Here is an 80,952-nt window from a genome sequence, read left to right as displayed (position 1 = left end):
CTCCAAAGGAGAGCTCAACTAAGTAAAAAATATCTGTATTTATTAATATTATTTCTCTTGACTAAACGTAGGAAAGAGGCCGGAATTTTTTCCGGCCTCTTTCTATTTTAATGTTTCTTCTTACGGTTTCCGTCTGCGCCTCTGTTTTTACGGACTTGTTTCTTTATTTTTTCATTCAATTTCCGTTTGTAACCAGGTTTGATGTTTTTCTTCGCTTTTTGAACCATTCCACGAATGCGTGCATCTACCTCTTCAGGGGCATTTTTTTCCATTTTACGTTTGCGATCTTCTACTTCTACAAAGCTGCCATCTTTTAGACGGACAAGTTGGAAGTCAATTCCCATTGACTCAATCGCTTGTACTTGTTTCTCTTCATCAGGACCATATAACGTAATCGCAGTCCCTTTCAGATTATTTCTGCCGGTTCTACCGATACGGTGAACGAAAAATTCGGTTTCTTTCGGAATTTCCACATTAATTACATGAGAGACTCCTTCAATATCAATTCCTCTAGCAGCTAAATCGGTAGCTACCATAATCTGGAATTCGCCATTGTGAACGCGACGCATAATCCGTTTCCGTTCACGAGCTTGAATATCGCCATGTAAAACAGCACACTCATAACCGCGTGTTTGTAGTTCAGAGGCAATTTCATTTACTTTTTGTTTGGTATTTGCAAAAATGAGCGTGAAATACTGTTGGCCAATTTGAAGCACATTTACCAACACATCCATTTTTTCGTTCCCTTTTGTTGCTAACAAGTAGTTATCAATTGTATCTGCAATCACTCGTTGCGGCTCAAGGTTAACGACGATCGGGTTATCCATGTACTTCTTCAAGAATGGTTGGAGTTTGGTTGGAATGGTTGCGGAAAACACCAACATTTGTAAGTGTTTCGGTAATCTTCCTGCAATTTGATCCACTTCAAACAAGAATCCCATATCAAGCGTCATATCTGCTTCGTCAACAACAAATGCTTTAGCCGTATAAACCTTCAACGCATTTTCAGTGATTAAGTCCAAAATACGTCCAGGTGTGCCGATGACAACATGCGGCTGATTGTTCCCTAACTTAGACAGTTGGCGCTTTTTGTCGGTTCCCCCCACATAATTCGAAATACGAATTTCTTGAGGAGCTTTTTCTACTAATTGGGTAGCTGCTTGGTAAAGTTGTTCTGCTAATTCCCGACTTGGGGAAGTAATGACGACTTGCACTTCATCTTTAGTGGCATCAACATTATTGATTATTGGCAGTAAGAAACTGTGGCTCTTCCCGGAACCTGTCTGGGAACGGCCCACGACACTTTTTTTGGATTGAATGATCGGAATAATTCTTGCTTGAATTTCCGTTGGTTGGCGGAAGCCTAGTTCTTCAATCGCTTCTAGTAAAAATGGTTGGAGATTATATTGTTTGAAACTCATTGTACACCTCACGTCTTTCTCTTTTGTTAGTGTGATTATAACACACTTCCGTTTCATTCCTTTACTCTTGAATGACGACAATTTCTTTATAAGTGCTCGATTGCTAAACATAAATGAAAATAGTATAATAAATAAATGAATTCTTTGTCATATCAGAAGGGGGTTACCCATGAATACCGAGATTAGCGCCTTGCTCACCATCTTTGGTGCCACCGGCGACTTAGCACATCGTAAATTATATCCATCTTTGTTTCGCCTCTTCAAAAAAGGTTATCTGAAAAATAACTTTGCAGTTATTGGAACGGCCCGTAGAGAGTGGACAAATGAATATTTCCATGAAGTGATTGCGGATTCTGTCCAAGACTTGGCGGAGAGCCAAGATGAAATCGAGCAATTCACGAGCCATTTTTACTATATTTCCCATAACGTAAAAGATGCCGCACATTATGAAGAGTTAAAACATTTATCTGAACAGTTGGATGAAAAGTATAAATTAGACGGCAACCGTATTTTTTACTTGGCCATGGCTCCTGAATTCTTTGGAATCATCGGCGATATGCTGAAAAATAAAGGCTTGTTAACTGAAAATGGCTTCAATCGTTTAATTATTGAGAAGCCTTTTGGTCATGATTTAGAAACAGCGAGAGAATTAAATGAACAACTAAGCCGTTCGTTTAACGAAGATCAAATTTACCGGATTGACCACTATCTAGGTAAAGAAATGATCCAAAATATCTCTGCAGTCCGCTTCTCTAACATGATTTTTGAAGCGCTATGGAATAATAAATACATCGATAATGTTCAAATTACGCTAGCGGAGACCGTTGGCGTAGAAGACCGAGGCGACTATTACAATCGTACCGGTGCTCTTCGCGACATGGTTCAAAACCACGTTCTTCAAATTGTTGCCTTACTCGTGATGGAACCGCCTATTTCATTAGAAGGTGAAGATGTCCGAAACGAAAAAATCAAAGCATTGCGTTCCTTACGCCTGTATGAAACGGCTGAAGAAGTGAAGAAAAACTTTATTCGCGGCCAATACATAGCGGGAGATGACTTGGTTGGTTACCGTGACGAACCAAAAGTGGATCCAGATTCGACTACTGAAACATATGTCGCTGGGAAGATTCACATCGACAACTTCCGTTGGGCTGGTGTACCCTTTTATATTCGCACTGGAAAACGGATGGCTCAAAAAGAAACATACATCCATGTTCAATTTAAGCACATGGCTATGAACCTTTTTCCATCTGAAGACGTGAAAGAAGTAGCAGAACCGAATATCTTAACCATCCATATCTCACCTCAAGAAGGATTCTCTCTCCGTTTAAACGCTAAGCGTGTAGGCCAAGGAATGGAAATGAAGAATATTCGGATGCATCAAATCTTTGATGAAAAAACACAAGCAAACAGTCCAGAAGCGTACGAACGTTTGTTGCTTGATTGCTTAAACGGTGACCCAACGAACTTCACCCACTGGCAAGAAGTGGAACAATCTTGGAAATATGTGGACTACATTCGTCAAGCATGGGATGAAGACACTAGTGAGCCTTGCTTCTACGAAAGTGGCTCAATGGGTCCAAAAGAGAGCTATGAGCTTCTTAAAAGAGACGGCTTTAGCTGGACAGAATTCAACTGGGATCCAAATAAGGAACAATCACCAAACGACATTATGCCAGAAATGACTGAATAAAGCACAAAGAGGTTGGGACAAACGTCCCGACCTCTTTCCTTTTTACTGCTAATCGTCGCGATAGCGAAACCACATTCCTCGCTATCGCAACGCAAAGACTTGTTGCGTTGTGTTAGCAGAGAACACTCGCGCCTTATCACAACGATAGGTGCTTTATCGTTGTGATAGCGCAACGTTTACTTACTCTATCGCAACGAAAGATTAACGTAGAATCCATATTCAGTTTCTTTTCTAAAAGCTAAGGAAACCAGAAAAACAGCTCTCGCAGCCCACTTAAAGGGGTGGCGAGAGCTACTTTTCTGTTTTTTTATGCGTCATTCCATTCCATAATTGCTTCATCGAACTCTTTAATAATTTCTTTTATTTCGTCCATATCTTTTGCATTCGCCCCACTGGCAAGCGGATGTCCGCCACCACCATGACGTTTGGCTACCTCATTGATTACCGGACCTTTTGAACGCAAACGGCAACGATATCCTCCATGAGTTTGTTGGACAAAAACTCCCCAACAGATAACCCCTTCGATGGTACCCGGCAAAGGAACTACTTGTGCCGTATCATCGTCTTCTGCATCAAATTGTTCCAACACTTCTTGGGTTAAAATTACATGAGCCACACCCAGATCATTGATTTCCACATTTTGTAAAACGAATCCAGATAAGTGTGCCACTTTTTTTGAATGTGTGTTCATTAACTGTCCGATTTCAGAAGCAGAAAAATCATATTCCATGAGTTGTGCAGCGGTTCTCATTGTATGAGCAGATGTAGCTGGGTATAGGAAGCGGCCTGTATCTCCAACGATACCTGCATACAAGAGACGGGCAGCTTCATCATTCATGGAGAAGCGGTCCTTGAGATAGAAAGAGAGGTCAGAAACGATTTCACTACAGCTGCTTGCTTGATCATTTACCAAGCTGATGTCCCCGTACTGATCATCATTAGGATGGTGATCGATTTTAATCAGGTAGCTCCCTTTCGAATAGCGCTTATCGTCAATTCTTGGACGATTTGCCGTATCCACTACAATCACCAATGCTTCTTCATATAAATCGGTTGGAACGTTATCCATCGTTCCCATATATGACAAGCTCGCTACTTCTTCCCCTACTGTGTATACATTTTTTTCAGGAAATTGTTGACGAATAATCGCCGCCAAGCCTCGTTGCGAACCAAGTGCATCTGGGTCAGGTCGCACATGTCGGTGAATAATAATGGGGTTAGACTGCTTTATTTTTTCATAAATCTGTTCATAGAGTTCTGTTAACAAGATTGAATCCCCTCTCAGGTTCTTTCCATCATTTGGCAAACAACAATTGCCTTCGCAACGATGGAGTTTTCTAAATATACTTCTACGTCTAACTTCGAAGAGCGTCGACCAATTTCAAAAATATTCGTATGAATTTCAATGACGCTGTCAATCTGGATCATCTTAAAGTGATGAACATCCATCTGTTCAATCACGGCATTCCGTTTTTGGAAATGATACAATATTTTCTTCGAAACACTGGAAAGGACTTCACATAGCACACCGAACGAGACAGTCCCAATGTTATTGGTCATTTGCGGTGTCACTTGAAAGCGATAAACAGGTAATGCGCGTTCTTCACTTTTACGTTCTTCCATCTCAATTCCGTCAAGAATCTGATCTTCAATGGTATTTCCTACTTGCGGTTGACGCTGCGCCAATTGCATTGCCTTCATGACATCCTGTCGCGACAGAATCCCTAATAGTTGCAAGTTATCACTCACAACGGGCAGCACTTCCAACCCGTCCCAAATCATTCGGTGTGCCACGCTGGCCACACTCATATGCGTCTTTGCATAAATCGGTTCTCTCGTCATCACTCGTTCCATCAACAGGGAATCGGATTTCCCTAGGATGTCTTTCGCCGTAATCATTCCTACTAAACGCAAGTTATGGTTTACAATCGGAAAACGGGAGTGCTTACTACTCTCGTTCAGTTTACGGTAATCGTAAATGGTTTGGTCCATATAGAGAAACTTGGTATCTTCGATACGCGTATAAATGTCGCCTACTAACATAATGTCTTTTTTGATTAGCTGATCGGTCATCGCACGGTTAATCATGGTCGCTACCGTAAACGTATCGTAAGTAGTTCGTAGCACAGGCATTTCAACACGATCGGCTAGGCTCAGGATTTCTTCATCCGTATCAAATCCACCTGTAATTAAAACGGCTGCTCCCTTTTCCAGAGCGTAGCGTTGGATATTATTGCGGTTCCCGACAATCATTAACGACCCTGGTGAAATATAGCGGTCCATCGCATCTTGCTGCATCGCTCCGATAATGAATTTACTCAGGGTTTTATCTAAACCTTTTTCTCCCCCTAAGACATCGCCCTCAATAATGTTGGCGATTTGTCCAAACGACAACGTTTCAATATTGTCTTTTGATTTTCTTTCAATCCGAATTGTTCCTACTCGTTCAATGGTAGAAACAAGCCCAACCATCTCCGCATCTTTAATTGCTCGGTAAGCCGTTCCCTCTGACATATTCATCGTTTTGGCGACGGATCGTACAGAAAGTTTTTCTCCTACAGGTAGGGTTTCAATATATTCAATAATTTGTTCGTGTTTCGTTGCCATAGCTTTTCCCCTTGCCTATTCTATTTTCATCTATACTTCTACGCCTTCACCTGGCTGAAGGATTATACCGACTCCTTCAGGTAATAACGTGGTGAAATCTGTTGGGTCTTGCTCGATTAATGGGAAGGTATTGTAGTGAATCGGTACCGCTTTTTTTGCTTGCAAGAAAGCAACTGCTTTTGCTGCATCTTTCGGTCCCATTGTAAAATTATCGCCAATCGGTAAAAAGGCGACATCAATCGGTCTGTCTTCACCAATTAACTTCATATCCGAAAAGAGTGCCGTATCTCCTGCATGATAAATTGTTTTTTCTCCATCATGAAAAACAATTCCGGTAGCCAGTCCTAGCGTAAAGGGCTTCCCTTCCATTTCATAGGCTGAACCATGAATGGCTGGTGTCATCTTCACATACCCAAATTCAAATTGGTGCCCTCCACCCGGCTGCATCCCATGTGTTTTTAAGCCTTTACTACTAAAATAATTTGCAATTTCAACAGTAGATACAATCAAGGCACCGGTTCGTCTCGCAATCGCTTCTGTATCTCCTATATGGTCGCTATGTCCGTGTGTAACGATGATTACATCACAATCCACTGTTTCAGCATCCAAATCACTCATGCCGTTCCCAGTAATAAAAGGATCAAATATAATCTTCTTCCTGTCATTTGTTTCAATGATTATGCAAGACTGTCCATGCCAAGTAGCTCTCATATCCATCTTCTCCTCTGTTTACTACTGTTTTAAGAACTGTATTAATCCGTTCTTATCGTACCATGAATTATTGTTTTATCCAACCTTAATTAAAAGAAACAAAGGTTGGATTAGGAAGCTTTTTTCAAGGTTCAGCGTCCTTAACGAAAAAAACCGATCCATCTTTTTAGCAGATGGATCGGGAGTTGTTTTATCCTAGAGCTACGTCCAAAATCATCATTACCGTAAAACCAAGCATCAAGCCAAGTGTGGCAATGTCTTTGTTCCCATTTGTTTGGGATTCCGGAATCAATTCTTCTACTACTACAAAGATCATTGCTCCTGCAGCAAAAGCTAGTGCATATGGCAAAATAACTTGCATGGACAGGACTGCCGCCGCACCAAGAACGGCCGCAATTGGTTCAACCAGTGCAGAAAGCTGTCCGTATTGGAAGGCGCGCATCCGGCTGCTTCCTTCTCCTCGGATGGGCAACGACAGTGCAGAGCCTTCTGGAATATTTTGCAATCCAATCCCAAGAGCTAATCCGACTGCACTCATCAACGTGTTGTCTGTTGAAAGTCCATGTGCAGCTGCACCAAACGCGACACCGACCGCTAATCCTTCCGGTATATTATGAATGGTAATTGCTAAAAATAAAAGTAACGTACGCGAGGCACCTGTTTTAATACCCTCCCGTTTTTCCATCGGATCACCGATATGGAGATGGGGAATGATTGCATCTGTGAGACGTAAAAAGACGCCTCCAAGCAAGAAACCAACGGCTGCCGGCACCCACGCCCACATTCCGTATCCATTGTTCTCTGCATAAGAAATAGAAGGAGCTAGTAAGGACCAAAATGAAGCAGCAATCATCACTCCTGCAGCAAAGCCGCTCATCACATCTAATACTTTCCGGTTCACCTCTTTGAAAAAGAATACAAAGGAGGAACCAATTGCCGTGCAGGCCCACGTAAAGATACCTGCGAGAAGTGACTGTAAAATCGGGTTAAAATTACTAAATGTCGCAAACAAGTGACAGGACTTCCTTTCGTTAATAAAAATTGTTCGTATCCCAGAGTGGCAGTTGCATATTTGTAAAGAATTGGGGTGCCAATTGTGTGAGGGTAATCCCTAAAAGACGCACTTCCTTATTCATGGCACCATGTTCTTCCCATAGAGATAAAGCTTTTAATAAGATATCTTCCTTGCTGCTAGTAAATTCTACAAAACTTTTCTGTCTGGTCATCGTTTCAAAGTCGTCATAGCGAATCTTCAAAACCACTACACGTCCATGCATTTTATGTCGAGCAAGACTTTTGCTAACCTCATCTGCTAGAACCGTTAAAGATTCCTCTACTTGTTCTTCTCGCACCAAGAAAGGATTAAAAGTATGCTCTTTCCCAATTGATTTCCGCTCTCTTTCATTTGAAACAGGTTGATTATCAATTCCTCGGACTTTTCGGTATAAGACATACCCCATCTTCCCAAATTCATCGATCAGAAACTTAGCAGATAATTCAAACAGATCCTGGCCAGTCTCGATGCCCAATTGCTTCAATCGTTCCGCGGTTTTCGTTCCCACACCATAAAATTTCTTAATCGGCAGTTCCATCAAAAAATTTTGTGCTTCTGGAGGCGTAATGACCGTTAAGCCCGCTGGTTTTTGATAATCGGAAGCAATTTTAGCCAAGAATTTATTGTACGAAACGCCAGCTGAACAAGTCAAATGGACTTCTTTCCACACTTCTTGTTGAATCCGACGTGCAATAATCGTTGCACTTGGGATATTTTGTTTGTTTTGTGTGACGTCTAAGTACGCTTCATCTAAAGAGAGCGGCTCAATTAAGTCTGTGTACCGGTGAAATACGCTTCTGATTTGAGCAGAAACTTGCTTATAATAATCCATTCGAGGAGAGATAAAGATTGCATGGGGACATCGCTCAAACGCTTCTTGAGAACTCATCGCAGAATGGATGCCAAACTTCCGAGCTTCATAATTCGCCGTTGTCACCACTCCTCTCCCGCCCGTTTTACGCGGATGGTGGGCAATTACGACTGGCTTCCCATTTAATTCTGGACGATCTCGTTCTTCTACCGATGCATAAAAGGCGTCCATGTCGACATGGATAATTTTCCTAGTCAGGTCGTTATCTGGTTCTCTGAAGGTCAGTAACCCATACTCCAATTTTCCACCTTCTTTTATTGCTTCTCGACTAATAACTTCGCGGCGGCTTTATAGGAAACTTGGTACTCATTTCCTTTTTCGTCTCTAAAATAGACCGGTCCTTCAAATGCTTCCATTTTATCTACTCGGTAGTATTGATCGAGACGAATATTTTTTTCAGACAGGTACTTTAGAAACTCTGCGTCATCGTCCACTTCCAAAATAAAGAACCCGTCTCCTTCCGCTAATTCTTGTAAAGGAAGAGAATCTTTATCCATCGTTCTCCCTTCACGGTCTGGAATTAAGCCACCATGGGGATCCGATGTGGGAAAGCCTAAAAATTCATCTAATCGGTCAATCAGGACATTTGAAGAAACATGCTCCAATTTCTCAGCTAAGTCATGCACTTCATCCCAGGTAAAACCAAGATGATTCGCTAAAAAGGTTTCCCATAGACGGTGTTTCCGAATCATCTGGTTTGCAACTTTTAACCCTTTTTCACTCAATTGCACACCTTGATACGGAACGTGGATGATGTATCCATCTTTTAGCAACTTGGTAGACATCTCTGTTACCGACGCTGCCGTTACAGATAACGCTTGACCAATCAATTTATTATTAATCAGATCTTTATCACCGCCTAGTTCAATAATTACTTTTAGATAATCTTCTTTCTGTGGTGTCATGCGAAAACCCCTTCTTTTTTTAGGACAACCTAAATATAGTTTCATTATAAACCTTTCTGTTTAAAATGCAATAAAGAGGGGGGAGCGAACTCCCACCTCTTTATTTCTTCTGATTATACCCCATAGTAAGCATCGTATAAGATGTCTTTTAACTCACTTATTAATGGTTGTTTTGGATTAGCCGTTGTACATTGGTCTTCAAAGGCTAACTCAGCAATTTGATCTCCATCTCGGTGTAACCATTCTTCAGAAACACCTTCTTCTTGGAAGCTCATCTTGATTCCAACTGCTTCTCCAAGTTCATGTACTGCTGTCGCTAAAGCTTCGACCAATTCTGCTGTAGTATTGCCTTTTAAGCCTAAATAACGGGCAATAGTTGCGTAATCTTCGTCAGCTTGGAAGTGTTCGTATTTTGCCCACATACTTAACTTGCTTGGTTCTTTTGCGTTATAGCGAATAATGTGAGGAAGTAAAACTGCATTCGTCCGTCCATGAACGAGTCCCCATAGACCGCCTATTTTGTGTGCCAAGGAATGAGAAATTCCCAAAAATGCATTGGCAAAAGCCATTCCTGCAATGGTTGAGGCATTATGGATTTTCTCTCTTGCTTCCCGATCGCCATATTCGTAAGAATCAACCAGATAATCAAACACTAATTTGATGGCTTGTAAGCTTAATCCCTTCGTATAATCACTAGCCATTACTGATACATAGGATTCGATCGCATGTGTCAGAACATCCATCCCTGTATCAGCTGTTACCGTTTTTGGTACGCTATACACGAACTGCGAATCAACAATCGCTACGTTTGGAGTCAAGGCATAGTCTGCTAATGGGTATTTGATATGCGTCTCGCTGTCTGTAATAACCGTGAACGGTGTTACCTCTGATCCAGTACCAGAAGTTGTTGGGATACATACTAACTGCGCTTTTTCCATTGGAGCAATTTTATAGGTCCGTTTGCGAATATCTAAGTACTTTTGCTTCGCTCCGAAGAAGTTGCTCTCTGGATGTTCATAGAACAACCACATTGCTTTTGCAGCATCCATTGGCGAACCGCCACCAATCGCGATAATCGTATCTGGTTCAAAGTCACGCATTCTTTCTGTCCCGCGGTTTACGGTATCTGTTGAAGGGTTTGGTTCAACATCTGAGAAAATGGTATAGGTAATCTTGTTTTGACGTAATTTCAATTGTTCCAACACAATGTCTATATACCCTAATTTTACCATTCCTTCATCGCAGACGAAGAAAACTCGTTCGACTCCTTTCATGTCACGTAAGTAACGGACAGAATTCTCTTCAAAGTAAATCCGATCAGGCACCTTCATCCACTGCATGTTATTTCTCCTTTTAGCGACAGTTTTTCTGTTGATTAAGTCAAAGGTAGACACATTTCCTGAAACAGAGTTGTGTCCATACGAGCCACACCCAAGTGTTAACGAAGGAATATTGTTGTTGTATAATCCGCCAATCCCGCCTTGCGCAGAAGGAGAATTTACTAAAATACGACATGCTTTCATTTGCTTTCCAAATTCTCGAATTAAGTCCTCACTCTTTGTATGAATCGCTGCTGAGTGACCAAGTCCATCAAGTGCTAACATGTCCTTACATAATTGGAAAGCATGTTTGGTATTCTTCGCTTTCATCATGGCAAGTACTGGAGAAAGTTTCTCACGTGAAAGTGGGTATTCGGCTCCTGCCCCAGCAAGTTCAACAATGAGCATTTTCGTGTCTGCGGGTACCGTAATTCCCGCCATCTCTGCAATCGTAATCGGCGACAATCCTACAATTTTACTGTTGATGCCTTGTTTGTCTTCACGCATCACGGTAGCTTCTAATTGAGCAACTTCATTTGGTTTTACAAAGTAAACTTTTCGGCGGATGAATTCTTGTTTTACTTCTTCATAAATTTCTTGATCGACAATGACCGCTTGCTCAGAAGCACAAATCATCCCATTATCAAATGTTTTTGATAAAACTAAATCATTTACTGCGCGTTTGATGTTTGCTGTTTTCTCTACATAAGCCGGAACATTTCCAGGACCGACTCCTAATGCAGGTTTTCCAGTTGAATAGGCTGCCTTTACCATGGCTGCCCCACCCGTTGCTAGGACGGCGGCAACGTCTGGATGATGCATCAAGGCATTCGTTTTTTCCATAGAGACGCCTTCTACCCACTGAATACATCCCTCTGGTGCGCCAGCTGCTAACGCTGCTTGATAAACGGTTTCTGCCGCTGCAGTAGAACATTTTTCTGCACTTGGATGGAAGGAGAAGATGATTGGGTTTCTAGTTTTCATACTGATTAATGCCTTGAAAATTGTTGTAGAAGTTGGATTGGTCGTTGGAATAATTCCAGCGATTACCCCTAGCGGTGCTGCGATAGTCATCAGCTGATCAATTTTATTTTCGCTAATGATCCCAACTGTTTTATTTTTCTTGATGGCGTGCCAAATATTTTCAGAGGCATAAATATTTTTCAGACACTTGTCTTCGTATACTCCTCTGCCAGTTTCTTCGACAGCCATCTTCGCTAGTTCCATGTGTTTGTCTAGTGCAGCTAAGGCCATTGATTGAACAATATGGTCGACTTGGGCTTGATCAAATTCTTCCATTATCTCTAAAGCTCTTAAACCTTTCTCGGTATAAGTCGAGATTAGTTCTTCAGCTGTTTCAACTGTTTCAAAAATTTCTGGTTCTACTTTCATTGCCATTTTTATCACTCCATTTGTTAATTATTTCACAGATAATTATATAACAAGAGTGCAGACATGTAAAGTATTTATGTGATTTTTTTCACTTCTTTTTATTATAAGCTTTCTAACTTACTTTTCATAACCTTAATCAATTATTCATTTGTGAATATTAATACAATAAACGTTGTAGAATATATAGTTTACATATTTCTGTTCTAAAACAGAGTGTTACAAAAAAACAAAACAAGGATGAAGAACTCTTGTTTACTTCTCAGTTGTCCCTGTATTCATTTAAGTTTCTGTAATTCTATCATCAAAAAAAGACTAGGATTTCTCCTAGCCTTCTCCTATTCATCAAAAAAAATCTTCAAAATTAATTTCTTCTAATGAGGCTACTTTATATACTTGCGCTTCAAGTGACTCATAATCAAAGTATTGGTTTACTGTGAATTTCATGATATCAAATACTCTTTGGTAGTAGTGTTGCGGTACCGAATGTTTCCACACGAAATTCTTAAAGCAAATATATAGATTTTCTGTTTCAATATGAGGGTACCCGTCCTTTTCAAATTCCGAACGTTTTAGCTCGAACCAAGGAAGCATTTCCTCATAGAAATCATTATTTCCTTTCGTCATCCGCTCTCCACTCCATCATTCCAACCAAAGTCTATTCTTCAATCTCGTCTTCCGTAACTTCTTCTTTTTCCATAATTCCAGAAGCGGTTGTTACGGTTGCACTTTTTACCACACGGGAAATCGCGCGTTTTTCAAAGGTAAGGAAAATTCCTTCGCAGTCCAGTGTCACTGTGTTGTTTACTGTGTCCACTTCTTCTACGACTCCATGAAGTCCCCCAACCGTAATAACTTTATCACCTTGCTTAATTTGGTTCAACATTTCTTGTGTTTTCTTTTGTTGATTCTTTTGAGGACGAATCAAAATAAAGTACATAACTCCAAATAAAAGACCATAGAATAAAATCATAATTAACCCGTTTTGTGGCATTGTAATTCCTCCGTTTGTATGTTTTTAATTAAAAGTTTGGTGCATTTTCTTTATTGAAACCATATTCTTCCATAAACGCTTCTCTAAACTCTAAAAGATTATCATCCATGATTGCTTGACGCACTTGCGTCATCAAGTTAATCAAGAAATGCAAGTTATGATACGTGGTTAAGCGAAGACCAAGAATTTCATCTGTTTTGAATAGATGACGCAAGTAAGCACGCGTGTAATTCTTACATGTATAGCAAGAGCACTTCTCATCCAACGGTCTGAAGTCACGCGTAAATTTCGCATTCTTCACAACGAGACGGCCTTGGCTTGTCATACAGGTACCGTTACGTGCGATCCGAGTTGGCAATACACAGTCAAACATATCTATGCCTCGAATTACCCCATCGATTAGAGAATCAGGCGCTCCAACCCCCATTAGATACCTTGGCTTATGGTCCGGTATAACAGGCGTAATATAGTCAAGAACATCATTCATTTCTTCTTTCGTCTCACCTACAGACAAACCACCGATTGAATAACCAGGGAAATCCATAGAAATGAGGTCTTGGGCACTTTGCATCCGCAAGTCCTTAAAGCCTGCACCTTGAATGATTCCGAATAAGCCTTGCTGATCAGGTTTCTTGTGTGCTTTTAAGCCACGTTCTGCCCAACGGCTTGTTCGTTCTACAGATTTTTTAATATAGTCATAGCTCTCGGAATAAGGCGGGCACTCATCAAAACTCATGATGATATCAGCACCTAATTTATTCTCAATATCAATCGCCTTTTCCGGAGATAAAAACATTTTTGAGCCATTTAAGTGATTACGGAAATGAACTCCTTCTTCCGTTATTTTACGATTCTCTGCAAGAGAAAATACTTGGAAACCACCTGAGTCGGTTAAGATTCCACGATCCCAGTTCATGAACTTGTGCAACCCGCCTGCTTCTTCAATCAAATCTGCACCCGGACGCAACCACAAGTGGTACGTATTACTCAGAATGATCTGCGAACCCATTGTCTTTAGTTCTTCAGGTGACATGGTTTTAACGGTTGCCAATGTTCCGACTGGCATAAACATCGGTGTTTGGAACGTGCCATGAGGAGTAATGATTTCTCCCAGACGAGCCCCGGTATGTTTTTCTTTTTTAATTAAACGGTAACGAATAGCTGGTTCTGTCATTTTTTTCTTCCTTCCAAAACTTGTCAACACTAAGTATAACACAGCAATAAACTTTGTAGAAATAAAAATTGTCCTACAAAGCAGAAAGAGACAGGAACGGTTTGTCCCTGCCTCATTTGTTCCCTACAGTTTCATAATGCGATGATATTGCTTTTCTAAAACATCCCACGTTTCACAAGGATATTCAATAACAGCTGCCACGTGCTCCTTGAAAGCAGCTAAGACGCTATCCATCTTGATGTCACCTGTCTCATACAAGGCAAGTTCTATCGCACCTGGTGCAACCAGCTTCACATTTTTCAAATGAATGTAGTTCACAAAATCTGCCAGTATTCTTGCTGCTACTTCTGCATCTTCTTGAATGAAGGAAAAATTACCAGTATCAAAGGTAAGTGATACAGGCAAGTTCTCCTCATGAGCTTTTACAATAAACCGGGTCAAAGCATGCGCACTGCCAGCCTTTAGAGATTGATCATTTTCAATGGTCAGTTTAATTGCCGGATATGCTTCCAACAATTTCATTAACGAAGACACGCCTCCAGGAGTAAAAGAATGATAATCACCCAGCGTAAGTTTCACTTGTTCCGCTCCAAGCGATGCGGCCTCTTCGAAATACTTCTCTAAATGAAGATTCACTTCTTCTTCTACGAAGAGCACATCGGGTATAGAATAAAACAAAGCCAGATGGTTTTTTTTAGCCATCTCTCTGGTTTGAACGAGTTCTTCCTCTAGGTTGCGAAAGAATTCGCGACGTACTTCCACAAAAGGAAAGCCGATTCGTGCGAAACCATCAAAAAACTCCCACTGCTCTTTCTTACCTGTTTGTAGTTCTTCATTAAAAACGAGGGTATTTACTCCAATGATTCGTGACAAACAAACCGCTCCTTCTGACATTAATCATGTTCTGGTCTTTCTAAAATAATGGATGCTACCATTGCATCACGCAACCATTTTTTGTCCACTTTTGCTTTTGCACTCTTTGCGTCTTTGAGTCGGGTTTCTCGTTGCATGGTCGTTTCAGCATCTTCAGTAGCTACATCTGATAGCATGGTGTCATACGTGTGACCGTATGCATCATATTCTGCCTCTATCATTTGTTGTTCCTTCTCTAACAGATCCGCAACAGAAGCGATATCAGCAATCGTATCATCTTCTTCAATAAAAGGTCTTGGTACAGAACGTGGCTTTTTCTTTTCTACAGCTGCGCGGTTACGCATTTCCGCAGCCGGTCCGGCCTCTTGTCGAACCAAGCTTTGAACCAAGGGCCACACATCTTTTCGTCTCAGAAATTTTACTAATTCCACTCCTGGATTTGCAGAGCTGAAAATTGTTTTGAGTTCATCCTTATACCGATCTGGAAGATTTTCTTTCAAAATACGGTACAGTTCTACTGGATTCTGGCGTAGAAATTGCTGCACGCCACCACTATTTCCTTGTCTTTTGTTGTTAACTTGTTGTTGCACCCTTGGAGCAGCTTGCTTCGGTTGAGCCCATTTATTTGTCCTCTTATCAGCACTTCTTTTAGCGGAACGGATTAGATTGAAAATGAACGTCATCCACATCGCAACAATAAAGATAAATACAGCTAAGTTAAATAGAATGGGCCACATCATTACGAATCACTTCTATCTTTGCTACCCGATATGGAACTTCTCATATCCGTATCCGCATTAATATTTTTCATTCGGTAATAATCCATAGCACCCAAATTACCAGAACGTAAAGCTTCAGCCAAAGCAAGAGGTACTTGTGCTTCTGCTTCGACAACTTTTGCCCGTTGTCGTTGAACCTCTGCAATCATTTCTTGCTCTTCTGCAATCGCAAGCGAACGTTTTTCTTCAGCTTTCGCTTGAGCTACCCGTTTGTCTGCTTCCGCTTGTTCCGCTTGTAGTTTTGCTCCGACGTTACGGCCGACATCAACGTCCGCAATATCTATCGATAGAATTTCATATGCAGTACCAGAATCTAATCCTTTACGCAATATGGTATGGGAAATTGAATCAGGGTTTTCCAAAACTTGAGAGTGTGTTCTTGCCGAACCGACTGTGGTAACAATCCCTTCACCCACACGAGCGATAATCGTTTCTTCACCAGCTCCACCAACAAGGCGCTCAATATTCGCCCGAACAGTAACTTTTGCTTTGGCTTTTACTTCAATCCCGTTCATTGCCACACCTGCAATAACTGGTGTTTCAATTACTTTTGGATTTACGCTGACTTGAACCGCTTCAAACACATTTCTACCTGCCAAATCAATTGCCGCAGCTTGTTCAAATTCCAAGTCAATATTAGCTCGTTGTGCAGCAATCAGAGCGTCAATAACCATATTAATATCTCCACCAGCTAAATAATGAGCTTCTAATTCGGAAATACTTAAATCTAAGCCCGCTTTTGTTGCCTTGATCATCGGTTGGACAATCATACTTGGTGATACTCTTCTTAAGCGCATCCCAATTAAATCTGAAATTCGTACCTTTACTCCTGAAAAGTAAGCAGTAATCCAAAGTCCTACTGGTACAAATCGGAAAAATAAGGACAATACCAGGAGCACAACCACTGCAATGACAATAATACTAATTAAACCTTGGGGCATATACTTACAACTCCTTCACAATAATTTTTGTTCCTTCGACATGGATCACTTGTACCATTGCACCTTCAACAATGATTTTACCATCACTTAACACGTCTAGCACTTTACCGCTGATGTCAACTTTTCCAGAAGGACGAAGCGTTGTGAGCGCTGTACCTTTTTTACCCAAATAAAGTGTATAGTCCTTTCCAGATGTGTAACCTTTTTGTGTATAAAGAGAGTTGCCTAAGATGAGACTGCTTTTCCCAGGCAGGAACTTATATCCTTTTTGAATCAGGATAAAGGCCGTAATAACTGCGATAATAATCGCGAGACCTAAATCGAGCACACTCCCCCAAATATCTTGCCGGTTTGTAAAATAACCGAAAATAATCATCGCTACTCCTGCTATTCCAATTAAACCAAAGTCTGGAATAAAGACTTCGAGTATGAGGAGCATGATTCCAAACAGGAACAACAAAAGCGTTACCCATGTTCCATTGCCCACCATCATAAAATAAATAAAGAAGCTAATAATGGACAACCCACCAAATACAAGAAAACGATTGGTAAAGAGCATCATGACTAAACTGATAAAGCCAATTACCAAAAACAGCAATTTTTCCACCTCCAAATCACAGTTACTGAGTTACGGGAAGTTTTACTACCTTTATTTTATCGCACTTTTCGACATAATGAAAGCGACAGTCAAGAATAACACTTAACTGTCGCATCACTTTATTGATTAGCGATTATCTGAAACTGGATGGCATCATTGACTACCTTTATCTCTACCTTTTCATTCGCAGTAACGTTTCCTTTAATTATTTCTCTCGCTAAAGGATTCTCAATATGCCGCGTAATGAAGCGTCGCAACGGTCTTGCTCCATAGCTCGGATCGTATGCTTCTTCTGCAATCCAAGTCGCTGCTTCATCGGTAAGTATTAACTCCAATTGTTGCTCTTCTAATCGTTGCTGCAACTCTCCAACCATTTTCCGCACAATATGGCGAACGTGACTTTGGCTTATTGGAGAGAAGAGAATGGTATCGTCAATCCGATTTAAGAACTCTGGCTTAAACGTGTGCCGCAACAACTGTTGCACTTTTTCCTTGCTTTCTTCTGTTACTTTTCCATCTTCTGACATTCCTTCTAATAAAAAGTTGGAACCAAGATTGCTGGTCATAATAAATAACGTATTTTTGAAATCAACCAATCTTCCTTTTGAATCGGTTAAGCGGCCATCATCCATGATTTGAAGCAAGATATTAAAGACGTCTGGATGTGCCTTTTCAATTTCATCCAGCAGTACAATCGTATACGGACTTCTCCTTACGGCCTCCGTCAACTGTCCGCCTTCCTCATACCCAACATATCCCGGTGGTGCCCCAACGAGTCGGCTTACAGCAAATTTCTCCATGTATTCGCTCATATCAATTCGCACCATATGGTCTTCCGAGTCAAACAACGTCTCTGCCAACGCTTTGGCCAATTCCGTTTTCCCTACACCGGTCGGTCCTAAGAACAAGAAGGATCCAATTGGACGATTAGGGGACTGAAGGCCTGCCCTTGAACGTAGAACTGCATTGGCAACACTCTCTACAGCTTCCTCTTGACCGATAACACGCTCATGGAGGATATCTTCCAATTTCAAGAGTTTCTCTCGCTCCCCTTCCACCAACTTAGTTACAGGGATACCAGTCAGCCTTCCGACGACAACGGCGATTTCATTTTCCGTAACAGCTTCTTGCACCAACTTAGTAGCCGCTTTGTTGTTCGTTATATTTTTTTGTTCCAGAGCAGCTACTTCTTTTTCTAGTTGAGGAATCGTTCCGTGTCTTAACACGGCTGCTTTTTCTAAATCATATTCCCCTTCCGCTTCCTCCAGTTGCCTTCTCGCACGATCCAACTCTTCCCTTTTCGCGCGAATAGATTCTGCTTCTTCTTTCTCTGTTTCCCACTGCATTTTTAAGCGGTTCGTTTCCTCTCTTGCTTCCGCTAGTTCTTCTTGCAAGTGACTAAGCCTTTGTCGGCTCATTTCATCTGTTTCCTGTTTCAACGCTGCTTCTTCAATTTCTAGTTGCATCAACCTGCGGGTAAGGAGATCCAACTCGTTCGGCATGGAATTCATTTCCACCTTGATGCTCGCACAAGCTTCATCCACTAAGTCAATCGCTTTATCCGGCAAGAAACGATCGGTAATATATCGGTCCGATAATTTCGCAGCTGCCACAATTGCGTTGTCATGGATACTGACGCTATGATGAATCTCAAACCGCTCTTTTAATCCTCGCAAGATGCTGATGGTTTCTTGAACAGACGGCTCTTGGACCACTACTTTTTGGAAGCGGCGTTCCAGAGCTTTATCCTTTTCAAAGTTCTGACGGTATTCATCTAAAGTTGTTGCGCCAATACAATGTAGTTCTCCCCGAGCAAGCATCGGTTTCAACAAGTTACCAGCATCCATGCTGCCCTCTGTTTTCCCTGCTCCGACAATCAGATGAATTTCATCGATAAACAGAATAATTCGGCCTTCACTTTTCTTTACTTCTTTTAAGACGGCCTTCAAGCGCTCTTCGAATTCACCACGATATTTTGCCCCAGCAATTAAGGCGCCCATGTCTAAGGAAAAAACCGTTTTGTCACGTAAGTTTTCCGGTACATCCTTTCTGACAATGCGCTGAGCCAGTCCTTCCACAATCGCAGTCTTCCCAACACCCGGCTCTCCAATTAATACTGGATTATTTTTCGTCTTCCGCGAAAGAATTCGGATTACATCACGAATTTCATCGTCACGTCCGATGACTGGATCATGTTCCCCGCTTTTCATTGCTTGTACTAAGTCAATCCCGTATTTTTCCAACGCTTGGTATTGATTTTCTTGTTCTTGGGAGGTCACGCGGTCTCCACCCCTTACTTCTTTTATTTGTTGCAAACAGTTGTCTCTTGTAATTCCTTTTCTTGTTAAATAAGCGGTTAACGGATGGCTCTTCAATCGAAAGAGCGCAAGTAGCAAGATTTCTGTGGATAGATATTCATCTTGAAACGAATGCATTTCTTGTTGCGCATCCGTCAATAGTTGGTAAAAGTTTTGGCCAAACGTTTGACCATACTGAATACTGCTGCCGCTGACTACTGCAATTTTATCAAGTTCCTGATCAATCTTCGCTTCAAAATCAGCGACATCAACTCCTAATTCCTGATAAAAATTTCGAGCAAACATCCCTGGTTGTATCAATACTTTCCATACATGTGGAATTTCGATGAATTGATTCTTCCTTATAACGGCAACTTGTTGCGCTTCGCCTAATGCATCTTGTAAGGCACGAGTCATTTTCTCAATATTCATGTCGCTCACCTCTTTTTTCTTTTTCACAACCCAAATTATACGCCTATGGTCAACTTTGGTCAAACATAATCCCTACAGAAAAACCCATTCACTCTCGCAAATGGGTTGAGATTGTTATCTAATTCCTAACGCAATTCGCGCATACCGGCTCATTCGTTCCGTTGTCCAAGCTGGGTACCAAACTAATTTGACTTGCACGTCGGTTACTTCTGGAACGGACTTCATGGCACGATGGATTTCGTCGGTAATAATATCCGCTAATGGACAGCCCATGGTTGTTAGGGTCATGTTCACTTGGCAAAAGCCGCTTTCTTCAAACAACACTTCATAGATAAGACCTAAATTTACAATATCAATACCTAACTCTGGGTCAATGACTTGCTCCAAGGCGGTCATGATTCGCTCTTTGATGGCTTCTATTTCTTCGGTTGAGTAAGTTGGGTTATTATCTGTCATTTCTTACCCTCCTTTTCCCTCATAGTTTGTACAAATAATAACAAGTTATAGACGAAATAGCAATGCTAAACGGAACCTAAAAATTCTGCCATTTCCATAAAAGTTGCATACGGTACCTTGTGACCATGGCCTTCTTGATAAACAAATTTCACATTTTCAGCATATGGTTCTCCTTCAATGGATGCTATGAAATCATTCATTTGGTCGAATGGCACACTTTGGTCGGCAGTTCCATGCCAAACATAAAAGGGTCTTCCAGCTATTTTTTCAGGATGTTCTTTTAGGCTGACTTCTCGAAAAGGAGCCATTAAGGCGACCGCATCTTCAGGGTTTACGGGTGGTTGTCCTTCCAACCATTGAGACGTTAGAATCCATTCTGTAAACCCAATTGGATCTGGGTTCCCCATCAAGCATCCACCTGCATAAATCCATGGGTAACGAGCAAGCGCCATACAGGTCGTAATCCCGCCCATCGATAAGCCTGTTACAAATATCCGGTCTTCGCGGGCAAGTCCCTCTGACACATAGGCATCTACCAAAAAGGGCAGCTCTTCAATACTGCGCCAGACAATCGACCAAAACTCCATCTCTTTGTGGCCGTTATAGGTCTCCGCTTTTCTTTCACCATGCAGGAATGCATCAGGAATAATTACTCGCATCCCTTGTTTCGCTAATTCATATCCCGGCTCCAGCCCTTTTTCCTTTTGATTCGTTACTCCATGAAAGAAAACAGCTAGCGGTAGTGTTTCATCCTTTTTATCAATCGCAACTATTTCTAATATCGGAATTTGGTGAATCTCTTTTCGTTCTACAATAAACATGGACAAGCCTCCAATAGTGAATCGTTCTGGAAAAATCTTCTCTATTAGTGTAACATATAGTGAAATATAAGAGCTAGCTGAGAGGAGGCTTTTCTCGAGATGAAACAAAAACTAATCGCGATTGATTTAGACGGTACAACATTAAATGATCAATCTGCTTTATCCAAGCGTACCATTCAAACCTTGCAGCAACTGCAAAAGAAAGGCCATCACGTCATGATTGCTACAGGAAGGCCTTATCGAAACAGTAAGCATATTTATCAGCAATTGGGGTTACAATCCCCGCTGGTTAATTTCAATGGAGCCCTGTGCCATTTTCCGGATCAACCTTCCAAAAAGGACTTGCTGCACCGCACCTTGGACATTGATTTAGTAATGGATTTGTTGGCGAAGCAGAATCAATTTGGGATTGATTGGATTTCAGTAGAAGGAAAGGAAGCTTTGTATTCTTCCCATGACTCCATTCCTGTGAACCCCTTTTTCCCTGCACACACCGTCCCTACTCCGATTACTGCGAACACAACTCTTGCTGAGCGCCCAACAGCGCTGAATCTATTCATGGATTCCGAAAAACAAGAACCCATTCGCAATCAGATTCTAAGTGAATACGGCAGTAATGTTGTATCCGTTCGAACTTGGGGCGGCGACATGCCTTGTTTAGAGATTGTTGGAGCAGGCATTCAGAAAGCATTAGGCGTCGAAGTGGTCGCGAACTATTACCAGATTGCTCGGCACGATATTCTTGCTTTTGGCGATGAGGACAATGATATCGAGATGATTGACTATGCCGGTCATGGTGTTGTGATGAAGAACGGCATTGATGCGTTGAAGAAAATTGCAAATGATGTAACGGACTTTACCAACGATGAAGATGGATTGGCGATTTATTTAGAAAACTTTTTTGGAATATAAGATTCGCTGCTTCTATACTAATGGACAAGTGATGCTTGCTTTATTCGCTCACTTGTCCATTTTTTTCTTTTTTGGACAAGTGGTATAGATGAAAAAGTCTCAGTTGTCCATCTCTGGCTGTTTCCGGACAAGTGAGCTCATCACATTCAACCTACTTGTCCAAAACGCAAAAAAACCAGGTCAGAGTGGAGACTCTGGCCTGGTTTTACCTACTTTATTCTTCTGGCGGGATAATTTTTTCAATTTGTTCAACCACATGGCGCAAGACATTGGAGCCTACAATTAGCATCTCATATAGTGGACGCACATCTTCCGTAGTTTTAGCCATTGTCTTCATCATAATTTCTCCGTCCGCATTCAAGCAGACTGTATAATAAAATGATTTACCCATATTCAATTCGTTGATCAATTCAAGTACTCTTGCTTTATCTGCATAATTCGTCAAGTAACCAATTCGTTTGTAAGCAATCTGAAAGTCGACTGCTCCTTCACCATGGACTACAACAATTCCGAATGGAATCCGCTTATTCGGACGTACCATGAAGGTTCCTTGATAGACTGACTGATTATTTTGAATCTCTTGTCTTTTTAGAGGTAACTTTTTCTCCGCAAATAATTTATCTAATTCTTCTAATACTTTCACTCTATTTCCCCCTTTTCTTCTTTTTCCAGTATAGCATATTCAAGCGCTTTCGTTTACTCCTTTAAAACAAAAAAGAGCCAGGATTGCTCCTGACTCCATTTTTTGTTTAAGATTAACGGCGACGCTCTGGAATACGAGCAGCTTTTCCGTGTAAATCGCGTAAGTAGTACAATTTCGCACGACGAACTTTACCAAAGCGAGTTACTTCGATTTGAGCAACACGAGGTGAATGTAGTGGGAATGTACGTTCCACACCTACACCATTCGAAATTTTACGAACTGTATACGTTTCGCTGATTCCTTGTCCACGACGTTTGATTACAACGCCTTCGAAGATTTGGATACGTTCTCTAGTACCTTCAACGATACGAGCGTGAACGCGAACTGTGTCTCCAGGACGGAATGCAGGAATATCGCTACGCAATTGATCTTGTGTAATAGCATCAATTAAATTCATTTTTTTCTTCTCCTTCCAACAAACATTCATGACGAGCATGCACTCATTCAGCGGAATATCGTTTTCTCTGAGCATTTCACTGCTCACTCGTAAGAGTTTAACATATTATTGAATCACTGTAAAGTGGTTTTCATTGACAACTTATTCTTTTTCAAAGCTGATTAACCATTGCTTTTGCTGCTCATCCAGTTCCATTTTATCTAACAGATCAGGACGTCGTTGCCAGGTTTTACGCAATGATTCTTTCGCTTGCCACGCTGCTATTTTGGCATGGTCTCCGCTGACTAACACATCTGGAACCATCTCACCTCTAAAGTCACGTGGTCTCGTGTATTGCGGTTGCTCCAACAATCCAGTAGAAAAGGAATCAGTTTGGTTTGACAAGCTATTCCCTAGCGACTCAGGTAATAAACGTACAATGCTGTCGATCATCACCATGGCACTCAACTCGCCACCCGTTAAAATAAAGTCGCCTAAGGAGATTTCATCGGTAACATGGGCTTTAATTCGCTCATCGAACCCTTCATAGTGTCCGCAAATAAAAACAAGATGTTCTTCCTGAGCCAGTTCTTCTGCCATTTTTTGATCATACCGTTTACCCGCAGGATCCATTAAAATAATACGCTTCTTCGTTTCTGGAGCACGTTCATGAATGTCTGCCAATGCATCGACAATAGGCTGAGCTTTCAACAGCATTCCTGCTCCGCCGCCAAATGGATAATCGTCTACGGTTTTATGCTTCCCTTCCGCAAAATCACGAAAGTTTATCGTATCGATGGACACAATCTCTCTGTCAATTGCCTTTCCAATGATGGACTCTGAAAGAGGTCCCTCAAACATGGAAGGGAAGAGCGTGAGGACATCCATTTTCATTCGTCTAACATTCCTTCCAATAACTTAACTCGAGCTACTCCAGCTTCTAAGTCAACTTCTTGTACCACATCTTTAATGTAAGGAAGCAGCAAATCCTTATGACCTTTTCGTTTCACAACCCAAACGTCATTGGAACCTAAAGGAAGAATTTCTTTAATCGTTCCTAGTTCTTCCCCTTCTTCTGTAACGATTGTTAGGCCGATTATTTCGTGGTAGTAGAACTCGTCTTCGTCTAGTTCGTGAAGCTGTTCTTCCGTAATCTTCAAGGTACCGCCCTTAAAAACTTCTACTTGTTCGATTCGGTTTAGTCCTTCGAAGGTAAGTAAATCAAAGTTTTTATGCTTCCGATGACTATTTACACGCAATTCCATCGGTTCTTTCCCCTCTTGGAACAACGTCAAAACAGAACCAGGTTGATACCGTTCTTCACTAAAGTCTGTGACGGAAATGACTCGAACTTCCCCTTTTAATCCTTGGGTGTTCACAATCCGACCCACGTCGAAATATTTTTGCATCTTGCCACCTCTTCTTTTTGATACAAAAAAAGGGACAAATTCAACTTTCGTATGAATGTCCGCTTCTTTTGTTATCCAATTTTTCCGTACGAGCTAGGCTTATTCGCCGCCTTCAATTAAGAGACGAGCGCGTTTTGCTTGTTTCGTACGAACACTGTAGACAATCGTCCGAATAGATCGGGCGACTCGTCCTTGTTTTCCGATAATGCGACCCACATCTTCAGGGTTAACAGACAAATGATATTCCATGAATTCATCGGTCTCTTTGACTTCAATATTGACGTCATCCTGATGTTCAACGAGTGGCATTACCATCGTTAGAATTAATTCTTTAATATCAGGCATGTTCCCACCATCCTTTTGGTTGATGAATGCTTCTGACTAGCTTCCAAAATTATTTAGCGTTTTTGGAATCGTGGAATTTTTTCATGATACCTTCTTGTGAAAGTAGGTTACGAACTGTATCAGAAGGTTGTGCACCGTTTGCCAACCATTTCAACACTAATTCTTCATCAAATTTAACTTCTGCTGGTTCTACAACTGGGTTATAAGTCCCAACTTTCTCGATGAAGCGGCCATCACGTGGCGCACGAGAATCAGCTACAACTACACGGTAAAATGGGTTTCTTTTAGAACCCATACGTTTTAGACGTATTTTTACTGCCATTTGTTTATTACACCTCCGTCTGTTTCAATCTCACAAAAGCTATGATACCAGTTTATCTAGAGCTTGTAAAGTATTTTTTCTTTACAGGGTTATTTTTTCTTCTTTTTCTTTTTCTTGCCCATTTGACGAGCAACCCGTTTCATGGCTAATTGGCTTAATTTGCCTTTTGGACCATTCCCCATCAAGTTTTCCATACCGCCAAAGTTTCCTTTAGACATTTGGTTCATCATCTTACGTGATTCGTTAAATTGCTTGATCATGCGATTTACTTCTGCCAATGATCGAGCTGAACCTTTCGCAATCCGTTTCCGTCTACTCTGAGAAAGAAGTTCTGGATTCTCTCTTTCTTCTGGTGTCATGGAGAGAACAATCGCTTTCATGTGGGCCATATCTTTAGGGTCAATTTTCACTTGATCAATTCCTGGTAGATTACTCATCCCTGGAATCATCTTCAACAAGTCATCTAGCGGTCCCATGTTGGATACTTGATCCATTTGTTCAATAAAGTCATTAAAGTTGAAGGAATTTTCGCGAATCTTCTCTGCCATTTCCTTCGCTTTTTCTTCATCGTAATCTTGTTGGGCACGCTCAATTAAAGTCAGCATATCCCCCATTCCCAAAATACGGGAAGCCATCCGGTCTGGATAGAACGGTTCAATGTCGTCTAACTTTTCACCTTGTCCAGTAAATTTAATCGACTTTCCAGTTACAGAACGAATGGAAAGTGCAGCCCCGCCTCGCGTGTCACCGTCTAGTTTTGTTAAGATTACACCGGTAATACCGAGTTGTTCGTTAAAGGCTTGGGCAACGTTTACTGCGTCTTGCCCGGTCATTGCATCCACGGTAAAGAGAATTTCGTCCGGGTTCACGGCAGCTTTAATATTTTTTAACTCCGTCATTAAGGTTTCATCTACGTGCAGACGTCCTGCCGTATCGATGATAACTAGATCTCGGCCTTGTAGACGTGCTTCTTCTACCGCTTCTCTCGCAATATCAACCGGATTTGCATCGGTTCCTTTTGCATAGACGGGGAAGCTCAGTTGGCTACCAATGGTTTGCAACTGATTAATAGCAGCTGGACGATAAACGTCAGCTGCGACTAGTAGTGGACGCTTGTTCTCTCTTTTTTTCATGTACTGGGCTAATTTACCGGCTGTGGTGGTTTTACCAGCACCTTGCAACCCAACCATCATCACAACGGTAGGTGGCTTTTTAGAGAAGATAAACGGGTCTTGGGTTCCCCCCATTAATTCAGTTAACTCTTCATTTACAATCTTTACAACTTGTTGTGCAGGAGAAAGAGACTCCAACACATCCGAACCAAGTGCTCGTTCATTTACTTTTTTTACAAAGTCTTTTACAACTTTGAAGTTTACGTCAGCCTCCAATAAAGCGAGACGAACTTCACGCATCATTTCTTTCAAATCGGCTTCGGTAATTCTACCTTTCTTGCCGATTTTCGTCATTGCTCCTTGCAAGCGATCGGATAATCCTTCAAACGCCATTCTTTGTCACATCCCTTATTTTCTACTCATCGAATGATTCCAGTTGTTTAATCATCCGGTGTAAATCATGGTCGCTCGGATATGTTTTTGCTACATATCCTTTCAGTTGGTCGTACACTTCCTTGCGTAACAAGAAATTTTCAACCAAATGCAACTTTTCCTCATACCCAATCAGTATTTTTTCCGTACGTTTAATGTTATCGTATACGGCTTGTCTACTTACTTCAAATTCCTCTGCAATTTCACCTAGCGAATAATCATCACCATAATAGAGGGAAAGATAACCTTGTTGCTTATCGGTTAGCAATACATCATAGAATTCAAATAAGGTATTCATATAATTCGTTTTTTCTAGTTCCATGAAACCCCTCCTCTACTGAAAGACAATGTCAAGCTAGAGCCTTTACATCATTCTTAAGCATACTGATATTCCCGCTTCCAGTCAAGAGAAAATGAAATAGAGGCAGAATCATATCGCCTCTATTCAACGTTCCTATGCTTTTTTCTCGACCAAGTCTTTTACGAGGCCATAGATGTATTGTTCTGGATCGAAAACTTGTAAATCGTCCATCCCTTCGCCCAGCCCGACGAATTTCACCGGGATATCCATCTCTTGACGAATCGCTAGAATAACGCCACCTTTTGCCGTACCATCTAGTTTGGTTAGAATCAAGCCCGTTACATTTGTCGTTTCTTTGAATTGCTTCGCTTGAATCAACGCATTTTGTCCGGTAGTTGCATCCAAAACTAATAAGGTTTCAGAAGGTCCGTTTTCATTTTCACGTGTGATGATGCGGTTTATTTTTTCCAATTCCTTCATCAAGTTCACTTTATTTTGCAAACGTCCTGCGGTATCGACCAGCAAGTAATCGTACCCTTCGCTCTTCCCTCTCTTCAGAGCGTCAAAAACGACTGCTGCTGGATCGGACTTCGCATTGCTCGTTACTACATCTACACCGACACGTTCTGCCCATACTTCAAGCTGTTCGATTGCTCCAGCACGGAAGGTATCTCCTGCTGCTAGCAGAACTTTCTTTCCATTTTGTTTCAGTTGATGGGCGTACTTTCCAATCGTTGTTGTTTTCCCAACACCATTTACCCCAACAAAAAGGATGACTGTCAGGCCGTTTGGATTTTCATTGATTGTTGGTAAGCTGGTTTCTCCACGTTCATAAATCTCAACCATTTTTTCCACGATTACGTTCTTTGCTTGTTCGCCGGAGCGGACATTTTTCAAGCGTACTTCTTCGCGTAATACATCAGAAATAGCCAAGGTCATATCGAAGCCAACATCCGCAGAAATCAGGACTTCTTCTAGGTCGTCGAAGAAATCTTCGTCCACCTCTCGGAAACCGGCAAATAATTCGTTGATTTTTTCGGAAAAACTCTTTCTTGTTTTTTCCATCCCCTTGTCATATTTTTCAATGACAATACGTTTCTCTTCATTAACCGGTTCTTTTGTAACATCTTCTCCGGTAAAAGCTCGTTTAATTCGATCAAATAATCCCATCTTCTCACATCCTTTTTAATCTTTTAATGCTAATTGCTCAATAGCATACGCTACGCCGTCTTCGTTGTTCGTCTTCGTAATGAAGGTAGCATGACTTTTTAATTCATCACTGGCATTATCCATCGCCACAGGGAATCCAGCAAATTGAAGCATTGCCAAATCATTTTCTTCGTCCCCACAAGCCATCACATCATCATTGGTATACCCCAGCAAGTCACATAAGACAGAAATTCCATTCCCCTTATCTACTTCTGGATGCATGATTTCAAAAAGTAACGGTCTTGACTTCATCATGGAGTAGCGTTGCTTCATAGAATCTGGAATGCGAGCAATGGCTTCGTCCAAACGATCGGGAGCCGTACAAAATACCACTTTATTGAAGACGTGATCCGCACTGAATGTATCCATGTTACGCTTTACAAATGGCAAACTGGAACTCAATAAACTTGGATACAGGGAATCATGTCCGGCCGGATAAGCCGGTTCATACACGTATTCCAAGTCAATCATGTTCATAGGTACCGACAGCTCTTGGCTGCAAGCATAAATTTCTTTCACTTGTTCATAGGAAAGGGTCTTCTGGGAAAGGACTTCCCCAGTACGATTATTCTGCACCAGTCCCCCATTATACGTAATCGAGTAGTCGCCATCTTCCAGAAGATTCAACTCTTCTAAGTATTGCTTGATTCCACCAAGCGGTCTCCCTGTACAAAGGACGACTTTGATGCCTTTTTCTTTTGCTTGTTGAATTACTGCTTTATTACGATCGCTGATTTGTTTTTCCGAATTAAGTAACGTCCCGTCCAAATCCAGCGCAATTAACTTAATCATTCATCAAACTCCTCTACTGCTATTTCCCTTCCAATACAACGTCTTGGTCTTCAAAACGGATGGAAGCTAAGCGTGATACACCAGAATCTTGCATCGTTACTCCATACAATACATCTGCTTCTTCCATTGTACCCTTTCGGTGCGTAATCACAATAAATTGGGTCTGCTTTTCAAAAGAAGCAAGGTAGCGGCCAAAACGCACCACATTCGCTTCATCTAGAGCAGCTTCTACTTCATCTAGGATACAAAACGGCACAGGTGACACTTCAATAATGGAGAAGAGTAGTGCTATGGCTGTGAACGCCTTTTCTCCGCCTGAAAGAAGGCTCAATTGTTGTAATTTCTTCCCTGGAGGCTGCGCGATAATCTCGATTCCTGTTTCTAAAAGGTTGGTCGGATCCGTCAGCTCGATGGTTGCTTTCCCTCCACCGAATAAACGTGGAAAGGTAATCTCAAATTGCTGCTTAATTTGTTTGAACATCTGCTCAAACCGCAAGGAAACTTCTTGATCCATTTCACTCATCGTATGCAGTAAGATATCTTTTGCAGTAACTAGATCCAACTGTTGCTTCGAAAGAAACTCATAGCGTTCTAGAATACGGTCGTATTCCTCAATCGCAGTTAAGTTGATGGGACCTAATGCTTGAATGTCTTGTTTCAGTTGCTTCACTCGTGCAGCAGCTTCGCCTACTTGAAGTGAAAGCTGATACGTCCCCTTGGCAGCTTCATAGCTCAACCCATATTCCTCGCTCAAACGATTCAAATGATGGTCGATGGCAACTTCGTAGCGGCTGGAGCTGCTCTCCAGTTTGGCCAATTCTTCCCACGCGATTTTGATGGTCGAACGAATGGATTGGAGTGTTGCTTCTTCTGTTGAAATCTTTTCATCCAACTCTTTTTTTGCCGTTCGCTTGGCTTTTATTTTCCCATCCAAGTCGGTTCGAGAAGCTTGATCAATCACTAGACGTTCGTTGACTTCATCAATTGACTGGTACTCGGAACTTTCCATTACAGAAGCCTGTAGCAAGCTATCTTGAATAGCTGTAACCGTTTGGGTTTCCGTTTCAATTGCTTCACTTAACTGCTGGATGTCTCGTCGCAGCTGCTTCTCTTGTTCTTGTATGATGGCAGCCTCTTGTTGCTTTTGTTGCAGTTCTTGTTGAATGAGTTGCAGACGTTTCTGGCGTTCTTCTTCACTTAAAGTAGAATCATCCATATTTTTTTTCAATGCTTGGATTTCTTCTGCCAGCTCACCCTTCAATTTCTGCTCGCTCGCTAATTCTTCTGTCATCTCTACTCGATTCTTCTCCAAGATTCGCCACTCGTACTCGCTAGCCACTAACTCTTCTTCCAGTCGTTTTACTTGCTGTTCTTCGCGTTCCTTGGATTCCTCATGCCGTTCTAATTCAAAACGGAACTTGCTTAACTCTGTTTGTAGTTGTTCCTTACGTGTTTGTTGCTCATGTACTTGTTGCTGAATCGTTTTATAATTCGCATCCAATTTTTGATAAAGAGCTGTTTTATCATCTAAAAATGCCGACAGCTTCTCAATGCTGTTCTTTCTGCTGAATACGGAGCTTCCTTGTTGTTTCTTGGTTGCCCCACCTGTCATGGACCCACCCGCATGAATAATATCGCCTTCTAAGGAAACAACTCGGTAGCGATTTTCACTTCTTCTAGCAAGCGCTAGCCCGCTCTGCAGGTCTTCTGCAATAATTGTTGTTCCTAACAAATTAGCGGCAATCGCAGTATAGTCTGATTCGTATGTGATTAAATCGGATCCGATTCCGATAAACCCTGGAATTTCCATCAAGTCATGGACCAAATAGCTTGGTACACTCCGCCCTTTTATGACACTAAGGGGCAGAAAGGTAGCTCGTCCAAGGTGATTTCGTTTCAAAATCGCAATCGCATTCGAAGCAGCCTCTGTATCGGTCACTACGATGTGTTGAATGGCACTGCCTAATGCAGTATCAATGGCCAAGGTGTACGTTTCTGGCACTTGGAATAGTTCTCCAATAGGGCCATGGATTCCTCGAATGGTTTCCCTACGCTTGAGAATTTCTTTTACACCTTGATAGTAGCTGGCATAGCTCTCTTCTAATTCTACCAAGCTTTCTCTTCTTGCCTCAGCCTGTTGAATTGCTTTTGAGAGTTGAAGCAGTTTTTGGTTGTCTGTTTCCAGAACCTCTTGATTCCCAGCTACATTCGTACGAACTTGTTCGAACTCACTCTCATGAGCTTGAATTGCTGCTTGTAAACTGGTTACTTGTTCTTCTTCTTTTGAGAAAGCAGCCTTACTTGCTTCTAACAAGCGTGTCATCTCATTTATCTTTTTACGTAACGAAGTGAGAGATTCCATTAACTGCGCTTGATCTTTCTCTAAATGGTGCAGTGTATTTTTATTGGTCGATTGGAGCTGCAGCTTTTCAATATATGTGTCGCGCAACTCTTGAATCCAATCGTTCTTGTCTTGAGAAAGCTTGGTTACGTTCTCCTGTAATTCCGCAATTTTCTCTTGTAGTTCTTTACGAATGGCATACTTCTGTTTCCTTGACTCGGACAATGTATGCCGCTGCTTCGTGGCTCGTTCAATTAACAATTTCTTTTGTTCGAGCATTTTTTGCTGTTCTTCTTTATTTTTTGCTGAAAAGTCTGCTTTTTGCTCGAGGATATTCTTTTGCCCTTCTAATTGTTCAATTTTTCGAATAATGGCAATATACTCTTCTTGCAGGGCAGCGAGTTCACTTTCATTTTCCAAAGAGGCAGCTTTTAGCTGCGTCAATGTATCTTGCCCTACTTTTTGTTTGCTTTCCATCTGGGCAGCTTGTTCTTTATAGTGCGTCATCTCTACTTTGTTTAGTTGCCATTGTTCATTCAATGCTTCAATTTCCACTACCATTAAGGCAATTTCAATTTCGCTTAGTTGTTGCTTCATTTCTTGATATCGAACGGCTGTATTCCTTTGCTTTTCAAGAGGGATGAGCTGGTTTTTGATTTCATGAAGAATATCTTCGACACGGTTCAAATGTTCTTCCGTATCAGCTAACTTTCGTTCAGCGCTTGTTTTTCTATTCTTGTACTTCGCTACACCAGCAGCATCTTCAAAAATCGCACGTCTGTCTTCAGGCTTGTTTTGGAAAATTTGTTCCACTTTCCCTTGCGAAATCATGGAAAACGAGTCTTTCCCAATCCCTGAATCCATGAGTAAATCAGTGATGTCTTTTAACCGACAAGGCTTCTTATTGATAAAGCAATCGCTGTCGCCATTACGATTGAGTCTTCTGGTTAGGCTGATTTCAGTAAAATCAAGCGGAAGCGAATGATCCTCATTATTTAAGACAATCGTCACTTCTGCAATATTCACTTGCTTCCTGGTTTGGGATCCAGAAAAGACAATGTCATTCATCTTCTTGCCGCGTAAATTACGCGCAGACTGTTCACCCAAAACCCAACGAACGGCTTCAGAGATGTTACTCTTTCCACTCCCGTTTGGTCCGACAATTGCCGTTACTCCTTTGTCGAATTCGATGATTGTTTTATCCGCAAAGGACTTAAATCCGGTTATTTCAATTCTTTCGAGATGCAAATAAAACATCCTTCCTCGAACATAGATTTCATTTTCTCAATACGTCTTGTAGAGCTTCTTTTGCTGCACTTTGCTCTGCAAGCTTTTTACTCGTTCCTACCCCTGTCCCTAACGTCTTATCGTCGACTTGAACAGCTACTTCAAATCGCTTGGAATGGGAAGGACCCTCTTCTACTAAGAGGACATATTTAATTTTAATATCGCCATTTTTTTGTAATTCTTCTTGTAGCAATGTTTTATAATCCATCGCATGTGAAAAAGCATCCTCTTTAATCTTCGAGAGTACGACTTGGTGGATAAATTGCTTCGCTGCTTCCATTCCTTGATCTAAAAATACGGCACCAACAAATGCCTCAAACAAGTCACAGAGCAAAGCAGGTCTTTGTCGTCCATTCATATTTTCTTCACCCTTACCTAAGCGAATATGTTGATCAAATCGACATTCTTTCGCGAATGAGGCAAGGCTTGGCTCGCACACAAGCTGTGCACGCAAACGGGTCAATTTCCCCTCGTTCCAATCCGGATAGTGATAGAACAGAAATTCGGACACAATGATTTCTAAAACAGCGTCTCCGAGAAATTCTACACGTTCATTATGTTTTAAATTCATTAGACGATGCTCATTCACATAAGATGAATGGGTAAATGCTTCCGATAAAATCGATGCATCCTTAAAAATAATCCCATAATCTTTTTGAATCATTTTTGTTAATTCTTGCATATGAATCCTCCTTCCTATTTTGAGATGAATACTCATCTATTATACGTTATATTTCCATTTCATGCATCCGTTCATTTTTTATCAAAAAAAGAAAGAGCAGAGAATATTCTCCACTCTTCCTTCTATATACGTATTAGTATGCTGTTTCAGCTGTTAGTTCTACAGCTTCCCAGCCATCTGTTGTTCCGTATGTGATGTCATAGTTCTTCACGCGGTTATTAACTGCGAAGACTTCTGAACGCCATAGGGTAGGGATAACAGGAACGTTTTCGAACATATGCTCTTGCCAGTCACGGAATGCTTGGAACTTGAATTCTGGATCAAATGACTCTTCAGAGTTGATACGACCTAGAATTTCGTTGTTTTCTTCATCCACGTAACGAGTGTAGTTGTAAGAAGCATCTTCACCGTATAGTCCAGTTGGGTTTGGATCGTGTCCAGTTCCCCATGCAGCTTGGTAGATGTCGATTTCTGGATCGTCAGCTTCTACTAAGTCATAGAATGCTTGGAACTCAATCAAACGACCCGTTGAAAGTTGAACATTCAAACCAACATTTTGCCACTCTTGGATATAGTATTGTGCGATTGGTTCAGCAGTTGCGCCACCAGCCATCGATGCAAAGTTGATTACCAACTCTTCACCTTCAGGAGTTTCACGCATGCCGTCTCCGTCTGTATCTTCGTATCCAGCATCATCCAAGATTTGTTTTGCCATATCTGGATCATAGTTGAATCCTTCAATATCACGGTTTACAAAGTCTTCAAATACTGGTGGAATCATGCTTGTAGCATTCTCACGTAGTCCTTGGTAGAACGATTCAGCAATTGCGTTGTTGTCAATCGCATATGCCATTGCTTTACGCAATTCTACGTCAGCCATTTTAGCATCTGGGTCTAGAACGTTTTTACTTTGTTCAGCATCCCAGTGTCCTAATTTGAATCCGAGGTAGGTATATGCCAATTCTTGGCGACCTAGCAACGTGATGTTTTCAAAATCTTTGTATGTATCGTATTGGTCAGTAGGCATAGAAGCTACGTCGTAGTTTCCATTCTCCATTTCAGAAACGATTGTTGTAGGAGCAACTACTTCCAATACAACTCCGTCTAATTTAGGAGCGCCCTTCCAGTAATACTCATTTGCTTCGTATTCAACAGACTCACCAGCCGTAATCGATTTAACGCGGAATGGACCTGCGCCAATTGGATTTTGACGGATTTCTGGAGCGGATTCCATTTCAGCAACTGGAACTTCTCCCAATTGGTGTTTAGGCATTGGGTATCCCCAAATTCCACCACCAGATTGTAAAATCGATGGGTTTACTTCAATGTATTCGATAGTGATATTTTTTTCGTCAACAATTTGGATACCTGAAATTGTATCTGCTTGTCCATCTTTGTACTCTTGCATCCCTACGATATTCGAGAAGTCTGCTCCGTAACGAACACCCGTATAGTCTGGGTGACCAATTACTTCATAAGAGAACAATACGTCTTCTGTTGTCAACGGTTCGCCGTCAGACCATTTCAAGTCATCACGCAAAGTGATGGAGATTTTTTTAGCTTCTTGGTCAAATTCAAAGGTAGCCATACCTTCTTGAGATAACATGAAGTTCTCATCTACTGAGAATAAAGATTCATGAGTGAAGCCCATTAACTCAGAGTCATATGCATCTTCATAGAACTCTGGGCTGAAAATCCCTTGGAAAGGAGAGCTAGCAACCATTGCGTAACGCAAGGTTCCACCTTCGATTGAATCTTCATCATTTTGCATAACGGTATCAAACGTTACAAGATTAGCCTCTCCGCCAGCATTTGATTCTGTTGATCCTGTTTCTGTCGACCCAGTTGAACCAGTCGATCCTGTTGTTTCAGTTGTATCGCTACCTTCTCCACCGCCTTGACAAGCAGCTAGTGTTAAAGCAAATGTAGCTAAAGAAACCAAACCTAATTTTTTCTTCAACATATTTTTTTCCTCCCTTTTCTAACCTAATCTTTGTTTAGAGTCTGCCGCACGCTGCAACGCTTGACCGACATAGTTTATGCTTAGCATCAGTACTAAAATTAATATTGATGCAGGCAACCAAACCCAAGTTTTATTCTCGATGACATCTGGGGATGTCGCAAACCCAATGAGTGTGCCTAAGCTTGGTGTACTTGGTGGTAGGCCGAATCCTAAGAAGCTAAGACCAGTCTCAATTCCAATATTACCAGCAAAGTTCAAAGTCGAGTTAACGATAATCAATGAACTCAAGTTAGGCATCACTTCGCGGAACATAATTTTCAAATCGCTTGTTCCCAATGTTTTCGATGCATTTACATAATCCCGCTCCGACTCGGATAAAGTACGGCTTCGGAAAATCCGAGCCTTCCCTACCCAACTGAAAGCACTCATAATCAACACAAACGTAAACATATTATAAGTAGGAACAATCGAAACAAAAACAATAATAATCATGTTAATTGGCAATACCATAATGAAGTCTACAATACGCATTAAAATATTGTCGATGATTCCACCATAGTAACCAGAGATAATACCAAGGCCGATCCCGATGATACCGGTAAGGATCGTAACACTGAATCCAATGATGATGGAATTACGAGCGCCTATGAAAAGTTGTCCGAATACGTCACGCCCACCTTCATCTGCTCCGAGAAGATACTCGGCGCCAGGTGCAGCGTATCGTTTCAAGATTTGAACACGCATCACTTCTGATTGGTCAAATCCTACATAAGACCCAATGAAAATGACGAGTAGTAGCACAATAAGTAAGCCTAAGGAAAACATAGCTAATTTATCTTTTGTAAATTCACGGGCAATTACTTGAAAGCCAATTACCGCTCCAGAACTATCTGTTGTTTCTGGTAATGTATCTAGATTGGAATCCGTGTGGTCCAGTTGCTCAATCTCAGTAGCAATCTCTTCCATTTTTCCGGATTTTTTTTGATCTTCTGAATGCATGATTTATACCTCCTTTTCTATCTCTTTCTATTCAATTCGAATACGTGGGTCAACGATACTCATAATAATATCTGATAAGAGTGTACCGAATAACGCCGCGATCCCAAATAGAAGAACAAGTGCAGTTATGACACTGTAGTCACGAGCTAATAGCGAATCGATGAACAATCGACCCATCCCAGGGAAGGAGAAGATTCGTTCGATAAAGATTGATCCACCAATTAATCCGGTAATGTCATACCCGATAAAGGAAGCAATCGGCAAAATGGAGTTACGGAAAATATGCTTGCTGTAAACTTTGTTTTCAGGAACACCTTTTGAGCGTGCTGTCCGTACATAGTCTTCTTGCTTTGCATCAATTACTCCCGTACGTAAGTATTGAATCGTACTGGTTGTGGCGAGCAACGCATAGGACAATGCCGGTAAGATCAAGTGATAGAAACGGCTCCATACATACTCAAGCGTTCCAGGCGCTACACCTGTTTGAACGGTACCTCTGGTTGGGAACCAACCTAATGTGAATCCGAAAATCCAAATCAGCAGCAAAGCGAATACGAAAGTTGGAATTGCGTAACTTAAGTAGTTATAAAAACTGATTGCTTTGTCTCCCCAAGCGCCATTGTGACGACCCGCATACATTCCAAGCGGAATAGCGATTAAGTAAGTGAAGATTAACGATACAATGGATAACCAGATGGTATTTCCAACACTATCACCAATGACATTTGTTACTGGAATTTTATAAGTAAAGCTTCGACCAAAATCACCTTGCAAGGCATTGGTGATCCAGTTCCAATATTGGATATACCAAGGATCATTCAATCCAGCAGCTTCTTTTAACTTTTCAATCGTTGCAGGGTCCATTTCAGGAGTGATTAATCCGGTAAACGGATCCCCTGGCATTGCTTGTGCCATTAGGAAAACGAACAAGCTCAGAATAATGATTTGCGGAATCATCAGTAGGACACGTCTAAGAATTGTTTTCCACATATTAGTTCCCTCCCTTTGCATCTTCAGGTCTTAATGCTACATAATGGGATTCAGAAAGAGGGTTCAAATCATAGACACGGCCTTTTTCGTCATAATATTTTTCTTGGTTCATCGTGTATTCTCTTTCTACTTCTAAACGTCTTTCCTTATGAGCCAGACGATTTACTGGATCAATAGATGGAATCGCTGAAAGCAAACGTTTTGTATAAATGTGTTGCGGATTATTATAAATGTCTTTTTTATTTCCGTACTCTACGAAACGACCACGATACATAATAGCTAAATTATCACACATATGTTTTACAACACCCAGGTCATGGGAAATAAATAAATAAGAAACATTGTATTCTTCTTGGATTCGTTTCATAAAGTTCAGTACTTGCGCTTGAACTGATAAGTCCAATGCTGATACAGGCTCATCCGCAATAATTAATTTTGGATTGGTTGCTACAGCACGGGCAACTCCGATCCGCTGTCTTTGTCCACCTGAAAATTCATGGGCGTACTTGTATAGTGCATCTTCCGGCATCCCTACAATGTCCAATAATTCATTGACACGTCTGATGGTTTCATCAGGAGATAACCGTTCAAAGTTATCCAATGGTTCAGAGATAATATCAATGACCCGTTTCCGTGGATTCAAACTGGACATGGAATCTTGGAAAATCATTTGCACATTCCGGTTATAGCCGGAAGTACGTTTACGAGCTTTGTTTGTTACGTCTTCACCTTCATAGAAAACTTTACCAGATGTAATTTTTTCTAATCCAATAATGGACTTTCCGACCGTAGATTTACCAGAACCGGATTCACCAACTAAACCGTATGTCTTTCCTTCTTCAATCTCTAAGTTAATTCCATCGACCGCATATACATGGTCGGTAACATTATTCCAAAAGCCACTTCTAATTGGATAATGTACTTTTAAGTCTTGAATTTGCATAAATCCCACTTTATTCAGCCTCCCCTTCAAAATGGAAATGTTCGTGACACGTACATCTCACGAAATGATCAGGAGCTACTTGGTGTAAGGTAGGATTCGCTTCATGAGCTTCTGCTGGAATCCATGGGATCCGAGCTGCAAAACGGCAACCCTTTCTTGGCAGATTCTTTAATGATGGAACAGTCCCTTGAATCACGTGTAACTCTTCTGACTCCCCTTCTAGCTCATCAGATTGAGGCATCGACTTCAATAAGGAACGTGTGTAAGGATGTTTTGGATTGGTAAACAATTCTACAGCAGAGGCCATCTCAACGATTTCTCCTGCATACATAACGGCTACCCGATCGGCTGTTTCAGCAACTACCCCTAAGTCATGGGTAATCAGAATGATACCAGCGCCTGTTTCATCTTGTAATTGATTCAACAGATCCAAAATTTGAGCTTGAATTGTAACGTCAAGTGCTGTTGTAGGCTCATCGGCAATAATAATTGGTGGCTTACAAGACAGAGCAATGGCAATTACAACCCGTTGGCGCATCCCACCAGAAAGTTGGTGTGGATATTGACGAGCAACCCGGTCAGGATTTGGAATCCCTACTTGGTCGAGTAATTCTAAAACACGATTTTTTCGTTCTTCTTGAGACATTTTCGTGTGATAGATTAAAGCTTCTTCAATTTGATCAAAAATCGTCATCAGTGGATTTAAGGCTGACAATGGATCTTGGAAAATCATGCCGATGTCATTCCCGCGAATGCGGTTATACAACGTTTCGTTTAGATCAATCAAATTCAAGTCTTGATAAAGAACTTCTCCCGTAATTTGGGTGTTAGCTTTGTTGTGAAGTCCTACAATTGTGGTTGCTAGCGTACTTTTCCCAGAACCAGATTCTCCTACAATAGCGAGTATTTCATTTTTTTCTAATGTCAAAGATACATCATCTACAGCATCATAATAGTTATCTTTAATTCTGAATGCTGTGTGGAGATGATTAATCTCTAGTAGCGGTTTCCCTGTTGACATGGGATACCCTCCTTCTATCGAGTGCATTATTCGTGAATACCGACATAAACGTTGAAAAATTATCCATAATCCAACGGTTGGTTATAAAAACCTTAATATTCCAAACACCTTCGTGTTTATTAATATTTCTAATTATAACCACAGAAGATTAGAAAGGCAACCTCTTTTTCATCATTTTTTAATTTAAGTGCCTCTTTTTTTCTAAAATCAAACGGATGTTTAAGAAAAAGCAACATCCGAACGTTTCATCCGTCGATGTTGCTTCCTTTTATTATTCATTTATTAAACTTCTGCTTATTTATTTGCATCAATATAATCAACAGCATCGCCAATGGTTATAATTTTTTCTGCATCTTCATCTGAAATCTGGATATTAAAAACGTCTTCCATTTCCATGATTAGTTCTACAACATCAAGTGAGTCTGCGCCTAGATCTTCCTGGAACGTTAAATCTCGAGTCACTTTTTCTTCATCTACTCCAAAGCGCTCTGTCACCATTTGGGAAATCTTATTTAGTGTTGCGTTCTCTGACAAAAATAACACCTCCTAAAATACATTCATGATTTGGTACGATCGATGTTCGAAAATCACAATACCTATTTTACCTTTCTTAATACCCTTTGTCTATGCTTTATTGAGCGGTTTCTTGGTTTTGCTTTTCGAAGTGCTCAACTAAATCTTCAATTACATGAGAAGAAATAATGTTTCGAATTTGTTTGATGGTGTGATATACAGCAGTCTTATCGGCAGATCCGTGTGTTTTCACTACAGGAGCACGCAAACCAAAGAGCACGGCTCCGCCATGTTTGGAGTAATCCATCGTATCCTTCACATTGCCAAGAGCATCTTTAATAAGAAGGCCGCCCACTTTCGACTTCAGACCTCCATTTAGGATGCTGTTTTTCATGAGCTTCATAATTGTTAAGGCTGTTCCTTCAATTGTTTTTAAGACTGCATTTCCGGTAAATCCGTCTGTCACAATCACATCAGCATCTCCAGCAAATAGTTCTCTAGCTTCAATATTTCCGATGAAGTTTAGAGAAGGATCCTGCTCCAATTTTTCATATACTGCTTTTGACAGCTCGCTGCCTTTTCCTGCTTCCGAACCGTTATTCAGCAAGGCAACACGTGGAGATTCTTTTCCGATTACAAATTTTGCATAATAAGAACCTAGAACACCGAATTGATGTAGGTTTTCTGGTTTAGAGTCCGCATTGGCACCTGCATCCATCAAAACGAACAACTCATTCTCTTTTCCAATTACAGGGAGGATAGGCATCAACCCTGGGCGATCAATTCCTTTGATACGTCCAATAATCAAGAGCCCTGCCGTTAACAAGGCTCCTGTATTCCCTGCTGAGAATAGAGCATCTGCTTCCCCATTCTTAACTGCTCGAGCAGCTAAGACCATAGAAGCATTGCGTTTGGAACGAACTGCGCGAACCGGTTCATCATCACTATTAATTTTTTCGTCGGTATGAACAATTTTAATTTTATCCGTATTATAGTTCTCTCCGAGTAGTGGTTTTATTTGTTCTCCATCTCCGTACAAGATGTATTGAACATCATTAAATTCTTTCTCTGCTCGTAATATACCTTCAATAATTGCTTGAGGAGCATGATCTCCCCCCATTGCATCTACTGCAATTTTCATCTGTTACCCTCATTTCATATTCTGATAGTTTCTATTTTAGAGAAGACTGCGGAAATTGTCATCTTTGTTTTCCTATCATTGCAAATTTTTCGCAAGTTTTCGTTCCATATCTAAGTAATTCCGCAATGGTTCATAATCCGGTGCCTCAAAGAAATCTTCCAGGCTCAATAAACGCATGGCATCTTGGTGGGCAGCTGTTAATACATTCTCATGTTTTACAATGTCTGCATACTTAAATTCAGGTAGTCCTGCTTGTTTGACTCCAAATAAATCTCCAGATCCTCTTAACTCTAAGTCCTTTTGACTTAAATAGAAGCCATCTGTGGACTCTGTCATGATGCGCATTCGTTCTTTCCCATTTTCTGTTTTAGGGTTCGCCAACAATAAGCAGAATGATTCTTCACTCCCCCTACCAACCCGGCCTCTTAACTGGTGGAGTTGTGAGAGCCCAAAGCGCTCAGCATCTTGAATCACCATTACCGTTGCATTTGGAACGTTCAACCCAACCTCAATAACGGTTGTTGAAACAAGCACTTGGTATTTATTGTCTTTGAAGGCGTGCATAATTCGATCTTTTTCGTCTGCTTTTTGACGACCATGCAACAAGCCGACTTGCCACTTCCCACGGTAATACTCGTTTACCATTCGGTGGACTTCCTCCGCATTCTTCAAATCAATCAATTCACTTTTTTCGATTAACGGCGTAATGATATAGGCTTGTCTTCCCAGTTCTAACTGTTGATCGATAAACTCCAAGGCTCGTTCCATTTTGTCTGACTTCGTCCAAATCGTTCGAATGGGAATCCGTCCATCCGGCAGTTGGTCTAGTACCGATACGTCCATTTCCCCCATCATTGTAATCGCCAATGTACGCGGAATCGGTGTAGCGGTCATATAAAGGGCATTTGCATTTTGCCCTTTCTCGTTTAATTTTTGTCGCTGATTTACTCCAAATCGGTGCTGCTCGTCGGTCACAACCAAACCGAGATTATGGAAGGTCACGTCATCTTGAATCAACGCATGGGTTCCAATCAACAGGTCGATTCGGCCTTCCTCTAGAGCCAATAAGAGTTCACGGCGTTCTTTTGTTTTGGTACTGCCTGTCAGGAGCGCAACGGTATATTCTGTCCCTTCAAATAACTCGGAAATGGTTTGGTAGTGTTGTTCAGCGAGAATTTCTGTTGGAACCATCATAGCGCCTTGGTATCCGCCTAAAATAGTAGCTACAAAGGCGATAACTGCCACAACCGTCTTCCCGCTCCCTACATCTCCTTGCAATAACCGATTCATCTCAAAGAGCTCTCTTAAATCACGACAAATTTCATTTACCACCCGCTTTTGTCCGTCGGTTAAATCAAAAGGAAGCGTTGTGATAAATTCTTTCAATCGTTTCACATCATAAAGAACAGCAATCCCTGCTTGCTCTTTTTTTCGATTATAACGAATCAGTTGCAACTTCAATTGATACAAGAGGAATTCCTGATAAATAATCTGTCTGGTCCCTTGGAGAAATTCTGCTTCACTTTGAGGAAAATGCATCCCTTGAATCGCTTCTTTGTGACTTAGCAAGCGGTAATGCTCACGCAGTGATTGCGGGATAATCTCCGGAATAAACTCCGCATATTCTTGAAAGGCAGCCTGGATAATCGTAAGCAATGTTTTTTGTTTGATATGCTTATTCACATGGTATACCGATTCGAAGTCCTGATCGGGCTTAGAACCTAGAATTTTGTATCCAGACAAGCTCTGGCGCAAGGCGTCCCATTTACCAAAAATCATTACTTCTTCTTCTAAGTTTACTTGGCTTTTTAAGTATGGTTGATTAAAGAAGGTCACTTGAACCACTGCATCTTCTGTTGCAATCTTAAATGACAAGCGACTCTTCTTATAACCATAGTGATGTACCGTAGCGGGGGTGACCACATTCCCCTTTAAGGTTACTTTTTCTTGATCCTCTATTTCATCCAAAGAACGTACTTGGATATCCTCATAACGAAAGGGAAAATGAGTGAGTAAGTCATAAATCGTATAAAGACCCAAAGAATGGAGCGCTTCTAAACGTTTAGGACCGATGCCAGGAAGAACCTCAATACTATCGTAAACAGATTTCACTGCCTCTGTCATTTGCAATCATCTCCTTTCGTGTTTACTGCCAAAAAGAGACTGAGGCAAAAGCCCCAGCCTCTTTGGTTGTATTTATTCTACTGAAATTAAGTATGTGTAAACCGGTTGATTTCCCGCTTGAACTTCCACTTCAACATCTTCAAACTCTTCCGCAATGTTGTCGGCGATGTTTTGTGTCTCTTCTTCAGTTGCTTCTTCTCCGTAAATCAATGTGACAATTTCACTGTCCTCATCAATCATCTGGCGAAGAGTTTCTAGAACGGCTGAGAAGCGATCTGCATGAGAAGTAACAATCTTACCGTCAACAATACCCATGTAATCATCTTTTGTGATAGCTAAGCCGTCGATTTCAGTATCACGAACTGCATTCGTAATTTGACCGCTCTTCACATTATCAAGTTCTAATGTCATGTTTTCTTTATTTGTATCTAGATTAGCTTGATCATCAAAGGCCAACATTGCTGTCAAACCTTGTGAAATCGTCTTAGATGGAATAACCACTACTTCTCTATCAGATACTTGAGCAGCTTGTTCAGCAGCCATGAAAATATTTTTGTTGTTCGGTAAGATAATTGTTTTTTCTGCATTGCATGAATCAATAGCCTTCAAAATATCTTCCGTACTTGGATTCATCGTTTGTCCACCTGGAATAATCGTCGCAACACCTAGGCTCTTAAAGAGATTTTGAACGCCTTCTCCTGCTGCCACAGCAATGACACCATATGGTTTTTTCGGCATTTCTTTCTCTGTTGCAGTTGATGCGCTCCCTTTTTCCATCACTTCATCGTGTTGCAGACGCATGTTGTCCACTTTAATTTTAACTAATGATCCAAATTTTTGACCATAATTCATCACTTCACCAGGATATTCCGTGTGAACGTGAACTTTAACAATCTCATCATCAGCAACTACTAAGAGAGAATCCCCTACTTCATTCAAGTGATTACGGAATACATCGTAATCGAACTCTTCTGAGACAGTTTTTCCTTCACCTAGTCTTACCATGATTTCTGTACAGTACCCAAACTCAATGTTTTCGCTTGTAACAGCATGGCCAATATTCCCAAAATTCTCATGGTGAGCAATTTCAGTTACATCTGCTTTTTCGATTGTTTTTGTTTTTACAGAAACCTTTTCACCCGTTAAAGATTCTAGGAATCCTTGGTAGATGAAGAGCAATCCTTGACCGCCACTATCTACAACCCCTACTTCTTTCAGTACGGCTAATAAATTTGGTGTGTTTTCCAAACTTACTTTTGCAGATTGTACGACTGTTTCCATCACTTCGATGATATTATCTGTATGTTTCGCTTTTTCTGCGCCTTCTTTCGCCGATTCACGAGCAACAGTAAGAATGGTTCCTTCAACAGGTTTCATAACAGCTTTGTAGGCTGTTTCTACACCTTGAGAGAACGCTGCTGCAAAATCATTTGCATTTAGGCTAGCTTTTCCTTCCATTGCTTTTGAAAAGCCGCGGAATAATTGAGATAAAATAACGCCAGAGTTTCCTCTCGCTCCCATTAATAGTCCCTTAGCCAGGTCTTTTCCTAGTTGATCGATGCGATCTACTTCTGCTAGTGCTACACGATCAGCACCGGAAGTAAACGAAAGGTTCATATTTGTACCGGTATCGCCATCTGGAACCGGAAAAACATTCAGAGAGTTCACATATTCTGCATTTTCACTCAAACGCTCTTGTGCGACCTCCACCATCGCTTTTAAATCACTAGCAGTCAATTCTGTTTTATTCACCTTACATATCCTCCTTCACCATGTGGAATGGTGATCTCTCCATTAGTCGTTCAGTACGCGAACGCCTTGTACAAATACGTTCACTTGTTCTGCGGCAAACCCAAGCATGGTTTCTAAGTTATATTTCACTTGAATTTGGACATTTCGACAGATTTCTGAAATCTTTGTTCCATAAAGAACAACAATATAAACGTCAACCGCCACACCTTCGCCTTCTTGACGAACGATAACGCCTTTTGAATAATTTTCTTTTTTCAAAATCTCGTTGATGTTATCTCTAATTTGGTTCTTGCTTGCCATACCGACGACCCCATAGTTATCAGTAGCAGCTCCTCCCACAACCGTTGCGATTACTTCATTTGTTAAGCCAATTTCTCCGTATTCTGTTTGGATTTTCACTGCCATGTTCGAATTCCTCCTTGGTATGAATCGGAATAAACACTAATCAACATCCATGATAGCATATTTTCCCTTAAAAATAACTCTCTTTGTAGACATTATACCAAAGAATATGCCTCCAATGATAAAATTCCTTTCCTAATAGTACTTATTTTTTTCAAAAGTTACAAGATATAGTTTTGAAAAGCATGAAAATAATAAAAGAGTGTCAAGTATTTTTACTTTAAAAGAGTTGCATTCACGAATGAATTATGATAAATTATTCAAGTGTATGAAATTGGAATAACATCCCGAATACTAGTGCTTCTGATACAACTAAAGGAGGTAAGGAAATGGCAAAAGAATGCTACATCACAGGACGTAAAAGCCGTTCCGGTAACAACCGTTCTCACGCTTTAAACGCTACAAAACGTACCTACAAACCAAACTTGCAAAAAGTTCGCATCATGGTTGATGGAACACCTAAAAAAGTATGGGTTTCTGCTCGTGCTTTGAAATCAGGTAAAGTAGAACGCGTATAATCATAAAAAAAGAAGTTGAGTCTGCAGCTCAACTTCTTTTTTTAATTATATCTTTACTTTGGACCATAGCTATTAAACCTGCCGCAAAAGAAAAGTTCATCTCTTTATCTAGAAATTCATTGCTGACAAGAGCAATCGGATGATCAAAGTCTTTCCCATCCAGTGAATACTTTACCCCACTTAAACGCAAGTCTTCCACTGCGGTCATGCTAATGAAGGAAAGGTATTTCTTATCTTCCTCTTTATGAACGTGATAAGATCCGGGACGATAGAACGACAATGTATTTGCCTCATCTATCATCACAACCTTTTCGATGATTCCCTGGAAATCAGGATGGTAGGCTACCCACAGATTACTCATCATATGGTCAACCCGACCACCAAATAATCCCAACATAAAAATTGTATCTACTTCCAACTGTTGCGCCGCATATTCCAATGCAGCTTCTGTATCGGTTAAATCCTTCTCCGCCGGCAATTCGATCACTTTTTCAGCCTTGTCTTTCAAGAGTTGAAGGTTTTCCGCTGAAATGGAATCAAAATCCCCTATGGCTACGTCAACCCTCACTCCCGCTTCAAGTAAGGCCACTGCTCCACCATCTACACCAATAATGACATCAGCATTTTTCAGCAGCGATTGATGTTCATTCAAGTTTCCCGTTGTGCCACCTGCCACAATGACCGCTTTTTTATTCATGTTGCGCCGCATCTTTCAAGCTTTGAATCGCTTTTTTAATATCTTTCGCGCCATAGACGTACGATCCTGCTACAAATACGTCTGCCCCAGCCTTGCTGCACTGCCCAATTGTTTCATCGGTAATGCCGCCGTCCACTTCGATCAGATAGTGATAATTTTTATCCTTGCGAAGCTGGTTCAAGGTTTCAATCTTAGCGACCGTACTTTCAATAAAACTTTGTCCACCAAATCCTGGATTTACGGTCATCACTAATACTAGGTCTACTTCGCTTAAGATCGGTTCAATGGCTGAAACTGGCGTGCCTGGGTTAATGACAACCCCTGCACTCACATTCTCTTGCTTAATCATTTGTAAGGCACCATGGATGTGCTTGGTCGCTTCTACATGAATCGAAATAATATCGGCACCTGCTTTGGCAAATGCTGGAATCAATTTTTCTGGATTCTCAACCATGAGGTGGCAATCAAGCGGCAACTTCGTATGAGGACGAAGTGCTTTTACCACATTCGGCCCGAAAGTTAAATTATCCACGAATTGGCCATCCATTGCATCGATATGAATATATCCTGCCCCTGCTTCCTCAACCAGCTTCACATCATGGGCTAAATTGGCAAAATCAGCGCTCAATATGGAAGGAGCTATCATCACGCGTATCACACACCTTTTACTTTTTGTTTTTTTGATAGTTTGGCTTCCTATTTTTAATTTCTTCTAGGAATTGTAAGTAATGTTCGTAGCGATAGTCGCTAATCTCACCAGACTGTACCAGTTGTTTGATTCGGCAATTTGGTTCGTTTAAGTGATAGCAACCAGAAAAACGACACTCATCACGGTTCGCTAAAAATTCAGGAAATAAATCTGGTAGGTTTTCTTCTTCAATCTCTTCTAGTTCCACACTACTGAAACCAGGCGTATCTGCAATAAGAGCTTCTCCAATAGGAATCAACTCTACATGACGAGTGGTATGTCGTCCTCTTCCTAAAGAGGCAGAAATTTCACCTGTTTTAAGCGCTAGTTCTGGAAGAATTTGATTCAACAATGTTGATTTCCCTACACCGGATTGACCGATGAAAACGACCGTTCGTTCTCCAAGTTCATCCAGCAACGCATTTACCGCACCGTCTGCTCTTTGATCGGCTAAGAAAACGGTATAACCTAGTTTTTGATAGTCGGATTGATAAGATTTCATCTCTTCGAGTTGTTTTTCGTCCAATAAATCTGTTTTCGTAATATAAATAATCGGGGCAATAAATTGCCCTTCTAAATACACTAAAAACCGGTCTACTAAATAGGTAGAAAAATCTGGCTCTATAGCAGACATGACGATAATTCCCGCATCGATGTTGGCAATCGGCGGCCGAACTAATTCGTTCTTACGGGGAAGAATGGAAACAAGCACACCTTCTTCCATATTTCCACTCTCAAATTCCACAAAATCACCGACTAATGGATTGGTGTCTTTGACCCGAAAGTTTCCTCTACCTCTTGTTTGATAGGTTTTTCCTTCTGAAAACACATAGTAAAACCCACTTAACGCTTTTCTGATTTGACCTTTCTGCAAGGGAACGCCTCCTCTTTATTCGGTTAAGTTTTTCTCTTCCATAATAACTTTTCCATCTCGTTCAACAATATAGGCTCCTGACTCGCCTTCTAGAATCCGGAAGTTCAAGGTCACTTCTTCACTTTCTTCTATATCGAATTCACGAAAAACATCTTCGATGCGGTGATCGGCATCTTGCATATAAATGGTGATGTGGTTCGTTGCCGGAGCAGAACTTTCACTCTCTCCTGATTCTTGACTATTGCCAGTCGACGGTTTAGCAGGAGCTTCGTAAGGAATGGCGATTGTTTTTGAAAAGACCACAATTTCCGGCTCTGCCTTACCTGCAGAAATGGTCACAACCAGCGATTCTCCTTGTGTGAAGTTACTCCGTGGTGGAATGGACTGCGTTATTACCAATCCTTCTGCTACATCGTCAGAGTTTTCTTCTTCGAAGTCAACATCGAGACCATACTCATTGGCAAATCCTTGAACACTTTCACGTGTATAACCGGTTAAATCTTCCATAGTAAATGTTTGTGGCCCCATACTAACGGTTAAAGTAATCGTCGTGTTTTCCGTTAATTCTTCAGAACCTGGCGTCAGGCTCTGATCAATGATGGTGCCACTTGCTGCAGAATCATATTGGTCCACCCGTTCTACCCTAAACCCTAAATCACGCAAGGCATCGCGGACATCTTGATAATTCTCACCTAAATAGTCTTCAATAACGACAGGTGCGGGGCCTAAGCTGACATATAAATCAACTTCCGTCTCCGGTGGAACCGGATCTCCTGCTTCTGGATTGGTTCGAATCACGTATCCTTCTTCAATCTCTTCGTCGTGTTCCTCAATGGTTTCCCCTACTCCAAGCCCCGCTTCTTCCAATAGAGACTTCGCTCTATTTTCCGTCACATTTGAAATCGTTGGTACCGCGATGTCTTCTGGTTCTTGATTCATGACGAGCGTCATGATGAATACTCCAATCGCCAAAAAGAGGAACAAAAGTCCAAATAAGAAACCACGTTTTTTCGAACGATTTGCTTTCCCGTTTTGACGTTCTTTTTTCTTCTTTGGTTCTTTGACTACTTCTTCTGTCACTTGAGCTGCCGATACAGGTTGTACCGAACTGGCAGGAATTTTAACAGGTTCTAAGACTTTTGTTTCTTCCAACATCGCTGCTGGTGCAAACTGTGATTCGTGCGCTCTTTGAGGGCTCAACGCTGTTTCTAAATCCATCAACATCTCATCACAGGAACCATATCGGTCAGCCGGTTCTTTTGCGCTAGCTTTTAAGATCACATTTTCTAAGCTTTGCGGCACATGTGGGTTCTTCTCGCGTACGGTTGGCATGGGTTCTTGGAAATGTTTTAACGCAATCGAAACGGCAGACTCTCCGTCAAAAGGAACTTCTCCGCTCAAGAGTTCATATAACACAATACCAAGTGCATAAATGTCTGATTTAACGGTGGTGACACTTCCCCGGGCTTGTTCAGGTGAAATATAATGAACCGACCCTAATAACGTATTGGTTTGAGTAATGGAGGTATCGGATAGAGCTACCGCAATCCCAAAATCGGTTACCTTAATCGTATTGTCTCGATCAATCAATAAATTTTGCGGTTTAATATCGCGGTGAATGATCCGATTTCGATGAGCAAGTGCCATTGCGGACAACACTTGGCTCATGATATGGACCGCGTCTTCTGGCGTTGCTTGCCCTACCGTTTGGATGTACTGCTTCAAATCAGTTCCTTCTACGTACTCCATAACGATGTACTGCTGTCCGTCTTCTTCGTCTACATCATATACACCGACAATGTTTGGATGGATAAGTTGCGTAACGGACAGCGCTTCTCTTTGGAAGCGTCTCAGTGCTTCCCGATTATTCTGGAAATCGTAGCGAAGAACTTTTACTGCTACGTCACGGTCCAAGATTAAGTCGTGTCCTAAATAAACGTTAGACATTCCACCTGAACCGATCAATCTCTTAATCTTGTAGCGTTCTCCTATTTTTTTACCGATTTCAATCAACTTTATCCCTCCTCTTTTTCGATGAAATGAGCGATTAAAACAGATATATTATCTGATCCCCCTGCTTCATTAGCCATTTCGATTAGTTTTGTTACTTTATCAGGCAAGCTCATCCAATCTTTGAGCACACGTTTCAGCCCTTCTTCATCCACCAAATTCGACAAGCCGTCTGTACAAAGAACCAAAAAGTCATTCTTTTTGATAGGGACAGAAGTCAGATCAATTTGAATTTTTTCTCTATTTCCCATTGAACGAGTGACGATGTTCTTTTGGGGATGGTTTTTTGCTTCCGTTTCAGATAATTCCCCAGATTTTACTAACTCATTCACGAGGGAATGGTCTTCCGTTAATTGTTTGAGTTGATAATTGCGGTATAAATAGGCACGGCTATCGCCAATATGCGCTACCACCAATTCTCCTGCAACTACTGCAGCAGCAACAAGTGTTGTTCCCATGCCATCTAAGTCAACGAAATCGAGTGATTTTTGGAATATTAACTGATTTACCTTTTGAATGGTCGTTAAGAACCAGGAAGAAACGGACTCTGCTTGGGAAAAAGAAGTTTTCTTCCATGCTTCGCCCAAGTGTGAGACGGCCATCTCACTTGCTACGTCTCCTGCTTGGTGTCCACCCATACCATCACAAATCAGCATCAACGGCTGATTCTGTTGATTCTTGAACCAACTCACATAATCTTCATTCATTGATCGATTCTTTCCTATGTCACTTCCATAAGCAATCTGCATCGTGTTATTCTTCTCCTCTACTACTCAGCTTTTCCATCACGCAGATAAAGAAGCCATCCGTCGTGAAGTCATCCGGATAAATCTGGATTTGGCCTTTCTCGGTTACTATTTCATTCGGCAAGAGAGTTGCATCCACTGGTTTTAGCTGCATATTTTGGTGTTGCTCTAAAAAGGCTTCTACTGTTTGTTGGTTTTCTGTTCGGGCTAACGTACACGTACTATAAACCAGGCGTCCGCCTTGCTTCAGCAAAGGCTCGACTGCTGTTAAGATTTGTAACTGTTCCTTGTGCAGGGCTTCGATGGCCTCTCTTTGGACGCCGTATTTGATTTCAGGCTTTCTTCTCATCAGCCCGAGACCAGAACAGGGAGCATCTACAAAAATGACATCAAACGAAGCGGGCTCGAACTGGGAAGCTACTTCTTTTGCGTCTAACAAATGAGTTCTCACTCGATTGGATACATTCATACGTGTCGCGTTTTGTTCGATCAAATTAATTTTATGCTCATGGATATCTAGGGCATGAACCACCCCGCCCTTTTCCTCATCTAAGAAACTGGCCATGTGCATTGTTTTTCCACCCGGAGCCGCACAAGCATCAAGGATATGGTCTTGTTCCTTCACTCCACCCAATAAAGCTACTAGCTGGCTAGATTCATCTTGAATGGTGATTTTCCCTTCTCTAAAGGGAGCCGTGTGTGTTACTCGTCCCGTTATGACTCGTAGTCCAACTGGAGAAAGCGGACTTTTTACAGTTTCAACGCCCTCTTCTTTTAAGTCGTCCATGATTTGGTCTATCTCATCAGGATTTTGAATCCGCAGGGCAATGAAAGGCTTCTCGAGTAACGAGAGCAGCATTTTTTCTGTTTTTTCAAAACCATTTTGTTCCGTGAAGTAATCAACGAGCCATACTGGTACACTCGCTTGAACACTTAGTCTTTCGTTTGGCTTCTCAATTGTTGCCGGGTCTTTCAAGTCTTTTCGTTGAACGTTTCGTAAAATTCCATTTACCAGCTTCACGATTCCTGCATGACCTTTGTCCTTAGCAATTTCTACCGCATCATACAAAATGGCATGATCAGGAATTTTATCCAAGTAAACCATTTGGTAGACCGACAGGCGCAATAAATTGAGGACCCACTTCTCCATTTTCTGAGGTTTTTGGATAAATAGTGATAGTCCGTAATCAAGAGCCAATCGTCGCTGCGTTACCCCGTACACCAATTCTGTCAGAAGCCCTGCATCTTGAACGGACAGGGTTTCTTTCTCAATGGTTGCATTCAACAAAAGGTTGGAATAAGCGCCCTCTGTCTCAATTGCCTGTAGCACTTCCATCGCTAAATAGCGAGGAGAGTGCGTAATTTTATTGTTTTTTTTACGAGCCATTTTATTCAAATCCTATCTGTTGGATCGCCGTCATGTCGACTCCATTAATGAAGTTCGTTGCGGACATCTGTTTCTTGCCAGCAGGCTGTAATTCTGTGATTTTCAAAACGGTTTGTTCTCCACACGCTACATAAATGGCATGCTTGTCAAAGTCTACAATCGTACCAGGGGAGCTGGCAGAACGGTCTTCTACTGCTTCAGCTTGCCAAATTTTGCAACGTCCTCCGTCTAAGTAGGCGTGAGCAACCGGCCACGGACGCATCCCTCGAACTTGATTCGCAATTTGAGTCGCAGTTTTCTGCCAGTCAATGCGTTCTTCTTCTGGTTTGATATTCGGTGAAAACGTAACCTTCTCTTCTTCTTGCTCGACTGGTGTGATTTCTCCAGCAAATAGAGCTGGCAAAGTCTCCATCAGCAAGTCTCTGCCCAGTAAGCTTAACTTTTCAAACATAGAAGCGACATCGTCATTCGATTCAATCGGAATCCTTCTCTGAGCCAAAATAGCTCCTGCATCCATCTTCTTCTCCATATACATAATGGAAATTCCGGTTTCTTTCTCTCCATCTATGATGGCATAGTGGACCGGCGCCCCACCACGGTACTTTGGCAACAAAGAAGCATGAACATTAATGGAACGATGAACTGGTGCTTTGAGCAACTTGGTTGGCAAAAATTGTCCGTACGCTGCCGTCACAATCAAATCCGGCTTCAAGGCAATCAACTTGTCCAATTCTTTTGAACCAGATAGTTTTTCTGGTTGATAAACGGGGATATTCCTTGCTACCGCTGCCTCTTTAACGGGTGTCGGAGTCAATACCCGCTTACGACCAACTGGACGGTCTGGCTGTGTAACGACAGCAATTACTTCATATTCACTTTCACATAGTGCTTCTAGAATCGGAACAGAAAAACCAGGTGTCCCCATAAAGATAATTCGTTTCATTGTTTCGGTGCCGTTCTTCCGTCTGGAAGCACGGCACCTTCTCTCCTTTCAAATCAGCCTTCTTCACATTAGAAGAAATTAATCGGCTCGGTATCAATCGAGATATATAATCCTTTTGCATTTTCTTGCTGGGAATCATCCAGTATCTTTTTCAAAACCGCATGTAAATGTGGTTCTTTTTTATACTTGATTAAAATCTGAAAATAGTAACGGTTATTCATTTTGGCAATGGAACTCTTGGAAGGTCCAAGCACAATCGTTTGTTCTCCCATTGACTTCCTGATTAGTGCATTAATCTCGTAAATCTTTGCTTGGGCTTTTTTTTCGTCCAAGTCACTTACGGTTACTTGGGTTGTGAAATAGTATGGTGGATAGCCGCCTTGATGTCTAAGCGCCATTTCCTGAAGGAAGAATCCATCATAGTTATGCCTTTGTGCATAGCGTATGGCATAGTGATCGGGATTAAAAGTTTGAACGACCACTTCTCCTTTTAAGGTAGAACGACCTGCCCGGCCACTCACTTGTGTAAGAAGTTGGAAGGTTTTTTCAGACGAACGAAAGTCCGGTAAGCTCAGGGACGTATCCGCGTTAATAACACCAACTAGTGTTACATTCGGAAAGTCCAGGCCTTTCGCAATCATCTGCGTGCCCAAGAGAATATCAGCTTCCCCTTTTCCAAAGGCAGACAATAACTTCTCATGAGCCCCTTTCTTACGCGTTGTATCGACATCCATCCGAATAATACGCGCCGTCGGGAATAGTTGGTTTAATTCTTTCTCAATCTTCTGCGTACCGGTACCGTAGTAACGGAACTGATGGCTCCGACATTTTGGACAATGATGCGGCACAGCTTCTTGGTGACCGCAGTAATGACACTTCATTTCTTTATTATCCATGTGGAATGTCAAGCTGATGTCGCAATTTGGGCACTCCAATACAAACCCACAATCGCGGCACATGATAAAGGAAGAATACCCGCGACGGTTCAATAGTAATACGGTTTGCTCTTTTTTTGCGATTCGATCATTTATTTTATCCTGCAAAATACGAGAAAAGTTCCCGCGGTTATTATCTTGAAACTCATCCCGCATATCAATCACTTGAACTTCTGGCAAGTCCAATTGATTCGCACGCTCGGTCAATTCCAGCAGTGTATAAACATTCTTCTTAGCGCGTGATCTGGATTCTAATGACGGCGTTGCACTCCCTAGAACAACTGGACATTGATGATAGGTTCCGCGGTGAATCGCAACATTCCGTGCATGATATTTTGGATTCTCTTCCTGTTTATAGGTCGTTTCGTGTTCTTCATCAATAATCACGATACCTAAATTTCCTACAGGTGAAAAAATGGAAGACCGAGCACCGACCACAACATTCGCTTCGCCACGTTTAATCTTCCGCCATTCATCGTACTTTTCACCCGCGGAAAGACCACTATGCATAACCGCAACATTCTCACCGAAACGTCCTTTGAATTGATGAACCATTTGAGGAGTGAGGGCAATTTCTGGAACAAGCATCAGAGCTGTTTTACCTTTTCCTAGTACTTCACCAATCAATTGCATATAGACTTCCGTCTTCCCACTACCGGTGATGCCTTTCAGTAAAAATACTTCATGGCGGTTCTCATCGATTGCGGCTTTCATTTGTTCGAAAGCTTGGGCTTGTCCATCATTTAGAACTTTGGCTTCTGTTTTTTCAAAGGTATACGAAGACATAGGATCACGATACACTTCTCGTTCTACTTCTTGCAGCCATTTCTTCTCCACACCCACTTGTAAGGTTTGTGTCGAGAGATCATACTGTTCCTTAAACTCTTTGGCAGTCAGTACTTCGCCTTCTCGTTCTGCGATCGCCTGTAGTAATTTTTTTTGTTTCTTCGCATTTTTGGAGAGTCCAGCTAACTCTTCTTCCAACTGTTCCCAATCTAAGGATGCACGATAGCCTTTTACTTTTTTGACCTTGGCTTGATTCTTAACGATGTAGCGAATATCAACGAGCCCTTCTTTCCGCCACTTCAGCAACTGGGGAATGGCGTTTCTTTCAACAGCTCGGTCCCATGATAGACTCTCCGCTCCTTCAAACAGCTCTTCCAATGATTTTTCATCAAACTCATCCGTCAGGTAAAATTCTTTTTCGTATTTTGCTTTCATTACGGGAGGAAGCATGGTTTGGTAACAGTGAATGCGAAAGGCATAGACTGAATCTGCCATGTCTTCGCCTAATGCTAATAATTCTTCATTTAATACAGGTTCCAAATCGAGCGGTCGAATAATTTCCTTTAGATCACCATCGAAACTGGAATGGTCGACAATATCAACGATAAATCCTTGAATATGACGCGGGCCAAAAGGTACTTCCACTCGCATCCCTTTTTCTAACTGATTTACGAGTTCAGGAGGAATTTGGTAATCGAATGGTTTATTCGTCTGCATAACAGGAACGTCCACTACTACTTTTGCAACTTGCTTCAAAATTTTTCCTCCTTCGCTAGTGTTTCCATTATTCATTTTACTAGATATCAATAATAAAGTCTTCCTTATTTTTATTTCTCATTTCATACAAAAAAGGAAAAACTGCCGCTTTTGATAGTCAAAAACAGCAGTTTCTCTTTTTATGGTTTATTTAGTCTTTCTGAATCTTAATTTCACCAGCTGCAATCTCTTCTAGAGCACGACCGACGTGTTTATGGGACTTGTATTCTTCTACTAATGGTTCTGCTTGGTTGTGTAGCTCATGAGCACGCTTTGCAGCTAGAATAACCATTGAATATTTGGAATCAACTTGATGTAATAATTTATCAATTGATGGATATAGCATCATTTTCTCATCACTCCTTTTCTGGTTTTTCTTTCGATTCGAGGATACGAGAAACTTTTAGATGTTCACTTTGAATAATTGCTAAAACTTTTTTAACGGCATTTTCAACGGTGTCATTTTCTACCGCATAATCATAATAACGCATTAAATTTAACTCTTCAACGGCTTTTTCCATCCGTTGGCGAATTGCTGGGGATTCATCTGTCCCACGATTTTGAATACGAGCCTCTAACTCAGTCATATCCGGCGGTGTCAAGAAAATGAAAATTCCATCTGGCATGCGCTCTTTCACTTGCATAGCGCCTTGAACTTCAATTTCCAAGAAAATGTCTTTTCCAGAGTCTAATGTTTTTTGCACATAATCGATTGGCGTTCCGTAATAATTTCCTACATACTCGGTATATTCAAGCAATTCCCGCTTTTCAATCATTTGTTCGAATTCTTCTTTTGTCTTAAAGAAATAATCTACTCCGTCCACTTCACCGACACGTTTATTCCGTGTTGTTGCAGAAATTGAGTACATGAATTCGCGTTCTCCTTGTGAAAAAATCGCTTCTCTAACGGTTCCTTTACCTACACCTGAAGGTCCCGATAAAACGATTAATAAACCCTTTTCGGTCATTCGTTAACCCACCATCCATCTATAATCTAACCCATGGCTCTTCGCCATTTTTGTTTCCAATTAGTGTAACACAAATAAGTCAAAGAGAAAACTCAACGGACTAGATTCACAATAAATTTTCATTTTCTTTTCATTTAATAGAACATAATAAGAAAAGGCAGGACATTACTCCCGCCTTTCTTATAATCTTTAGCTGATTCCCATATCCTTGACTTTCATCATTCGAACGATCGAAGAACGTTCATTTTCTTCTAGTTTCATTTGGATATAGCGAATGGTTTCTTGTAGTTGAGGAATCATTCGATATTCTAGTGCATTTACGCGTCTTCTGGTTTTTTCAATTTCATCTGCCATCAGCTGGCAGGTTTTCTCTACTTCGCTTAATTCCAGCAATTTAGGCAAGACTCCTTCGATTCGTTCGATTGCATTATCCAGTTCACTGCTTGAATTCAAGTAGCCGTATTGAATATCAGAAGAAACCTCTGCTTCTTTCACTTCAAAATCCATTTGCGGCACAATGACACTCATGATGTTTCTTTCATGAATGTTTAGTTCCACATTCGTTTCCGCACCAACGAATAGCTCTTCAATAAATGATTCATTGATTAAAGATTTCGCTACTACGAATTCACGCATGGATTCTGTTAATTGCTGCTCCACTTCATCACGAAGTTGATTGTTCTTCTTAATTAGAGAAATAAACTGACGCATCAACTCATCTTGCTTATCTTTTAGGAGCTTATGTCCCCGGGTAGAAAGCTGTAGTCGATCTTTTAAGTTCGACAGCTCCATCCGGGTCGGTTTCACATTTAATCGGGCCATCGGATTACTCTCCTTCCGGCATGAACGCTTCAATCATCTCATTCTTAATTCGTTTCAATTCAGTACGCGGCAGAATGGACAATAATTTCCAACCTAAGTCCAATGTTTCTTGAATCGTACGATTCGTGTAGAAGCCTTGGTTAACGTACTCTTCCTCAAAACGATTGGTAAACTCTACATACAGTTTATCAACTGGTGAAAGAGCTGATTCACCTAAGATTACTGCCAACTCTTTTGCTTGTTTTCCTTCCGCATAAGCCGCAAACAACTGGTTCATTGTAGCTGCATGGTCTTCACGCGTTTTGCCCGGTCCTGTTCCTTTATCCTTCAAACGAGACAAGGAAGGAAGAACATCAATCGGTGGTTTCACACCGGCATTGTATAGATCACGAGAAAGGATAATTTGTCCCTCTGTGATATAACCGGTCAAGTCAGGAATTGGATGCGTAATGTCATCTTCTGGCATGGATAGGATTGGAATTTGCGTTACCGATCCTTTGCGACCAATTAAACGCCCTGCACGTTCATACAAGGTGGATAAATTGGTATACAAGTAACCAGGATAACCACGACGTCCAGGTACTTCTCTTCTTGCTGCAGAAATTTCACGTAAAGCTTCACAGTAGTTTGTCATATCTGTCAAGATTACGAGTACATGCATTCCTTTTTCGAAGGCCAGGTATTCTGCAACGGTCAAAGCCATTTTAGGAGTAGCAATCCGCTCGATAGCCGGATCATCTGCTAAGTTTACAAACATAACAGAACGATCAATTGCTCCAGTTTCACGGAAATCGTTCATGAAATATTCAGCTTCTTCAAACGTAATTCCCATTGCACAAAATACAACAGCAAAGTTTTCATCGCTGTTTAGCACGGTAGCTTGTCGAGCAATTTGAGAAGCTAACTCTTTATGAGGGAGTCCAGAACCAGAGAATACGGGTAGCTTTTGTCCACGTACTAATGTGTTCAGATGGTCAATCGCAGAAATCCCCGTTTGGATAAACTCATCGGGGTAGTCACGTGCCACTGGGTTGATTGGTTGACCATTCACATCTAAGGAAGCTTCAGGAATAATATCTGGACCGCCGTCGATTGGCCGTCCCATTCCATCAAATACGCGCCCTACCATATCTTCCGATACATCAATCGATAGAGGTTTCCCTCTGAAACGCACTTTTGTATCTTTAATATTGATTCCTGCAGGACCTTCAAAGATTTGTACCATTGCCTTGTCTCCAGAAACTTCCAGAACTTGACCAGTACGTATCTCGCCATTTTGCATTTGAATTTCAACTAACTCATCGAACTTAACCCCTTCGATTTGTTCGACAGCCATCAGAGGGCCGACGACTTCTGTTACAGTTTTATATTCTTTAAGCATTTTTCGTCATTCCTCCTTCAGCAAGAATGTTCCGTAGGGTTTCTTTCATATCTGTTTTGATTTGTTTCATTTCTTCTAAGCGATTTTCTGGGATGAACTTACTACGAGCAATTTGGTCACGTAAGTTTTCTGTTCCATCCATAATTTCTTGGAAGTAGGCACCAAGACGCATCGCTTCTCGTGCTTCTTCTTCAAAACCTAAGATCAATTCTAGCATTAATTGTTGTTTTTCTTGAGACGTGTAAGTATCTACATCATCAAAAGCATTTTGTTGAAGGAAATCTTCTCGAATCATTTCAGCAATTGCCATTGTCATCCGGTCTTTTTCAGATAGAGACTCAATTCCGACTAAACGAACAATTTCTTCAAGTTCTGATTCTTTTTGTAAGAGATTCATTGCATGTTCAACTTTTTTCGACCAATCTGTCCCTGTATGAGAATCCATATAGGTACCTACTTCCGTATTATAGAGCGAATAGGAAGTTAACCAGTTTACAGACGGGAAGTGACGTCTTTGCGCCAAGGAAGCGTCCAAAGCCCAGTATATTTTTACAACACGCAAAGTGTTTTGAGTAACCGGCTCAGAAGTATCTCCCCCTGGAGGTGAAACCGCACCGATAGCAGAAATGCTTCCTTCACGTTTTTCACTTCCAAGTGCAATTACTCGGCCAGCTCGTTCGTAGTATTCAGCGATTCGGCTTCCCAAGTATGCTGGATATCCTTCATCCCCAGGCATTTCTTCCAAACGACCAGACATTTCACGCAACGCTTCTGCCCATCTAGATGTAGAGTCTGCCATGATTGCTACGTTATAGCCCATATCACGGAAGTATTCCGCAATGGTGATTCCAGTATAGATGGATGCCTCACGAGCCGCTACGGGCATGTTAGAGGTATTTGCGATCAAGATGGTTCGTTCCATCAGCGATTCACCAGTATTCGGGTCAATCAACTCTGGAAACTCGTTCAGTACATCGGTCATTTCGTTCCCACGTTCCCCGCAACCTACGTAAACAACGAGATCAACGTCCGCAAATTTAGCGATTTGGTGTTGTACAACTGTTTTACCAGCTCCAAATGGTCCAGGAACAGCAGCTGATCCTCCTTTTGTAATAGGGAAAAAGGTATCAATAACCCGTTGCCCTGTAAACAAAGGGGTATGTGGATTTAATTTTTGTTGAATCGGACGACCACGACGTACGGGCCATTTTTGCATCATAGTAAATTCTTTAACATCTGTTTCTGTTTGGATTGTATAAACGACTTCATCCAAACGGTAATTGCCGCTGTTGATGGAAACAATTGTTCCTTCAACGCCATAAGGCACCATAATCCGGTGTTGAATAACTTTGGTTTCTTGTACGGTTCCTACGATATCGCCGGCAACGACTTGATCACCAGCTTGTTTGGTCGCTACAAATTCCCATTCTCTAGTCCGGTCCAGTGGATCTACGTGCGTTCCACGTACTAAGTAATTACTGTTTGAAATGGCCTTAAATGTGTTCAGTGGACGTTGAATCCCATCAAACATTTGTGAAACAATTCCAGGTCCCAATTCAACTGACAATGCTTCTCCTGTCGTTACAACTGGTTCTCCTGGTCCAATACCTGAAGTCTCTTCATATACCTGAATGGAGGCAACATCTTTCCGCATTTCAATAATTTCACCGATTAGGCCTAATTCTCCTACTCGACAAATATCTTGAATGTTTGCGTTCTCCATGCCTTCTGCCATGACTAAAGGACCGGAAACTTTAATTATTTTTCCATTTTTCAAATAAGTTCCCTCCCAAATTTATAAAATGTTCTGTCCAACCGCTTTTTCCACATTATCTTGAATTCGATTTTTGCCGATTCCTAATGAACCTTTATGATTTGGAATTAAGATAATGGCTGGGGTAAGCATCGCATCGTACCGTTTGATGGTATCTGGAATTTCAGCAGCGAGTGCTTCAGTCAGATAAATGATGCCGTATTTCTCTCCAGCTAAGCGGTCAATGGTTTCTCTTGCATCTGCAGGTGTACTAGAAGCAAATACCGAGAACCCGAGTATCTTAAAAGGGAGGATGGAATCTCTATCACCGACTACGCCTATTTTATGAGCCATAAACTTGTCGCACCCTCTCTCTTAATGTTCCTTCTTCAATATCATTGTCCTTGCCTACTAATAAGAGACGCAGATTCGTAACTTCTGTTTCTTTTGCATATAAGTATCCTAAAACTGGCATTGGGCCAAATGGCTGGTATAGCCCTTCTGAAACAACTTCATGGATAAGGTCATCCATGAGTTTATCTAGTTTCAACGTATCGATTTCTTTGTTATCGACAATAACAGATTCTAACTGATTGCCATAAGGCTTCCCGCTATATAGATTGCGCAAGAGCACGATAGGACCATTTATTAATTCATCCATAATCGCCTGTTTAGGAATCGAACCGGCTGAAGACAAGATCGCGTATAAGTGACTGCGCGGTTTCCCTTGATTGGTGCTGCGAACGACAGAACTTAGATTATAGAGATCAATAATTGTGTCTGTAATATTCGTAATGGAAGAATCGTCTACGCGATTGGTAATGTCTCGCAGATGACGGAAGTAGTACGTATCCATATAAACCGTTACGGCTTCTATTAATTCTCTCTCTTCATAATCATATTTTGCCATTTGAATCGCTTCTACCATAATCGGATGGGCTTGATCACTTTCACCCGTTTCAACTAAAGTCTTCAACGATTCCAGACTTTGACGGCCAATTGGAATGAGTAAATGCTCTAAATCTTCACCTAAGAAATGTTGTTTCAGTAAAACCTTTAGATTGTGATACGTATAGCGCAATGTAAATAATTCAATGATTTCCGGATCTGGAACGATTTCGAATAAATCTTGATATACATCAGCTAAGTGTTTCAACAAGAACTCATTGATGTTTTTCGTACGGAGTACTTCTTCGCGGTCGAAGTCATACTCGGTACCATTCAAAACATCCAGCGCTTGACTCAAGTTACTGGCTTTCAAGATTCGCTCCATCTCTTCTGATTTCAAGAGTCGGAGCTCGTAAGTCCGGATTAATGTATTGATTCCTTTGTAATCAATATCTTTCATTCATCCTTCACCCCTTATTCATTTTCTTCAAATGCAAGGGAGGCTAATTTCGGTGAGAAATCTTTCTTAATTTCTGCAACGATTTGATCAAAGAAGAAGTTATAATCAATGCCGCCCACTTCCACAATGAATCCAGCTTTATTCGGAATTGTTTCAGAAGCAATCGTAAGAGCTGGTTTGGTTTCTTCTAATGAAGATACGAATGAAGGTGTGAAATAGTGTGCTGTTTTCTTCCCTGGAACAATGTTCAAATCAGAAGCATCAAATTGTTTTAAGACCGATTGAACAAATGACTGGAACGTTACTTCATCCCATTCTGTCATTTTTTCAATTGCGCTTTGATAAACCTTTGATAAAATTCGTTGTTTTTCGGCTAGCAGTTTATTTCTCTTCGCATTCGCCAGAGACTGTGATTGACGTTCGAAAGCTTCTTTACTACGAGATTCCATCAATTCCGTTTGCACTCTTTGATGTTCTACAAAACGCATCCGACTTTCTTCCAGCTTCAAAGATAGCTCTTGTTCCTTTTCAACAACCTTTTGTTGTCCTTCTTCTTTCACACGTTTCAATATTTGACTTGATAGTGCTTCTAATTCTTTCATAGACCCCTCATCCCTCCATTCATGATTAACCGTTTAGAACTAGTAGGAAGGAAATAACAAATCCTAGAATCGCGTAGGTTTCAACCATCGCAGAATAGATAATCCCTTTTGTATTGTGTTCTTCTCTTTTTGCCAAAATTTGTAGAGCAGCAGTTGCTACGCGTCCTTGAGCGATACCAGAAGTTAAACCAGTAAAAGCAATTGGTAGAGCAGCCATCAACATGTACAAGCCATCTTGGAAAGCCATGTCACGAGACATATTCAAGTAAATTAAGAAACCAATAACGAATCCATACAAACCTTGCGTACCTGGAAGTAGTTGTAGAATCAAAGACTTACCAAATTTTTCTGGTTGTTCTTTAATCAAAGCAGTAGCCGCTTCACCGGTCATCCCTACTCCACGAGCTGAACCCCATCCAGCAAAGATTACAGCACAAGCAATTCCTAGGGCAGCAAAGATAAATCCTCCGTTATTCTCGATAAAAAATTGTAGCCATGTTTGGTTTTCCATGTTTTTATTCCTCCATTTTATCTTTCAAAATTATTTTTTAAATCAATATATTCTTCTGACGTGCGTAAAGGTTCGAGGGATTTTCCTCCACCTTCATAAAACTTACCAAAAAATTCGACAAACATCAGTCGGGCACCATGCACATAAGCACTCAAACTTGATAACCCGATATTCACTGCATGCAATACGATAAACAGGAGAATTCCTACTGTAAACCTTGCAGCTGGTGGCAAGAACTCAATAATCATATTGAATGCTAACCCAATACTTCCTCCTGAAACTCCAAGAGCCATCAAACGGGTATAACTAACGATGTCACCGACATAACCGGTAATCCCATATAAGTTATATAGACCAACCCCAACTCCCAATGCTTTGTTCTTAGTAGCTAAAGCAGACGCTACAATAATCGCTACGGCACCAAGAATGGCGATTCCGCCACCAACTGTAGATAAGGTTTGGTTTGGAATTACGAGGTTTGCAACAACTAGCAAGATAATACCAGCAAAAATTGTCAGCCAGCCAATCCCTTCTGAAACTGCACTATGCAAATCTCCATCTCGCAAATACAAATACGTTTTTATCCCTAAGCCAAGCAAGATTTGAATGACTCCAAAAACAACGGAAATCAACAGAATCGTATTGACATCATCCATGATGGATAATGGGACAATCGGCAGTTCTAAGCCAAAGAAGGAACCATAAATTAATCCCCACATAATGGTCGCATAAGAGAGAAGTTGGAAGAATTGCATGTTCTTCTGCATTCCCTTTTTCAAGTGGAAAAATTTCAGTGCAACCGTTGTAGCAATTAGCATTAACAATCCATAACCAGCATCCGCTACCATCATTCCGAAAAACACAAAATAAAAAGGCATCAGGAATGGCGTAGGATCGATTTCATTATATTTTGGCATGCTGTACATCGCTGTAATGTTTTCAAATGGTGCTACAAATTTATTATTTTCCAATACAATTGGAACACTCGCATATTCTTCTTCTTTTACATCATCTACCAAAAGGGCATAGCTTTCTAATGAGAGCTGTGCAGAGATTGCTTCTTGGATCCAAGGCACTTTCTTTGCTTCAATCCATCCTTCTAATACAAATAGATTTGGCTCGTCAATCAGTAAAAGTTTTCCGCGTAGACGTTGCAAGTGGGAATAGCTCATTTCTACTAAAAGCTTGAGTGACCATTCTACATCATCTTGTTTCGATAATTTTTCTTGAATGGCTTTTTTTCGAGCTTTTCGTTCTCCTATCTCGTTCTGGATCCGAGTAATTTCTTCTTTCGGCGTTTGACTGAAAGGATACTCCAAACGGAAGAAATGATTTTCTTCTAATAACTGGCGTACTTCCTGCTGTTCCCTCGCATCAAAAACAACGGTCACTCCGTACTCTTCTTTTGTTTGAAAAACTTCTTCCAAGAAGAACAAATGACTTTCTCGTAAATGGCGAATGAAATCATCAGAGGTAGTTTGGGGAATCGTTCCAGTTAAGGATTGAACATAGTCATTTGAGGATGCTTGATTGGGAACATACGTCAATTTCTGCCACTTCGACAAGAAATCTTCCTCTTCTTGAAGACGGCGTAAATCTTGGTTAATCACTTTTAATTCAGAACGTGCTTCTCTTACTACTTGAAGAGTTTCCTCTCGATTGACGTTGGCTGTTTTTTCTTCCAATTCCAGCATTGTAAGAGCCGCTCTTGGTTCACGCATTTTTGCCAGCATAGATTTCTTCGGTAGATATTCTTGTAGAAAATGAAGTTGACTTTGTAAATCGTCATACTCATTTTCTAAGCCTTTTATCTCTTTTTCGATTCTCGCTTTCTCAGTAGAATCGATGGATGGTGCCTGTTCGTATTCACTGGACAGGTCAATTAGCTCAATGCTTTGAACTCCTTGAATCGTCTGCATAATCGTGTCTTTGTTGCTTTGATGCGAAATGAGCATCATTTTTTTCATTTTAGCGATTGCCATACTGTTTCATCACCTCTTTAATAACAATATCGACAAGTGTGCTTTCTTTATTTTTATAGAGACGTTCGAGTGACTGAGTTTCTTGTTCAGTTTCCTTGTCAAATTTTCTTTCTAACTGTTGCAACTTTTCATCACGCTCTTGATCTTGCTTTTTTTGGAGATCGCGTAAATCTCGATCGATGTTTGCTTTCATCTCAGCAATTTTTGTCGTAGTATTTTTCTCCATATCTGTTAACTTCTGCTCATAAGACTGTTTCATCTCTTGAGCTTCTTGCTCTATTCTTCTTACTTCTTCAATTGTGTTCAAGCATATCACCCCCGCCGTTTCTAAAAATAATAACACTAATAATAATATTATAGCCCCTTTTCAACAATCATTCAAACCTCCGTGATCCGAATCGACCTTCGAAAAGAATATAGTTAATAGGAAGAAAAAGAACGAAAAAAAATTTTACTTGCATTTACGAACAGATGTTCTATAATAAGGATATACAAACAGACGTTCGGAGGCACTGACATGGAAAACTACTTTGAAAATCCTTTTCGCTCCTTTCTAAAAGAAGTTTCACAACAGCCATCTTCTATCCAATCAATTACGAATCCTGCTCTTACGGAGACCGTAATGCCTTTATATCAAGTCATCCGCTTTGCACATCAAGCCTATGAGAAGAATCAACTTGTTTCCATTACAATTGAACAGAAATTACCAAATGGGAAGTATACACGATCGCTCTTAAAAGGAACCTTCCGTACAAGAGTGAATCAAAAGAAGCAAATCACTTTTTACTCCCACAACCATTCCGTTTTACATCTCTTAAAAGTCGAGCAAATTCTATCTATCCAATTACTGAATCCTGCCGTTTCCTAAAATAAAGGGAGACCCGAAGCGTTCCATCTCCCCCCATCCTAAAGATGGAGGAGATTACACATCCTTCGGGTCTTTTTGTACCAATTTTTACCCTTAAAGAATCGGGGACAACAATCTGGAGAACGATTGCTTGAATTTACGCCATTTGGATTGCTTTTGGAAATAAGCGGCATCCACTTGCTGGCTCTTTTGTAAATCCCGTTTGAAGTGATGAATCAGTTCTTGAGCAATTTTTGAATCGTACATAAACGCATTAATTTCAAAATTCAACTTAAAGCTTCGTACATCCATATTTGCCGACCCTACACTGGAGATTTCCTCATCCACGATTAATACTTTTGAATGGAAGAATCCATCTTTATAAATAAAGACGTTTGCTCCATACTCCAGAATGTCTTTCGCGAAGTATTCGGTTGCTCGGTACACAAACGGATGGTCTGGTTTAGCCGGAATCATAATATTTACTTCTACACCCGATAAAGCGGCAATTTTGATGATTTCATGTACACTGCTGTCTGGAATAAAGTAAGGTGTTTGAATGTAAATTGATTTTTTCGCTTGGCTGATCATCTTGATGAAACCCATTTTAATGGCTTGCACATCATTTTCCGGTCCACTTGCTACAATCTGCATGGCTGTATTTCCCACTTTGGGCGCAATCGGAAAATACCGGTCTTCGTCTCCTTTTAGGTCTGCTTCAGAGACAACAGCATTCCAATCCATAAAGAATCGGCTCTGCAGGGTCAGTACGGCGTTCCCTTGGATACGCATGTGGGTATCGCGCCAATTGCCTAACGGCCCTTTCCCAATGTATTCTTTCCCAATATTGAAGCCGCCCATGTATGCTACTTTTCCATCAATTATCATGATTTTACGGTGATTTCGGTAATTCATCCGCAAGTTCACAAATGGGATGCGAGAACCAAAGAATACGTGTGTTTTACCGCCTAATTCCTCCAACCGTGAGAAAAAGTGTCGATCATTACCCCTGCAACCTAATGCATCGAAAACAACTAATACTTCTACACCAGCAGCGGCTCGTTCTTCTAACGCAGCTACTATTTTTCTGCCGAGTGTGTCCGAACGAAAGGTGTAATACAACAGATGGATATGGCTCTGCGCTCTTTCTATATCGGCAATAAATTGCTGAAACTTAAGGTCTGCGTCTGTAAGAATCTCTACTTTGTTTCCTCTGGTTAGGATGGATTCATCACTCTCTAGAAATAAGATAGCCGTATTAACAAGATTTTCGTCATCGTCTCCTGGTCCATCCCCTTCGTTTTCTTCCAGCAGTTCTTTTTGCACCACTGCTAATTCGGACATCCCCAAACTCTTTTGCATCTTGATGTCATAAATCTGCCCAGCAGTCATTTTCTTGCCGATAAACAAATAAATAATGAACCCAATGCCGGGCAATAGAGTCAATGTCAGAAGCCACGCCCAAGTAGCTGCGACATCTCTTTTTTCATGAAACACGGTATAGATGGCACCGATAATATTGAAAATGAAAAATAGAAGAAGAACCTGTTGCCATATATTCATTGCACTCACTCCGCTCCTGATTGTTTCTATAAGAATAACAAAAAGAGATAGAATTCAAATTCCTATCTCTTCTTGCACATTAATCATTTAGTAGTCTTGATTTCTCTTTCCTGCTAAGGAAACGGGTATCTTTCGGGACAAACATGTTTGGTGCTGCCTTAGCAAGTACAAGCAACAGAATTGCTGTAGTAGCGAAGGTCAGCAAGAAAGAAACTCCGTCCACCTGAAGGAAGGATATAATTGAATTTTCGTTTAGTAAAACCGAATCAATCAAGATCCAAACGAAGTAAATGAACGCACCAAAGAATGATGCAGTCGTAATATTTAAGGCAGCATTGGAAAATCGCTTATTGTGCAAGGTACGTTGAGTGAACTTTGCAAAAAAACCACTGATTCCAATAAATGCCAGAGGACCAAATTCTCGAACAATATTCGACGCAACATCGTCACCTGTGCTAGTAAACAGGTAGGCAAGAATACCCGCCAAGGCACCAGCAAATAATCCAGGCACCAGTCCTCTTCTTAAACTAATATATACCAACGGAATCACTGCCAATGCAATGGTGTATTCTCCTATTGGTAGAGAGATAAATGTTAAAAGGAGCGCAACAATCGCAGCTGCGATTCCTTCTATCCATCCTTTTAAGCTACTTGAACCCATTCATCTATTCGCTCCTCTACTATAATAAATTACTCTTTTACGTAACTGGATGCTTCCATAATAATCGGCAAGATTACGGGACGACGTTTTGTTTTTTCAAACAAGAACTTACTTAACGAATCACGAATTTCTTGTTTAAGCGTTGCCCAGTCAAAATCCTTTTTCTCTAAGTTTTCTTCCACTACTTTTGTAGTAATATCCGCACTTTCCTTAATCAATTCCTCGCTCATCTTCATGTAAACAAATCCGCGAGAAATAATTTCTGGACCTGAGAGAATCTTGCTTTGACGGCGAGAGATGGTTACTACCGCAACAAAAATTCCATTGTCAGCGAGCAGTTTCCGGTCGCGCAAAACAATATTTCCAATATCGCCTACTCCGATTCCGTCAATCAATACATTGCCTGCCGGAACTTGACCAGACATCCTCATTCTGTTGTCTGCATATTCAATAACATCCCCTTTTCCAGGGATAAAGATATTCTTGAAGGAAATGCCTACTTCATTCGCCAATTCTGCATGAGCAGCAAGCAAACGGTACTCTCCCTGAACAGGGATAAAGTATTGTGGTTGTAGTAAGTTCATCATTAATTTCAAGTCATTCGGTGTCGCATGTCCTGAGACTTTTAAGTTATCGGAAATTTCTTCAACCATTGCACCTGCACGGTAAAGCATATTCTTTGTTTTAGCAACCAGTGTTTCCATCGCAGTTGATGGAGTTGTTGTAATATAAACAAGATCGCCTTCCTTGATATTCACTTGTTTATGCTTATTCGTTGCCATGCGTTGCAAGGTTTCAATTGGCTCTCCACTCTGCCCCGTTTCCAAAATAACCAGTTCATCATCACGATATTTGCTTAAGTCTTTCTCCGTTACCAGTACTTCTTTTGATGGCAGGATCAACTTTTCAAGTTTAATCGCTACATCGATGGTTTCGATCAACTTGGAACCTGTTAGGAAGATTTTCCGTCTGGTTTGGTAAGCAGCATCGAATACTTGTTGAATTCGCATAATATTGCTTGCTACGCATGATACGATTACACGTCCACCTGCATTGTTAAAGGTATCAATAATTTTTTCTGTTACACGTAAATCACTGACATTCTCTTCAATTGATTCTGCATCGCTCGAATCACTCAATAAAGCCAGAACTTTGTTTTGTCCAATCTCGGTAATGCGTCCGAAGTCTGTACGATACATCTTCGTTGCACTTTGGTCAAACTTGAAGTCTCCTGTATAAACAATGGCGCCCTCTTTTGTATCGAGACAGATTGCTACAGAATCTGGGATTGAATGGGTGGTACGGAAAAATTTAACCGTTACATTATCAAATTCAATCTCTGTTTTTTCATTGATCACGTGATAATTATTGAAGCCAGGCGCTAATCCTGTACTCTCTACATCAATTTTAGCCAGCTCAATCGTTAGTTCAGTACCAAAGACTGGAGCATCAATGTTCTCTAAAAAGTATGGGAGAGCTCCTACCGCATCCTCATGACCATGCGTTAGGAAAATCCCAGCAATTCTGGCTTTATTTTCTTCTAAGTAAGTGAAGTCGGGGATGACCACATCAATCCCTAATAACTCAGTTTCTGGATGCAACAAGCCGCAATCCATTACGAAAATAAGCTCGTCCACCTCTACTACATACATATTTTTACCATTTTCACGCACTCCACCTAAGGGAATGATTTTTATCTTACTCATATTGCACCTCTTCTTCTTTTTCGCTGTCCTTTTAGGAAAAAGACTTTCTATCAATACTTCTAGTTGGGTTGAGGCTTCAGACGATTTTGTTCTATCCTTAGAAGCGCAATCGTTTCAAGTCTCATCACGAAGAAGACTCTTGATCATTTTTCTTTTTTCAAATCATACAGACTGTATAAACCGTTCAATCAAATTTATCCTTCTCCCATTATACAATATTCATGAAAATTATGTACTAAAATGCAAAAAAAGAGTCTGACAAAACGTTTTTTCCAATCCGTTTGCTTGCTTTATATAGAAGAAAAAAGGAGGGAACGAGTCCCTCCTCTCTATAACAACTTCATTTCAATCATCTTTTCAGCAATTTGAATCGAGTTCCAAGCTGCCCCTTTGACTAAATTGTCGCTGACAATCCACAAATGGAATCCTCTTTCATCATTCGGATCCTTGCGAATGCGCCCGACAAATGTATCTTTTTGCCCAGCAGCATGAAGAGCTAGTGGATAATCTTGATTGGTTGGATCATCTTGTAAGGTGATTCCCGGTGCGTTCCGTAAAACTTCACGCAAGGATTCCGCTGTTACTCCGTCTTCTTTCACTTCGACATAGACCGATTCGGAGTGTCCATATTTCACAGGAACACGTACACAAGTAGCAGACACCTTTAAGTCAGGTCGTCCCATGATTTTCTTCGTTTCATTAATCATTTTCCATTCTTCCAATGTATAGCCATCTTCGCCGAATACATCGATTTGAGGAATCACGTTAAAGGCAATCGGATAATGCTTCTTGTCTGAAGCAGCTGGAAGAATCGCTGCCTCAACCGCATCTTCTCCGTTCAGCATCTGTTCACTCTGTTGATCCAGTTCGTCCAATGCTTCCAATCCTGCTCCGCTCACGGCTTGATAGGTAGACACAATGACACGGTCCAAGCCAAATGCCTCTTCAATTGGTTTGAGGGCTACAACCATCTGGATTGTCGAGCAATTCGGGTTGGCAATCAACTGTTGATGTGTGTGTAACGCATCGGGGTTCACCTCAGGAACCACAAGCGGAGTTTGTTCATCCATCCGAAAAGCACTCGTATTATCAATGACAACCGCTCCACTCTGACGTGCAGCTTGTTCAAAAGACTTTGTAATCGCCCCTCCTGCACTGAAAAGAGCAATGTCGATTCCACTAAAAGAATCCGCTGTTGTTTCCTCTACGACAAGTTCATGACCACGAAAAGGGATTTTCTTTCCAGCAGAACGTTTCGATGCAAGCAATTTTAAGGAACCAACAGGAATCGCTGTGTCTTCTAGCAACTGAATCATTTTTTGTCCAACTGCTCCCGTAGCTCCGACAACAGCTAGGTTATATTTTTTCATTAGGTAATCACGCTCCACTTTTATTGATGTCCATCTATTGTACCACAAAATGAGTGTTTTCTAATTACTTTTCTCATAAAGAAAAAAGAAGCTGGAATCATTCTCCAGCTTCTTATACAGATAGTCTAAAATAAAACCGTAACATTTTGAATCGGTACATCGTGGAATGGGTCTTTCCGTTTCTTTAAGAACGGCAAAGCTAAGTTCGGGAATAACGCATACATCAATACATCTTCGGTAGATTCTGCTAAATCACCCAACTCTGCTTGCAATTCCGCCATTTTTGGAGCAAGTGAATCGGCGGGACGAGCAGACAATACTTCTTCGTCACCAATGATTTTTTGCTGCATTTCTTTTGAAATCGGTGCAGGTGGTTGACCATATAATCCCTTTACGTAGTCTTTGATTTCTTTTGGAATCATTTTGTAGCGTTCGCCGCTCAAAACATTCATAACCGCTTGGGTTCCAACCATTTGAGACATCGGCGTCACAAGCGGTGGATAGCCTAGTTCAGCACGAACAACGGGTACTTCTTGTAATACTTGCTCGTACTTGTCTTCTTTTTTCGCTTCTTTTAGTTGAGATAGCAAGTTAGACAACATTCCGCCAGGTACTTGGTACAACAAGGTGTTTGGTTCAACATCCATTACTTTTGGATTCAAGATACCTTTTTCACGGAATTCTTCTTTAATTGGACGGAAATGGTCTGCAATTACCTTCAGGCGGTCCATATCAAGTGCCACATCATAACCAAGCTCTTTTAGCGTAATGGCCATGGATTCTGTAGCAGGCTGACTTGTTCCACCAGAGAATGGCGAAATCGCGGTATCAATGATATCTGCGCCTGCTTCTACTGCCTTCAAGTAGGTCATTTCTGCAATCCCACTAGTTGTATGCGTATGAACGTGAATAGGCAAATTGGTTACAGCTTTCACTGCTTTGATTAAGGAGTATGCATTGGCTGGAGTTAAAATTCCTGCCATATCCTTAATTGCAATCGAGTCTGCTCCCATTTCTTCCATTTCTTTTACAAGTGCTACGTAATATTCGTTCGTGTGCACATCACTCAAGGTGTAGCAGATACAACATTGTGCGTGCCCACCAAATTTCTTGATTGCTCGAACAGAAGTTGTTAAATTACGCAGATCATTCAGTGCATCGAATACGCGAATAATATCAATTCCGTTTTCAATTGCCTTTTCGATGAAGCTCTCTACTACATCATCTGGATAGTGCTTATAGCCCAGTAGGTTTTGCCCTCTTAGTAACATCTGAAGTTTGGTATTTTTTACATGCTTCCGAATCGTTCTTAGTCTTTCCCATGGATCCTCGTTCAAGTAACGCAAGCAACTGTCAAAGGTTGCTCCACCCCATACTTCCAAGGCATAGTAGCCTGCTTGATCCAGTTCTTCCAAAATCGGCAGCATTTGTTCGGTAGACATACGAGTCGCTACTAAGCTTTGATGTGCGTCACGGAGAATCGTATCCATGAATTGAACTTGTTTTTGCACGATTACTTCACTCTCCCATCTTGTAGAATCATTTTATCCATTTGTTGAAGCAGTTCGAAAACGGTGTGCGTTCGATTTCTGCCACATGCTTTTGCTGGTTGTTCGCAAATAAAACAAGTGCGGGGGCCCTGCCCGATACTCAAACGGTCCATCGTTTGGGGTTGGTTTGCTTCTTGATAAAGCACATCCATATCCCACAAGCGACCAATGGAAGACCCATTTTCAATTTGAATCATTTCCTTTTTTACGTGTTGAGGTTCGGCTTGGACTACCACAAAGTATTCAGGTCCCGTATGGAGAATCACCGTCTTTTCATAGTGGATGTGCCAGTTATTCTTTTGGATGACTTGTTCGATTTCCCATTTGCCGATTTCAAATAATTGCCGAATGGAATCATTGTTTTTTACGGGACCAGGAATGTTACACTTCAAGGCAACTACAGTAGCGTTTGGATAGTTCGCAGACAACTTGGTTTGAAGAATTGATCGCTGCTCTCTTGTCTCCAGTACCTCCTCCAAAGATGGCTCCCTGCCGGATGAAAAAAACGGTGATTTGCTCATATGGATTCTTCCTCTATTCTTTTACTTCACGAACGACATCAATCACAGATCCATCGCGGTATTCGATTACGGCTACAACTTTTTCACCGTATTCGATTGGATCGGGTGTTCCTACTGTTTGGTACGCTTTTTCTTTCAGCTCTTCAATTGTGTAAACTGGTACACTAATTCCTTTGAGACTTTCGATTAAGTCTGTTCTGCGAGGATTAATAGCAATCCCAATATCCGTTACCACTACGTCAATACTTTCACCAGGTGTGATGACGGTATTTACTTCGTCTACGATACATGGGATTCTTCCACGGATTAATGGGGTACAAATAATACTTAGCTTACTTGCCGCTGCTGTATCACTGTGTCCACCTGAAGCTCCACGAATGAGACCATCTGATCCTGTCATTACATTAATATTAAAATCAGTATCCACTTCTAATGCAGACAAGATCACCACGTCTAGTTGGTTGACTGCTGCTCCTTTGTTTCCAGGATTCGCGTAGAAAGAAGCACTGATTTCATAGTGGTGTTCGTTTTCTTTTAAGGAAGCTGCTGCTCCGCGGTCAAATGATTGGACGTCAATAACTTTTTCGACTAAGCCTTCTTCTAACATGTCCGTCATTTGCTTGGTTAATCCACCTAAACCAAAGCTTGCTTTTACGCCGTCTTTCATCATGCTTTCACGCAAGTAACGAGCTACAGCTAAGGTTGAACCACCCGTTCCTGTTTGGAAAGAGAAGCCTTCTTTGTAGTAAGGAGATTTTGTAATGACTTTATTTGCGTTTTGGGCAATCAGTAGTTCACGAGGATTTGTTGTTAGACGAGTCGCACCTTTTGCAATTCCGTTTGGATCACCAATGGCATCAACTTTTACTACATAATCAACGTGGTTTTGCGGGATACTGATTGGTGTGTTTGGATAAGGAACAAGGTTATCGGTAATAATGACCACTTTATCCGCAAATTCCGCATCAATCTTGGCGTATCCAAGTGAACCACACGTTGCATTCCCGTGAGAGCCGTTTGCATTTCCGTATGCATCTGAACTTGGCGCACCAAGAAATGCTACGTCAATATGAATATTGTCCATTTCGATGGCACGTGCACGTCCACCATGCGAGCGGATGACGACTGGATTTTCCATTAAGCCGTTTGAGATGGCAGCACCTAGCTTGTCGCGTAGTCCGCTGGAAGTAATGTTTGTAACGACACCATTTTTGATGTGTTCAATTAGTGGTTCGTGTACATTTGCTAATGAAGAGGAAGCAAGCGTTAAGTTTTTAATGCCTAACTTCGCAATCTCATCCATCACCATGTTGAGAACAAAGTCTCCTTCACGGAAGTGGTGATGGAATGAAATGGTCATGCCGTCTTTCAATCCAGATTTAATAATGGCATCTTTAACGGAATCAAGTAGTTTCGTTTCTCCTGGGAGAATGGCTTCTACTGTTCCAGCAGCTCTTTTGTATTGTGGTTTTCTTGCGAATTGTCCTTCGAATTCACCAAATTGCTCGGTAATTTCAGCAGGAATATCTTTTCCAAATTTGTTCAATGGCATGTTTACTTATTCTCCCTTCTTATAAACCCCAGCAGCTTCGGCTAACATCAACGTACGTTCAGCACGTTCTACAATTGGTTTATCAATCATTTTCCCATTCAATGCGATTACGCCAGAACCTTTCGCTTCTGCTTCTTCAATCGCGTTCACTACATCGATGGCGTTGTTAATTTCTTTTTCACTTGGGGTGTATACTTCGTTCACGATTGGAATTTGACGAGGATTGATGACAGACTTCCCATCAAAACCAAGTTGTTTTACAAATTCTACTTCTTTACGGAAGGTTTCTTCATCATTTACATCAGAGAATACAGTATCTAGAGCAGCAATTCCAACTGCACGTGCTGCATGAATAATCATAGAGCGAGCAAAGAATAATTCTTCACTGTTACGTTCTGGGAAGCGTCTTGTCTTCATAGCAGTTACGTAGTCTTCCGCTCCAAGCGCAATCCCGATGAGTCGTTTGCTGGATTGTGCGATGGAAAGAGCATTTAGCACACCGACTGGTCCTTCAATCGCAGCCATCATCCGTGTGGAACCTACTTCGCGACCGCATTGTTTTTCTGCTTCTTCAATAACGGCTTCTGTGTCAATCACATCTTGAGCAGTTTCTGTTTTAGGCAAGCGAATGACATCGATTCCTGCGCGTACCATTGCATGAATGTCATCACGGCCGCCCTCTTCTAGTCCATTGATTCGAACTACTAATTCTGTGTTACCGTAATCAATTGTTTTCACTGCTTGATAAACAAGAAAACGGGAGGTATCTTTTTCTTTTAAGGAAACGGAGTCTTCCAAGTCAAACATAATGGAGTCAGCACCGTAAATATAAGCATCTCGTAACATCCCTGCATTACTCGCAGGAACGAACATCATGGTTCTTCTTAAACGTTCCATTCTTCAAATCCCTCCCAATTGTAGTTAGAAGTAATACCAGCAGCACGATGGACAGCAGCCATCGTACGAGCGATAATGGTGCAATCTAACGCGCCCTTATCCACTACTACAACTTTTGCATCTTCTACTTTTAAGTTCTTCAATGTTTCCATTAATACTTCACGAATTCTTCTGCCGAATTGTTTTTCCACACTACTTTGCAAGTCGATTTCAATTCCATGGCCATCATTTTTGTCAATGATAATTTGTAAATCGGAGGATTCTAAGGTTCCTGCGATTGCTTGTCTTTCAATAATCAATATTGTCACTCCTTCTGTTGGATTCGTTGGATAATCTTTTTACCGTCTTCGGTGAGTAGGAATTGATAAGTTGTTTTTGGCAACAGGGATTCAGTCTCTGTTGTTTTATTTTCTTTTATTAATGCACGAACGCGTGAGGCACTGATGACTTCCTTCTCCGCTTCCTTACGAGAAATGATAAGCAGTTCAAGAGAACCAGCAAATTCCGCTTCTAATGCACCGTTATAAATATTGGTCGCAAAGGAGTATGGTTCATCACCTACATAGCGTCGATTAATGGCTAAGCTAGGAGCAATATGATCCCGGAAAATAATGGCGTCTAAACGCGCTTGAATTTCCGTTACATTTGCATCTTCTCTTAAAAAGTAGGATGGGAACGTTTTGGCAGACACCATGTAGTCGCCCGTTCCGTGAACAAAAACATTCTTGAGGTGTTCTGTTCCTTTTTTTACTAGTTGCATACGAATATCACTTGGGAAAACTGATAAATCTTCTGATAAGACAAATACATGAACTACATCATTTTCTTTACTAGCTTTTTCAACTAAATATTGATGCCCTAGGGTAAACGGATTCGCGTTCATCACGATTCCCGCAATATTCTTCCCTTCCTGCTTTTCTTTCGCTAACTCGCTCAAGAAAATTGGAAATCCTTTGGTAGATTTTTCTAAAAACACAAGGTGATTAGGTACACGAGCAATTTCTTGAAAACCTAAATACAGAAAGGATTGAACCGCATCAGGCTTCGTATACACATAGCAAGAAGCATAACCACGGTCAAAAACTTCTGCCATTAAATGGGAGATCAGGGTATTTATTACCCCGCCTCCCGTATATTTTTTGCAAACGGCAATACATTTGAGCACATTCTGATGAAGGGATCCTGTTGCGATGATTCCATCTCCGTCATACATAGCTACCGTGTAGTCCACAGTTTCTTCCGGGCGAATATGCGCTTGGTTCAATAACCATTCCCAGTCTTCTCTTGCCTTGGTACTTTTTTTGATCCACAGGCGTTTGATTTCATGTTCCATCAGAATGTCTCCTTTCTATCATCTATTTCTTTGGGAAGAATTTCAGCAGTCCTAGACTCACCACATAAAGGATGAAGAGAACCAAGAAAACTCCTGGCCAGCCAAATAGTAGAATTTCAAATGCACCAACTAAGTTGTCCATATTTATTGACATCAATAAGCTCCTTTCTTGATAAATCGGATGATTAGCCTCCGAAGTAAGACAATATCAAACCACCAGCAATAACAGATGCAATTTGTCCTGAAACGTTCGCTCCAATGGAGAAGTTCAGTAGGAAGTTTTGTTTGTCTTCATCGATTGCCATCTTCTGAACCACACGAGCAGACATTGGGAATGCGGAGATTCCAGCTGCACCAATCATTGGATTGATTTTTGTTTTTCTGAACAAGTTCAAGAATTTAGCAAACAATACACCACCGATTGTATCCATTACGAAAGCAACTAATCCAAATGCGATAATCATCAACGTTTGTAAATTCAAGAATTGATCTGCAGTCATTTTCACTGCGATGGTCAAACCAAGCAAGATGGAGACCAGGTTAACCAATTCATTTTGAGCAGTTTGGCTCAGACGATTCAATACGCCACACTCACGCAACAAGTTACCAAACATCAAGAATCCGACAAGTGGTAGCGATGCGGGTGCGATAAATCCTGCAACAATCGTTACAATAATCGGGAAGAAGATTAGAGTTGAACGAGAAATTTGTGCTGCTTTATAAGGCATGCGGATTTTTCTTTCTTTTTCAGTTGTAACCAATTTGATTGCAGCTGGTTGAATAATTGGTACAAGTGCCATATAGGAATAAGCAGCGACTGTAATGGGGCCAAGTAAGTCTGGCGCCAGTGCGTTGGCGACGAAAATGGATGTTGGTCCATCTGCTGCCCCGATTACCCCGATCGAAGCTGCTTGCTCTAAGTTAAAGCCGAATAAAACTGCTACGATAATTGTAAAGAAGATCCCGAACTGAGCGGCAGCTCCGAACAAGAACATGAATGGATTTTGCAACAACGGACCAAAGTCAATCATTGCGCCAATTCCGATAAAGATAAGCAATGGGAAGAGTTCTGTTTCAATTCCTGCTTCAAAAAGAATATTTAGTACTCCTTTTGCATCACTACCCGGTTGTGTCACCAATCCGGAGTTGGGGAAGTTTACTAAAATAGCTCCCAATCCCATCGGTACGAGCAAAGTCGGTTCGTACTCTTTTTTAATACCTAAATACATTAAAATTACTCCGATAACCATCATGGTCAGTTGACCAGCCGTTACGGATAAAATACCATCCACAATTGTTTCCAATTTCATAATCCTCCATATCTTTACTTAAAAATTAACGGATAAATACGATTGGTTGTCCTACATCAATTGGACTACCTTTCGTTGCCGTAACTGCTGTAATTGTACCTGCTCGAGGGGCAACGATTTCATTTTCCATCTTCATTGCTTCTAGAACGGCAACTACTTGGTTCTCGCTAACGGTATCGCCTACACTTACTCGAATATCTAAAATGTTTCCTGGCATTGGTGATTCAATCGGTTCACCTTCACCCGTTGTTGGTTGTGCAGCAGGAGTTGGTTCTGGCGTTGGTGCCGGTGCAGGTTGCGCAGCTGCTGGAGCTGGTGTTGGATTTGGCACCATGGATTCAACGGGTTGGCTTTGCATTTGAGATGCGCCTGGTGTTAGCTCTTCCATTTCTACCATGTATTCTTTTTCATTGATTTTGATACGAAACTTTCTTAACATATTAATTCCTTCTTTCTATATTTTTTAACTTATTCTCTCGATACTCTTCAATACAAACTGTGAATCTGGATGATTCTCTGTTGCAATTGCTGCTGCGATGGCGGCGGCAATTTCTTTATCCGTATCAATTCGGGTTACATTGGTAATCTGAAATGTCGAATCTGAGTAATTTCCGGCCGCAATGGAAGAAACAATCACAGAAATAAGTTCGCGCTCTTCCTCTGTCACTGGTAAAGTAAAATCGATTGTTCTGCGGGGAACGGTTGCAGGTGAAGATTGAACTTGACTTTGTGTAGAGGTTGGTTCACTTGTTTCCTGATTACGTTCTTCTTTTCGGCTTGATCTTTTTAACCAATCAAAGAAACCCATTTGGTGCCCTCCTTTTCTATTCTTGGTTACACTTACATTATAGGAGACGAGAGGAAAAAGTCCTTGTTTTTAAAGTGTTTTTGCTGTTTTAATGCTGGTTTATTCAAAAAAGTTAATGGGAATGCCCTTTATTTCGGTTTTCTTGCTCCATTTCTTCTCAACTCGAGTTTGAAGGGGTTTTTTTGGTGTTTTTTCCACTTTGATGTATAGTTGGAACCGTTTTTTTAGAATATACTGAGCTTGTTCAAAAAAAATAGAGGAGTGAACAAAATGTTAACGTTTTTAGCATGGGCTATGATTATTGTCTTTATGACTCTCATTATGAGAAAGAAATTAACTCCTTTCTCTGCATTAATTCTTGTTCCAATTGCATTTGCATTAGTTGGATCATTTTTCGGTTTATACGGCCCTCAAGCCGCAGAATTATTGGAAGTACAAAACCCAACGATTATTGATCAAATCTTGGTTATTGGTGAATGGGCTGTTCTTGGTATTCAAGATGTATCAACCACAGCAATTATGTTACTATTTGCTATTTTGTATTTTGCCATTATGTTGAATGCGGGTCTATTCGATCCAGTAACGAAAAAAATGATTCAATTTGCCAACGGTGACCCGGTTAAAGTATTAATCGCTACAGCAGTCGTTGCAGCAACCGTATCATTGAATGGTGACGGAACAACGACTACTTTGATTACCTGTACGGCATTTATTCCGATTTACAAAAAGTTGAATCTGAAAATGATGAACTTAGGTGTTTTGATTATTATGATGAACACGATCATGAACTTGCTTCCTTGGGGCGGTCCTACAGCACGTGTTATTTCCGTTCTAGCACTTGACGAAGGTGAAGTACTTCAAGCACTTGTACCAGGAATGATTGCTTCTATCCTCTTCATGCTTGGTGTAGCCTACTACCTTGGTATCAAAGAAAGAAAACGCATCGGTATTGTTGAACTGAGCGACACAGAAATCGAAGAATTAACTCGTGTTGACGATCCAAAAGAATTGGCATTGAGACGTCCGAATAAAGTTTGGATTAACGCAATCATGACCATCGCTTTGATCTTCATGTTAATCAGAGGAACATTCCCTTCTGTATTCTTGTTCTTAGTTGGAACCGCATTAGCTCTTGTTATTAACTACGATAAGTTGAAAGACCAAAAGAACCGGATCCAAGACAACGCTGGAGACGCTGTTCAAGTAGTAATCCTTGTCCTTGGTGCTGGTATCTTCATGGGTCTGTTTACAAACTCTGGAATGGCACTAGCTCTTTCTGACAGCTTGACATCAATTATCCCTGAAAGTTTCGGACGTTGGTGGGGCCTATTGGTTGCAGTTCTATCTGCTCCTGGTACATTCTTCCTATCAAACGACGCATTCTACTACGGCGTACTTCCAGTGTTGGCTGAAGCTGGAGCACAATACGGCTTCACTACACTTGAATTAGGAATTGCGTCCTTGTTAGGTCAAGCATTCCACTTACTTAGCCCACTTGTTGCTTTCATTTACCTTCTTCTTAACCTTACTGGTTTGGATATGGGCGAATGGCAAAAAGAATCTGCGAAATGGGCATCTGGAGTCTTCATTATCTTCATTGCTGTCGCAGCGATTACTGGAGCAGTTCCTCTGTTCAAATAAAATAAATCGAGTAGGAGGAGCCTCACGGCTCCGACCTCTCACACCACCGTACGTACGGATCCGTATACGGCGGTTCAATA

General features: G+C 41.1%; 78 protein-coding genes. 5 read left to right on the top strand and 73 right to left on the bottom strand.

All coding sequences use genetic code 11. The annotated features are described in order from the left end of the window. Positions 1-107: 107 nt before the first annotated feature. Positions 108-1,421 (bottom strand): DEAD/DEAH box helicase, encoded by a 1,314-nt coding sequence (locus tag PVE40_RS02425; protein ID WP_274730277.1) that lies wholly within the window; start codon positions 1,419-1,421, stop codon positions 108-110. Positions 1,422-1,590: 169 nt separating this feature from the next. On the opposite strand from PVE40_RS02425, the gene zwf reads away from it, so the two are divergent. Further along, a complete protein-coding gene (zwf, locus tag PVE40_RS02420) occupies positions 1,591-3,114 on the top strand; it encodes a glucose-6-phosphate dehydrogenase (protein ID WP_274730276.1) in 1,524 nt (507 codons plus the stop codon). Positions 3,115-3,421: 307 nt separating this feature from the next. Here the strand turns inward: zwf and PVE40_RS02415 are convergent, their stop codons facing one another. From PVE40_RS02415 to PVE40_RS02335, 17 genes are all read right to left on the bottom strand, one after another. Beyond that, a complete protein-coding gene (locus tag PVE40_RS02415) occupies positions 3,422-4,381 on the bottom strand; it encodes a DHH family phosphoesterase (protein ID WP_274730275.1) in 960 nt (319 codons plus the stop codon). A 14-nt stretch (positions 4,382-4,395) separates the two neighbouring features. Continuing rightward, complete coding sequence (locus PVE40_RS02410; RefSeq protein WP_274730274.1) at positions 4,396-5,721, bottom strand: DRTGG domain-containing protein; 1,326 nt, start codon at positions 5,719-5,721, stop codon at positions 4,396-4,398. A 30-nt stretch (positions 5,722-5,751) separates the two neighbouring features. Next, on the bottom strand, positions 5,752-6,432 hold the full coding sequence (locus PVE40_RS02405; RefSeq protein ID WP_274730273.1) for a metal-dependent hydrolase: 681 nt from the start codon (positions 6,430-6,432) through the stop codon (positions 5,752-5,754). 190 nt (positions 6,433-6,622) lie between these two features. Further along, a complete protein-coding gene (locus tag PVE40_RS02400) occupies positions 6,623-7,444 on the bottom strand; it encodes a ZIP family metal transporter (RefSeq protein ID WP_274730272.1) in 822 nt (273 codons plus the stop codon). 19 nt (positions 7,445-7,463) lie between these two features. Further along, the gene (gene dinB, locus PVE40_RS02395; protein ID WP_274730271.1) at positions 7,464-8,597 is read right to left on the bottom strand and encodes a DNA polymerase IV; all 1,134 of its coding nucleotides are present in this window, start codon (positions 8,595-8,597) and stop codon (positions 7,464-7,466) included. Positions 8,598-8,611: 14 nt separating this feature from the next. Next, on the bottom strand, positions 8,612-9,262 hold the full coding sequence (locus PVE40_RS02390) for a metal-dependent transcriptional regulator (protein ID WP_274730270.1): 651 nt from the start codon (positions 9,260-9,262) through the stop codon (positions 8,612-8,614). A gap of 113 nt (positions 9,263-9,375) precedes the next feature. Continuing rightward, on the bottom strand, positions 9,376-11,979 hold the full coding sequence (gene adhE, locus PVE40_RS02385) for a bifunctional acetaldehyde-CoA/alcohol dehydrogenase (protein ID WP_274730269.1): 2,604 nt from the start codon (positions 11,977-11,979) through the stop codon (positions 9,376-9,378). 336 nt (positions 11,980-12,315) lie between these two features. After that, on the bottom strand, positions 12,316-12,597 hold the full coding sequence (locus PVE40_RS02380; protein WP_274730268.1) for a post-transcriptional regulator: 282 nt from the start codon (positions 12,595-12,597) through the stop codon (positions 12,316-12,318). A gap of 31 nt (positions 12,598-12,628) precedes the next feature. Continuing rightward, positions 12,629-12,964, bottom strand: a complete 336-nt coding sequence (gene yajC, locus PVE40_RS02375; RefSeq protein ID WP_274730267.1) for a preprotein translocase subunit YajC — start codon at positions 12,962-12,964, stop codon at positions 12,629-12,631. Between the two features lie 28 nt (positions 12,965-12,992). Further along, positions 12,993-14,138 carry a tRNA guanosine(34) transglycosylase Tgt gene (tgt, locus tag PVE40_RS02370; RefSeq protein WP_274730266.1) on the bottom strand — a complete coding sequence of 382 codons (1,146 nt, stop codon included), beginning with the start codon at positions 14,136-14,138 and terminating at the stop codon, positions 12,993-12,995. 123 nt (positions 14,139-14,261) lie between these two features. Next, a complete protein-coding gene (locus PVE40_RS02365) occupies positions 14,262-15,011 on the bottom strand; it encodes a sugar phosphate isomerase/epimerase family protein (protein ID WP_274730265.1) in 750 nt (249 codons plus the stop codon). 20 nt (positions 15,012-15,031) lie between these two features. Then, a complete protein-coding gene (locus tag PVE40_RS02360) occupies positions 15,032-15,751 on the bottom strand; it encodes a hypothetical protein (protein ID WP_274730264.1) in 720 nt (239 codons plus the stop codon). Then, positions 15,751-16,731 (bottom strand): flotillin-like protein FloA, encoded by a 981-nt coding sequence (gene floA / locus PVE40_RS02355; RefSeq protein WP_274730263.1) that lies wholly within the window; start codon positions 16,729-16,731, stop codon positions 15,751-15,753. Before floA ends, PVE40_RS02360 begins: the two co-directional genes overlap by 1 nt. A gap of 4 nt (positions 16,732-16,735) precedes the next feature. Next, a complete protein-coding gene (locus PVE40_RS02350; protein WP_274730262.1) occupies positions 16,736-17,329 on the bottom strand; it encodes an NfeD family protein in 594 nt (197 codons plus the stop codon). A gap of 119 nt (positions 17,330-17,448) precedes the next feature. Next, a complete protein-coding gene (clpB, locus tag PVE40_RS02345) occupies positions 17,449-20,058 on the bottom strand; it encodes an ATP-dependent chaperone ClpB (RefSeq protein WP_274730261.1) in 2,610 nt (869 codons plus the stop codon). 114 nt (positions 20,059-20,172) lie between these two features. Continuing rightward, positions 20,173-20,514 carry a metal-sulfur cluster assembly factor gene (locus PVE40_RS02340; RefSeq protein WP_274730260.1) on the bottom strand — a complete coding sequence of 114 codons (342 nt, stop codon included), beginning with the start codon at positions 20,512-20,514 and terminating at the stop codon, positions 20,173-20,175. A 65-nt stretch (positions 20,515-20,579) separates the two neighbouring features. Then, complete coding sequence (locus tag PVE40_RS02335) at positions 20,580-21,335, bottom strand: prolyl oligopeptidase family serine peptidase (protein ID WP_274730259.1); 756 nt, start codon at positions 21,333-21,335, stop codon at positions 20,580-20,582. Between the two features lie 99 nt (positions 21,336-21,434). Here PVE40_RS02335 and PVE40_RS02330 point away from each other — a divergent pair, with 99 nt between their 5' ends. Continuing rightward, entirely contained in the window at positions 21,435-22,247 is an 813-nt protein-coding gene (locus PVE40_RS02330) for a Cof-type HAD-IIB family hydrolase (protein ID WP_274730258.1), read from the top strand. Between the two features lie 214 nt (positions 22,248-22,461). On the opposite strand, the gene PVE40_RS02325 is transcribed toward PVE40_RS02330, so the two are convergent. The 22 genes from PVE40_RS02325 to PVE40_RS02220 form a co-directional block, all read right to left on the bottom strand. Continuing rightward, a complete protein-coding gene (locus tag PVE40_RS02325) occupies positions 22,462-22,890 on the bottom strand; it encodes a hypothetical protein (protein ID WP_274730257.1) in 429 nt (142 codons plus the stop codon). Between the two features lie 112 nt (positions 22,891-23,002). Beyond that, complete coding sequence (rplS, locus tag PVE40_RS02320; RefSeq protein WP_274730256.1) at positions 23,003-23,347, bottom strand: 50S ribosomal protein L19; 345 nt, start codon at positions 23,345-23,347, stop codon at positions 23,003-23,005. Positions 23,348-23,488: 141 nt separating this feature from the next. Next, positions 23,489-24,220, bottom strand: a complete 732-nt coding sequence (trmD, locus tag PVE40_RS02315; RefSeq protein ID WP_274730255.1) for a tRNA (guanosine(37)-N1)-methyltransferase TrmD — start codon at positions 24,218-24,220, stop codon at positions 23,489-23,491. Continuing rightward, positions 24,217-24,735: a ribosome maturation factor RimM gene (rimM, locus tag PVE40_RS02310; protein ID WP_274730254.1), complete on the bottom strand. Its 519-nt coding sequence runs from the start codon at positions 24,733-24,735 to the stop codon at positions 24,217-24,219. The genes trmD and rimM overlap by 4 nt, the downstream gene beginning before the upstream one ends. Before the next feature lie 99 nt (positions 24,736-24,834). Then, positions 24,835-25,080, bottom strand: coding sequence for a KH domain-containing protein (locus tag PVE40_RS02305; protein WP_274730253.1), 246 nt, complete (start codon positions 25,078-25,080; stop codon positions 24,835-24,837). 49 nt (positions 25,081-25,129) lie between these two features. Then, positions 25,130-25,402 (bottom strand): 30S ribosomal protein S16, encoded by a 273-nt coding sequence (gene rpsP, locus PVE40_RS02300; protein WP_274730252.1) that lies wholly within the window; start codon positions 25,400-25,402, stop codon positions 25,130-25,132. A gap of 89 nt (positions 25,403-25,491) precedes the next feature. Continuing rightward, complete coding sequence (gene ffh / locus PVE40_RS02295) at positions 25,492-26,907, bottom strand: signal recognition particle protein (RefSeq protein ID WP_274730251.1); 1,416 nt, start codon at positions 26,905-26,907, stop codon at positions 25,492-25,494. 22 nt (positions 26,908-26,929) lie between these two features. Then, positions 26,930-27,268, bottom strand: coding sequence for a putative DNA-binding protein (locus tag PVE40_RS02290; protein WP_274730250.1), 339 nt, complete (start codon positions 27,266-27,268; stop codon positions 26,930-26,932). Between the two features lie 132 nt (positions 27,269-27,400). After that, the gene (gene ftsY, locus PVE40_RS02285; RefSeq protein WP_274730249.1) at positions 27,401-28,417 is read right to left on the bottom strand and encodes a signal recognition particle-docking protein FtsY; all 1,017 of its coding nucleotides are present in this window, start codon (positions 28,415-28,417) and stop codon (positions 27,401-27,403) included. 15 nt (positions 28,418-28,432) lie between these two features. Beyond that, on the bottom strand, positions 28,433-29,248 hold the full coding sequence (gene yidA / locus PVE40_RS02280) for a sugar-phosphatase (RefSeq protein ID WP_274730248.1): 816 nt from the start codon (positions 29,246-29,248) through the stop codon (positions 28,433-28,435). Between the two features lie 19 nt (positions 29,249-29,267). Then, positions 29,268-32,837 carry a chromosome segregation protein SMC gene (smc, locus tag PVE40_RS02275; protein WP_274730247.1) on the bottom strand — a complete coding sequence of 1,190 codons (3,570 nt, stop codon included), beginning with the start codon at positions 32,835-32,837 and terminating at the stop codon, positions 29,268-29,270. Between the two features lie 28 nt (positions 32,838-32,865). Next, a complete protein-coding gene (rnc, locus tag PVE40_RS02270; protein WP_274730246.1) occupies positions 32,866-33,558 on the bottom strand; it encodes a ribonuclease III in 693 nt (230 codons plus the stop codon). A 133-nt stretch (positions 33,559-33,691) separates the two neighbouring features. Next, positions 33,692-35,521 carry an oligopeptide ABC transporter substrate-binding protein gene (opp4A, locus tag PVE40_RS02265; RefSeq protein ID WP_274730245.1) on the bottom strand — a complete coding sequence of 610 codons (1,830 nt, stop codon included), beginning with the start codon at positions 35,519-35,521 and terminating at the stop codon, positions 33,692-33,694. Positions 35,522-35,539: 18 nt separating this feature from the next. Continuing rightward, positions 35,540-36,487 (bottom strand): ABC transporter permease, encoded by a 948-nt coding sequence (locus tag PVE40_RS02260; RefSeq protein WP_420828507.1) that lies wholly within the window; start codon positions 36,485-36,487, stop codon positions 35,540-35,542. Positions 36,488-36,547: 60 nt separating this feature from the next. After that, on the bottom strand, positions 36,548-37,510 hold the full coding sequence (gene opp4B, locus PVE40_RS02255; RefSeq protein WP_274730243.1) for an oligopeptide ABC transporter permease: 963 nt from the start codon (positions 37,508-37,510) through the stop codon (positions 36,548-36,550). Position 37,511: 1 nt separating this feature from the next. Next, positions 37,512-38,453, bottom strand: a complete 942-nt coding sequence (locus PVE40_RS02250; RefSeq protein ID WP_274730279.1) for an ATP-binding cassette domain-containing protein — start codon at positions 38,451-38,453, stop codon at positions 37,512-37,514. A 10-nt stretch (positions 38,454-38,463) separates the two neighbouring features. Further along, positions 38,464-39,474: an ABC transporter ATP-binding protein gene (locus PVE40_RS02245; RefSeq protein ID WP_274730242.1), complete on the bottom strand. Its 1,011-nt coding sequence runs from the start codon at positions 39,472-39,474 to the stop codon at positions 38,464-38,466. Positions 39,475-39,768: 294 nt separating this feature from the next. Next, positions 39,769-40,017, bottom strand: a complete 249-nt coding sequence (gene acpP / locus PVE40_RS02240; protein WP_420828506.1) for an acyl carrier protein — start codon at positions 40,015-40,017, stop codon at positions 39,769-39,771. Positions 40,018-40,105: 88 nt separating this feature from the next. Next, positions 40,106-41,128 carry a phosphate acyltransferase PlsX gene (gene plsX / locus PVE40_RS02235; RefSeq protein ID WP_274730240.1) on the bottom strand — a complete coding sequence of 341 codons (1,023 nt, stop codon included), beginning with the start codon at positions 41,126-41,128 and terminating at the stop codon, positions 40,106-40,108. 75 nt (positions 41,129-41,203) lie between these two features. Continuing rightward, a complete protein-coding gene (gene recG, locus PVE40_RS02230) occupies positions 41,204-43,240 on the bottom strand; it encodes an ATP-dependent DNA helicase RecG (protein ID WP_274730278.1) in 2,037 nt (678 codons plus the stop codon). An 84-nt stretch (positions 43,241-43,324) separates the two neighbouring features. Continuing rightward, entirely contained in the window at positions 43,325-45,004 is a 1,680-nt protein-coding gene (locus PVE40_RS02225; protein ID WP_274730239.1) for a DAK2 domain-containing protein, read from the bottom strand. Between the two features lie 42 nt (positions 45,005-45,046). Then, a complete protein-coding gene (locus tag PVE40_RS02220; protein WP_274730238.1) occupies positions 45,047-45,409 on the bottom strand; it encodes an Asp23/Gls24 family envelope stress response protein in 363 nt (120 codons plus the stop codon). Positions 45,410-45,735: 326 nt separating this feature from the next. On the opposite strand from PVE40_RS02220, the gene rpmB reads away from it, so the two are divergent. After that, positions 45,736-45,924: a 50S ribosomal protein L28 gene (gene rpmB / locus PVE40_RS02215; RefSeq protein WP_274730237.1), complete on the top strand. Its 189-nt coding sequence runs from the start codon at positions 45,736-45,738 to the stop codon at positions 45,922-45,924. Between the two features lie 28 nt (positions 45,925-45,952). Here rpmB and PVE40_RS02210 read toward each other — a convergent pair whose 3' ends face one another. The 19 genes from PVE40_RS02210 to PVE40_RS02120 form a co-directional block, all read right to left on the bottom strand. Next, positions 45,953-46,621, bottom strand: coding sequence for a thiamine diphosphokinase (locus tag PVE40_RS02210; RefSeq protein ID WP_274730236.1), 669 nt, complete (start codon positions 46,619-46,621; stop codon positions 45,953-45,955). Beyond that, positions 46,614-47,270: a ribulose-phosphate 3-epimerase gene (rpe, locus tag PVE40_RS02205; protein ID WP_274730235.1), complete on the bottom strand. Its 657-nt coding sequence runs from the start codon at positions 47,268-47,270 to the stop codon at positions 46,614-46,616. The genes PVE40_RS02210 and rpe overlap by 8 nt, the downstream gene beginning before the upstream one ends. 16 nt (positions 47,271-47,286) lie before the next feature. Continuing rightward, positions 47,287-48,183, bottom strand: a complete 897-nt coding sequence (gene rsgA / locus PVE40_RS02200; protein ID WP_274730234.1) for a ribosome small subunit-dependent GTPase A — start codon at positions 48,181-48,183, stop codon at positions 47,287-47,289. A gap of 15 nt (positions 48,184-48,198) precedes the next feature. After that, positions 48,199-50,196: a Stk1 family PASTA domain-containing Ser/Thr kinase gene (gene pknB / locus PVE40_RS02195; protein ID WP_274730233.1), complete on the bottom strand. Its 1,998-nt coding sequence runs from the start codon at positions 50,194-50,196 to the stop codon at positions 48,199-48,201. Between the two features lie 2 nt (positions 50,197-50,198). Beyond that, positions 50,199-50,942: a Stp1/IreP family PP2C-type Ser/Thr phosphatase gene (locus PVE40_RS02190; RefSeq protein ID WP_274730232.1), complete on the bottom strand. Its 744-nt coding sequence runs from the start codon at positions 50,940-50,942 to the stop codon at positions 50,199-50,201. A gap of 4 nt (positions 50,943-50,946) precedes the next feature. Beyond that, entirely contained in the window at positions 50,947-52,326 is a 1,380-nt protein-coding gene (rsmB, locus tag PVE40_RS02185; protein ID WP_274730231.1) for a 16S rRNA (cytosine(967)-C(5))-methyltransferase RsmB, read from the bottom strand. Position 52,327: 1 nt separating this feature from the next. Further along, positions 52,328-53,269, bottom strand: coding sequence for a methionyl-tRNA formyltransferase (fmt, locus tag PVE40_RS02180; protein WP_274730230.1), 942 nt, complete (start codon positions 53,267-53,269; stop codon positions 52,328-52,330). A gap of 68 nt (positions 53,270-53,337) precedes the next feature. Beyond that, complete coding sequence (priA, locus tag PVE40_RS02175) at positions 53,338-55,746, bottom strand: primosomal protein N' (RefSeq protein ID WP_274730229.1); 2,409 nt, start codon at positions 55,744-55,746, stop codon at positions 53,338-53,340. A 151-nt stretch (positions 55,747-55,897) separates the two neighbouring features. After that, complete coding sequence (gene rpoZ, locus PVE40_RS02170) at positions 55,898-56,095, bottom strand: DNA-directed RNA polymerase subunit omega (RefSeq protein WP_274730228.1); 198 nt, start codon at positions 56,093-56,095, stop codon at positions 55,898-55,900. 7 nt (positions 56,096-56,102) lie between these two features. After that, positions 56,103-56,714: a guanylate kinase gene (gene gmk, locus PVE40_RS02165; RefSeq protein WP_274730227.1), complete on the bottom strand. Its 612-nt coding sequence runs from the start codon at positions 56,712-56,714 to the stop codon at positions 56,103-56,105. Positions 56,715-56,903: 189 nt separating this feature from the next. Then, positions 56,904-57,536 carry a V-type ATP synthase subunit D gene (locus PVE40_RS02160; protein ID WP_274730226.1) on the bottom strand — a complete coding sequence of 211 codons (633 nt, stop codon included), beginning with the start codon at positions 57,534-57,536 and terminating at the stop codon, positions 56,904-56,906. 4 nt (positions 57,537-57,540) lie between these two features. Then, positions 57,541-58,917, bottom strand: coding sequence for a V-type ATP synthase subunit B (locus PVE40_RS02155; RefSeq protein ID WP_274730225.1), 1,377 nt, complete (start codon positions 58,915-58,917; stop codon positions 57,541-57,543). After that, positions 58,910-60,694 carry a V-type ATP synthase subunit A gene (locus PVE40_RS02150; protein WP_274730224.1) on the bottom strand — a complete coding sequence of 595 codons (1,785 nt, stop codon included), beginning with the start codon at positions 60,692-60,694 and terminating at the stop codon, positions 58,910-58,912. The genes PVE40_RS02155 and PVE40_RS02150 overlap by 8 nt, the downstream gene beginning before the upstream one ends. Before the next feature lie 18 nt (positions 60,695-60,712). Beyond that, complete coding sequence (locus PVE40_RS02145) at positions 60,713-61,024, bottom strand: V-type ATP synthase subunit F (protein WP_274730223.1); 312 nt, start codon at positions 61,022-61,024, stop codon at positions 60,713-60,715. Further along, positions 61,014-62,018, bottom strand: a complete 1,005-nt coding sequence (locus PVE40_RS02140) for a V-type ATPase subunit (RefSeq protein WP_274730222.1) — start codon at positions 62,016-62,018, stop codon at positions 61,014-61,016. Before PVE40_RS02140 ends, PVE40_RS02145 begins: the two co-directional genes overlap by 11 nt. Before the next feature lie 14 nt (positions 62,019-62,032). Then, the gene (locus tag PVE40_RS02135) at positions 62,033-62,620 is read right to left on the bottom strand and encodes a V-type ATP synthase subunit E (RefSeq protein WP_274730221.1); all 588 of its coding nucleotides are present in this window, start codon (positions 62,618-62,620) and stop codon (positions 62,033-62,035) included. Positions 62,621-62,645: 25 nt separating this feature from the next. Beyond that, the gene (locus tag PVE40_RS02130) at positions 62,646-63,131 is read right to left on the bottom strand and encodes a V-type ATP synthase subunit K (RefSeq protein WP_274730220.1); all 486 of its coding nucleotides are present in this window, start codon (positions 63,129-63,131) and stop codon (positions 62,646-62,648) included. 17 nt (positions 63,132-63,148) lie between these two features. After that, positions 63,149-65,113: a V-type ATP synthase subunit I gene (locus PVE40_RS02125; RefSeq protein WP_274730219.1), complete on the bottom strand. Its 1,965-nt coding sequence runs from the start codon at positions 65,111-65,113 to the stop codon at positions 63,149-63,151. Next, positions 65,100-65,420: a hypothetical protein gene (locus tag PVE40_RS02120; protein WP_274730218.1), complete on the bottom strand. Its 321-nt coding sequence runs from the start codon at positions 65,418-65,420 to the stop codon at positions 65,100-65,102. The genes PVE40_RS02125 and PVE40_RS02120 overlap by 14 nt, the downstream gene beginning before the upstream one ends. A gap of 210 nt (positions 65,421-65,630) precedes the next feature. Here PVE40_RS02120 and PVE40_RS02115 point away from each other — a divergent pair, with 210 nt between their 5' ends. Continuing rightward, positions 65,631-65,981 (top strand): hypothetical protein, encoded by a 351-nt coding sequence (locus tag PVE40_RS02115; protein ID WP_274730217.1) that lies wholly within the window; start codon positions 65,631-65,633, stop codon positions 65,979-65,981. Between the two features lie 93 nt (positions 65,982-66,074). Here the strand turns inward: PVE40_RS02115 and cls are convergent, their stop codons facing one another. The 14 genes from cls to PVE40_RS02045 all read right to left on the bottom strand — a co-directional run bounded on the left by cls (position 66,075) and on the right by PVE40_RS02045 (position 79,231). Beyond that, a complete protein-coding gene (cls, locus tag PVE40_RS02110) occupies positions 66,075-67,523 on the bottom strand; it encodes a cardiolipin synthase (protein ID WP_274730216.1) in 1,449 nt (482 codons plus the stop codon). 79 nt (positions 67,524-67,602) lie between these two features. Then, on the bottom strand, positions 67,603-68,184 hold the full coding sequence (locus PVE40_RS02105; protein ID WP_274730215.1) for an energy-coupled thiamine transporter ThiT: 582 nt from the start codon (positions 68,182-68,184) through the stop codon (positions 67,603-67,605). 29 nt (positions 68,185-68,213) lie between these two features. Next, positions 68,214-69,890, bottom strand: coding sequence for a ribonuclease J (locus tag PVE40_RS02100; protein ID WP_274730214.1), 1,677 nt, complete (start codon positions 69,888-69,890; stop codon positions 68,214-68,216). Between the two features lie 329 nt (positions 69,891-70,219). Then, positions 70,220-71,260, bottom strand: a complete 1,041-nt coding sequence (locus PVE40_RS02095; RefSeq protein WP_274730213.1) for an aspartate-semialdehyde dehydrogenase — start codon at positions 71,258-71,260, stop codon at positions 70,220-70,222. A gap of 125 nt (positions 71,261-71,385) precedes the next feature. Then, positions 71,386-72,771 (bottom strand): oxaloacetate decarboxylase subunit alpha, encoded by a 1,386-nt coding sequence (locus tag PVE40_RS02090; RefSeq protein ID WP_274730212.1) that lies wholly within the window; start codon positions 72,769-72,771, stop codon positions 71,386-71,388. Between the two features lie 2 nt (positions 72,772-72,773). Continuing rightward, positions 72,774-73,331, bottom strand: a complete 558-nt coding sequence (citX, locus tag PVE40_RS02085; protein ID WP_274730211.1) for a citrate lyase holo-[acyl-carrier protein] synthase — start codon at positions 73,329-73,331, stop codon at positions 72,774-72,776. Between the two features lie 13 nt (positions 73,332-73,344). Next, positions 73,345-74,883 carry a citrate lyase subunit alpha gene (gene citF / locus PVE40_RS02080; RefSeq protein ID WP_274730210.1) on the bottom strand — a complete coding sequence of 513 codons (1,539 nt, stop codon included), beginning with the start codon at positions 74,881-74,883 and terminating at the stop codon, positions 73,345-73,347. Positions 74,884-74,889: 6 nt separating this feature from the next. Continuing rightward, positions 74,890-75,780, bottom strand: coding sequence for a citrate (pro-3S)-lyase subunit beta (citE, locus tag PVE40_RS02075; RefSeq protein ID WP_274730209.1), 891 nt, complete (start codon positions 75,778-75,780; stop codon positions 74,890-74,892). Next, positions 75,768-76,079 carry a citrate lyase acyl carrier protein gene (citD, locus tag PVE40_RS02070; RefSeq protein ID WP_274730208.1) on the bottom strand — a complete coding sequence of 104 codons (312 nt, stop codon included), beginning with the start codon at positions 76,077-76,079 and terminating at the stop codon, positions 75,768-75,770. Before citD ends, citE begins: the two co-directional genes overlap by 13 nt. 5 nt (positions 76,080-76,084) lie before the next feature. Continuing rightward, positions 76,085-77,113, bottom strand: coding sequence for a [citrate (pro-3S)-lyase] ligase (gene citC, locus PVE40_RS02065; RefSeq protein ID WP_274730207.1), 1,029 nt, complete (start codon positions 77,111-77,113; stop codon positions 76,085-76,087). Between the two features lie 22 nt (positions 77,114-77,135). Continuing rightward, positions 77,136-77,267 carry an OadG-related small transporter subunit gene (locus tag PVE40_RS02060; protein ID WP_274730206.1) on the bottom strand — a complete coding sequence of 44 codons (132 nt, stop codon included), beginning with the start codon at positions 77,265-77,267 and terminating at the stop codon, positions 77,136-77,138. A 31-nt stretch (positions 77,268-77,298) separates the two neighbouring features. Beyond that, positions 77,299-78,417, bottom strand: a complete 1,119-nt coding sequence (locus PVE40_RS02055) for a sodium ion-translocating decarboxylase subunit beta (RefSeq protein ID WP_274730205.1) — start codon at positions 78,415-78,417, stop codon at positions 77,299-77,301. 31 nt (positions 78,418-78,448) lie between these two features. Next, positions 78,449-78,862 (bottom strand): biotin/lipoyl-containing protein, encoded by a 414-nt coding sequence (locus PVE40_RS02050; protein WP_274730204.1) that lies wholly within the window; start codon positions 78,860-78,862, stop codon positions 78,449-78,451. Between the two features lie 24 nt (positions 78,863-78,886). Continuing rightward, on the bottom strand, positions 78,887-79,231 hold the full coding sequence (locus PVE40_RS02045) for a hypothetical protein (RefSeq protein WP_274730203.1): 345 nt from the start codon (positions 79,229-79,231) through the stop codon (positions 78,887-78,889). Between the two features lie 270 nt (positions 79,232-79,501). Between PVE40_RS02045 and PVE40_RS02040 the strand changes: the two genes are divergently transcribed. Further along, positions 79,502-80,872 (top strand): CitMHS family transporter, encoded by a 1,371-nt coding sequence (locus tag PVE40_RS02040; RefSeq protein WP_274730202.1) that lies wholly within the window; start codon positions 79,502-79,504, stop codon positions 80,870-80,872. Positions 80,873-80,952 lie beyond the last annotated feature (80 nt).

Source organism: Jeotgalibaca caeni (assembly GCF_028863945.1).
Lineage (GTDB): Bacteria > Bacillota > Bacilli > Lactobacillales > Aerococcaceae > Jeotgalibaca > Jeotgalibaca caeni.
Note: the sequence above shows the minus strand (reverse complement) of the source record. Positions and strands in the feature narration are given on the sequence as shown.

Coding starts and splice junctions, on each gene's coding strand:
- floA (WP_274730263.1), bottom strand. CDS start 16,731: ATGCCCCAAGGTTTAATTAGTATTATTGTCATTGCAGTGGTTGTGCTC.
- PVE40_RS02130 (WP_274730220.1), bottom strand. CDS start 63,131: ATGGAAAACCAAACATGGCTACAATTTTTTATCGAGAATAACGGAGGA.
- PVE40_RS02050 (WP_274730204.1), bottom strand. CDS start 78,862: ATGTTAAGAAAGTTTCGTATCAAAATCAATGAAAAAGAATACATGGTA.
- ffh (WP_274730251.1), bottom strand. CDS start 26,907: ATGGCGTTTGAAGGATTATCCGATCGCTTGCAAGGAGCAATGACGAAA.
- citF (WP_274730210.1), bottom strand. CDS start 74,883: ATGCCATTGAACAAATTTGGAAAAGATATTCCTGCTGAAATTACCGAG.
- PVE40_RS02105 (WP_274730215.1), bottom strand. CDS start 68,184: ATGGGTTCAAGTAGCTTAAAAGGATGGATAGAAGGAATCGCAGCTGCG.
- PVE40_RS02245 (WP_274730242.1), bottom strand. CDS start 39,474: ATGTCAACAGGGAAACCGCTACTAGAGATTAATCATCTCCACACAGCA.
- PVE40_RS02040 (WP_274730202.1), top strand. CDS start 79,502: ATGTTAACGTTTTTAGCATGGGCTATGATTATTGTCTTTATGACTCTC.
- yajC (WP_274730267.1), bottom strand. CDS start 12,964: ATGCCACAAAACGGGTTAATTATGATTTTATTCTATGGTCTTTTATTT.
- rsmB (WP_274730231.1), bottom strand. CDS start 52,326: ATGGCTCGTAAAAAAAACAATAAAATTACGCACTCTCCTCGCTATTTA.
- PVE40_RS02095 (WP_274730213.1), bottom strand. CDS start 71,260: ATGAAAAAATATAACCTAGCTGTTGTCGGAGCTACGGGAGCAGTTGGA.
- PVE40_RS02305 (WP_274730253.1), bottom strand. CDS start 25,080: ATGCCTGATATTAAAGAATTAATTCTAACGATGGTAATGCCACTCGTT.
- PVE40_RS02190 (WP_274730232.1), bottom strand. CDS start 50,942: ATGCAGATTGCTTATGGAAGTGACATAGGAAAGAATCGATCAATGAAT.
- tgt (WP_274730266.1), bottom strand. CDS start 14,138: ATGACAGAACCAGCTATTCGTTACCGTTTAATTAAAAAAGAAAAACAT.
- PVE40_RS02260 (WP_420828507.1), bottom strand. CDS start 36,487: ATGGAAGAGATTGCTACTGAGATTGAGCAACTGGACCACACGGATTCC.
- cls (WP_274730216.1), bottom strand. CDS start 67,523: ATGAATATATGGCAACAGGTTCTTCTTCTATTTTTCATTTTCAATATT.
- PVE40_RS02250 (WP_274730279.1), bottom strand. CDS start 38,453: ATGCAAATTCAAGACTTAAAAGTACATTATCCAATTAGAAGTGGCTTT.
- PVE40_RS02155 (WP_274730225.1), bottom strand. CDS start 58,917: ATGCTTAAAGAATATAAAACTGTAACAGAAGTCGTCGGCCCTCTGATG.
- PVE40_RS02380 (WP_274730268.1), bottom strand. CDS start 12,597: ATGACGAAAGGAAATAATGATTTCTATGAGGAAATGCTTCCTTGGTTC.
- PVE40_RS02135 (WP_274730221.1), bottom strand. CDS start 62,620: ATGAAAGAATTAGAAGCACTATCAAGTCAAATATTGAAACGTGTGAAA.
- PVE40_RS02390 (WP_274730270.1), bottom strand. CDS start 9,262: ATGACACCACAGAAAGAAGATTATCTAAAAGTAATTATTGAACTAGGC.
- rimM (WP_274730254.1), bottom strand. CDS start 24,735: ATGCAAAAATATTTCGACGTGGGTCGGATTGTGAACACCCAAGGATTA.
- PVE40_RS02405 (WP_274730273.1), bottom strand. CDS start 6,432: ATGAGAGCTACTTGGCATGGACAGTCTTGCATAATCATTGAAACAAAT.
- PVE40_RS02160 (WP_274730226.1), bottom strand. CDS start 57,536: ATGGCCCGATTAAATGTGAAACCGACCCGGATGGAGCTGTCGAACTTA.
- yidA (WP_274730248.1), bottom strand. CDS start 29,248: ATGATTAAGTTAATTGCGCTGGATTTGGACGGGACGTTACTTAATTCG.
- fmt (WP_274730230.1), bottom strand. CDS start 53,269: ATGAAACGAATTATCTTTATGGGGACACCTGGTTTTTCTGTTCCGATT.
- rnc (WP_274730246.1), bottom strand. CDS start 33,558: ATGCAAGAATTAACAAAAATGATTCAAAAAGATTATGGGATTATTTTT.
- PVE40_RS02290 (WP_274730250.1), bottom strand. CDS start 27,268: ATGGAACTAGAAAAAACGAATTATATGAATACCTTATTTGAATTCTAT.
- trmD (WP_274730255.1), bottom strand. CDS start 24,220: ATGAAAATGGATGTCCTCACGCTCTTCCCTTCCATGTTTGAGGGACCT.
- zwf (WP_274730276.1), top strand. CDS start 1,591: ATGAATACCGAGATTAGCGCCTTGCTCACCATCTTTGGTGCCACCGGC.
- opp4B (WP_274730243.1), bottom strand. CDS start 37,510: ATGTGGAAAACAATTCTTAGACGTGTCCTACTGATGATTCCGCAAATC.
- PVE40_RS02060 (WP_274730206.1), bottom strand. CDS start 77,267: ATGTCAATAAATATGGACAACTTAGTTGGTGCATTTGAAATTCTACTA.
- rplS (WP_274730256.1), bottom strand. CDS start 23,347: ATGAATTTAATTGATGCTATTACACAAGATCAATTGCGTAGCGATATT.
- rpoZ (WP_274730228.1), bottom strand. CDS start 56,095: ATGATGCTATATCCATCAATTGATAAATTATTACATCAAGTTGATTCC.
- citX (WP_274730211.1), bottom strand. CDS start 73,331: ATGAGCAAATCACCGTTTTTTTCATCCGGCAGGGAGCCATCTTTGGAG.
- PVE40_RS02410 (WP_274730274.1), bottom strand. CDS start 5,721: ATGGCAACGAAACACGAACAAATTATTGAATATATTGAAACCCTACCT.
- PVE40_RS02340 (WP_274730260.1), bottom strand. CDS start 20,514: ATGACAGATAATAACCCAACTTACTCAACCGAAGAAATAGAAGCCATC.
- PVE40_RS02045 (WP_274730203.1), bottom strand. CDS start 79,231: ATGGGTTTCTTTGATTGGTTAAAAAGATCAAGCCGAAAAGAAGAACGT.
- gmk (WP_274730227.1), bottom strand. CDS start 56,714: ATGACCGAAAAGGGTTTATTAATCGTTTTATCGGGACCTTCAGGTGTA.
- citE (WP_274730209.1), bottom strand. CDS start 75,780: ATGGAACGTTTAAGAAGAACCATGATGTTCGTTCCTGCGAGTAATGCA.
- PVE40_RS02210 (WP_274730236.1), bottom strand. CDS start 46,621: ATGAATAAAAAAGCGGTCATTGTGGCAGGTGGCACAACGGGAAACTTG.
- plsX (WP_274730240.1), bottom strand. CDS start 41,128: ATGAAAATTGCAGTAGATGCAATGGGGGGAGATCATGCTCCTCAAGCA.
- PVE40_RS02140 (WP_274730222.1), bottom strand. CDS start 62,018: ATGAAAGATATTGATTACAAAGGAATCAATACATTAATCCGGACTTAC.
- PVE40_RS02220 (WP_274730238.1), bottom strand. CDS start 45,409: ATGGCAGTGAAAATCCAAACAGAATACGGAGAAATTGGCTTAACAAAT.
- PVE40_RS02125 (WP_274730219.1), bottom strand. CDS start 65,113: ATGGCAATCGCTAAAATGAAAAAAATGATGCTCATTTCGCATCAAAGC.
- PVE40_RS02335 (WP_274730259.1), bottom strand. CDS start 21,335: ATGTTTATTGTAGAACGAAAAGAGATTCACCAAATTCCGATATTAGAA.
- clpB (WP_274730261.1), bottom strand. CDS start 20,058: ATGAATATTGAGAAAATGACTCGTGCCTTACAAGATGCATTAGGCGAA.
- PVE40_RS02145 (WP_274730223.1), bottom strand. CDS start 61,024: ATGGCTCATAAAATAGGCGTAGTCGGTGATAGAGATTCCATCCTCCCT.
- rpmB (WP_274730237.1), top strand. CDS start 45,736: ATGGCAAAAGAATGCTACATCACAGGACGTAAAAGCCGTTCCGGTAAC.
- rpsP (WP_274730252.1), bottom strand. CDS start 25,402: ATGGCAGTAAAAATACGTCTAAAACGTATGGGTTCTAAAAGAAACCCA.
- opp4A (WP_274730245.1), bottom strand. CDS start 35,521: ATGTTGAAGAAAAAATTAGGTTTGGTTTCTTTAGCTACATTTGCTTTA.
- PVE40_RS02115 (WP_274730217.1), top strand. CDS start 65,631: ATGGAAAACTACTTTGAAAATCCTTTTCGCTCCTTTCTAAAAGAAGTT.
- PVE40_RS02330 (WP_274730258.1), top strand. CDS start 21,435: ATGAAACAAAAACTAATCGCGATTGATTTAGACGGTACAACATTAAAT.
- citC (WP_274730207.1), bottom strand. CDS start 77,113: ATGGAACATGAAATCAAACGCCTGTGGATCAAAAAAAGTACCAAGGCA.
- ftsY (WP_274730249.1), bottom strand. CDS start 28,417: ATGGGATTATTTGATCGAATTAAACGAGCTTTTACCGGAGAAGATGTT.
- PVE40_RS02425 (WP_274730277.1), bottom strand. CDS start 1,421: ATGAGTTTCAAACAATATAATCTCCAACCATTTTTACTAGAAGCGATT.
- PVE40_RS02100 (WP_274730214.1), bottom strand. CDS start 69,890: ATGAGTAAGATAAAAATCATTCCCTTAGGTGGAGTGCGTGAAAATGGT.
- adhE (WP_274730269.1), bottom strand. CDS start 11,979: ATGGCAATGAAAGTAGAACCAGAAATTTTTGAAACAGTTGAAACAGCT.
- PVE40_RS02360 (WP_274730264.1), bottom strand. CDS start 15,751: ATGATGTGGCCCATTCTATTTAACTTAGCTGTATTTATCTTTATTGTT.